Raw genomic sequence first — 115,343 nt, 5'->3', positions numbered from 1 at the left:
TTGCGCTTTTTGTGATTCTAATTCACGCGCCTTTTGCACAGTTTGCGTAATTAATTCTTTCGTCGCTAAACTTATATCAAATGAAAGAACCATCTCTTGTTCAAAAGTTGCTCCAATTTGCTGCTGTAATTCTGCGATTTCTTCTTTTATATTCGTAATACTTCCCGTCATATCACGCATTTCTTGGCGTGCATTTTCATAAGACATGTGCTGCATACGAAGCTCTTCTACGTAACTTTCTTTTTGTAAAAATGCTTCATCTATTTCTGTGGAATCAATTTCTGATTGCACTGTTTCTATCTTTTTTTGAAGTGAATCTACTTGTACTTGGAGCGGTTCTATCTTTGCCTTTACCGCCTCATAGCGCACCATTCCGTTTACAGGAAACTGCCCGTTCTCGTTTTCTAACACTTTCTCGTGCGCACTCTTTTCAATAACGAGAGGCTCAAGCGCCGCTAATATTTCATAGTCTTGCTTTCGTCTTTCGGCTGACTCTTTTTCCGCACGAACAGAAGCAAGTTTCTCTTCACTTTCTTTTAACTGCTCGACCTGTTTTTCATACGTGCCAATCTTCCCTTGCCACTCTTTCATCTTTCCCTCAATTTTCTTCATCTCTTGCAGTGACACGTTAATTTCAGGATTACGACCACTCGGCTTAAAACGCTGATTCATTTCTTTTTCTAATTTTTTATCTAACTGCAATAACGCATCGCTTCCGACTGCGCTTGCCGAAAATAAATAATTACCGATATCCGCTTCGCCGAGCTGATGAATATTTTGCAAACCATGCATATCAAATGAAAAAACAGAGTCAAATAAGCTTTCATTCACACCGCTTAATATATCGTGTAAAATATCTTCGCCGCCAGTTTTCCCGTCTTCAAAATAAACGGTCACCTCACCAGCTGCCGTCTTTGGCAATCGTTCAATTTTTAAACGGCCGTACTTTTCTGTTTGAACAGTAACCGCTCCGCCATACTTTCCGCCTTCTTTCGGTTCATAACGGCGCTGTCCTCTCGTTGGAAAACCAAATAAAATACTTTTCATAAACGAGCGAATTGTCGATTTCCCCGCTTCATTTTCACCGTACAGTACCGTCAGCATTGATAGATCCATTTCCACATTTTCTAGTTTTCCATAGCCATAAATATGGAGTTTTTCAATTCTCATTTTTTATCCCTCTCTTGCTGGAATAATTGCTCTAAAATAATATTTTCCGCTTCCTTTTGAATCTCTCTCTTCTCTTCCTCTGTAAAAGATTCAATACTATTACGCGCTACAGGAGATGTCCAAATGGTGCGCAACACTCCGTCCATATTTGTAAAAGCTTCTAACTCTTTTAGCACACTACCAACGAAATGATTTTCCTCTTTCAAACGTTCAATTTCCGCAAAAGAAACCGTCTCATTTTTCCACTTCATCGCATACACGAAATCTTTTCGCTCTTCTCCCGTTGCTAAAATATGAAAAATCTCTTCCACACGCTTGTCTTCACGCAAATAAGGAGAAAGTGGCCCCTGCCCTGTAAATACGACAGTTAAAAGCGTGCCTTCCTCTTCTCTTCGGCATTCATTCATCGCACTTGACGCGCTCGTCATAAGATCATCAACAGTTTCAAGCCCATCGATACTCACTTCTATCTCATCCCATACAACATCTGCCGTATGGAAAAATGAACATTGCGACCCTTGTTTCGTAAGTTCAATCAGGTATGCACCCTTCTCGCCCGTTTCCTTACGATGACGTCCTTGTATATTCCCTGGATAAATAATGTACGGCTCTTCTGATAAAATCTCACGTTTATGTATATGGCCAAGAGCCCAATAATCAAACTGCTTTTCCTTCAGCTCACGAATTTGAAACGGTGCATAGCGATTATGCTCTGCATCTCCTTCCACACTTCCGTGAAGCATCCCAATATGAAAAGGCGCATCACTCATTTTCGTATACTGCGCTGTCATATTATCCGTTACCGCTTGCTGCAAATAACTAAACCCGTAAATAGAAGCTAACAGCTCACCATTTTTATAAAATGATTTCTCTTCCACATAAGGCTCCGTAAACACATGAACATTTTCTGGAAACTCAATTGCTGCCCAGCTTCCCCCTAAATGATCGTGGTTACCATGAATAATAAAAACGGGAATATCGTACTGCGACAGTCTCTTCATTTGCTCGCGCACAAACACTTGCGCCCTCAAACTTCTCGTCTCCGCATCATACAAATCCCCGGCTAGTAATACGAAATCAACGCGCTCTTGAATCGCTTTATCAACAATACGCTCGAACGATTCAAACGTACTTTGCTTCATTCTCTCCCAAACAGACTGCGATACATTCATTTCCATCCCTTTAAACGGACTATCCAAATGCAAATCAGCCGCATGTATAAACTTCACTTGTTTCACAAATAACGATCCTTTCTATAGTTCAAAAGTTTCATTTTATCCGCATGAACACAAACAATAAATGCTCAATTGGTGAAAACTAGTAATAAGCGGGAGATAAAAAATCCCCCCACCTATTAAAGTTTCACTTTACCCCGTATTAACGGGCAGTAAGCCTAAGAAGTCAGTCTGAAAGCAAACTGCCCTTAAATACCCGATTGGTTCCACTAATAATAAGCAGGGGATGAAAAGACTCCCCTACTTATTAAAGTGTCACTTTATTGTAACACGCAATGTCATATATTTCTTTGCATATTCTAGCGATTTATGACAAAATAGTTATAAGATTCTGATTTTAATTATTGGAGGGAATTTTCATGGGAGTATACGTTCTAACAGTCTTTGAAAAAGATGGTTCAAAAGCATTAGACGAATCATTCGAGGCAGCAACTGAAAAAGAAGCGAAAGCAAAAGGTGAATCTATTTTACAAGAAAAAGGATTGTACGAAAAAACACATCGCTGCACATCTTCTGCAGGTAAGCTCGTTTTATTCCAGCGCTAAAAAAAGAAGCGTCATCCGCTTCTTTTTCACTCTACTATATCTTCGTCACACCACGTAAACGCCACATCTAGAATGCGATTGCCGATACGTACGCGTTTATTCCATTTACCTGTTTGGATCTGATGTTGCAATTCTGCTTTCATCTTTTCCGTCCAATCGTGAATCGTTTCACTACCGTCGTACGGATATACGCTCGGAAACTCTTTCTGCAAAAGATGCAAACTCTCTGCATCAAAATGAAAATGGAAGAAGTAGTTTGCTGTAAGCGATGGTTCTTGTAATCGTAAAAAATGATCATCAACTTGCTTTCTATTTCTATAGAAAGTAAAGATATTCACTTTACCGCTCGTAATTTGGTCAATTTGAATTTCGTGCTTCTCTATAATCACGTCTTGCCCACCTCGTTATATACTATCCTTAGTATATATGTCTTTTGCAACAAAGTTAACCATTTTCGCGCGAAATTCATTTCCTTCATTATATTACCTGTACCTCCAAGTACAATCAGAACAAATAAAAACAAAGTTGAAGGGGAGCGATCACATGTATTTCGGAAGCAAAGGTTGGTATGTAAAAGAACTTAAAAAATTAGGTATTCGTACTTATGAAGGTAAAAAACTAGAATCTTATCGTACGCATATTTTATCTAGTTTACTTGAGAGAATGAAGAAAGCTTCGGCTTAATAGATGTAGGAAGCGACTACGGTTGCTTCCTTTTTATTTAGTAAATAAAAAGAAAATCATCATACCTTAACTTTTTAACTTTACCGTTATACTTCCTTGATAGAAACCGCCCATTATCAACTGAATCTCTAGTACCAAATACTCTTCCAGATAATCATTTGTATATATTTTAAATTCTCCATACTCATTAACCCGTCCGCTTCCAACATACATATCACTACTTGTTATGACAATTGTTGAATGAGGTTCTGCACGGCCCAATACACAATTATCACCATATTCCACAGAATCTATCGTTATTTTTTGATGCATATTATTAACTGAACCTATACCGTTCTTATTACACAAATTAACATCTCTTTCTTCAGCCCTCGAAAGTGCTCGATTCCTGCTAATCTTTTCTGAAGAGAAAGCAACATTCCCCAGCCAACTAAACCTATCAAATATAGTAATAGGTAGAAACATCTACGTTAACTCCCCCATTCTTCCAATACTTCCTTCACATTTTTTATCAACTACAGTCTTTTAATGAACTTACAGCAATACGTTTTATGTTGGGATAAAAGAAAACAACTTTGATTTTCCATTCAATTTCGCACTGTTAATTTGTACAGAACACATAGAATACTGGTTTTCACCCCAGATGTAATGACAACACTACACAAAAGAAACCATGGTCCATTAAATGTAAATCCACCTTCAAATATATTAATAATAATTATGTTGCCAATTATTAAGAGAATCCATGAAATGGAATACTGTTTTCCATTTGTAATATATAAAATTTCATCCTCATAACAGACTGTAATTCCCCCACCTTGCCAAATACCAATAGCGAAAGAAAAAAGCGTAACTGCCAGTAGCTCTGCTTGTAAATCCCTAGTCATTGGCTGCGGCGCCGTATAAGTAATGATCCCTATCATCATGAGAAAAGTTATAATATCTATCCAGTTTATTTTTCTTTGTTTGCTTTGCAGCCAAATAAAGAAAATTACTACAGGAATTAAAAGCAAAGTTTCCATTTAATTATTCTTCTTCCTTTCCTACATTAGAAACGTCTGTAATTGTAATGCAATTAGATTGTTCTTAAATCTCTCATACTTTCTGAAGCATAACATGAGAAAGAAATAAAAAAATCGTACAAAAGGGCAGGCCTATAATGTACGATTGGGCATATATAATGTTTTAAAAATGAATTAACTTCCTTTCAATAGATACAGCTACTGCTTCTGATCGGGAATTAACACCTAATTTATTGTATATATTTGTTAAATATGCTTTTACCGTTCGCTCAGCTATCCCCATATCGAATGCAATTTCTTTATTCTTATATCCGCGTGCAATAGCTTTCAGCACAAACAATTCCTTTTCTGTTAAGTTATTCCCTTCAACCTTATCAGCATGTACTTCTTTCCTTTTATACTTCACTATCTTTTCCATAATATTTGGTTGTAGTAAAATCTCACCTCGAATAGCCGCTTCCAATGTTCGAAACAAATTCTCACGATCCGTATCTTTTAGCAAATATCCTTTTGCCCCTAACTCAATTCCCTTTAACATTAATTCATCTTCGTTATAAGTAGTTAATATGATGATCGGCGTATGGTTTTGTTTTTTATTCAAAGCCTCAATTGTTTCTAAACCACTCATTTTAGGCATATTTAAATCCATTAAAATGACATCAGGCTCCTTTTTCTCTATGAAAGAAAGGGCTTCTTCTCCATTTGCAGCCTCACCTATAATTTGAAATGAATCACTCGTTTCTATTATTAGTTTCAGACCTTCTCTTACAACGAAATGATCATCCACAATTAATACGTTATACTTCATGGCTATCTCCTTCTTTATTTATAGGCACTTGAATATACACTTTCGTACCCTTCATCTTTTCACTCAATATATGTATTTCTCCCTTAATCAATCGAACACGCTCATTTAAGCCAATCAAACCATAATGTCCAGGATTCTTACCGATATATCCAGTGTCAAACCCAATTCCATTATCTTCAACTTCAATAGTAAGTTTTTCAAGATCATCGATATATTCAACTTTTAAATTTACATCTGTTGCCTGTGAATGTTTTGCGATATTCGTTAAACATTCACTAATTACATATAAACAGTGCTCCTTTACTAAGCTTGAAATATGCGGGGGGCTTTGAATAGTAAATCTCACCTGTATAGACGTAGCTTCAGAAAAACGTTGAACCTCTTCCTCTACTGCTTCATTAAATGAATTAGTAGTATGACGCAAATCATCAATAACCAACCTTGCATCATGTAGAGTTTGTCTCGCTCTTATCATAGTTTGTTTCATAATCTCTTGAGATCGTCCTGTATTCCCTTTTTGCATATGGGCATCTATTGCTTCCAATTGCATAATTAAGCTTGCTAAACCTTGTGCTAACGTATCATGTAAATCTCTTGCCATTCGCTGCCTTTCATTAGCTAATGTCAATTCTTCCACTCTCATATATGCAGATTCTAACTCTTGGATGTAGCTCTGTATACGATTACGTGCATCAAATTGCTGCTTATTAATATAAGAAAAAGGAACAATAATTGCTAACACTAAAAGAAACATAGAGAGAAGAATAGCTACTTTATTCACACCATAATTAATACTAATTGCAGCACAAAATATTGCATACATAAGAGTAAAAACTGCCATTACTTTAAATATATTGTTATAAACATATAAACTTTGGGCGATTAAAATAGGAGTTAATCCAACAAAAATCGCTATCGAAGCATTTGTTGCAATAAATGCAGCCAAAAACACAATGAAAAGTTGTACAAAAAAGAAGTACAACAATTGCCTATTCTTTAATGAACTCGCATACCAATGAAAAATAGTATGAATAACAATGACTATTGTAAAGAAAAAACTATCTATAGAGAAAATATTATTACGAAATTCTAAAAGCATTGAAGCTATATATACGAGTGTAATCCATAAAATAATAAACCTTCTTGGAATAAATACCACTTCCAATACATTTGTATCCAAATCTATATTTAAACTTATTTTTTTCATATCTGACCTCCACCATTACATTATACAAGATGCAACTTACATTTTGATAAAATGAAGGCTTTTACATACAGCCCGACTCCCACAAATAGCGGGGTAAGTTACCGATTCCTCTACATCCTCATTACCAAATACAAATATGAAATGTTGCATATCGAAATGCATTGATGTTTATGTAAGCGCTTACTATAATGATGATATAAATATTTATTACAAACTTACTATTTAAAAAAGGAGGCAATCATATGGAAATCGCAATGGCAGTTTTAAAATTTGTAGGTGGAGTAATTCCATTGGTTCAAGAACTTTTAAAAGCATTTATGTAAGATTATGATTCAGCAATTATCTATAAGAATTGTCATACAAATGATCTGTATATCAAAAACAAATTGATACACAGATCATTTGTGTGAGAAAACGTCAAACGAGAATTATATACCCTAGCAGAACAATAATGATACATCTATCTCAAGTTGGAAAAAGACGCTCACAAGGGCGTCTTTTTATTATATTAATATGTACCTAATAACTTATTTAGGAAATCAATTTAACACTCCATACAATGCTACATAATTAATATATCTTTTTAATATTTGCACAATAAAGGTCCCCTCAAAACATAAAGCGAGCCTATTTTTCATTAAATTTTTTATATACAGCAATACCATTTTCTACGATTTTATTAAATGAATAAACGACGACTGTCTGCTCTTCTTTATTTAGTGCTACTGAAATAATCAATTAAACTAAAAATGCTATAATAAACCCAATCACACTAAGGGGGATCAATTATTTTGCACGGAAAATACATTCAATTTCATGAGTTCGGTAACCCAAAAAATGTATTACAAGTTGAATATAAAAATATAGAACCATTAAAAGATAATGAAGTTTTAGTTCGTATGCTAGTTAGACCGATTAATCCATCTGACTTAATTCCAGTAACCGGAGCGTACGCACATAGAATTTCTTTACCTAATATACCTGGTTATGAAGGTGTTGGCATTGTAGAAGATGTTGGCTCTTTCGTTTCTAAAGGCCTTATCGGTAAACGTGTTTTACCTTTACGAGGGGAAGGTACTTGGCAAGAATTTGTTACAACATCAGCTGACTTTGTAGTCCCTATACCTGATTCCATTGATGATTTCACAGCGGCACAAATGTATATTAATCCCCTTACAGCGTGGGTTACATGTACAGAAACGTTAAACTTACAACGTAATGATGTTTTATTAGTGAATGCTTGTGGATCCGCTATTGGTCATCTTTTTGCTCAGTTATCGCAAATTTTAAATTTCCGACTCATTGCAGTGACAAGAAATAGTAAACATACAGAGGAATTGCTTCAACTTGGTGCCCATCATGTGATAGATACTTCCACTACCCCGCTACATGAAACCGTTATGGAATTAACAAACGGAATCGGTGCAGATGCTGCGATTGATTCTATTGGAGGACCAGATGGAAATGAATTAGCATTTTGTGTACGTCCAAATGGACACTTTTTAACTATCGGTCTTCTATCTGGAATACAAGTAAACTGGGCAGAGATTGTTACGAAAGCAAAAGTCCACGCTAACATATTTCATTTACGACATTGGAATAAAGACGTGTCACCATACAAATGGCAGGAGACATTTCGTCACTTAATCCGCCTAGTAGAAAATAAACAATTACGCTTTATGACGGTGCATTCTACGTATGACTTAGCGGATGTGAAAAATGCTGTTGATGTTGTGCAGTCTGCTGAAAAAACAAAGGGAAAAGTGTTTTTGACGAGTTATTAAATACAATTGAAGAAGTCCTTTTGATTGACCTTTTAAATAGACTAGACCGTACGTTTAGCGGCATACAATTGTAATTATCTGGTATAATTCTATTAAAAGGTGAAAGGAGATTCTAGCATGTGGTTAATTACAGCACTTGCACCTGTTGTAATAGTTGGAGGAATTGTAGTATATGTGATTGGAAGGCTTAAACATAAATATAACAACGGTAACTTAGGTAAGAAAAAATCAAAAAACGCTCAAGTTTTATTAGATAGTTTAATACCAATGGGAATGCTTTTGGGGTGTTTAATCGGTATAATTGTCGATATATTTTTCCCGGATCATTCACTGTTTACAGTTGGTTTAGGAGCTGGAATAGGCTATTTATTTGGATTTTTTGCTTATGAAATTTATAGCAAGACAGGAAACGATTTTTCATAATCCAAAGGAATAAGCGGGACAGTACATAGTAATCATATAAAATATGTAACTGTCCTTTATTTTTGCATCAATGTTATCACCTTACCTTCCGCATCCTATACACCTTTTTTATTGATTTTTCTCTCCTCCCTCTTTTGCATATCCGCTTTTTTGTTTTCATTGGATCTATACCCAAAGTAAAGTAGAGCACATGTAATAACGGAACCTAAAACGTATCCTAAAAAGCACCCTAACCAAAACATAATGTAACTACCCCCAATGCATTATAAATTTTATGTACTATAACTCTTTAAGTGCTCAATCGTTTATTTCTATAAACTCTCTTAAAGGTTTTCGGTACCTCCGTTTTTTATTACAAATTGGAAATTCCCCTTAACCGCCTCTAAAGTTATTCATACCATTAATTCTCTCATTACCTCAAATAACAATTTTATTATAAAATTAACACTTTCATTAAACATATATAAAGATTGCTATATTTCTTACTTTTCTCTTTGAAAAGAATATATACTACATTTGAAATAAGCGAGTTAGTACATCAGCCCTTCTCTATTTTAACTTTAGTCATGAACGAAAGAAAAATAAAAAAATCCCCTCAAAGCATAAACTTCAAGGGGTGAGCCTGTTTTTCATTTACTTATATACGTACAGCTGTACCACTTACAGCAACCATTAACATTCCATCACGAACAACTTCGTAATCTACGTCAATACCAACGATAGCATTCGCACCTTTTTGTCTTGCAAGTTCTTTCATTTCATCCATCGCGATATCACGAGCTTCTTTTAGCTTGCTTTCATAAGAACCAGCACGACCACCGACAACATCACGAACTGAAGCAAATAAATCACGAACAATATTTGCACCCATAATAGCTTCACCATTTACAATATCAATATACTCAATAATTTCTTTACCTTGGATTCCAGACGTTGTTGTTACAATCATGACTGACACTCTCCTAATAACTTATAGTTTTTTGATTGGCTTTCTTATGTCTTTATTATGACATGGAAAAAGTATCTAATCTATTGAATTACCTTACATGAATGTGACAATTTTGTAAGAATAACATATTATTTTACCTTCCCCTTACAATAACTACCTAAATTAATAGAATATTGTTATAATTGAATTGGAGGAGGAGATAAAATGAAAAAAATCACTTACATATGTGCTCTAAGTGTTCTATCTTTAACTTTAATAGGTTGTACAAGCACTTCTACTACAAATAATACTCCAAAAACTAAGCAAGAAAATACGAAAAATGCCATTCCATTAAACTCTGCAGACATTACAAACATTGAGATGCTTAAAACAACAAGTAATACTAGTTCCAAATCTCAAACAGATAACGAGGAAATGATACAATCAATCGCTTCAGCAGTCCAAAACGGAACACCGAAAACAATCACACTAGATCAAAAAAAGAAAGCATCTGTACATTCTACAATAACCGTTACACATAAAGATGACTCAAAAGAAGAGTTTCTTGTGTGGGTTGATAATAAGGAACAAATTACGATCGCTAAAGATGAGGAGAAAGATAAAGTAGAAGGTGTGACGGTGAATATTAAAGACGTTAAAATGATGAAGGATTTTTTTAAAAGCTAAAAAAAGATCCCTTTCAGCTTGATAGATATGTGGCGAGACCCCCTATTATCAAACTTGAGATGGTTCAAAGAGGAGTTACTACACCCGGACCAGGGAAGCCATCTATCGCTTGGAAGATAGGTGATTTTATACGTCGAAATACATCAATTACTATATTTACTGGTTCTCCAGGGGGCGAGCTTCAAAAAACAACAAAGACATTTTCTTAAATTGAAAATGTCTTTATAAATTAATAAAACAATTTTGGGTCTGTATCTGTATTTTGAACCGTTTCTTCACTAATTTCAGTACTTGTAATACAACTTGTCGAAAATAAAATTGGTATACCACAAATAGTATCATTCATTACATCACGAAAAACTTTTGCAGCGACTTCTGTGAATGTTTGACATAGATTGGAAATATCATCATTAAAAAACTGAATTACCTTTGCTGCAAAAACTGGAAAAACAACATTAGATCCACCTGGGAACTGTGGCTGTACAACAACTTGCTCAAAATACAAGTTGTTTTCTAAAGCTACTTGAAAAAGGTGTGCAATTTCAAAAGCGTCTAAAGGACAAGGAATTGGATTTACAATTCCATCCCCAATAACACTAACAACAATAGTTACAGTTACATTGCCAAATTGCACTGTAGGTTTAAGAAGTGTAGCTAATGCAAATGCTTTTTCAATATCCGTAGTTTGTACTAAAATAATAAAATTCCCACCAGTCGGTATTAGCGGACCTACTGTTACAGTCGGATCAGCTCCGATTGAATTTCTGAGTTCGTTAAAATATGTGATCCATGGTGGCGAAAGTTGAGGTTGTACATGCTCGTCCATTCTTTTTTCACCTCCTTATAAAATTCTCAATAATATAATATAAGGAAAATCTAATAATACATTAGATATATTTATTATTTTTCATAATTACTTTTATAAAGGGCAGCTCCAGTATTTTAGAAAATCCCCTCCAAAGGATTTGAAGGGGATTTTCGTTTATATTCCATTACTACACAGACTCCAATAACCGATAGAAAAACGAGCTAAATCCCCCTAAATAGCTATATAGAGATAAAGTTGTTATTACAACATATTTTCCACTTTCAACTTAGTTGTCATTAGAATATTTTTCTACAAAATCAAGAATCCTAGCATTAACTTCGTTAGAGAACTCACCATTGATTGCGTGAGATGCATTTTTCCAGTTAACTATATCGATATCTTTAACGTATTTTTTCCCAGTTTCAACTGCTTTTACTGAATTGTGCATTATACTTTTTTCAGCCATTAATGCAAGTATTGGAATATTGATATTTTTTAAGTCTTCTTTACTAAATAGATCAGGTGCTGGCGTTTTAAGTTTATAGTTACGCATACCCGACTCGATTAACTTAGCGATAGGCTCATCATCATTTGTTTCTGCTCCTCCAGAAACATAACTCAACATCTTTTCTCTTATAAACTTAGGTACAATAGGGACGGAAGCTGGAATAGATGCTAGAATCATCTTTATGGACATTTGCGTAAATACAAAGACTGGGTCCAATAAACTAGCCGTAGCAATATGCTCTGGATTATATCTGGCCAAATTCATTGTTGTCCAACCACCAATTGAGACACCCACGATATGCACTTTTTCTAAACCTAATCCTTCAATTACTTCATTTAACCATTCTGCTTGTTGTTTTTGGTTTTCAATCACCTTCGTTTGCACACTCATTCCAGGTTCACCGAGTAAATCTATCGTGTAAACAGGCCTTTTCTCCCTTAGCCCTTCTAAATTGGGTACCCACATTGGAGTAGATGCACCACGCCCAGGGAGTAAGAGTATTGGCTCCTTATGTTTGTTTTCCTCTTTAGTAAAGTAATAAGCACGAATTGTGCCGTATTTAGTTTTTATATCTTTCGTATCGTTAGGTTTTGGAAGAAGTGCCATTGATTCATCGTAGGCAATTTGAAAGTCTTCCTTTCCTTTTTCAGATGTAAAGTGACCAATCTTATTATCATCTCTCTTCATTGGAATTCCTCCTTTCTATAAATATATTGATGAACTTTATCAATATATTCATGGCAATAATCCATTGAAAATTTATCTTCTTTAAGCCAAAACTCTCATTTAGAAAAAAGAAAAGACACCCTAAGGTGCCTTTCTCCGACTTGAACCATCTTAATTTTAATAATATATATTGGACTCCCATCCAAATATTATTTTACCATGTTAAGTTGTTTTGTTCATTGAGAAATACAATAGTTTATTTATGCCGGTCGTCTGTAGTAGGTCTTTTTGTAGTCCATGCGGCGATTAACAAGAGGACAATAGCGGTGATGACACCTAAAAGTATATTAATGTTAATCACCCTCCTAAGGAATATTATTATCAAAATGATATCACATTCAAACACCAACAAAAGGAATTAATATTAATTACAACCAAGTATAGCATTTACAAATTCAAAAAATCCCCCTCAAAGCATCAGCTTTAAGGGGGTCCTCCTAGTATTTTCTCTCTTCATACAATCGATTTGCTTTATATGAGAAAAAGAAAAACATACCAATCGCAGCTGGGATAAACAACCATGAAATGCCCCTCATTAATGCAAATGGTGTTTCAAATAAGAATGATCCTAAAAATGCTGCACCGTGCATATCCCATAATCCTGGTGTATAGTATAGGCCTTTCGGATTTAAAATCGCTCCTAGATCAATTGTATTATTAAAGGTAAATAGGATTAACAGCGGCAAATAACATATCGCCAATTCTAGAAATGTCTTAGATAGACGCTTGTACTTCCCTGCTCGTGACATTTGATCTGAAAAAATGTCATCTTCACTTTCCTCATCTACCTTTTTAAAATATTGCGTGCCTGACCACCAATTACCGGCTATATGCTTCCAGCCACTATCTTCAAATAATGTACAGTAATTAATAAAGTCTTTTCTTCTATTAAATATTCTATGATCTATTTTAATTGTCGCATCTTCCGGTTCTGCGATTCTAAATTTATAACCGAATGTATTACTTTTTAATTGATAGCCTTTCCAAGCCCTCTCTTCTAACCATTTTTCCTCTTTCTCAAAGTCTAAAAAGAATTTCAATCTCCACATCATCGCTTCCCCCTAACTATACATTTAATAAGCTTTTTGTAACCCCAATAATATGCTGCATTCTCATAAAGTCTAAATGCAATACTTCTTTCCCGCGTTCAGTAATGACATACACTTTTCTTCGTTTATCTTCACTTTTTACCGACTCTATTAATTGTTGCTTTAATAAATTTTCAACCGCACCATATAATGTACCCGCCGCGATTTTCACTTGATGATTACTAAGTTCCTCCACCTTTTGCATAATTAAATATCCATGAGCTGGCTCTAATAAAGCTAAAAGAACGTAATACGTTGTTTCCGTTAATGGTAAATTTTTATCTCTATTCATAAAGACCTCCAATGTAACGATAAATATATAGCTAAACTATATAGTTTAACTGTATAGTTTCATTTTATACAGTCAGACTGTATATGTCAAATTAAGGTATAAAAAAAAACCTAGACCCCATAGGATCTAGGTTTTTTTAATACATAAACGTAATCGTCACCAAAGAATACCCTTCTTTTGCATTATACGGCTCTGCTTTATACGAAACACGGTTTGATCCTTGTGGATAACCGATTTCTCCAATCGCCTTTTTCACATCTTGCAGTGAACCGTCCATTGATTGCTTATAAAGAACCTCAATCTTCTCTGGCTTTGCACTATAGCGCTGCTGCATTTTACTTTTTAATTCATTATAGCTATTTGCGATGTATTCATTCCCTAAATAACTTAACTTTGTATCTTTCAACATTTGTTGGTACACAGCTGATTTAGAGTTTCCCCCTACAATTTTACTCGTCAGTGTATCATAATAATTTGTAGTAGCTTGCGGATAATCCCCTCGGTTCCACACGTGATTCTTCGCAATTTGCTCATCTGATAAGTTGAAATATGAATACGTTACGCGGCCTTGTACATCTGGCACTGGATCATCAAATGTTGTATCAAGATGGTACCACTTACTATCGATTTTCACTAAATTCCAAGCATGAGGCTGACCGTCTCCAGTTCCTACTACAAAATGATTCTCAATTCCAGCTTCTTTTAATAATTGATAGGTTAATAGTGTGTAACCTTGGCAAACGGCAGAACGATTCGCGAGTGCCTCATATGCTGTGTAAGCCTTATAAGACGTATCGTAAGAAACATGCTTTACTACATAATCATGAATCGCCTTCACTTTTTCGTGATCATCCATTCCAACTTGAGTAATAGAAGAAACGATTGCCTTCGCTTGCTTCATTACATATTCCGTTTGTTCTTTCGTTTCACGATATGTAATCTTTAACGTAAATGTGTAATTTCCAGGTGATCCAGAAATTCCATATGAAACATTCGATCTATTATAATTTGTATACTCATTTTTACTTGCAACTTCTTTATAGGCGTTAAAAAGTGTCTTCATTACTTCTTCCTGATTACTATTTTTCGTTTTATATGGAAGTGTAATATTCGTTTCGTACGCATTAATACGCTTTTGCACTTCATCTTTAAATGCTGTTAATAATGCCGTATCTTCTGTATCTTGCACCGCAACTTCAGGCTTTTTATATTTCAATGCATTATATAAAAACTGTGCATACTGTTCACGCGTTACCGTTTTAGCCGGCTCAAATTTCCCGTCTCCTGTACCAGATGCAATCCCGTTTGACTGCACCGCACTAATCGCGTTTTCTGCCCAAAATCCATTTGGAACATCATTAAATGTATGTTTTTGTTTAGCTGAAACTTGGAACGCATTTTTAATAATTTGCGCCATTTCTGCGCGGCTAACAGAATCTTTCGGTCTAAAACCGCCATTTCCATCACCTTTAAAAATCCCCAATTTCGTTAACGTTAAAACCTCTTCTGGAAACATTGTAGAACCTGAGCTAATATCACGATACGGATTATTTAAAGTAGACCCATCTTTTAATACATAACGGGCACCATCATTACTAAACGTACCACCTTGCTTATTCGGTACTAACACACGATAAATTAAAGCTGCAACTTGTTCCCTCGTCGCAACATCACCAAAACCAAATTTTCCATTTCCATAACCTGAAATAATATTTTTACCCGCTAAATCTTTAATCGCAGGATAGGACCAGTGCGATGCTGGTACATCAGAAAAAACGCCCGCTTCAGCAGCTTTCACATCACTGCCATTTGTATATAATAAAGCACCACCAATAAGCGATAATGATGTAATTGATTTTAATAGTTTTATGTACATAATGCATTCTCCCAATACGTCTTCTATTTTTGTTATTTTTTGTCGAAAAATCTAAAAGAATATGACAAAACACATTATACAATTAAAACTTTTCGGAGGATATATTAAATTTTAAAATATGCAAAAACTCATATTACTATATTCTTTCGTATTAATATTATGCTAGTTTACTTGCGAGTATATAAAGTGAAACTTTAATCAGTGGGGGTTTTGTTCATCCCCCACTGATTATCAGCCCGCAAATAGCGGGATAAATAAAAAGAAAAATACTAATGTAACATTGTTAATATACATATCGCTTTTTGAGCTTTTATTCCGCTAAAATGTAGCCTATAAAAACAATGCTATCCCCATTAAAATCGCAATAGAATCCTGAGAACATACCTTTTAACATAATTCATTGTATGATTGCCAATTTCATGTCCTTTATTTAAAACAGTTTTTACTAATTGTAATTATTTGCATCCACTTCATACCTCCATGCAATATTCTTTGGAACTTTTGGATACATTAAATGTGCATAGCATTGTAGTTTGCATATATTTCACTTTTGTATTTTTGAACCAAGTATTAGGAGGGTATTTATGATGAAAAGCTGTACAGCATTCCTTATTATTGATGTACAGGTAGGTTCATTCGAAGAGAGAAAAGTCCTATATAATGGAATGGAATTATTAAGAGTTATTCAATTATTGATTTCTAAAGCCCGTTCTGCTTCAGCCCCTATTTTTTATATGAAGTTTAACGGGAAGTCTGGTTCTTCGCTTAGACAAGGGACACCTGGATGGGAAATTCATAAATCAATTGCTCCAGCAACAGGAGATGTCGTTCTTGAAAAGAATCATCCGGATTCTTTTCATAAAACGAGTCTTCAACAAGAGCTAGAAATGAGAAATATAAAACGAGTTGTTATAGCAGGAATTCAATCTGAAATTTGCATAGATGCAACATGCCGGCGTGCATACAGCTTAGGATATGACGTTACTCTTGTAAAGAATGGACATAGTACATATAACTCTACATTATTATCGGCGTCTCAAATTATTGAGCATCATAACGAGATAATAGGTCAATGGTTTGCTTGTGTGAAAAATTCCGAAAGTATAGAATTTTGATTCCATCTCTATATAAACGAAACCGCAGTCAGGGACTAGACTGCGGTTTTTCGACGTACAATGAATTACAGCAATTACTAAGAGTTGCATAATCTTTCATTGTAATTAACTTAACTTTTTATTTACTAAGAAGCATTGCAACAGAGCCTAGTAAAGTCTCAAAAAACAACTTATTATCAATCAATATTTAGTAAAAACATATTAATACTTTAGAATTTCTTTAATTTTCATTATTTTTTTTTTAAGATTGTCCTTTATATTTATAATGTGTTATTTGAATTTATCGTATTGAAGCGGATTTTCACATCACTATAAGCAATTTGAAAATGGAAAAAAGAAAGTCCCCATTAGATTAATTATCCTGTTCTTTTGCGTCTTTTATCTATCTATGTTAATTATTATGCAGCTAAAAAAGTACAACTTATTGATGGAGAGAGGAAATAAAATGAATTTAGTGAACTTACGTCCTAAACAGCGGTCTAAGTATCGCATTCTACTAGGGACATGGTATTACTCTACAAAGAGGTACATTCAGTGGTTAGTAGACGGAAAAACATATGCAAAAACTTTTCAACAAGAAAAGTTACCCTATACAGCGATTCAGCACCGAACGATACTACTTCGTAAGCTCAAAGATGTAGATATGTGGTATCAACAAAATAAAGTTGTTAATTTGAAGATTGCTATTAAACAACTAAATGGTATCGTCATTAGACCGGGAGAAACATTCTCTTACTGGCGTTTAATAGGTAAGCCTACGAGGAGAAAAGGGTATGTAGAAGGTATGATACTGCACTATGGATCTTTTCAAGCAGGTATTGGAGGAGGACTTTGTCAGCTTTCAAATTTAATATATTGGATGACCTTACATACACCATTGACAGTAACAGAGCGATATCGTCATAGTTTTGATGTCTTTCCTGATTCCAAGCGTACTCAACCATTTGGAAGCGGAGCAACTTGTTCTTATAACTATTTAGATTTACAAATCAAAAATGAAACGGACCAATCGTATCAACTTCACCTTTATATTACAGATAAACATTTAGTCGGTGAATGGAGAGTTGCCTATCCGCAGCTTTATCAATATGAAGTTTATGAAAAAGAACACTCAATCCAATCTGCATACTGGGGTGGTTATATACGACATAATGTTATTCAACGTAGAGTATATAATCAACAGAAACAGTTTATAGAAGACCAATATGTAACGGAGAATCACGCTATAATGATGTACGAACCACTATTAGCTTATAATAATGAGGAAAGCGAGTGACGGTAACATTCGTGTATCAAGTATTTTTGTCTAATAACACAATACATGCCTTTCTTCATATAATTAATAGGCCCATTCCTTTTTGCAACATAACTTTTTCGTTTTTATTGAAAATGAATTTTATATCTTTCTTTCCAACAAACTGGTTCCTAAACTAAACTGCCCCGTTTCCACAATAAAAAGAGAGCTGTCCATAATTCGGTTTCACCGACTTATAAGACAGCTCCTCTTAGTTTCACCTTATTCTATCGATGAATCCAAACTGCACCTGCAGACTTGTCTTCAGCTTGACCTACTACTTCAAACTTCAATCCTAGTTTCGGCAACTTACGTCCTGCATCTGGAATTGCACTGTTGATGTACTGCTTAGAGTCATCAAATTTTGCAACGCCTGGTAATCCTTTATAGTCAAAGATACCGCGAGTTGGCGAATCTACTCTCCATGCTGGCGTTTGATCAAATGAGAATGCCGCATCAGCAATTTGATAACGCGTACTGCTCTTCACAGTCGGTTGTCCATTTAATGTACCTACGATTGCCTCTGGATGAGAATCTACTACTCCTAAGAATCCTTCACCTGGATGAACACCTACCCAGTTATCTGTAAAGCTTTGATCCGCATACCATACAACCATTCCTGTATTAAACACTGGGCCACGCGCATGTTGTAATGCCGTGTCAGAACCAGCGTAATTTCTCCACTCTACATAGTAGTTATTTTTTTTCTGTTCAAATCCGTTAGATACAGTAAATCCTTTTAATGTCATTGCTGGCTGGCCTTCTGCATCATCTGAGAAAACAACTTTTCCATCTACAGTTAATGCAGCATTATCTAACGCAAATCCTTTATAAGCTACTGCAATATCTGTTAAATACTCAAATTGCAGTTTTACTTTTTTCCCTTTGAATTTGCTTAAATCGTATGATTTATCAACCCACTTACCATCAGTTGTATCCATACCGCCTTTTACATCTTTTTCGCCAATTCTATCAATACGTGTCTTCGTTCCATCTTCTGCAATCGCATATACGTCAAGGAAATCATACTTCGCTTCAAGTTCGTAGAATGTCTTATAATCGAACTTAGCATTCGTTGCATTTGTTAAGTCAAATACTGGTGTCTCAAGTGTTGTATGAATGTCATTTCCTTTTGTACTGTAATAAAACTTCTTACCAAATGCCGATTCGATATTTTTTATATCTTTGTCTGGCAAGTTAACACGAACGATTCCTGGTCGTTTTGATTTTGTAACACTTTGATCTAAATATGTTGCAGCACCAATTCCCGTGCGAAGTTTATCATAATCTAACTCAACGATATTCGCCCAGTTACCATTCATATTTTTTTGGAAAAACTCTTTATTTTGTGGTGAGAAACTTGTTGGCTCTGTTCCTGCAATTTTTCCAGCCCAGCTACCGCCGCTCATAATAGACCATGACTCAACAGGTTCACCTTGTCCTGAGTACTTCGTATCGTATTCATCTGGTAATCCTAAATCATGACCATACTCATGTGCAAATACACCAACCGCTCCATCTTCAGGCTCGATTGTATAGTCGTATGCGGCCATTTTTCCGCCCCAATTTGAAACAGAAGATTTTGTGCCATCAATCGCATATGGTTTTGATCCAAGTTTTGAACGATGAGACCAAATCGCATCATCTTTCAACTTACCGCCGCCAGCTTCTTGACCAACGCCCGCATGTACAACCATTAAATGATCAATAATACCATCTGGCTCGTTTTTATTTCCATCACCATTTTGATCGTATTGATCAAATTGATCATAGTCTGCTAAATTGATTCCTTTTGCTACCGCTGCTTTTAATGCTTCTTTCACAAGATCACGTGGCCCTAAAGGACCTTTGTTATCATGTCCAGTTCCCGCATCCGCACCATAATCTGAAGCTTTTCCTGGAACAGTAAGCCATTCCGTTACAGTACCATCAACTGTGTAGCTACCACCAGATTGTTCTTCATAATATTGTTTAAATGTATTAATCTTCGATCCATCAAATAGAGTAAATGGTTCATCACCAAATAACATTTTTTGATAATGTTCACGATTAAAGTCCTTAGAATACATGTATCCTGGCTCTTGATCAATATTGTTATGCTTAAAATCGCTAAATTCTACGAGTAAAACAAGTACTTTATCTTTTCGAACAGCACCATTGTACTCTTCTTGCTTCGCTGGTGCAGTAGGGACTTTTCCATTTAATTTACTAGAATTCAATGCTGCACCTTGTCCAGCTACTGGCCCTACTGCTGACTGCTGCGCCTGTTCATTTTCCTTCATTTTTGAATCTTTTACTTTTTTCATAAAATCAGAAGCTTCTTGCGTAAGACTATCTCCTGTCAAGACTTCTTTCCCAGGGTTTTCCCCTTTCTTTTTCTCAACATATTTTTCGACAGCCTTTGACGTCTCAGCTTGTGATGCAGATTGATCAATTACGCCTCGTTGTTTTAGCGCTTCTGCCAAACGCTCCTCCGGTATTAAATGCTCATCTATTGGTAGAGATGATGTTGTTGGTGTCTCAGCATAAGCTGCATGACTTCCAAAAGCAAAACTACTACTTAGTACTGCCGCTGTTGCTAAAACTGATAATGGTTTTAACTTCTTATTCTTTTTCAATGCATTTCCTCCCCAGTGTCTGCGAATTATCGTTTTTTTTGCCGATAGAAACATAATATTCTCTTTATAGAGAATATTCAATCTTTTTCAACAAATAAAATGTTGAGAAATATTTTTTCGTGCAGGGTGGGATACGTAGGATAAAAAAATACAAAACTTCTACTAGTTTATGTTTTGCACATAACCATACAATGGAATCACTCGTTCTTTTATCTTGATTCGATGGAGTAGTGCTAGGAAAGAAAATACAACATACAAACAGCCCAAGTTTCTTATTCGAACTTGGGCTGTTTTTTTAATATAAACTGATACTTTTCTTGCTGGTGCAAAAACTCTAAAAACCTTGTAAGTACTCTCTTAAACTTGGACATACTGATACTATTAATTTAGCAAAGGTTTGTACCAGAACCTTATTTTTTAATCAACATTATTTAACTGACTCTACTTGTTTTTCTAATTCTATTCCAAGGAATTTAGCAAGCTCAAACATACCAAATTGATTAGCTACAGACTCTGCATCAGAATTATAGTTTGTGTTTGTATTAATATCATACGTATAAATTGTTCCATCCGAACTGCGAATAAATTCAATACCAGCAACGGTAATTTCATTTTCTTTCAAAAATTCTTTGTAGTGTTCAATGATTGGCTCTTGGAAGTCCGATATAATTTCAAATTTTGTTGACGACTCTTTCTTACTCTCTTCTCCTACTGGGCAAAAAGCATCATGAATAGAGCACGCATCTGCTGGGCAAAGCTCAAATCCTTCTGATGTATCTACTTTAACTGCATATACAAACTGACCGCCTACAAATTCACAACGTGTAATATATGGTTCTGGCGCTTCAATATACTGCTGTATTAAAGTAATTCCATCAATAGGTTCTTCAAACGTCGGACCATCCAAATATTGTTCTAAAGCATCAATAGAATGAAAAAGTTGAACACCAAGGCCTTTACCTGCACGGTTATGCTTTGTAATGAACGGTACTTCCCCTAACTCCTTTGCTGCTTTTACTATATTATCACGGCCAACAGCACCAATCGTTTTCGGCACTTGTATCCCAAAATTTCTTAATGCTGCATATTGATTCAATTTACTTACTTCAAGACGTAATGCACGAGACCCATTAAATACTGTTCGCCCGTATCCCTCTAACCAAGCAAGGACTCCTTCAGTCAACTCAGGTGCATATCGATGCCCTCTCGTATGTGAAGAAGCACTCATACGGCTATAAAAAACACCTTGGGGAGGTTCTTTTTCTAACGAAAGTGTTCCTTCATCTAAAAACCATTCCTCATACGGTAACTCCAGTTCTTCCAACCTTTTCACCAAATGATCCGTCCATTCCTTATTCTCATGTAATATGTAAATTTTACTCATTTGTAATCAATTCCTTTCTTTTCAACTCAACTAATGGCATCACTTTTTCAGAAAATCGTTTCATCTCTTCAAGCTGTGGAGAAAATTGTAAAAGTAATAACGTAACACCTACTTTTTCAAAAGCAAGTATCCTTTCTGCAATTTGTTCTGGTGTTCCGATTAGATTAGGACGTAACCCACGATTGGATACAGAATAATCATTTAGCTTTACTTGCTGTTCCAAATGCGATTTACTAATAAAATCTTGGTAACCCGCATAACCTAAAGCATCATCTTTCACATCCGTTATGCGTCTCCATTCCTCTAATGCCTCTTCTTCTGTATCACGACAAATGACGTAAGCCGCGAGTCCGAATGACTGCAATGGCTCCTCTGTTACTTTCTTTCTACGATTCTTCATATCTTCTATTTTCACAGACACCTCTTCCACTGTTCCTCCATGCATCACATATGCATCCGCGTGGTTTACAATTACCTCTTTTCCTCGCTCACTCTCACCACCTGCATAAATCTTAATTCCTTGTTTCTGCACAGGTTTTGGACTTAAATGTGTATTATGAAGCTCATAAAAGTTCCCTTTATAAGAAAACGCTTCTTCTTTCCAAAGCTCTTTCAAAACTGTTACAAATTCCTCTGTGCGATCATACCTTTCATCATGTGCAGTAAATACCCCACCATACTGTCTCGCTTCTTCTTCCCACCATGCTGAAACTACATTCAATGTAAAACGACCATTACTTAATTGATCGATATTCGCTGCCATTTTCGCTGTAACCGCTGGATTATGGAAGCCAGGTCTTACAGCTGTCATAATCTCTAATCTATCCGTTACTGCAGCAAGTGCTGCCGCAGTTGTCCATGCTTCTAAACTTGGTGCTGAAACACCTTTTATATCATTTAAGTTTAATTCTGCAATAAGAGTTGTTGAAAAACCTAATTGTTCTGCCGCTTGCGCTGTTTGTTTTGCATACTCAAACGTAGGCGGCATAGATTCATCATCTACATTTCGAAGCCATCCCCCAAAAATCGGCAACCAAAAACCATACTCCACTACATATTCCCCCTTTACCTTTTAGCCATAAAAAAAGCTACTCTTATCGAAATAAGAGTAGCCTTCTTGACTAAGTAAACCGCTCTTATCTTTCAGATGTTTCTTCACCTGCAGGATTTGGCACCTTTCGTCTAAAACGAGGTTGCCGAAGTTTCATAGGGCCCGTCCCTCCACTTCTCAACATAAGAATTGTTTGATTTTTATTTATTATAATCAGCAGAATAATAAAAATCAATCATTTAATACTTATTTTTCCGATACACATTAAATGATATATAAAAAACCATATTGTTATAGAGAATTATAGGAGTATTATGTTGTTTTACTTGCGGATATATAAAGGGGTATGTTGTATCATGTCGAAAACATCATTTATAACCAATTTGCCTTGCTTCTATTGTAAAAACACATCAAAATAAATACGAACCAAAAGAGGGATAAATAACATGAAAAATAAAAGATGCGAGAATTGTGGTTCTACTAACTTTAAAGAGGGACGAGTTGGAAGTGCTTATCATGCGTATGTTTATGAGGATACACCGAGTAAGTTCTTTTCAGGTGGGAGAAACTCCAAACTATTAACCACATTCTGTTTAGAGTGCGGTGAGGTGAAATCATTTAGAGTTGAAAAACCTGATAAATTCAAAGAATAAAATATATTTAAGAATAGATAATAGTACAAAAAAACCATTCCTCATAACCTATAAATGGGATACCGCCAGCATTTTGGAAAATAACCACGCTAAGAGTATGCAAGATTTCATACAGTTTTTCGACTCATTCAGTAACAAACAAGAACCTTAAAACCACGCCAGGATAGGAATTTATAAAAAGATGAATAGAGTTATAGAAAAAGAAAAAGGCGAATTCCTTTTGAAAGTAGGGATTCGCCTTTTTCTTGCTACCGATAATGAGACGTTATGTTAACCGAGCATGAATAGAACATTCATCATTTTTTCTCTTGTATTCACTTGTACTAGAATTAAACTAGTCTTCAAACCAAAATAACACTTCAATAGGTGCTTTTAAAACTTTTGCAATATCGTAAGCCAATTTTAATGAAGGGTTATATTTTCCGTTTTCGAGATTACCAATTGTTTCTCTTCTAACTCCAACCTTATTAGCTAAATCTCCTTGGGACATATTTAACTTTACCCTATATTCTTTCATCCGAGTAATCAACGTCATCCTGCATCCCTTTCTTTTCTCTACGTTCAAATATTTCTAAATTAATTAGAAAAGTTCCTAACGGTATTAAAATTGAAAGTGCAAAAAATAAACGAATTACATGTACATTTTCAAAAATAGAAACACTTAAGAGTAATATACTACCAAATACTAGTGTTACAAAAAATGCCCTTGTAGCGGCGATACGAACATGCAATATAAAAAGCTCATCTGGTATAACTTTTGCGTATAAAAAAAAGAAAAAGAAAAGGAAATAGTAGTGAGGCGAAAACGAATTTTCACTTAAAAATGAGAAAGGTGCCAAAAAACCTAAAAAGCCAATAAACCCTAAGTAAGCTAATTTATTCTTCATATAAGATCTCCTTTGTGATATATTTCGCTCTTTATGCGATAAATATATCACATAAAGAGCGAAATAAAAAGGAATTGAAACGGTATATCTTTGTTTCAAACCAATACTTTTAACTTCCGCTTTCGAATTTTATGTAAATAAGCTGTTAAAAGTTTATTTTATTAATTGACTAAGTAATATTTTGAAAGAAGCTTCTGTGTATTGTGCTAATGCGCTGAATAGGTACATTATTGTATGTTAAAAATTCAGCTTAAGTTGGGATTATATATGACTGAAGATAAAAGACTGAAAAAGCCGGTGGTAAGTTTTATATTACGAACCAACATTATTTTTTGGCCACTTTTTCTTCTCGTTGGAATTACAAAGTTATTAGATTTTCCAACTTGGATTTTTGATGTAATGCTTTGTATATCAGCTTGGTTTTCCACCTTTGCTTTTGTGTTTCTATAATTTTTTTATAATTATTGATTTCTCATTTTTCATTGCATGATAAATTTTTCTATACTCATTAACAACTAACATTAAAACTATTAATCCAATAGATTCTTGAAAAAAAGTGTTTCGACTTCTCTTAACGGTTACCGTTACATTACTAGTATGGCAGCGTGAATCATTGTTTAACATAATGTTGAGAGCAGTTGGAATAATCCCATTTTCAGAAACTGGAACTCGAAACACTCCAGTAGATTTATGAGCCATATAATCACATCCTTTCAAAATAAAATATACTTACAATATATTAAATGCAAAAAACGTTCATTTTGATAGGGACAGATTATGTGATTAATATATCCATAATTACCCTCGGTATTACTAAGCCAATGATTCAAAAGATTAACAAGTACCGTAAAAAATATGGAAGGGAACCAATCGAATGTATATTAAAAGTAAAAAGAATAAGGTGTCTAAAAGAACCCCTATTTTGAGCCAATAATGAGATATTATGTTAATCTTAATAGAATCGCTTTATAATATGTATAGCTGCACAAAATTGAGAAACTTAAGGAGGCATATACATTTTATGAGGAAATTATCCATATTACTTACTTTAATTCTAGTATTAGTCAGTATTACAGCTGCTTGCACACAAGATAAAAAAGATAGTGTCGTTGAAAATGGTCCAATAGAAGAACCAACCGCAAAAAATGAAAATGAAGAATTAATAAATTTTGAAGAAAAAGAAGATATGAGCCGCTTGGAACAAGGTATTTTATTAGTTGGTGAGAGTGTTAAAGGAGGCTATTACTTGACCACCGTTCAAAGTGCACATTTAAATGCTAGCAACGATTCCGTCGTTGTTAATGTCTCTGTAAAAAATGTACGAGGTCAAATGATTGGACTATCAGAATTAAAATATAACTTAAAAGATGAGAAAGACGGAAAGGTCTATGAAGGAAAGGTCCTTGACCAAAACCCTTCTGATATACAAGTTAAACCAAATGAAACGGTAGAATTGAAAATAGCTTTTAAAATACCAGGTATCGCAGATGAATATATGTTTTATATTGAAAGCTCTTTAGAATCTCTAGAAACAAACTGGAAAATTGATAAGCTGCAATCACAAAAAAACTAAGTCTAAAATACAATATAAAAGTCCCTCTACCTTAAGGCAGAGGGACTTTCTAATTCCTATTTCAAACTACCCGCAATCTCCGTAAAGATAACTCCAAGCGCATGTGCACCTGCATCTGGATAGCCTAAGCTTCTTTCGCCAACTGTACCAGCGCGGCCCATGCGAGCTACGATTTCTTTCGTATACTCAGCTCCTTTAACCGCTGCTTCTGCTCCTTTTTCAAAGGCAGTTTTCACGTCTACTCCGTTTGAAGCACTGTCTAACCAAGAGTCTACACATGGAGCAAGTGCGTCAACAAGCGTTTTGTCACCAACTACCGCTCCTCTACCGAACGATCTTTCACCGATAGATTGTATGCCGTTAAGTGCTGCTTGTAACATTTCAGCGAACTCTTTGGCTGTTAGCTCACGTTTTTCGCCTGCTGCTTTACTAGCTGCGCGGAATGCACCGCCCCAAATTGGACCAGATGCGCCGCCGCAATGTTCCATAATAATCATTGAACAACCGTCAAGGAATGATCCGATCGTTACATTTTCTTGTTCTACAATAGAATGCCACTCACGTTTTAATTGCTTAAATCCTTTTGCAACACTCATTCCGAAGTCGCCGTCACCAGCATGCGTATCTAACTCACAGAATGGTACTTCATTTTTAATAATAATGTCGCTCATTTTATCAACGAGATAAATCATGTTGTTTAATGTAATGACATTGTCTTTAATCACAGCGTGCTCTTCCGCTGTTTCTATTTCGAAGGAAACTTCCTTCTCTTCTACATCTTCAAGTACATTCACGTACTCTACACTCTCAACTGGTCCATCTACTTTAAATGCAGGTGTATTACATTCTTTCGATAGTAATGTTTTTAGCTCATCATCTAACTTCATTACTGTTAAAGACATACCAGCCATATCAATACTCGTCATATAGTTACCGACGAATACTCTATTAATTTTAATGTTTCTAGCAGCTAATTCTCTCGTAACTGCATTGTTAAATAAGTAAAGTTCTTGCAGTGGTGTACCGCCAAAACCATTTACTAGAAGCGCGATTTCCTCGCCATCTTTTACTCCTAAATCTTTTATTAAATCATTTGTCATACGGTTAGCTAATTCATCAGCTGACATCGTTTTTTCACGCTTAATTCCTGGTTCGCCGTGAATACCTACGCCGTATTCCATTTCGTCTTCCGCAAGTGTAAAAGTAGGTGATCCACTTGCTGGAACTGTACAAGAAGTTAACGCTAAACCGATTGTGCGCACGTTAGCTGCTGCTTTTTCTGCTACAGCTTTCACCGCTCCTAAATCCATACCTTCTTCCGCTGCTGCACCGGCAATTTTATGAACTAAAATGACCCCTGCAACGCCGCGGCGTCCTACTGTATAAAGACTATCTTCTACCGCAATATCATCGTCTACTTTTACGTAGTCGACTTCAATTCCATCTTCAGTCGCTAAATGCGCACCGTTTTTGAAATTCATAATATCGCCGCTGTAATTTTTAATAATTAATAACGTACCTTTTTTACTAGCTGTTTCTTTAATTGCTTGATATACCTGAATTTGCGAAGGAGAAGCAAACACATCTCCGCATACTGCCGCATCTAACATTCCTTTTCCGACTAGACCTGCATGTGCTGGCTCATGACCACTACCGCCGCCACTAATTAACGTTACTTTGTTTTCGTTCATTTCTTTCTTTTTAATTACTTTATATTTTTTCAAAAGCTCAAGCTCTGGATGAGCCATCACCATTCCGTTGCACATTTCCATTACTAATGTTTCTGGTTTGTTTATAATCTTTTTCATTGTGATTCTCCCTCAATTCCTTTAATATATTGTGATATATTTGAAATCTTCTTCTTACTACTCATGTTAAAATGAAAGCGTTTTATAGTAAACGGACAAAATGGACAATCTGTCTAAAGACACCGCTCTCATTTTTGAATAGGATTTTTATATTACTAACATTCTAGGGATGATTCAGATGACCTCTTCTATAATTTCTAAAAAGATAATCGCGAACTCATTGAAGTATTTAATGGAAACAGAGTCCTTTCATAAAATATCAGTGAGCGATATTATGTTACACTGTCAAATGCGTAGGCAAACTTTTTACTATCATTTTAAAGATAAATTTGAACTATTAAGCTGGATTTATAGAGAAGAAACGAAAGAAAACATTATCGACTTTCTCGACTATGAAACATGGGAAAACATTTTTGATTTATTATTTGATTATTTTTATGAAAATCAAAAATTTTATCGAAATGCTTTTAAAGTCATTGAACAAAACTCGTTTAATCACTATTTATTTGAGCATACGAAAAACTTATATATGAAAATTATTGATGAACTATCCGTGAGCTGTAAATTCACTCTTTCTATTGAAACGAAAAATACGATTGCTTCCTTTTATAGTCACGGCTTCGTTGGAACGATAAAAGATTGGATTGAAAGTAAATGCGAAGTAGATCCTTCCATTATGTCTTCTCTCATGAAAAATATGATAAACAATCAATTACTACTATTACTGGAGCAATCAGCAAAGTAATTAAAGGGTGGCAAAAGCAATGAAAAAGATTATGAATGATGTACAAAATATCGTTCAAGATATGCTGCAGGGCTTTTATTTTGAACATAACGACAAAGTAAATTACGACGAAACGAATAACATCATTTATGTAAAAGATATCGAAAAACTGAAACAAAACGTTGTCATTATAAGCGGCGGTGGAAGCGGACATGAACCTGCCGATATTGGTTATGTAGGAAAAGGAATGCTTACAGCGGCAGTAAACGGAAGTATCTTCACCCCACCTACAGTGGAACAAATTTTAGCGGCAACTCGCCTCATGCCAAAGGATAAAAGTATTTTATTCATCATCAAAAACTTTAAAGATGACGTAGCAAACTTTTTAGCGGCAAAACAAATCGCTAAAGAAGAAGGAAGAAAAATTGACCACATCATCGTAAATGACGACGTTTCAATTGAAGATGATGCTTCCTTTAATAAAAGAAGACGCGGCGTCGCTGGCACCGTTTTCGTTCAAAAAATACTTGGTGCGGCCGCTCCCCACGGGCATTCTTTAGAAGAACTGACTGCACTCGGCCATTCTATCACCGAAAACTTACACACATTAGGAGTCGCCCTTTCATCTGCAAATGACCCGGTGAAAGGAAAAGCTTCATTTTCACTAAACGACGATGAAGTATTTTACGGCGTTGGTATCCACGGCGAAAAAGGTTATCGTAAAGAAGCACTATCCTCTTCTGAAATATTAGCGATCGAACTAATGAATAAACTAAAAAGCATTTACCGCTGGAGAAAAGGCGACAACTTCGCCATCCTCATTAATGGACTCGGTGCGACACCGTTAATGGAACAATACATTTTCGCAAACGACATCCGCCGTTTATGTGAGCTGGAAGGCTTACATGTAAAGTTCGTAAAAGTCGGTACACTGCTAACCTCTTTAGATATGAAGGGTGTTTCGCTCAGTTTGCTTAAGATAGAGGATTCTGATTGGGTGAAGTGGTTGAAGACGGATGTTGGAGCGAGTAGTTGGTAACAATAAACGAAAAATTATGATGATTGAACGTTTAGTAATCAAAAATACTGACTTATATGAAGGATGTATAAATCTTAGGTATCTGTAAATAAATCGAAGCATAAATACTATTTGCAATTTATCCACTAGTTTCGAAATACGGTTATCAAGTTGTAGGAAGACACCTTAAGGTGTCTTTTCTTTATTTTCAAAAGGACCTGCTCAATTATTGCGTAAAAAACATAAAGTAATTTGAATCCGTTAAAATACATGAGTGACCCCTTGTTTTCCCCTCTTATTAAAGGAGGAACTATTATGGGATTTGGTGGTAGTTGCAGTAGTTGTGGCGGCGGCTTTGCTTTACTAGTTGTATTGTTTATTTTATTGATCATTGTTGGAGCTTCTTGCTTCTGCTAAAAAACTATTGGAAAAGACACTCTTATATGGGTGTCTTTTCTTTATAATAAAAAATCTCTCCATAAAGGAAAGTTTTTAGGTTTACACATTCAAGTCATCCAAATTAGTTATTTACACAACACGTTATCACTTTCAGTCTTTAGTGTGAAATACAAATAATCCTTCCGCTACACAAAGTTGCTCAACTAACTTTAATTCCTTAGGTTCAAAACTTATATAATTCAAACACCCATCATCATTAAATTCATTTTCTTACATCAATAGTTAGCTCATCTGTAATCTGCTCAAGATGGAAAAATCTTTTTATATAATGGATATCTGACCACTTTTCTTCCCCACCAATAATAAATAATTCTTGCGCATCATACATAAATGAAAAGCTTGGATAGAAACTGTCAGCCTTTAATCCCATCTCACCAGTATTATTGCTGATAATCTTACAGTCCGCTGCATAACTTAATAACGTATAGAGAGAATCTTGTGCTGATTGGAAGAAACACTTCATAAGTGTAGTTATATCATCACTATTAGTAATTAACACGTTAAAAAAATTCGTATCCCTTTTCTTATTAGTAAAAACCAGCTCAAACGGGAATTTATTCTCTTCTAAAAACCCTTCAATAAAGTCACCGCGCAAATAAGTTTCAAATAGCATATACATAGGAAATTTATTATTTGTGCCTATAAACCCTTTAATGATTTCTTCAAATCCTGTATGCTGATTCCAATTCGTCCCCACTCCTATCATAATAGGGTGATTTAAATAGATAGGATACGGTGAGAACCCTTCATCTTTTAACGTATACACTCGTTTTCCATCTGTATGAAGAGCAGATTGAGACTCTTTTAGTAAGTATTGAGATAATTGAACACTTAACACATTTACACCTACCTATCATGTAATACATAAACTGTATCTGTTAAGTTAGAAAAAGGGATAAGCCATTCTCATTTTACCTTGTTTGAGCCTAGAGAACTGAATCCTTTTATAAACTAGTATATCTCACAAGAGCATAATCACCTCACTGAATGATGACAGGTCTTCCAAATAAAGCTGGATAATAAATTAACATCGCACCTACAAATGAACACACTAAACAAAAAATAGCCTCGTATTTTATAACTAGAGAAGAATTGGTATCAAGCTTTTTTTCCTCTCTTTTAAATATCGTTTTAAATAAAGCTCTATATAATAAATACCCAACAATCGCCCCGAGGGTATTCGTAAATAAATCATCAATATCTGTAATTCTATTATTTAATAATTGATTTAACTCAATTGCCAATGAAAAAAAGAATCCCGCACATACGGTGTTTTTCATTTTTCTAAAATGCGGCCAAATAGTCGGTAATAAAAAACCCAACGGCATAAACAGTAAAATGTTCAAAAGATACGTAGTACTACCTGCCGTATCAAATAGAGTCAAATTAATTTGATTTACACGAATCCACGTTTCATATCTACTTATATCCCATACAGTCGCGATTTGCGTCACCCTATACACTAACGAAAGGTAGAATAGAAAAACATACACCCATAGAAAATGCCGAATAGATATATTGTTTTTCGCTTTAAAATAAACTCCAATTTGAAACATAATACAAAAAATAATAGTAAAAAAATAAGTGTACAAATAACTAATCAAAACTCCTGTATGCATGTAGAATCCCCTAACTTTACATTTTAATCTATAATTTTTTCATTTTAGCACATAGTTCAAGAACCGATATTTTGTTCATATATTTAATCTTTTACTTTATCTTAGAATATCGGGAATATATTAAAAATACAAAATCCCCACTTCTTCATTTTTAGTCTCCTCCTTGATGTAACTTGTTTATAGGATAGGAAAAACTTTTAAAATAAAAAGTGGGGCAAATATTAAATTTCTCTTAAATTTTTACTTGGATTTTATTATTACTCTTCTTAGGAATCCGTCATTGGTAGCTAGACAACAACATGCTTAAACCTAACAATATTATCATTTGCACATGAAAACCTCGTAGTATTTTAACCGATGAAACATATATAAAATCATGTGAATCGTTTGTTCAGTTAAAACATGAAATTAAGAACTATATGACTTACTATAATCATTCTAGATATCAATGGGATTTAAAAAAGATGCCTAACTTTTTAGAATGTCCTTTACAAAGGTTACAGATTAAGAGCACCTCATTCTTATTTAAGGAGATCACATATACCTTCTCCCCTTAAAATCACCAAAACCCATTTACAAATCTATAAAAGTAGATATAATATCCTTATGGAACCTTTATTAATTTATAAAGCATTGTCAAATGAAACAAGATGTCAAATTTTATCATGGTTGAAAAATCCAGAAAACCATTTCGATGAAAAACCTTATCTAGAGCAAGGCCTTAGCTTTCAAGTTGGAGTGTGCGTAGGAGATATCCAGCTTAAAACTGGCTTAGCCCAATCGGTTATTTCTAGTTATTTATTAACTATGAAAAAAGCAGGCTTACTACAATCTGACCGAATTGGAAAATGGACCTACTATCGCCGAAATGAAAAAACAATACGAGAGTTTTCTGAATACGTTCAAAACGAATTATAAAATGAAAGCTAATAATCAATTGATTATTAGCTTTCACACATTCTGCTTTTTTATAAAATTGCACTACCTATAAAAGCAAGAAACATAGAAAGGAGAAAATTTTTTTAACACATCATATCTAGTTATTTAGATATCTGTTATTGTATTTCGAATTACATAATCCTAATAATATTGGCATCCAATCATGCTTGCAATAATGCTTCTTTGTTAATGAATTCACTTTCAAAATACTGATACGAATGGAGAGTTTTATAAATGAAAAAAGTAAATCCTTTACTTATTCTGACACTCGCAATAGGTGTGTTTGGAATTATTACTACCGAGATGGGGATTGTTGGCGTATTACCACAAATCACTCAAAAATTCGGAATTTCAACTACACAAGCTGGATTTTTAGTAAGTATATTTGCACTAGTTGTTGCTATTTCTGGTCCGTTTCTAATTCTGCTCGTCTCTAGTATTAATCGCAAAATAATTTTATTAACAGCAATTTTTATATTTGTTATTTCAAATATAATCTACGCTTATACAACACAATTTGAAATCATGCTTATTTTTCGTATTTTACCGGCAGCACTTCACCCACTCTTCTTTTCAATCGCTCTTGTAACAGCTGCTAAACTTGTCCCTCCAGAAAAGAGCGGTCAAGCGGTTACAAAAGTTTTTATGGGAATTACTGTTGGCTTTGCTTTAGGTGTACCATTAACCTCTTACCTTGCAGACCAATTTTCACTCGAAATTGCTTTCTTATTCGGAACGCTTGTTAACACTCTTGCATTCATTGGAATACTAATCCTACTTCCTTCTATGCCTGTTAAAGAAAAGATGTCTTTCGGCAAACAAATTCGTATACTCGGCAAACCAGGATTATGGTTAAATATTTTAACCGTCACATTCCTTTTTGCAGCCATGTTTTCCGTATACAGCTACTTCGCTGAATACCTTGCAAAAGTAACTTCTATGAATGGGTCGCTCATCAGTATCATGCTATTCATATTTGGTATAGTTATGATTTTAGGCAATCATTTATTTGGTAGTCTTCTGCAAAGAAGCATAGTAAATACAGTAATATCATTCCCTATTTTATATTCTATTGTTTACATATTGGTTTATTATTTAGGTTCCTATCTTGTTCCAATGATTTTTATCGTATTCATTTGGGGAATCGTGCATGCTGGTGGATTAATTGTTGGTCAAACATGGTTAATAAGCGAAGCAAGAGAAGCACCTGAATTTGGTAATAGCCTATTCGTTTCATTCTCAAATCTCGGAATTACCCTAGGAACAACTATTGGAGGCTGGTTCATTTCAAACCTAGGTATTCACCAGCTTATTTGGAGTGGATTTATATTCACACTACTTTCACTTCTATTAATTATAATAAAACTAAAATTTTTCAATTCTAATAACCTAGCTTCATTATCAAGTTAGTACATTTTCAGTTCCAAATTTGATAAAAAACATTATAATTTCTTCTCTATATAAAATACTGGTTATTCTTCTTATAAGATTTTATAAACTATAAAGCATGACGCTCAGAGCCTTTAGCCATAATTACGACTAAAGGCTTTTTTATATAAAAGCAAATTTAAAAGGAGCTAATTTTATGGAACATAATCAAAATAGAATACTCATAAATGTTTTATTGTATAAAAAAAGGCTCCATTGCTGGAGCGCTCAAAAAATAATATAAGTAAATGAATTTTTAAAAATAACAGACAATTAAAATATACAAATAAAATATAAATAAATCTATATATATTCTATATTATATATAAAAACCTATTTATTGTTGCTATAATAAACCTACTCGATGATTGTTATATTATTCATAGGTTAAAAGCAATAAGTTACCTTCTTAACACCAATTTCACAAAGAAAAAAAGACATCTTAATTGATGTCTTTTTTTCTTATATGATAGCGACGCAATACAATTAAGATGGTTCAAGTCGGAGGAATGCACCTTATGGTGTCTTTTCTTTACTCCTCCGTATCCCTCATACTGTAATACCCCAAATTAATAATAATCAAGAAATACCCACCCATAATTCCAGCGGCAAATGTCCACATGAACTCATGGTGTTCAATTTCATACATAATAATCGCGCCAAGTATTGCGGCTGCAAACCGGTTCATCATTCCGATCATCGGTGCTTTTTCTTTTTTTACAATGCTATTTCCGAACTTTTCAATACGCCTTCCTAAAATCCAGGCGCAGTACATACTTACCAAAAGGCCAATGCTTATCCCTACAAACTGGGCTGAAAAAGGTGTCACAAGCCATCCTAATAACATTACGCCTAGCAAACAATATATTTGTATGTTAAATGATCTTAATGCCATACGAATCATGTTCTGCGCCTTACCTTTCTCTTTAATTCCATCTTTCGGACTTCAAGCTTTCCGATATATCTTTTTTAAAATGAGGGAATTTGATTTTGCTTACCATTAAATAGGAGAGTACGCATGTGCCAAACGCCACGGACACTGAATTATTCAGGAGGCATAAAATAAGAAGACACATTGCCGCGAATGGAATGGGCATGCCGATAAATGTCGGTAGTTTGCTTTGCTGCGTGTTAAATCTTGCAAGCCGAAGCATTCCGCACACACTGTAAGCAAGCGCACATAACAATCCGATAGACTGCAAATCTTTTAAAGCGACACTATATGCAAGAATAGATGGTGCCACGCCAAAGGTAACTAAATCCGCAAATGAGTCTAACTCTCCGCCAATTTCCGAAACAGCATCCAGTTTCCGAGCAACCATGCCATCAAACAGATCAAATACCATACCTGTAATAATGAACATGACTGCACCATACATATCTTGAACAAAAACAGAATAAATGGCCAATATCCCACAAATAAAATTCGCTATCGTCATCATATTTGGTATGTAACTCATCACATGCTTCTCCTCCTTTCTACTCATTGCTTCATCTAAATTCTTACTCATTACAATCAAGATCCTTCTGTTTTTCTTCCAATATCACTTTATTTATTTTCGTTAACGTATCCGTCATTTGTTCTAAAGCACCGATATCGATTTTTGAAAAATATTTCTCAATTAATACATCATCTAACTCAGACAACCGCTCTATATACTTACTACCGTTTGGACCAAGTGTAAGGAAATACTCCCTTTTATTATTAGGATTAACTTGTTTTGAAATCATCTTCTGCTTTTCTAATTTCGATAAAACTTGGCTGACAGCACTTTTTGATATATTAAAAGTAGTCGCAATGTGATTCGCTGTCGTGTTTTCATTTAAATTAATATGAAATAGCATACTCTCTTGCTGTCCTGTAAGACCGTACTCATCTTTTAACTCCTGAAATAGTAAAATGTAAAATTCATTATAAGCTCGGTTCATTTCATTAATTACTTCTTTATACGTTCTAGTCATAGCATTCTTCCTCCATGCTGTTATTTTGTTTCGCTTAATAGTTAAGTTCACTTAACTTAACTATATTATACCGTTATGTTTGTGTAAAGGGAAATCTAGCTCTATCTTCTCTTAATAATACGGGATAAAGTATGCTCTTTGCCTTTTCCACTGCTTTTCATTGATCAAATTCCGATCTCCCCGGCCCGATACATCTATCATTCTGAATAAATAAACCTAATCATCACAAAAATCCCATATAGACCCATTACTGGTTAAAATGTTATAATAAAATCACCCTACATAGTTACTCATATTCCGATTGAGGAACTAGCGTCTTATTAAGCAATGCGCATAACTCAAATAAAAAAGACACTTTCAAGTGTCTTTTTTATTTATTTTCATAGGAATTATCTCTTTTATAAACAAAATCTATTCAACAACAAAGGAGACTATCAAATGGAGAATACTGTATCAAGAGAACTACGTAACATACGTATATGCCTTATCATCTTAATCATTGTCATTGCATTTTGGGATCGTGAGAAACCTGTGGAGATCACTGATCACGGTAGCGATCCTATCTTAAACACCAGTAATATGACCCAAGTTGGCGATAATACATTTGCCTATAAAGACGAATCTAATCAAATTAAAATATTTAAATTTAACCCAGATACAAATGAAATAAAGCTAATAAAAGAGTTTTATGCTAACGAATATTAATTACATACAGGGGACAGAAGGCACCTACCTCAAGGTGTCTTTTTTTATTTTCAAAAGGACCTGCTCACATTCATGCGTCAAACATAAAGTAAATGGAATCCGTTAAAAAACACGAGTGACCCTTTGTTTTCCCCTCTTATTAAAGGAGGAACAATTATGGGATTTGGTGGTAGTTGCGGCGGAAGCTGCGGTTTTTCTGGAGGATTTGCATTATTAGTTGTATTGTTTATTTTATTAATCATCGTTGGAGCTTCTTGCTTCTGCTAAACAAACTATCGGAAAAGACACTCTTATATGGGTGTCTTTTCTTTATAAACTAAAAAAGTATGAGAAATGCAGTCTTTAGCCATAATTACGACTAAAGGCTTTTTTGTATATAACTAAAAAGGAGCTGAATGTATGGAACATAATAAGAATGGAATGCTTGCTTTAATTGTTTTGTTTGTGGGACTAGCTTTTTTTGTTTTCGGCATGGTTTATCATTTATGGGGCTCCGTTTAAAACGAAGATGAATGGCGTCGTTAGAAATGTTCTCAAACAACCCTCAATCATATTATTGAGGGTTGTTTGAATAAACCTACCATATTTAACTTTTTAACACATAATTTTCAAGAGCTAAAACATAAATTCACTAGTTCTTATATACTTCACACTACACTACTCCCTTATTTTTCATCTATTACTATTCAAAAATAACTATCATAACAATATATATTCCGAAAATTCATTATGTTATTATTTTTCTATTAAGGGAGGATTAAACATGTTACTAAATGAAACACGAAAATCTCAAAAAAGATATTGATATTCTATATAACTGTTGGTATGGTTTATCATCGCAAAACTTTTTTATATCTTTCAACCTTTCAAAAGATTATAATGTTTTTTTCGATCATATACAAATTGAAGAAATTTTATTTACTGGATATGAAAATGAAGAAGAACTTTCCTTACGAAAAGAACTCATATGAATTTTTAAAGAGGATGCAAAGATGTATCCTCTTTAATTTATCTTCCGTCCGAAAAATGTAAAAACAAAAACATCTTTTTTCCATTTTCCTTTCCCATACATATATAATACAAACCCACTAATACAAGTTAGTATAATAAGTACAGCAAAATATATCCAATTTTTGTTATCACCATTCTTTAAGCTATCTATAATTTGCTCCTTCGTATTTCCAATATAAACAAATTCTCCGTATCTACTAGGTAATTCTTTTATTACTTTTCCATCTACTGATCCAAGTACAACTACATTTTCTTTATTTTCTACTGCTCTAAATGAATAAAAGCGTTTTTTTCCATCTGCTAATTTTGTAGTATTCGCCTGAATATCATTTATTCTTGTTGAAATTACATTCTGATCACTTAATTCCATAAAGGGAGTTTCCAGAGACACCTTTTCATTATTTATTAATTTTAATTCTTTATTTCCGATATGTATTGGTTCATTATAAAAAGCTGTTACTTGGCCGTTACTCCATAAAGAACGATTTGGTGCAGAAGTCTGTGTATAGTATGTCGTTTTTTTCTTTTGAATTCGATTCACTACCGCATACCCATCAGCAAGTAGCGTTTCATCTCCTGTTACACGTTCAGCATATATCTCTCCCCTTACAAAATATATACCATTTGCAACCTCTTTTTCACTTGAAATCATCTGTATATCACCGAGTTCATTCCAGACTAAAAAACTATTTAAACTCCTATATCCATAAAAAACACATGCCATTAATAAAATGGTAAACATTGCCCCTATTTTAAATGTTGCCTTTTTATTCATTGCTTGTTATTCCCCCATATATTACGAAGGCTTTCATCTTAATTATAATTAGCATTATTATTGATGTACATATATTAATCTTTTTTCCCTAAGCTAACTTTGTTACCTCCAATTTAAGTAAACGTCAAATAATGCTGAACCCACACGCACACTTGGATTTTGCTCTTCCATTTCAGATGATAATTTTTTTAGCCAGTAATATAGCCGATGAACTGTTAAGTTTTGTTTTCAGCACCAGAAATCATTTGATAACCCACTGTTTTTATAGTCCTGAATATACGTTTCCCACTCTTTATTTAATAGGTTTCTTTTCATAAGAAAACCTTTACATGTAGCATGTAAAGAGAAATAATAGACAACTAAAATATACACAAAAATCTTATAATTAATATATACGAATTATCCCATAAAAAATCTTTATTATTACATGCTATACTAAAACAGGAGTCGACAATCGTTATTTTCTTCTTATTTTTAAAGCAATATGGATATATCTTCTTAACTTCATTTGGATTGTACAAGCAAAAGAAGACATCTTAATTGATGTCTTCTTTTCTTATACTTTTATGAATTCTTTTGAGAAGATGCTCTCCAATCACGAAACGATGTTGGGCGTCCAGAATAAGCTCTTTGCTTTGGAGCAGCTGGTTTTTCCTCAAGAATAGTTGATTTCTCCTCAGGAGTATTTGTTTTTTCTTCAAGAATGGTTAAAGCTATTTGCACTTTCTCCAGCTGTTCTCTTAAAGCTTGCTGTTCAATCTTTAAATCCGTAAGTAAACGTAATATCATCTCAGAATTAGCCATAAAGATCCTCCTTCCCCCAATACACAGAATAAAATACCATATGTAATAAGCGGAATACTCGTGACAAAAATAAGCTCGTCAACTCGCTTAAAATACCGAGTACCTTTATTTTTCAAAGGGACCTGCTCAAGTTTATCCGGAAAAACATAAAGTGAATTAAATCCATTATTAAATGGTCTTTATGGAAGGAGGAGTTAATATGGGATATGGCGGTAGTTGTGGTGGAGGCTGTGGTTTCGGCGGTGGATTCGCTTTACTTGTTGTACTCTTTATTTTATTAATCATCGTTGGGGCTAGCTGTTGGGGCGGCGGATTCGGCTGCTAAGGAGAGGCACTCTTGAGAGTGTCTTTTTTTATTTCTCAATATGCGACTAACCTATTTGTGTTACTATCAAAGTGCGAGATTCTCTAAGCGTAATATAGTAGTTACCAACTATGAAAGCCACTGTCACAAGAAAACAGTAGGCTTTTATTTTGTTATTTAAAACGATGAAAACAGGGATCACCCTTTGCACTAATCAACATTTTAAAATTGACATAGCACTTCATGCACCATATACTGTTAACAACAGTATACTGTCATTAACAGTATATATTCCAATTCATTCTAGGAGGTATATCCATGAAACATACAGGAAGACATACAGGTGCATTTCTTTTGTTATTTTTAGCAGAAGGTGATAACTATGGCGGGCAATTATTACAAAAGTGCGAGGAAGAACTTCCAGTCAATCCAATCGATAGCGCCATTTTATATCGTACGCTAAAGAAATTAGAAAACGAAGGTGCGATTGAATCTTATGTAAGTACAGATCATCAAGACAAACCGAGAAAGATGTACAAAATTACACCTGCTGGAAAGGAACAATTGGCAGATTTCCAAATGGATATTGAAGAAAAAATGAAGAACTTATCCTTTTTCATAGACAAATATAAGGACTTAAAGGATTCCGACCATGATTAATGGCGTGATCCTTTACACTTTAGCCATTATTCTTACGGGGATTTCTTTTATGAAGGACCGTAATAAAACGAAAGAAGCTCTAATGAAGTCATGGAAAATGTTTCGCAACCTTCTACCTGCGATGCTTTCCATCATGCTCTTCGTTGGCTTATCGCTTTCTATATTAACGCCGTCTTTCATCTCTTCTATTATTGGAGAACAGTCCGGATTGTTAGGTATTATTTATTCAGCAATACTCGGATCCATTGCACTTATTCCAAGCTTCGTCGTATTTCCACTTGGTAATACGTTAGTCCAACACGGCGCAGGCCTTCCTCAAGTTGCGGCACTTATGTCTACACTCATGTCAGTAGGAATTACAACATTACCGATGGAACAAAAGATATTCGGGCGAAGCTTTGCTTACGCACGTAATGCATCTGCATTACTCATGTCTCTCCTATTCTCCTATATTATTTGGGTGGTGATGGTATGAAAGAACTAAAAAAATATCGCTTCTTTTTCATCTTACTACTAGGGCTTCTCTTATTAACTTTTATAAACCAATCTTTAGGATGGAGCGCATTACAACTAACAGGGAATAGCATTTTAGATATGCTATTTCTACTCCCCCCTGTCCTAATATTTGTAGGGTTACTCGATCAGTGGGTGAAGAAAGAGACGCTAATGAAATACATGGGAGAAAAGTCCGGCATATATGGGATCTTATTCTCTCTATTATTAGGCGGAATTGCTGCTGGTCCTCTCTATGTTGCTTTTCCAATCGCAGCACTACTCTTAAAAAAAGGTGCAAGTATTAGGTACATCGTATTTTTCTTAGGCGTTTGGACAACTGCGAAATTGCCGATCATCGTATATGAGTTTTCTTCATTTGGAGCTACTTTTACACTTATTCATATTGGCTTCGGTCTCGTATTCTTCTATGTAATGGGGATTATTTTTGAGAGGTTTTATGATCAGGGGCAGTTGCTGCAGTACGATATAACGAAAGAAATGTAAAAAGACATCTTTACCTCGTAAAGATGTCTTTTTATATAAACTTTAATTTTCGTTCTGTAAAACCCCTGCTACTTCTACTCCCTTTTTCTCTTCTTTTAAGAATAGCGATACGATAAAAGCAACAACAATAAAGACTAATCCAAGTGCAAATGCACCTTGGAATCCTGATGTTAAACCGTTTAACTTCTCTACTGGATCCATTGGATTTGCGGAGCGTTCCATATAGCTAGTTGTTCCTGAAGACATTTTCGAAATAAAGATAGCTGTACCAATTGCGCCAGCTACTTGCTGCAGTGTATTAAACAGCGCTGTTCCGTGCGGATATAGATCTGGTGTTAATTGATTTAACCCATATGTTTGTGCTGTCATTACAAACATGAGTCCAACCATTAATACGCTATGCATGACAATAATTTGTACCATTGATGTGTCAGGAGTAATGCCTTTAAATAAGAACATTGCAATCCCTACTAACACAATGCCAGGAACGATAACAACTTTCGGACTAAATTTATCAAATAGTTTTCCTGCAATTGGTCCCATTATGGCACTAATAATACTTCCAGGAAGCATTATTAGTCCTGATTTAAAGGCTGTAACGAGTAATACTGTTTGCAGGAACATCGGTAATAAAGTCATCGTTGAAAATAGCGACATCATAACAATGACGATTAATCCAACTGATAATGTAAACATCGGAACTTTAAATGCACGTAATTCTAAAATTGGATTCTCAATTTTTAATTGTCGCACGACAAAAATACATAGTGATATAAGCCCAACAATTAAAGCGCCGTACACTTTCGGATCGGGCCACCCTAAATCACCTGATGCACTAAAGCTATACACAATCCCGCCGAAGCCTAATGTTGATAAAAGAATAGATGGATAATCTACTTTCGGCCTTGTTAACTCTGAAACATTTTGAATGTACTTCATTCCAATTACAATGGAAATGATTACGATTGGAACGACAAAGTAAAATAACCAGCGCCAATTCAATGAATCAACGATTACTCCAGATAATGTAGGACCAATTGCTGGAGCTGACATCATAACGAGTGCGATTAATCCCATTGTGGCACCACGTTTTTCAGGTGGACAAATAATTAAAATCGTATTCATTAATAACGGTGAAATTAACCCCGTCGCTACTGCTTGGACGATACGGCCGACTAATAAAACGGAAAATGTCGGTGCAAATCCCGCAATTAATGTACCGACTAAAAACGTTACCATAGCGATCAAGAACATTTGTCTCGTTGTGAGCCATTGCTGAAGTAACGCTGTAATCGGGACTAAAACACCAACTACTAACATGTAAGCTGTAGAAAGCCATTGAATAGTTGAAGCTGTTACGTCAAATTCTTTCATTAATACCGTTAACGCATTACCAAGTAACGTTTCGTTTAATAATGCAACCATTGCCCCTAAAAGTAACGCAATTAAAATGGGGGTATGCTTCATATTAGAAGTATCAACTTTGCCATTTGTGGGGCTCTTAGTTGTTATATTCATGTATTCATTCTCCTCCTGTTTTTTACTTAAAAAGCTTTATATACACCGGAACACATGTAATATAATATACATATGTAGATTAAAAAGGGAGAATCAATTTTCAGCCACTGTATATTTAATCTACAAAAAAGGAGAATTGTAGATGAACGATAATGAAAAACAACTTGATTTACGTATTAGACGTACACATAAATTACTATGGAATTCCTTATTTGAATTAATGACGCAACCAAAACAAAAATATAGTGCCATCACCATTAACCAAATATGCGATCGCGCGATGGTACACCGAACAACCTTTTATAAACATTTTGAAGATAAAGATGCTTTATTAGCATTTGGATTTAAACGCTATGGCGAAATGATTGCTGAAATACCACTTTTAGATCGATTAAGTAAACCATTTCAAGTGATGGAACAATTCCTGCATCATGAAGAAATCTGTAAAATATTTGAGGCGCAAATGTCCGATGAACAATTCAATAGCCGCATGTATTATTTAAGCCACGAAACAAGAAAACAAGAAACAGAAGCGCTAAATCGCCTTTGTAAAAATCATACGATGCCAAATGATTTAATAACGGTATTTTATTCAGGAGTAATCACTTCATTAAGTGCGTGGTGGTTTCAAAACGAAAGAAAAGTTCCTGCAGCAGAAATGGATAGGCACTTCCACCAACTTATTAATCGGGATATTTTTCAGTTTGAAAAGGAATAACTTCAACATCAAAAAAACGCCCATATGAAATGGGCGTTTTGCATACTATTTATTCTCTTTTAACTTCTCTAACTCCAGTTGTACTTCTTCTTGCAAATTTTGATCTAACACTTCTTGTTGATTAGGAGACTTCAAATTATAAAAATAGTTACTAGCAGCTGTTTCTGCTTCTAGTTTTTGCACATACGATTCAATGCGTGCAAAGCCTTTCGCTGCACTTTCTGTATGGAAAGAATCAATTGCCGTGTTGCTCTCTTTTATCGCTCGCGCCGCATTTAACCGCGAAACAAGAACTAGTTCTTTATATTGCAACTCTCCATATTTCTTTTGCAATTTGTCAATTTGTTCATAAAGCGTCGCTGTCTGCTCTTTTGTTATTTCGTACTGCTTGCGATATAGCTCCGCTTTTTTCTCATTCACGATTTTTTCTTGCAGGGCTAACTGTGCCATTTGATCTTCTTCGCGTGATACTGCAAGCTCAGCTTGGCGAGTTCTCTTCGCAATAAGGGCATCCGTTTCTGAAATTAATGCTTCATATTTCTTCTCTAAATAATATTGATGAGCGAGTGCTTTTTGAGCTTTCGTAATTTGCTGTTCTGTTTCGCGAAGATATTGCTTTAACATGCTAACAGGATTTTCTACCTTATCTAACGTTTGATGCACATCCGCTACCACAATATTTTTAATACGTTTTAAAATACCCATTATTACTTCTCCTCCTTACGAATATTGCGTTCCCATTGATCTAAAATATCTACTTGTTGTTGTACTTGAAAATCGCTGTATAAATCTATATCAGTTGCCATTCTTTTTTCTTTAAACTTTTTATATGCCCAAACAATCGCTGCAACAAATGCAAGCATCGGAAGGACCGGTAATAAACCAATAACTAGAAGCAATATACCTGTCCACTTTTTAACCATATTCCCTTCAGACTTACGAAGCATGAACCATCCGAAAAGAACAAATCCAAACGCTAACAGGAATGGTACAAAGAATAAACCTTCAAACTCTTTTTCATGATGTTTTTCATGATGCTGATCGCGTTCAAAGTTATTACACTTTTCTTTTTGCGCGATGAAAGCTTCCCTTTCTTTATCGTGAGAAACAGTATACGCCGCTTGCTTATGCTTCTCATGGTCCCACCTTTCGAACTTCATACTATGTAATCCAAACAATAGTAATGCCAGAAGTAACGGAAGGATCAAAATCCATTTTAACCAACGCAATTTTTTACGTTTATTCTTTTTCATCTGCTCACCACCATCTATCATTCGTTTTGAAATAAGTAAAAAATGTATTACCTCCCTTTACCTTTGATACATATGAGTGTAAAACTTGGACGTGAGAAGAGGATGAAAGAAACATGATGAATATATGAGAAATATATAAGAAATTTCTCATAATCATTTCAAAACGAAAGAACCCAATCTCTCCATATAAAATAGAGAAATTGGGTTCTTTTTCATTATTTCTATTCACTTTAGAAACTTACATACCGATTTTCTTCAGATCCGAACTTTCAATAATTGGATGGAGAAAAAAGCGTCGATAAATTTTTGTTCCAAATATTCAGAATTGATATTAAAATAAACGATAGGGATAGGGGTATGGAATCATAAATTATACATAACGAGGGAATAGAAATGAAAATTCAATTAAAAGCTGATTTAATGCTACTACTAGTTACATTTTTTTGGGGTGCATCCATCCTACTTACAAAGCTTGGACTTGATGGCATAGAAGAATATAATTTAATCGCATTACGATTTATTATTGCCTTTCTTTTATCAGGTTTAATATTTTACAAACATTTATTCAAAGTCGATTTAAAAACTGTAAAATATGCCTTTATACTAGCTTCTGTTTTATTTATCGTTTACATTTTTGCGACGTTTGGCACAAAGTATACTAGTATCTCTAATGCTGGTTTCTTACTATGTCTCACAGTCATTTTCATTCCAATATTATCAGCTATATTTTTAAAACACATTCCTGAAAAGAAAGTTATAGTAGGAATCATTTTAACGATAATAGGAATCGGCTTATTAACATTAACTAGCGAATTCAAGATCGGTAATGGCGATATATTCTGCATATTATCTGCTTTATTTTATGCCATTCATGTCATCATTACTGGAAGTGTAACGAAACATGTGAACTCGATTGCGCTCGGGGTCATACAACTCGGTTTCGTCGGCCTATTTAGCCTTATTTTTTCATTCATTATAGAAACGCCAAAGCTTCCTGGCACGATCGACTCATGGCTAATCATCTTAGCCTTAAGCATATTTTGCACCGCAGTCGCATTCATCGTGCAAGTAATCGCCCAGCAATACACTACGCCTACCCATACAGGACTTATTTTTTCATTAGAACCTGTCTTTTCCGCAGGCTTTGCCTTCGTTTTCACAGGCGAAACGCTTACTGGGAAAGGATATTTAGGGGCGACGCTTATATTGTTAAGTGTGTTGATTGCTGAGTTGGATTTTAAGAGTTTGTTGAGGCCTAATTATAAGAAGAATATAGAGTAAACATTTCACTATGATCAATAAACATACCCCAGAAAAATATAAGTTTATATTATTTTCATTCTCTTAACTTAAATTTTCTTTTAAATGAGCCTTTTTTTAGATGCTATCTTCGAATAAGGTAGCATCTAAAAAATGTTAAAAGAAATTTCCCCCTAGTATCTTCTTATATTTTATGTAGCCTTCATATTTGACCTTTTCTACGTTCTTTGAAGTGAAGATGTTCAAAATTACTTACTGAATATAGTCATACAGATTTTTCGCTAACAATAAACAAGTTACTGTAATGAAAAGAGCACGAACATACCCGCTTCCTTTTTTTATAGCAAATTTGGAGCCAACAATCCCTCCAGCAATTTGAGCAATCCCCATTATAAAACCATACACATAGTTTACTTGCCCTACATACATAAACATCAACAATGCACCAACATTACTTCCTAAATTAAGAAGCTTCGCATTACCTGCTGCTTTTAAAAAATCATACCCAATAAATAAAAGAGAAAACATTAAAAACGAACCTGTGCCAGGACCTAGAAATCCATCATAAAAACCAATAGCAAAAACAAAAAAAGTAAAGATAATGACGTGTCGACCAGACAATTTTTTATGAGTGGAAATACTACCCCAATTCTTTTTGAATATCGTATAAATAGCAACCGCACCAAGCATGATCAGCATCAATGGCTTCAGTACTTCTGGGTTCATTAAATGAACGGTCCATGCACCTATTACGGAACCTATGAAAGTGAGTGGAAATAATTTAAACGCTGATTTCAAATCAAGGTTACCAGAACGATAAAACACAATATTACTAGTTGCACACCCCATTGTCGATGCTAGTTTATTCGTGGCTACTGCACTTGCTGGATTCAGTCCTGTAAATAATAAAGCTGGTAAAGCAATCAGTCCTCCACCACCTACAACTGAATCAATAAATGCAGCTAAAAATCCAAAAGCAATCAAAATAATTAATACTGATGGGTCTAAATAAAAATCCATACTATTAACCTCCCCTTTAGTCACTATTCGAATAGTAACTAATAATTTGCTAAATGTAAACAGTTATTGTAACGTTGAAATATAAAAGCAAACATCGGAGGACGAAAAAAGTGGACTACATAGTGCAACAGCTTAAAAAAATTGGTTTTAATGAATATGAAGCTAAATCTTATGTATCTCTTGTTAAACAGGGGCCTGTCACAGCCTACCAAGTGAGTAAGGATTCAGGTGTCCCAAGAGCACGAATTTATGAGATTTTGGGTAACCTTGTAGAAAAAGGAATTGTCATGAAGGAAGAAATAAATGATACCACTCGCTATTCACCTCTACCGGTTGAAGTCTTTTTACAGAAGGCTCAATCAGAATGGCAGTCTACTTATGAAGGAATCAGTGATTCATTAAAAAAACTAGAAACTTCCGAGGAAACAACGGATAATCGAGTGATTACTTTAAAAGACAATAAAACAATAATTAGCTACTGTCAGGCATTAATCAAAAAAGCAGAAAAACGTATTGTCATTTCGATGTGGGATGAGATGTACGAAGTATTAAAAGAAGAACTATCTGAGGTAGCCGATAAAGTCATGATACAAGGTATTACCCTACATGTTGAAAATCCCATTAAAAATCTAGAAGCCCATCGTATAACACCTTATACAGAAACCCTGTCTACAGAACATTGGTTTATTTTATCGATAGATTCTAAAGAGATGATTTATGGACCATCACTTGAGGAGCGTAATATTGCTTTTTATACAGATGACCCCGTTCATATATACCTATTAGAGGATTATGTATGGCATGATGTTTTAGTGAATCGACTTGTACGACGTAGCCAAGATGACTTGCAGCAATGGATTACTGCAGAGAGAAGATCTTTCTTTATGGAAAAATAAGAAGCATATTGAAAGAATCATAAAATAAAGCATAAGTGAATGAAATAGAACACTTATGCTTTATTTTATTTGCAAAGTGATACTCCAGTCTTTTCACTATTTCCCCTCCACAAACCGCCCAAACTCCTTCAAAAATCTTAGGTTAAAACTCCCCACAGGTCCATTCCGGTGCTTCGCCACATGAATCTCCGTCATCTCTTTCTGCTTCGTTTCCTTATCGTAATAATCTTCACGATACATAAGCATAATGACATCCGCATCTTGCTCAATTTGTCCTGTCTCTCTTAAATCGGATAAAAGCGGTCGCTTATCTTGACGTGACTCTACGGAACGAGACAATTGCGACAACGCTACTACACAAACATTTAAATCACGTGCTAACAACTTAAGCTTCCGTGAAATTTCACTAATCTCCTGAAATCGATTGCCCTTATGCTTCGGATCGCCCGTAATAAGCTGCAAATAATCTACAATGACTAAAAGCTTTTTATCACCGTGCTTCCTCTTTAACTTACGAGTTTGCATCCAAATATCTTGCACTGTAACGCCTGCATTATCGTAAATCTCAAGTGGTAGTTCCCCGATCTCCGCAAACGCCTTACTTACCTTTTCCCAGTCTTCCATCGCAAAACGGTGCTTCGGATTTTTCAGCCTACCTCCTGATACCTCGCCTACGCAAGACGCCATCCTTTTTAACAATTGCTTACTACTCATCTCTAATGAAAACAATCCAACCGCCGCTCCAGACTTCGCCGCATACAGTCCAACATTTAGCGCAAACGCAGTCTTCCCCATAGAAGGACGCGCTCCAAGAACAACAAAATCACCTTCCTGCAATCCGCACGTCATTTTATTTAGCGATATATAACCAGTCTCAATACCTGTAATCTCTTTCACATCTTGATGAAGCTCCTCATACAAACCAACTAACGCATCCTTCAAATCAAACTCACATACGCAGTCCTTTTCCTCTAACTCACAAAGTGCCGTAATCGTCTCACCAATAATTTTCTCATTCTTCTCCGCAATAAGACGCTCTCCCATCTTGTGTCCAAGAACACCCGCCTGATACATCTTCCAGGCACCTCGAACAAGCCCCTCATAATAAGAGAAGTTGCTAGTAGCAGGCACACTATCCATTAACCCTATAAAATACTCCATTCCCCCGATCCCCTTCAAAAAATTCGGATCCACCCTAGAAATGAATGTCACAAGATCAATCGGTTGCCCTTCCTCTTCCATTTTTCGCATTAACTGAAATATAGACTTGTGCACCGGCATAGAAAAATACTGCTCCGTCAAACGGCACTCCTTAATAAGCTCTCCATCCAGTAATAGAGAACCTAATACCGTCTTTTCCGCCTCCACATTTTGAATACTCACGGCCGCCACCCGCGCTCCGCTAAAAAGCGCTGCAACTCTTCCTCAGAAGGTGCATTCTTCTCCCACTCCTCACACTTCGCCAAAAAATTCTCCGTCTCCACCGTACTAACAGACGAATCCTTCTTCCGAAACCTTGCCGTATCCGCCTCAACCTCAGACACTTTCGTAAATCCTTTTCCGTGCCATCCCCGCAAAATCCCCTTCACATAAGCCATCTTCCGGTTTTTATTCTCATACGAAATTTGAAGAGCCTTCAGCACAAGCTCCTCTGACAAATCATTCATCCACGCATTCAATTCCTCTACCGTAAAAGGAGACAAACTACCAAAATGTTGTTCATAAAACGTGAACACCTTACTTCCCGTCTCTTCCTCTATAACCTCTTCTTTCTCTGCCTCCTCACAAACCGGCTCTACATCATCCACAGCCAAATCACCAGGCATACCGAAATGCGTTAAAAGCATCGGAACATTCAGCTCCTCCTCTACGCACTTACGAAGAAACATACGTACAAACTCCTTATTCTTCACACCCTTAAGCTCACGAAGCACACACTTCTCCACATTCGTATTCGTCACAGGATTATAACGAAGCCAATTTAAAATAAATAACTCCCTCGTCTCCGCATCATAAAGAATCTTTCCATAATCAATGAAGCGCTGCAAGAGCTTATCAACAGTCTCCCTGTTATAACCCGTCTCCATCTCAGCTAACCGCTTCGGAAAAGGAAAAATCCCACACTGCGTCGTCTTCGAACAAGTTAACAAATAAACATAAAAATACCGCTCCTCCGGCGTCAAATCCAAAACAAAATCATCCTGCCAAAAATTCACCTGCACATTACGATACACCGCCATTAAAGTTCCTCCCGCCCTCATTCAAAAATGAAAAATTCCTCTTTGTACTATATATAGGAAGGAGGTCCGGGTTTTTGGCGTGTTATTTCTAATTTTTTTTGACTACTACTACGGTGTTTGTTGGTGTTTTTGTTTTGTTGTGTTTTTTCTTAGTGATTTATTACTTGGGAGGGGCTAGTAAGGGGCTTATGAGGGTTAGTTATCGGTTACTTTGATTAGGAAGACTCGATCTGAGAAGCCGCCTCTTTCTTCTGCTTTCTTTTTACGAATGTTGTTGATTTCTTCTAGTGTTGTGCCTTCGTATTCGGCTAGGGCGTTTATTAGTTCTAGAAGATCGGATAGTTCTTCGAGTTTATGTTCTTTTGTGTCTGCTTCTAGGTATTCGGTTAGTTCCTCTTGTGTTTTTTTGCAGAGTTCTTTTATGTATTCGTCTTCAGATAGAATTCTTGTTGTTGGTGTTTTTCCGTTAGCTTTTATTATTTGTGGGATTTTATTTCGGATTAGTTTGTTGTAGGTTGGCATGTGGGTTTCCTCCGTTTGGTTTTTCTTCTATTATAATGGAAAAGCAGTTTAACTAGGGGTTAAACTGCTGCATTGCTTCTTTTATATAGTTTTCTTCTTCGGTTGTGAAGAAAGTTGGGAATTCGGATAATGACAATCATACATATGATGAAAAAGAAATAGATTACTTCAAAGAACTTATGTCCCAAAATGCCAAAAATCTAGCCATTACACACTTGATATCATAGTATAAAATATAATTAACCCCAAATTCACCATAATTAAATTAGTAATTCCGCATCAGCATAATATTTAATTCGTCCTCTTGTTTTATCTTTACTGATTTTATATGTTTCAATAAAAAATGTTTCAGGCTTCTTCAAGCCTACAATCACCAAAGGTACCGTCAATTGAGTATTTAAAGGCATTAAGTGCTCAATGTACTTTTCATACGTTCCAATTGCAGAGTCAAATCCTCCCGAATCTCTTAATTCATTGGTTGCAGAAATGATAATCCCTATTTTAGTTTGTACAGCTTTTTCAACATGATTTAATTCGCTTGCAATAACTGGTTTCATTAAATTCCATGCAATCGTCCCACTATGATTGAAAGCAACTTCTACAGAAATAATATCTTTAGCAAAGTCTAAACGCCATGCTTTATTTTTATATCTCTTATCCTTAAAAATATAACTTTCACTTTTCCATCCAAAGGTAGCCAATTGTTCCTTAATTAATTGATTAATTGCCTTTGATAAACTTTTGTTTGAACCAATATATTTTTGTCTATGAACTTGTAAGAGCATTTCATCTGTAATATTAGAAAGAGCTTTTTGAATTTCTAGCCAGGTGTTTGTAAATTCTGGGTTCGTTTCAAGTATATTTTGACCATGTCGATGTGAGTATACTATAAAATTCATTTGAAACCTCCTATGAAAATATAATTATATAGTACCATTTTCATAAAGAGGAATGAATCTACATAAGCCTTATTTATACTATTTCATGTAATTCTGCTCCTTTTCCAAGTTTCCACAAAATACAATTAGGATTATTGGTAACTAGCGAGATATTTATTCATAGTTTAGAAACCCATTGTGATTCTTACACAAAATGTATCGGTTCATAAAATACCTAAAAATTAATTTATACTCTTAACAATAAATAGAGAAGGAACAGAGTAAATTTATACACTCTGTCCCTTCTCTATTTTTTAAAACCAACTCAACTGCACAAAGTCTTTCATTTTTTCTTCTTCCTGGTTAATTTCTAAAATTCGCTCACCCATTCGTTCCACCAAGTCAACCACTAAAGCATTACCCATACAAAAGTATCTATTTCTTTGTGGCATTCCTGTATTCGTCCAGTCCATTGGGAAGCCATTTAACAACTCACATTCAGCTGGTGTCAAATATCTTAGCCTTTTTGTATAAGGATCTTCAATAACATGGGAACTTCTATTACATGTTCCTTCACTTGTTAACATTGTACGTCCAGGCTTATCTAAATCATCAGGGAATGCCATTCCTCCCTCAGAGTAGAAATATTTATGACCCGTCGCCTTTGATACTCTTTCTTCTTTTTTAGGACCTTTAAGATACTTAAGTTCCTCAAATTCCGTTCTTCCCTTTTTGTTAATCTTATCCATTTTCAAATAATATGATTCATCTGCTGGACCAAATTCAGCATATACTTTCTGAACAACCTCACCTAAAGTCTCTGGATTTTCAGTTACTGGAACTAATTCTTCCGTATATACTTGTCCATCTATCATCACACCTGAATTATAGTATTCAGCTTTAAATGTATCAGAAACCTCAATAATATCGACCGGCAACTCAAATTGCCCTCTTTTTTTGTTTTCTTTAGGTGCTTCATGCACATTGAAAATCGGAGCAAAGAATCCATTTTCACATAGTATTTCTAACGACTTCATTCCATTTTGAACAGATGCGAAATGAGATTCTTTTAAGTACGCAAAAATAAATACTCTTCGTCTTCTTTGTGAGTTTCCATAATCTGCGGCGTTAATAACTCTCCATTCCACTGCATAACCTGCATCTCTAAAGCTAGCCAGCATAATAGAAAAATCACGACCTCTTTGTTTTGCTGGTGACTTCAATAATCTATCTACATTCTCTAACAAAACAAATCTTGGCTTGCGAGAATTAACTATGTTCATTATCTCCCAAAAGAGAACACCTTTTTTCCCTTGTATTCCTTTTTCATTTGATAAAGTACGTGCTACAGAATAATCTTGGCAAGGAAAGCCTCCTACTAATAAGTCATGCTCAGGTATTTCCGGCCAAGCTTCCGCTATATCTCTATTTACATGTATTCCTTTATTTTCAAAGCGAGTTGCATAACAATTAAATGCATGTTGTGCTTTAGTTGAGGGCTCCCACTGGTTGCCCCAAAGAACTTCAAAGTTTTCGTTTGCTTCTAGTCCTAATCTAAAACCTCCTACTCCCGCGAAAAGTTCTACTACTTTCACCATAAATACACGAACATCCTTTCGGTATTTTATTTATCTATGCTTCATTATAATAAAAAGTGAGGAAAAGATCAACTATAACATTTCAAGAACCGTACTTTTTTACAATTCCTTTTTCTGGCTTGTGGCAATTAAGAAAACAGTTCGCCGCAATATCAATATTATAAAAGGAAACAGCTTCTCTTGAACAGATCCAATATAACAGTTATTTAATAGAACAAACTGCCTTTTCCTCCTTATAAATTTTACTTATATAAAATTGAAACAGCTTTTAATTATAGCATAACTTTATATGCAATGTTTTATAAAGGTATAACGCAGCAATAGATACAGAAAGGAGATTATTATGGACTACACTACAATAGAAGAACTAATGCAAAAAGCACATGAAGCTGAAGGAAAAACATTTGGTGAAATCGATACAACTGACAGACTCGCAAATGCAAAGTCAAAAGGTGGGCTAGGACAAGTAATTGAGGAAAGCTTTTTTGGATATGAAGTAAATTCAAACGCAGAAGCTGACTTTAAACACCTTGGTATTGAACTCAAAGTAACTGCATTTAAACAAAATAAAAACGGCTCATTATCAGCCAAAGAACGGCTAGTCTTAAATATTATCAACTATATGGAAGAAGTTCATACACACTTTGAGACATCAAGCTTTTGGAAAAAAAACGAAAAGCTACTACTAATGTTCTATGAATGGGTACCTGGCGTAGACCGTAAAGATTTTCATATTACAAAAAGTCTTCTGTTCACCTATCCTGAAGCTGATTTAGAAATAATTAAACAAGACTGGGAAACCATCGTAAATAAAATTCGTGCCGGCAAAGCACATGAATTATCCGAAGGTGATACAAACTATTTAGGAGCTTGTACAAAAGGTTCCAATAAAAATTCACTTCGCTCACAACCGTATTCTGAAATTCCAGCAATGCAAAGAGCTTTTTCGTTAAAGCCTTCTTATATGACAGCACTAGTTCGCAGGTATCACCTAAACGAAGAACTAGTAAGTTTTACAACAACAAATGAACTAAAAGGAAAATCTTTAGAAGAAATCCTTTACTCAAAATTTGAGAATTACATAGGCCTAACTGATCAAGAAATTGCTCAAAAATTATCTATCGATTACAAACCTACAACCAAGAGCTTTGTTCCGTTATTAGTAAGCTCTTTACTTGGTATTAAAGGAACTCGACTCGATAAAATTGAAGAATTTGCGAAAGCTAATATAGAATTTAAGACAATTCGTTTAGAGCCAAACGGAAAACCAGAACAAAGTATGTCATTTGAAACAATTGATTTTCATCAATGGACAAACGAATCATGGGAAGAAAGCGAAATTCGAGAACGCTTCTATCAAACCAAGTTTTTATTCGTAATTTTTGAATTTAACCAAACAAAAAAAGAAAACCCAAACCGTAAACTCTACTTTAAAGGTATTAAGCTTTGGAACATGCCTGTCCCTACAATAGAAAAAGAAATACGTGAACTATGGGAAGAAGTTAATAAAGTGATAAATGAAGGTATTCAAATTGAATACAAAACACGTGGTGATAAAGTCGTCGAAGCAAATAATCTACCAAAAATAAATTTCAACGGCGTCGCGCATATTAGACCAAAAGCTCGCGATGGTGCTGATAAAGTAACTTTACCTGATGGTCAGTACATTACAAAGCAGTGTTATTGGTTGAATAATTCTTATATTGCTTCTATTATTGCCAATAACGTTAACGAGTAATTTAGTTTAATCTACAATCCTTATACCGCAAAAAAACACCTCCTCACTTCACATGATTAGTACACACGGTGAGAAGGTATTTTTTCTATAAGAGAAGAGATTTACATAGCTTATTGTGGAAGTACTACCTCTCATCATTTCAAACCAATTCCTCCTACCAACTCACCATATCCTAAACTACTCTCCTCCAAAAACCCCCTCGTCTCCCCACTATCCTTATAAAAACTCTCCCAACCCCTCTCCCTCAAAATCCCCTTCCAACTCTCACTCTCCACCATTCTTTTAATAACACCATCCCAATAAGCAACCTCTTCCTCCGTCATATCTTTCGGACCCATAATCCCTTTCCAGTGCTGGAAGATGACGTCGATTCCTTGTTCTTTCCATGTTGGAATTTCAGGTAATCGGTCTAGCCGTTTTGGTGCGGATACGGCCAGTATTTTTATTTTGCCGGCTTTGTATTGTTTTTCGGCTTCGGATAGGGTCATGGTTGCGGTGCCTATTTGTTTGTTCGTTAGGGCATTTATGATTTTTTCTTTGTTTTCGTAGACGAAGAATTCTAGTTCGGCGGGGTTTATGCCGAATGCTTTGCTTACTTGTACGAATGATAGGTGATCGTCGTTTCCTAGGCCTGGGGCAACGCCGATTTTGAAGTTTTTCTTGTCTTGTTTTAATTGTTCCATTAGTTCGTTTGCGTTATCTACGCTAGAGTCTTTTGATACGACAACGACTTCCCAGTCTGATGCAAGTAGCGCGAGCGGTGTAAAGTCTTTATATGTTAGTTTACTGTGGCCTAGTAGGTTGTTCGTTATGAGTAAGCTTGAGTTAATCGCCAGTACGTGACCACCTTTTTGTTTCGTATATTTCCATCCGACATCACCACTGCCACCTATTTTATTTGTGACAGTGATTGGTTTTGTGAAGATTTTTTCTTCTGTCAGCGTTTTTTGCATCGCTCGTGCTGTTAAGTCCCATCCTGCTCCTTGAACGTTTGGCGCAACGATTTCTACTTTGTCGATGTTCACTTTATTCGTATGGGATTTTTCCGAGGAACAACCAGCTATTACTCCTGTCATGATCCATATACATAGTAATAATCGTTTTTTCATAGTCCTCGTCCTATTCGATATTTTCGTTCTGGTCGCCCGATAATGCCGTATGTATACTCTACTGTGCATTCGTTTGTCGCTACTAAGTATTCTAAATATCTTCTCGCGGTTGTTCTAGAAGCTCCCATTTGTTCTCCCATTTCTTCTATTGTAATGCCCTCTTCGAATCCTTTTATAATTCCTTTCACTTTTTGAAGTGTTAACGGATCAACACCTGTCGGTAAGTTTTTCATATCTTGCATTTGCGAAGTACCGAAAAAGTTATCGATGAGTGCTTGATTTACTTCATTGTTACTATGTAATAATTGCTTCTTTCTTTTATAGTCTTCAATTGTACGGACAAATTTTTCTAACGTGACCGGTTTTATAAGGTAGTTGCTTACGCCGTTTCGAATTGCTTTTTCTAGCATATGGTTTTCATTCGCTGCTGTAATCATAATGACGTCAACGTTTGGAAAATCAGCATGGATTTGTGGTAATAAGTCTGTTCCGATTCCATCTGGTAAATAGTTATCTAATAGAAGTAAATCGATTTCTTCCTTTTGTAGTAGTTCCATCGTTTCTTTTGCGTTCAATGCTTTTCCGATCACTTTTACATCTTTTATTTTTGATAAAAACTCTTCCTGAATTTGCGCTACGCGGAAATCATCTTCTGCAATTGCGACCTTCAACATATGTCCATCCCCCTGTTTGTTATGTACTTTCTCTCAATGTTTTCGGAAGGTAAATTGTAAAAATAGCTCCCCCATTTTTCTCGTTTTGAATTTCAATTGTTCCTTCTAGTAGATCTACCATTTCTTTCACGTTTGCTAGTCCGTAACCACGGTCATTTCCTTTCGTTGAAAATCCTTTTTGAAAAATAGTTGCGATTTTTTCTGCTGGTACTCCTATCCCGCTATCTATCACTTCAAAAACGATATCGTGCCCAATATCCGTAACAAAGAACGAAACACTCTTTTCCTCTCGTTCACTCACCGCATCAAACGCATTGTCGATTATGTTTCCAACAATCGTAATGAGGTGTGAAACTTTTATATGGTCTGGTAATGGCTGAAGAGCACTATCTCCCTCAATATGAAAATCAATTTTCTTTTCAGACGCTGTTCCGAGTTTCCCTAATAAAATAGCTTGTACTTTCGCATCGTGAATTTGATGAAATAAAATATGGTTTTGGCTTTGATGAATAGTAGATTCTTGTTGGATAAATTCAATCGCTTCTCTGTAGTGCCCTAACTGCAATAAACCTGATAAAACGAAAAGTTTATTTGTAAATTCATGCGTTTGAGCGCGTAAGTCCTCTGAATACTTTCTTACCTCAGATATTGTGTTCACAAGGTTTTGCAATTCGGTTTTATCTCTAAAACTACATACAATACCTACTGTACTGTTATTTTCGAGTATCGGTGTCATGTTTAAAATAAACACTTTATCTTGAAACGCGATTTCTTGATCGTTTTCTAACACTCTTTCCATATTAAAATTCGGTAAAACTCTTGAAATGTGCTGATGCATATAATCATCACTTACATGCAGCATTTCTTCTGCCGAAGTGTTCATCATCGTAATAAAACCGTTTTGATCAATGGCGATAATTCCTTCTTTTATAGATAGTAGTATTGCGCTTCGTTCCCGATATAGCGCTGCGATTTCATTCGGTTCTAGACCGAGTGTATCTTTCCTGATACTACGTGCTAAAAGAATGCCACCAACAATTCCGGCTAATAACACCGCTAAGGAGAAGAGGATAATTTCTTTCGTTCTGCTCAATATGTTAGATTCAATACCTTTTATTAAAAACTCTACTGTCACAACGCCTACGACTTGATCATAGTCTCCGTTATGAATAATAATAGGTGCTTTCGCCATTAAAGCCGGGCCACTTGCACCATTTCCTTCGAGCGTATAATAGCCACCAAAAGTGAGTGCTTCATAGTTATATGGATTGTTACTCTTTGTACCAATCAACTCCGAATTAGAATGCGAATACATAACCCCATAGCGATCTTCCACAATTACATAATCTGCACCAGCTTGCTCACGAACTTGTTCCGCAATGGATTGAATGGTACTTTTATGCTCGTTATATTGAAAAGCATCTTTTATAGCTGGCATAAAAGAAAGTGACTTCGCCGTTTGCAGAGCTAATTGTTCCACTTGGCGCTTCGTATCAACGGACTGAATGTAAACAAATATTCCGGCTAATAGGAGAACGACAAATAAAATTAACGTAATAATTAAGCTTACTATTTTCGTTTGTAATGACACTTTGCGTGATTTCTTCATACTCCATATCCTTTGAAAAAATATTCAAAACTATCAATCTCCTTTTTCTATTATTATGACAAAACTAATAATGAAGCAACTATTAAAACTCTTCATGTACATAAAGTACAAAAAGAATAAAATTGTCATAATATTGAGATTTTAGTCCATGAACAGTACAATTCAACTATATTGAACGCGCTTTCATAATTGTCATTTTATTTATAAGCAAGAGGAGGAATTATTATGGCTCAAGCAAAATCTAACCGAGTCGCCGGCAATATCTTTAAAGGTTCCGTCGGCAATTTAATTGAATGGTACGACTGGTACGTTTACTCTGCTTTTGCTGTTTATTTTTCAGCAGAATTCTTTCCTAAAGGAGATCCAACGAGTCAGTTACTGAACACAGCAGCTATTTTCGCAGTTGGATTTTTAATGCGCCCTATCGGAAGTTTGCTAATGGGACGTTATGCAGATCGGCACGGACGCCGGGCAGCATTAACGCTTTCCATTACAGTTATGGCCGGTGGTTCTTTAATTATCGCCTGTACACCTAGTTACGAAAGCATCGGTATTATGGCGCCAATTATTTTAGTTCTCGCTCGTTTACTGCAAGGGTTGTCACTCGGCGGAGAGTATGGAACTTCCGCAACGTATTTATCTGAAATGGCTAGTAGTGGACGCCGTGGCTTTTATTCAAGTTTCCAATATGTAACGCTCGTTGCTGGACAGATGGTTGCGTTAGGCGTTCAAATTGTTCTTCAGCAATTACTAAGCGAACCAGATATGAAAGCTTGGGGATGGCGTATTCCATTCATTATTGGAGCAATGGGCGCAGTAGCTGTATTATGGCTTCGCCGTACGATGGATGAATCGGAGCAGTTCTCAAAAATGGAATCTAAAAACCGCGAAAACGCAGGAACAATTCGCGCTCTTATGAAGCATCCGAAAGCAGTATTAACTGTAGTCGGCCTAACACTTGGAGGCACTGTTGCATTCTATACGTACACAACATATTTACAAAAATTCATGGTAAACACAGTCGGTCTTCCGAAAGAAATTGTAAGCTGGATTAACTTTGTCGCACTACTTATATTCGTTGTACTTCAGCCAATTGCAGGGCTATTATCTGATAAAATCGGACGCCGCCCACTATTAATGGCTTTCGGTATTCTCGGAACTTTACTCACAGCACCAATCTTCTTCTTTATGGAAAAAACGACAGAACCAATTGTAGCATTCTTACTCATGATGGTCGGCCTCATTATCGTTACTGGTTACACTTCCATTAACGCAATTGTAAAAGCCGAACTCTTCCCAACTGAAATTCGCGCACTAGGCGTAGGTTTACCGTATGCACTAACTGTTGCGATATTTGGCGGAACAGCCGAGTTCATCGCATTATGGCTAAAGAGTATCGGAATGGAATCACTATTCTACTTCTATGTAGCTGGATGTATCGCGATAAGCTTTATTACGTATTGGCGTATGGATGAGTCATCGAAGACTTCGCAGATTGAGGCGGAGCTTAATGGTGGAGATACACTAGCTAATAATAAATCTAGTTAAAATTACGTATGCTATGTTCTTCGTTTACCTGAACTCGATTTTCTTTATCTAAAAAAGCATAATTCATTAATATACAATTTAAAAACCTCTACTTATATGTAGAGGTTTTTGTATGACGAAAAAACACGTAGTTCCATTGTTATTTTACAAACCCCAAATTCTTCCTCATCTTAAAGTGGAACAAATTTATTACTTAGAGTGTCTAATAAGTGTATTTCTAATATGAGTTGTCCAGATTGGATAGAACATATCCCGTTTGACATCTATTTTTATGTATTACAAAAAAAAGAAAGGACTTATTATCCCAAAAAGTGAAAAATACGCATCGTAATACTACGGTTAAGTATTACAAGTTTAATACTTTCACAGGTGAACCATTACAAGTGGAAACAAAAAAGAAACAGCCCAAACCGTGACTTATCAATCATATAAAGTGAAACTTTAATCAGTGGGGGTCTTACTGCCCGTTAATGCGGGATAAACGTTTTGAATGTAATTTAACCTGTGAAATTTTAGCTGCAGTAGTATTGTTACCCAATGCCATCTTTAATTGCATCGGTATTTAGAATACCTAGACAAAATCCATATATTCTTGAAAGAGGTTGAAAATTTATGTTCGTTTTAAACAAGTTCTTTAACATCTCACATTACAAAAAGATTGTGCCTGTAGTATTACTTTCATGTGTATCACTTATAGGCTGTTCCAATAGTAACACTCAATCTGAACCACCTAAACAAGCGAATCAAGCTAATCAAATTAAACAAGAAAATACAGGTAATCAATCTTTCGCTAAACTTGAAAAAGAATATGATGCTAAGCTTGGTATTTATGCACTGGACACAGGTACAAATCAAACTGTTGCTTATCATTCAGATGATCGTTTTGCATTTGCATCTACATCTAAATCATTAGCTGTGGGCGCTCTTTTACGCAAGAACTCATTAGAAGCTCTTGATCAAAGGATTACGTATACTCATGAAGATCTTTCTAATTATAATCCAATTACTGAAAAGCATGTTGGTACAGGAATGACGTTAAAAGAACTTGCAGATGCTTCTGTTCGATATAGTGACAGCACAGCACATAATTTGATTCTTAAACAGTTAGGGGGGCCCTCTGAATTTGAAAAAATCTTGAGAGAAATGGGAGATACTGTTACTACTTCAGAACGATTTGAACCTGAATTAAATGAAGTGCATCCAGGAGAAACACATGATACCAGTACACCAGAAGCGATAGCTAAGACACTTCAATCATTTACATTAGGAACTGCACTTCCAATAGAAAAACGTGAACTATTAGTAGATTGGATGAAGAGAAATACAACTGGAGATAAATTGATTCGTGCGGGCGTACCAAAAGGATGGGAAGTAGCTGATAAAACAGGCGCGGGATCTTACGGAACAAGAAATGATATCGCAATTATTTGGCCACCAAATAAAAAGCCGATTGTTCTTGCTATACTTTCTAATCATGATAAAGAAGATGCTAAATACGATGATAAACTTATTGCAGACGCAACCAAAGTCGTGTTAAATACCTTAAAAGCCACGGAATAAATGATAATAGGTTAAAAGTTTTCTATTTTAGGTGAGTGTTTTCATCAACTAAAAATTTAATAGTGTCCCAAAAACGAAATTTGGTGCTAACTTGTAATAAAAAGCTCATTTTTATTGTTTGGGGATAAATCGTTTTTTAAGCTTGATGGCGATTTGGTGCTACCTCTAAAACATCTGGACTTTAATAGCCAACTAAAAAATGCAAACAAAAAGACCTTTAATCAGTCGTTTTGTTTGCATTTCCTTTTTCTAAAACCACAGAAAAGATAAGTACTATAGTTAACACCATAATAAACCTTACTTCACTTCCATCACTTACAAAAAATGAATACAAAGTATAAATTAAAATTAATATTCCATAAATAACTTTGTGCAATGAACTCCCCCCTTTTTGCCGTATATATTTTAGTTTAAAAATTTAATTCAAGCCCTATATCAAAATGAAAATAAAAAGCACCTGTGATATACACAAAGTGCTTTTCTCTTGTCAATTTATCTATTTTCACTATATTTATCTACTTTCTTTTTATAACTCAAATTTCTTCGAATCGTACTTTTCTAGAGTTTGCTGCAATTCATTTTGTTCATATGGAATATGTTTATCTGTCTGTACATCTTCAACATTTTCTCCACCTGTTAATAATCTCCTGTACTTAAAAGAGCGCCCTGTTAATACTGTTGTAATCATTTTGTATTGCCCTCCTTTTGTTTGATTACTTGTATCATAAAACACGTATCTGAAGTTGATATGTAGTTTATCTAGAGTGTATGTAAATTTAAAAAATCTCTAATAAAATGTTTATGTTGTAACGTTACCACCAAAACTAGTGCTTCAAACACCATGATTTGAAGAGACAGTAACCCATATTCTAGCTTGAATTCCCGCCACAGTTCTATATTGAGTAAAACCGGTTGATTCCTATAATATAAAAAGAGCACCACTTTTTGGATGCTCTTCGTTATAACTATATATTATTTAATTTCCTTCTTTTGTTGGTACCATTTTTCCTTCTTGAGAGTCTGTGCCCTCTGTTCTTTCAACAGTTTTTGCATGCTCTGGTTTTTCAGGGGCTCCCATTTCAAATCCAGATTGAGAATCTGTACCTTCTTTTGTTGGTACCATTTTTCCTTCTTGAGAATCTGTACCTTCTGTTCTTTCAACAGTTTTTGCATGTTCTGGTTTTTCAGGGGCTCCCATTTCAAATCCAGGTTGAGAACCTGTACCTTCTGTTCTTTCAACAGTTTTTGCGTCTCCTTTAGGAGTTGCTGGCACTGCATCTTTAGGTAAATCAAAGTTTTGTGAGAAAGACGTTGTTCCATCTGCACTTTGTGTAATTACTTGATTTGAACTATCTTCATTTGACTTTAAATTGTCCATTTTCGCATCATCTGCACCTACTGCACCTCCCGCTACCAATCCTGTACTTAAAAGTGCTCCTGCTAATAATGTTTTAATCATTTTTCATTACCTCCTGTTTATTTGTAATATTCATCAAAAAAGTATCTAGAGTTAATGTTTTAGTCATTATCTTTATCTACTTGCTTTTTGATTACATTTAGCATAAGACAAGAATCTATAGTTGATATGGACTGTATCTGGAGATTATGTAAAGAAAAATAGATGATCAATTGTATATCCTAATGGATGCTTAGACAAGATTGAAACTTTATATGAGTTTGAACAATTGAGTTCCCCTTTGTTTTTTGGTGTGAGGTTTTTAGCTGGAGTGGAGTGAGGGACTAACCTTTTCTAATTTGAAAGCAAACTTTTTATTATTAGTTTACATTCAAAACACTGTAAATAAAGATGTTAAAAACCCGTGAACAAAAAACCACATCTCATTGATGTCCATCCCATCAGAAGTATGGACGGAAATTAAATATAATCCTCCCCTGTCTTTATGCATTAAGATAGAAAAAATTATAAAGTGAAACTTTAATCAGTGGGGGTTTTGTTCATCCCCCACTGATTATTAGCCCGCACCAATCGGGCGTTTACGGGCAGTCGATCTCCCACCTAACTTCTTTGCTCCACCTGAATTTTGAGGTGGGAGTTTTACTGCCCGGCAAATAGCGGGATAAATATAGACTTAAATATTTTTTGAAAGGATATTGTTTAACAAACATAAAAAGAGCTAAGGCTGTATGAGAACCTTAGCTCTTTTTTATGTTTATTGTTTATTATATAAATTATTTAACGCTACAAGCCATACCAACTATCATATTACCAACTGAAATACCACCAGGTCCTCCCGATGCTCCCCCTCTAAAACAAATGACAAGCCACTTCATGCCCCTTCGCAATCTCAACCATCTTCGGTACTTCCTGCGCGCATTTTTCAGTGGCGAATTTGCACCTTGTTCTGAATTTGCAGCCGGATGGTGAGTTTAGTGGGCTTGGTACTTCTCCCTCTAGGATGATCCGTTCTTTGCCTGTGTTTGTTGGATCTGGTTCTGGCATGGATGAGAGTAGTGCTTGTGTGTATGGATGTGCCGGTTTTGTGTATAGGTCTTCGCTGTCGGCAATTTCTACTATGTTTCCTAAGTACATAACTCCGATTCTATCTGATATATGTCTTACCATGGATAGGTCATGTGCGATGAATAAGTATGTGACGCCTGTTTCTTCTTGAATATCCTGCAGCATGTTTACGACTTGTGCTTGGACTGAGACATCTAGTGCTGAGATTGGTTCGTCACATAGGATGAAGTCTGGTTTTACAGATAGTGCGCGCGCGATGCTGATGCGCTGTCTTTGGCCTCCGCTAAATTCGTGCGGGTAGCGATATAGGTGTTCTTCTTTTAGGCCTACTTTTTTGAGTAGGTCTAGAATGATTTCTTTTCTTTCTTCCTCTTTGTAAGAGCCGTGAATGTTCATCGGTTCGCTAATAATTTGGAATACGTTCATTGTCGGATTTAACGATGCGTATGGATCTTGGAAAATGATTTGCATTCGTTTTCGATATTCTTTTAGTTCACTTTCTTTTAGATCTGCGATATCTTTTCCGTCGAATAGGATGTTACCTGAAGTGACGTCGTGTAAACGAATGATGCTTCTTCCTGTCGTTGATTTTCCGCAGCCGGATTCTCCTACTAGCCCGAATGTTTCACCCTTTTTAATTGTGAAGCTTAGGTCATCGACTGCTTTTAATTGCTCTGTTTTTCTGCCGAATAGTCCCTTTTTAATAGGAAAATACTTTTTTAAGTTCCGAACTTCAATTAAGTTTTCTTCATGCATGGGAATCACCTACCGCCCTATCATTTAGCCAGCACATAGAGCGTCTTCCGTTTCCGATTTCAAAATATGGTGGACGTTCTGTTTCACAAATGTCCATTTTATGCGGGCAACGCTCTGCGAATGGGCATCCTTTCGGCGGATGTAATAAGTTTGGCGTTACACCTTGAATTGGCGCTAGTCTTTCTTTTACGCCGTTCGATATTTTTGGCAGAGAGTTTAATAGCCCTTTCGTATATGGATGATTCGGCGATTGGAAAATATCAAGTACATGTCCTTCTTCCATAATAAGCCCGCCGTACATAACGATAACGCGTGTACAGTTTTGCGCAACAATTCCAAGATCATGCGTAATAAGAAGTAATGACATATTCGTTTCGTTTTTTAAGTTTTTCATTAAATCTAGTATTTGTGCTTGTATCGTTACATCAAGCGCTGTCGTCGGTTCGTCCGCAATGAGAAGGTCTGGATTACAAGACATCGCCATTGCGATCATAACCCGTTGCTTCATACCACCGCTTAGTTCATGCGGATATTGTTTCACCCTTTCTTCCGGTGAAGAAAGACCGACTTGTTTTAACAAGTTGACTGCGATGTGCTCTGCTTCTTTCTTTTTCACTTTTTGATGCCGAATAATTACTTCCGTCATTTGCTTCCCAATTTTCACAACTGGATTTAGTGCAGACATTGGATCTTGGGAGATAAGTGAAATTTGATTCCCTCTCATAGAACGCAATTCTTTCTCCGATTTAGAAAGCACGTTTTCATTGTGAAATAGAATTTCTCCTTCTTTCACTTTCCCTGGCGACGTAACGAGGGCCATAACGGATTTCGCCATAACACTCTTTCCGCTTCCCGATTCGCCAACAATCCCCACGACTTCACCCTTTTTCAAACTAAATGAAACGCCGCGAACGGCTTCTACTTCGCCGTCTTCTATAAAAAAAGAAGTCTTTAAGTTTTTTACTTCTAATAGTTTTTCAGACACGCTTCTCACTCCTTTCACTTAACACTTTAGTTCTCATTCCCAGCTCCTTTTGGTGCAAAAGCTTTCTTCAGCGCTTCACCAATTACGTTAAAACTTAGTACTGTTAATAAAATAAGGAACCCTGGGAAGAGCGTTAAATACCAAGCTTCACCTATGTACCCTTGCGCATTGTTCAGCATGCTGCCCCAAGAAGAATCTGGTTCTCTAATACCTAATCCTAAGAAGCTAAGTGATGATTCCATTAAAATCGATGTCGCAATTGTTAATGTCGCTGCGATTATAATGGTCGATAAAATGTTAGGAATGATGTGTCTTACAATAATCATCAATGACTTTTGTCCCGATACTTTTGCATACAAAACGTACTCACGCTCTTTTACAGATAACGTTTCTGCCCTTACGATACGCGCGGTGTCCATCCACGTTAATAATCCGATAATAAGAACAAGCGTTGTAATTCCTGGTTTTAAATACGCATTTAATAACAACATTAAAAAGAATGACGGAATCGACATAAGAACTTCAACAACTCGCATTAAGAAGTTGTCTAACTTTCCGCCAAAATATCCGCTAATTGTTCCAACTGCCGTACCGATTGTAATGGAAACAACCATCGCTAGAAAACCAACCGCAAGTGAAACTCGTCCGCCATATAACGCTCTCGTTAAGTAATCCCTTCCGTAATCATCCGTGCCGAACGGATGACTTAAACTCGGTTCTTGTAAGCGATCTGGAATCGACATTTTACTAGGATCGTACGGTGATATGAATGCAAAAATCGATGCAATCGTTAAAACCGCAAGTATGATAACCCCCATTGCAACAAACTTGTTTTTCGTAAAACTATTTTTTATCGTTTGAAATCTCCTATTATTCATTCCAAATCACCCCCTCATTCGAATGCGCGGATCTACTACGCCATATAAAATATCAGCAATTAAGTTACCGAGAATTAACATGAATGATGACAGTAATGTAATTGCCATAATAATTGGATAATCGAATCTAAAAATAGCATTCACCCCGAGTGAACCGAGTCCTGGCCATGAGAATACTGTTTCCGTAATGAACGCTCCGCCTACTAAACTTGGAATGGATAATCCGAAAATTGTAATGATCGGTATTAATACGTTTCGAAGTACGTGATTAAATAAAACTGTTTTCTTTGAAGCGCCGTACGCATATTGAATTTGTACGTAATCTTCTTCTAATTGCTGGATGGTACTTGAACGAATATATCTCATATAAACAGAGACGTTTTGGAACGCTAGCACCATGCAAGGTAAAATGCCGTGCTGGACAATATCCCAGAAGGAATCTTGACCGACTGTACGCATACCCATACTCGGAAGAAGGTTCAACTTTAAAGAGAATAAGTAGATTAATAGTAAAGCGAACCAAAAGACTGGCATTGAGATTCCCACATAGGAGATAAAGTTCACAATGCGATCAAAGATAGAATTCTTTTTCACACCTGTAAATAGTCCAAGTGGTATTGCGATTACAAATGAGACGAGTAAAGATGATCCCATTAATCCGATTGTTGCGGGTAATCTTTCTGTAATAAGTTCTAAAACAGGACGATGATTTTGAAGCGAGTATCCAAAGTTTCCTGTTAAAATATTTTTTAACCATAAAATATATTGCATGTAAATCGGTTGATCTAGTCCTAAACTTTTGCGAATACGCTCGACATCAATTGGACTCATATTCGGCGTTACAAAGTTTCGAACTGGATCGCCCGGTGCCAGTTTTATTAATAGAAAAGAAATAATAGAAATAACAAATAAAAGCGGAATTGCATTTAAAAGCCTCTTTGCAATTACTTTATACACAAACTTCCCCCCTCAAGATAAAGTGAAACTTTAATCAGTGGGGTTTTGTCCATCACCCACTGATTATCAGCCCGTTAAAGCGGGATAAAGAAGCTGATTTCCACCAGCTTCTTCATAGTTTCTTATTTCACTTCATAAATCTTCGATAGATCTTCAAACATTGTGACTGGAATTGCTTTTGCTTCTTTTAATCCATCAAACTTTTTATCTACTGCAATAACTGCTTTCGGATATGCGATTGGAAGATACGGTAAGTCTTCTCTCGCTGTATCTTGAATTTTATGGTATAGCTCTGCGCGTTTCGTTTTATCTGTTTCAACTGCAGCTTCTTCCCATAACTTATCGAAGTCAGCATTTTTATAACGTGCATAATTGTATTCTGCATTGCTTAAGAATAAGCTCTTATATGAATCTGGCTCTGGTCCCATTATGTAACCACCAAATGTAATGTCATATTCTTTATTCTCTTTATCCAAGCCTTTTTCACTTGCCGCACTAGCATCTAATGCATTCAGTTCAACTTGTAAACCAACTTCTTGTAATTTTTGTTGTGTATATAGCGCTAAGCTTTCCATAATTTTATTATTCGTTACATACATAACGCGTATTTTTTCTTTATCTTTTACACCAGCTTTTGCTAATAAATTTTTCGCTTCTTTTTGATCATACTTATATTCTTTAATATCTTTCGCATAATACATAGCGTCTGGCGTTAAGATTGAATTTGCCGGTTCTGCAAATTGACTAGAAACGAATGCTGAGTTAATCATTTCTTTCTTATCTAATGCATGCGCAATTGCTTGGCGCACTTCTTTTTTCTTCATAAGGTCTGTATTAAAGTTATAAGCTAAGTAGAATAATCTACCTTCAGGGAATGTGACCATTGAGAAGTTCCCAGTGCTATCTAATTTCTTAAAGTCTTGCGGCTCAATCATCTTCATATTGATTTGACCATTTTGAAGTGAAACGTTTGCTGTATTACGGTCTTTTACAACACGGTACACGATAGAATCTAATTTCGCTTTACCAGCAAAATAATCATCGAATCGCTCTAAAGCAACATATTCATCTGATTTAAACTCTTTTAATTTAAATGGACCTGATCCTACAGGTTGTAGGTTTTTCTTACTCTTCACTAAATCTGCTTCACCTTCAAATACATGTTTCGGAATTGGGAAGAAATCGTTCATAACCCCTTCGAAAGATGCACTTACTTGTGGTAATACAAATTGAGTCGTTAGCTCATCCACTTTTTTCACCTCAAGCGGCTTTCCTTTAAAAATAAAGTTTTCACGGCTTGAACTATTTTGCTTCTCATCTAAAATAGATTGGAATGTAAATACAATATCGTCTGATGTAATTTTCTTACCATCATGCCATTTCAAATTATCTTTTAGTTTTAAAGTCCATGTTAATTGATCCTCTGAAGGCGTAAAGCTCTCAGCAAGAACAAACTTTTTCTTACCGTCTTCCATATGATACAGCGGTGCATATAAAGCTTGCTGCACAGTTAACGACACACGATCATTCGCATAAAGCGGATTCATCGTATCGGGATTGTCGCTAACACCAACTGTTAACGTCCCTCCATCTTTCGGAGTCCCTGATTTACTAGTGTTCGCTTGCTTCGAAGAATCTTTCTCTCCTGAGCAAGCCGCTAATGCAATAAGTAATAGTAGGACAAATGGTAATGCAAACAACTTCTTCTTCATATTTCGACCCCTCTCGACTATTTACACCTATAAGAAAACTCGGAATTAATACCGAGTTTTCTTATAGGTTTTAAATTACCACTACCCGTATGTATTGTCAAACTTTTTCGCAAAGGTAGAAAGTTTGAAATCTATCAATGAATCCTTGCGATAAACTATATTTATGCGGAGGGTAAAATAAAAAGACCACGAATAGATGGCCTCGTAAAATGAGTTAAAAAACTAGCAGCCTACAAGAGATTTCTCTGAAATGGTTGTTATATATGATCGAAAATGTAGAATGAGATTAAAGATAAAAAACATTTTTAGGAGGTTATCATGACATTTGATGAATTGAAAAAAAACAAACCAACAACCCCATGGATTGAGAATGATGAAGATGGGGAGTTTTTCACTGAAGAAAATATAAGTGCAACAAATAAAGTTCTCGACACTTACATTAACAATTTAGAGCAATTGGGTGAGAATCCAACCGAAGTCGAAATAATGCAAGTCGTTAAAGAAGTCGTTGTTAACATAAATGAATTAAATGACGAACATGACTATTTTATCGAAACAATGGAAAGAGAAGATCTCTATGAATTTATCGATACAGCAGCACGAATAGCTGGCTTAGAATCCGAAGAAGACATAACAGAAGAATGGCGAGAATGGTAAACACGCTGTATACTTGATGTCTAAATTTACTCCTTCATAAAACTTTGTCCCTTATTCTCCAATTTGAAAATAAGGGACAAACAAAGACAACTCCAATAGAATCCAATACTGATATATATTAAAATTTTCATTCAAATTAATAATATGATTAGATGTTTTTCTAAGTTCTTCTTCTCTAAATAAAATTAATCTATTTTCCAAACTCATTTCTCTAATCAATTACCAAGGCATTTTGAACATAAATATCTTATATTCTTTAAGATGTGTATCTTTAGAGTATTAAATAAACAGAAAAATAGCCGACTCTTTGTATAAAACTCAGCTGCTTTCTTATCTTTCAAGCTCTCCCTTGCGAAGGAGTTCAACAACTACTTGTGAATGTCCTTTAACACTAGCTTTTGCATTACATTTGAGATGCAAAAGCGCATTATAAACAAAAAGAACACCACAATATAATCTCCATACACTTTCATATACAAAAATATATGAAGCACCAAATAGAGTAACTTATAACCCAAATTAAAAAGACCACCAAAAGGCAGCCTCAAAACTGAATCGTAGTCCCCACTCCACGCTCCACCGCTTTCTCATACAAATACTTCGCAACGATAATATCCACTACTGCCAAACCAACCGATTTGAAAATAGTAATCTCTTCATCGTTTTCGCGGCCGGCCTTTTCCCCGCTTATAATTTGGCCAAGTTCAGCGTGGATGTCGCTCGCTTCAAATAATCCTTCTTTTATAGGAACTTGAAGATCACCTGTTTCTTCTAATGCTGCTTCTTTTGATTCGACTACTACTTTGTTTGCGCTTGTGATGGCGTGAGATGGTAGTTCTTGCATGCTCGGTCTGAATGAACCGACGGCGTTTATGTGGACCCCTTTTTGTAGTTTTTCTGAGAAGACTGGTGTGGATGCGTTCGTTGTTGTGACGATGATATCTGCTTCACTTATCGCTTCATCTGGACTTGCGTAAACATAAGCTGGTTTGTTGAATTTCTCTTGTATATATTGCGCGAATGCATAGGCTTTTTCTTCCGTTCGGTTGTATAAAATTACTTTTTCAATATCTCTAACCGTGAATACAGCTTCTGCAATTCCTTTTGCCTGTTCACCGGTGCCGATGATACATAAAGTTTTTGCGTTATGACGAGCTAAATGTTTTGTCGCTACTCCTGATAAGGCGCCTGTTCGGATCATCGTTAAATAGGAACCTTCTAAAAGTGCGAGTGGTTCTCCTGTTTGAAAGTCTGATAGCATTACAATCCCGTTTATCGTTTTCTTTCCTATCTTTTTGTTTTGCGGGACTACTGTTACTACTTTTAAACCAAGAGCTTCCAGTCCTTCCGCTACCGAAGGCATAATTAATGCGGTATTTTGCTCGTTCGCAAATGGTAATGAGCCGCGAATTGGTGTGATCGTTCTTTCTGCTGAAAATTCTTTTAAAGCAAGCGCCGCATATTCAATGACTTCATTCATATTTACTAAGTTTCTTTGTTCATTTGCGCTTATGACTAGCATATTTGTTCACCCTTTCCTATATTCTTCTCCTCACTTTGTGCTATATTTTCATTCACAACCTGCGCTCCTACTAAATCACCTGTAATATTCACAACAGTATGCCCCATATCAACGAGCGGGGAAACAGCCGCGATGATCGGGATAATTGTTAGCGGGAGCCCTAGTGTAGAAAGTAAAATGGTCGCAGTAATAACGTCTGCACCTTTTACTCCGGCGCAGCCCGCTGCAAGGACGATTCCTAAAAATACAGTTTGCACAATAAGCCCAAATGTAATTGGAATTCCATATACATTTAATGCAAAAACCGCTAAAACACCAAGCGCCGCTGATAGTCCATTCATATTAATAGTAGCTCCAAGCGGAATGGTGAAGCCAGCTACTGATTCTGATATACGAAGTCTTTTTTGCGCCACTTCCATCGTTACTGGAAGCGTTGCGCTGCTCGATGTCGTACTTGCAGCTACGAGCATAGCTGGACTTGCTTGCTTATAAAAATGTACTGGACCTATCTTCCCGAAAACTTTTAATACAATTGGATACATAACGAGAATAATAAGTAACAATGACAAATAATCAGCTACTACATAGCTAACAACCGCTGTAAGCATATCTGATCCAAATGTGCCAACTACATGAGCAATTAACGCCATAATTCCGTACGGTGCAAATCCAATAACCATTTCCGCAATTTTAATCATTATTTTTGCACCTTCATGAACTAGTTTACGAGTCCCTTTCGCTTGATCGCCAAGAAGAATAAGAGCCATGCCGACAAAAATAGCAAAGATAATAATTTGAAGCATACTTGTTTCTGCTGCTGCTTGAATGACATTGGAAGGAAACCATTGCACAATATTATCTACAAAACTAAACTTCTCCTCTTTAAAGTTCTGCCCGCTCGCAAGAAGACCTTCTACCCCTTTACCAGGATTGATAATATAAGCAATTACTACGCCAATACTAGTCGCTAATACCGCTGTCATTGCATAGTAAATGAAAATTCTTCCGCCAATTGCCCGTAACATTTTCGGATTTTCAAGCCCCGCAATGCCTGAGACGATGCTTAAAAAAGTTAAAGGAACGATAATCATTTGTAATAAACGAATAAATATATCCCCAATCGGTTTTAAAACCGCTACTTTCGGTCCAAATGCTACCCCTAAAGCAATACCGATTAATGCCCCTATCAAAATTTTCACAGGTAATTTTTGTTTTCGCCACCACTTCATCCAAAGGCCCTCCCTTAAGAAAACATTAAGCTAACAAAAACCCCCGCTTCAAATCATCTCTCGGATCTACTACAAACTGATGAAATCCTGTAATAAACGCATTCCCCGTTACTTTCGGAACGACAGCTTCATATTTGTCTACCTCTGTTACGGATAACACTTCTCCTTCAAATTGTCCGTCAGTAATGCATTCGTGGATGAATGTTTCTCCCTTTTGCAGAGCGTCTTTTTCAAAAAGGGTTGCGATTCTTGCGGAAGTTCCTGTGCCGCAAGGAGAACGATCTACTTGCCCGTCAGCAAAGATCGTTACATTTCGTAAAGTGGCATCTTTTCCTTTCGGTTCATCTGAGAAAATAACGCCGTATATTCCTTTTAAATCTTCTTCAAGTGGATGTTTTACTTCCATTTGGCTTTCAATGTAGTGTTTAATTTTACCGCCCCACGTTTGAATTGCAGCTAAATCTTTGAAATCGACTTTCAAACCAAATTCTTTACTATCTACAACAGCGTAGAATGCTCCACCAAATGCGATATCTACTTGGAATTCATAGTCATCTATTTTGATAGGAACGTCTTTTTTGTATACGAAAGAAGGAACGTTTTCAAATGATACAGACTCTACTTCGCTCCCGTTAAATTTTGCGTACGCAATAACTTCCCCAGCAGGGCTATCAATAATGAATTTTTGTTTTTCGCCTGTCACTTCAAACATCCCCGTTTCAATCCCGACTGTAATAACAGCGATAATGCCGTGACCACACATCGTACTCCAGCCTTCATTGTGCATAAATAAAACACCAAAATCAGCGTGAGCACTTGCAGGCGGAGTAATGATACAACCGTACATGCCGTGATGTCCTCTCGGTTCATACATAAGAACTTCACGAAGATGATCCAAATGTTCCATACAGTATGCGCGTCTTTCTAATTGCGTTTCTCCTTTTATCTCCGGCACTCCCCCCGTAATAATTCGGAGTGGTTCTCCAGCTACGTGAGCATCAATTGTTGTGTATATTTTACTAACCTTCATTTCTATCTCTCCTTCATACTTTTATACTCTTTTCATTGCAAGTATCATGCCAACATACCAATCGTTAATTTGTTTACATTTTTCTGAAAAAGGTGTATCCTTTTGGCAACAAATCTGTATACTACTGTCTACTTTTTGATAAAATTTCCGGAGGCTACACTATGAAACAATTCGATAGCTTTGCAGTTCCAACGTTACATACACTCCTCTCTTACGTAGAAGAAGCGATTTCTATCGTAAATACGAAGGGCGTTATGTTGTACTGGAATGAGGCAGCAGAAAAAATGTATGACATTAAGAAAGAAGATATTATCGGTAGAAATGTGCAAGAGTTTTTTTCAAAGGAAGATATTATGAATTTGAAAGTTCTTGAGAGCGGGCAACCGGTTCGAGATATTTATCATCTTCCTCGGCCAGATAAGCACGTCTTAATTAGTACGACTCCTATTTATGATGAAAACAATGAATTAATTGGTTCTATGTCTGTAGAAAGAGATATTACCGCGACGATTAAGTTAAATGAAAAATTATCCTCTACTTCTGAAGAATTACAGCAATTAAAGCAAATGATTCAACATCAACAAGATGACCCCTTCAGCACGATTAAAGGTAATAACGCAACACTTCAGCACATTATCCACAACATGAAAAAGGTAGCAAAAACTGATGCGACGATTTTAATTACAGGAGAAAGCGGCGTTGGGAAAGAGCTATTTGCCCAGGCCATTCACGAAGCAAGCCTTAGAAACAAGCAACCCTTTATCCCGATTAATTGCGGCGCTATTCCTGCCGCTCTCTTTGAAAGTGAGTTATTCGGTTATGAATCTGGGGCATATACTGGAGCCGCTAAAGGCGGAAAAGCAGGAAAGTTAGAATTAGCAAATGGCGGTACTTTATTTTTAGATGAAGTGGGAGAACTCCCCCTTGATATGCAAGTGAAACTACTTCGCGCTTTACAAGAAAAAGAGATTTACCGAATTGGCGGACAAACGCCGAAAAAAATAAACGTAAGAATTATTGCCGCGACGAATCGTATTTTAGAAGATATGGTGCTCAGCGGAACTTTTCGATCTGATTTGTTTTATAGATTAAATGTTTTCACAGCGCACATCCCGCCGCTAAGAGAGCGCACAGACGATATTTCCTTTTTAACTCATCATTTCTTAAAAGAATTTTCGTTTAAATATAACAAGCCCGCTCCATTCGTTCATCAAGAAGCAATGAATCGATTGCATACATATTTTTGGCCGGGTAATATTCGTGAACTACGCAATATAATAGAAAGATTAATTGTCCTTCATGATGGGAAAGAAATACGCGAAGCAAATATTTTGCAACTATTGCCTTCGCAAAAGTCTGTCCATCATACAGAGTGTTCACTCACTGATGAGAAAAAGAACTTAGAGAAAACTAGAATTATACAAGCTCTCGAAGACACGTACGGAAATAAAAGCATCGCTGCGAAAAAGTTAGGCATGTCCCGGGCTAATTTATATAAGAAATTAAAGAAGTATGGGATTACTTATGAAGTAGAGCGTTAAGCAGTGTGGGGACTTACAACCAGCCAACCACTAAACAAAAAAATCCCCCGAAACCCGGGGGACCCATTACCCATTAAACCCTAACCGCCACAACATCCGGTACTTGCTTAGCAATCTCCTCACCAATCTTTATACTAGCCGTTGCAGCTGGAGATGGCGCATTACAAATGTGCAGAGAATTGATGCCAGGGATAATGCAGAAGTCATCAACCATATTTCCGTTTGATAAAATAGCTTGTGCCCTTACACCTGCATGAGTTGGCACGATATCTTTTTCTGTCAGTTCTGGTATTAAGCGCTGTAAGCTTTTCAGGAATGATTGTTTACTAAATGAACGCACCATTTCTTTTATGCCTTCTTTCATATTTGGCATTGCCATTTTCCAGAAGCCTGTGTATGTCATTGTTTCCATGAAATCTTTAATATCAAAGTCTGTTTTCGTATAACCTTCTCGCTTAAAGCTTAATACTGCGTTCGGTCCTGCATGTACGTCTCCGTTTATCATTCTTGTGAAATGAACACCTAAAAACGGGAATTCTGGATTTGGGACTGGATAGATTAAATGTTTTACGAGATGACGTTTTTCTGGGACAAGTTCATAATATTCACCACGAAACGGAACGATTTTCATATCCGTTAATATGCCTGTCTTTTTCGCGATACGATCGCTATGTAATCCAGCGCAGTTAATGAGGAATTTCGTTTTGAATACGCCTTTGTTTGTCTCAATTGTTACGGCGTCTTTCTTCTCAGTAATACGCTCTGCGGCTGTTCCTAAATGTACTTCTCCTCCGCTTTCTTGAATCAAACGGGCAAATGCATAACTTACTCCTTTATAATCAGCAATCCCGCAAGAAGGAACACGGATTGCCCCAAGTCCTTTTACATGAGGTTCAATTTCAGCTAATTCTTCCTTATCTATTTTTTCAATACGTAAATCGTTTTGTAAGCCTCTTTCATATAAGTTATGTAAAAGAGGAAGTTCTTCTTTTTCTGTAGCGACAATTACTTTTCCGCACATGTCATAAGCGATGTCATTTTCTTTACAAAATTGAACCATAGCTGCGTTTCCTTCTTTGGCAAACTTCGCTTTATAACTCCCTGGTTTATAATAAATTCCAGAATGAATTACTCCGCTATTATGTCCAGTTTGATGATGTGCAAGTTCCTTTTCTTTTTCAATGATCGCGATTTTCGCACGAGGGAATTTTTTCGTTAAAGCCATTCCAGTTGAAAGGCCAACAATTCCTCCGCCAATAATTATAAAGTCATACATCCTACTTCCCCCTTAATATGATGAAAGGCAGGCCTTTTTTAAGACCCGCCGTACAAACTTATTTAGAAAAACAACCACGTTGACGCATTAGTTCTCTATATAAATCTTTATTTTTCTCAAATGCAGCTCTTCCGTGCATCCAAAATAAGTTGTTTAAAAGAACTAAGTCCCCAATTGGTAATTTCAATGCATGTGTTGCTGGTGAATTTTCAACAGAATATGATAAGTCTTTCAAATAGTTTGCTTGTTCAATATTATCTGGATAAGCGAACTGATCAATAAAGCAAATACACGGTGCGTTATTTACGTCAAAAAATGTTTCACGATAGACGATTTCTTGCGAATTTTTACTTGGTGGTGCTTTATACGTAATTTTAACAGATGCGAGTGAATGCTCTCTAAATTTCTGAAGATCTTCCCAATCGTCTAAATGTAGTAAACGAGATTCTCCGCCTACTGCATTTTGCTCTTCAATTTTCATCATAAGAAGCCAATCTGTCGGCTCATCAACGAATGTACCGTCTGTATGCAGTGTAAACAATCGGTACGCTTGACGAAGGTAAGAATCACTACTATCCGTATCTTTCACATTAAATCTAGCATAATACGTTCCTGTCATTGCATCAAAGTTTGGCTCCCCGATTAAATGTGTTAATGCTGTTGCAAATTTCACATAGTCTGCTGGATCTGATGTTTCACCTTGCACCCCAATTGTAAATCCGCCCGTTTCACGGTCATGAATAATGCCGCGAATGTTATCCATAAATGATTGCCCAAAAATCTTTCTCATTCCATCCGCAAGATTAAATCGAGAATAAGGAATGTATTGCAGTGACTGCTCTGAATGCTCTTTTACCTCTTCAAAAAACTGCTTAAGCAATTGCTGGTTTAGCGTAATATGATATAAACGTTTATGCTCTGGATGAGGAGCAATTTCATACCCCTCATATTTCTTTGCAAATTTCATCTTCGTATTTTGTTCTGTAATAATCGACATTTCAATTCCTCCCTAATTTAAATATGAAGAACGTATTGACGCTTTTTACAGACAGTTATCCTTATCTTCTTATGCTGAGATTCGGTCTTACTGTCCTAACAACGAAAAAGCCAGTTATACGCATACCACGACATAAAATCGTAGAAACGTACAACTGGCTCATAATTACGAATGTTCTTTAATCTCTTAAAGTACAATAATAATAGACAGTTTGTATGAAAATATTTGTAAAACAGGAAAGCAAGATCGGATATAGAGAAGGCTAATTTCTCGTATGGACCTTATTAATTAAATGATAATTCAAAATATTCTAACTGTCAATTCGTTTTTTATTATTTTCTCGACAAACTTTACACATTTTACAAATCCCCTTACTTTCTGCGCACCCTCTTTTTTTCGTCTCTTGTTTTACCACTTGAACTTCATTTAACTTTTTCATCTTTCTTACCTCCCAAATAAAATAAGCCAGTCGTATCCCGTTAACGGAAATACAACTGGCTCTCGTTTATGGCGATATAAACTAGACAGTTTTTATGGTGTTGTTTCCTCGTACTCTCCTTCTAGCTGTTCATCATTTAAATAACTTACATATTGGCGATGCAAATCTTTTACCGCACTGACAATAGCATTTTGCGCTTTTCCTTGATAATGGTCCATAATATCTTGAACTATTTCTTCAATACCATCTTGCAAACTATGTCCTCTCAACATTTGAGCGACGAAGTCCCTACCATGCTCTGTCGCAAGCGTACATGACGCTTCAATAATGACGTGATATTTATGATCTGCCTCAATTGTAATCGTTAATGTTTCGTACATACTGCGAACAGCCATCCCTTTCGGAAGTCTCGAATGTCCTGCCATAAAAAATGTCCCTTTACGCATATTTCATCCTCCGTTACTATGTTTTTTACTGTTTATACTTGATCTACGTATACTGTCTTTATTCTCGTATAAAATTCTTTCGCTGCTTTTCCTTGTTCACGCGGTCCAGCACTAGAGTTTTTCATTCCACCAAACGGAACTTGTGGTTCTGCTCCTGCAGTTTCTGAATTCACATGAACCATTCCAACTTCCATATCATCAATAAACCTTTGCGACAAACTTAAATTATTTGTACAAATCGATGCACTTAATCCGTATTCTGTATCATTTGCTACAGAAACTGCTTCTTCATAACTATTCACTTTAAATAAACATATAACTGGGCCGAAAATCTCTTCTTTTGCAATGCGTGCATCTTTGTCTACATTTTCAAAAATAGTCGGTAAAACATAACACCCTCGCTGCAGCTCAGCTTCGTCTGGCACGCTACCTCCATACAGTAAGGAAGCCTCTCCTTTTCCTACTTCAATCATCGATAGAACAGATTGCTGCTGCCCCTTTGAAACACATGGACCCATAAATGTATTACTATATAGCGGATTCCCAACTGTAAGAGCTTCAGTGCGCTGCAACAGTCGATCACGGAATGCTTCATAAATGCCCTCTTCAACTATTACTCTACTTGTTGCGGTACATTTTTGCCCCGTTGACATAAACGCACCTTTTATCGCAATATTTACCGCCTTTTCAATATCGGCATCTTTTAATACAACTAACGGATTTTTTCCGCCCATCTCTAATTGTACTTTTTTCCTAGTTTCAACGGCTGCTTTCTGAATGATATTTCCAACGGGATTAGAGCCAGTAAAAGATACCGCTTTTATATCAGGGTTTCCCGTTAATTCTGCTCCAACTTCAGAACCTTTGCCGAATACACAATTTATAACGCCCGCTGGAATACCAGCCTCATGAAAAGCATTCACAAGATGGTACACCGATTTTGGCGTAACTTCAGCCGGCTTAATGACAATCGTATTTCCGTAAATAAGTGCCGGCGCCATTTTCCACGCTGGAATCGCAATTGGGAAGTTCCACGGCGTAATTAATCCGACTGGTCCTACTGCTACACGTTTACTGTAAAGCATCGTACTTTCATTAGCAGACGGGATGATCTCTCCAATCGGCTGATTTGCTTCCCCGGCATAATATTCAAGAATGCTAATTGCTCGCTTCGTCTCTCCTATTCCTTCTGCAATCGTCTTTCCTTCTTCATTCGTTACATCCCGGCCAACTTCATTTACCTTTTCTTTTAAAATAGCTGCCGCTTTCCATAAATAACTTGCTCTCTCTTGAAACGATAACTTTTGCCATTTATGAAAAGCCTCTTTCGCTGATGCAATTGCAACTCGTGTATCTTCTACTGAACTAAACGGGAATTCACCTAACACTTCCCCGTTATGCGGATTATAATTTTTCACATGTGCATTCGTGGAAGGCTCTCTCCACTCACCGTTTATATAATTGAAAAACTTCATTCCCCTGCCCCCACCTTTTTTATTTTGATAGTTTCGCAATAGCAGCTTCTAAAATAGTAAGCCCTTCTTCAAGCTGTTCATCCGTTATAACAAGAGGCGGCAAGAAGCGAAGTACGTTACTATAAATACCGGCGCTTATCGTAATGACCCCTTTACTATGCGTTTCCTTCATAATCGCTTTAACTTCTTCCACTGCTGGCTCTTTCGTCTCTTTATTTTTTACAAGCTCAATTGCCGTCATAGCACCAAGGCCCCTAACATCGCCAACTAGTTCATATTTCTCTTTCCAGCTATTAAACACTTCCATCATACGCTCGCCAATTTCTACAGCGCGCTTCACTAAATTCTCTTCTTCGATTACATCTAAAACAGCTAATGCAGCCGCGCAAGCAGCCGGACTTCCTGAGAAAGTACCACCTAATTGACCTGGTCCAGGTGCATCCATCAAATCCGCTCTTCCTGTTATCGCGCTTAGCGGCATGCCAGCAGCGATTGATTTTGAGAAAGTCATTAAATCAGGAGCTACGCCGAAATGATCCATTGCAAATAAACTACCTGTACGAGCAAAACCAGTTTGAATTTCATCCGCAATCATAATGATTCCGTACTTATCACAAATATTCCGGACACCTTGCATGAATGTAGTCGTCGGAACGATAAATCCGCCTTCTCCTTGAAGCGGCTCCAAAATAATCGCAGCAATATTATCACTTGCTACTTCCTCTAACATAAAGCGTTCGAAATACGCTAAAATTTGTGCATCTACTTCTTCTTGTGTTAGCCCTTCGTCAGCGCGGTAATAATACGGATATGGTAATTTATATACCTCTGATGCAAACGGTCCAAATCCATGTTTGTACGGTTTCACCTTACTTGTCAGTGACATCGTCAAAAGTGTACGCCCGTGATATGCACGCTCAAACGAGACAATCGCGCTTCTTCCAGTTGCTTTTCTAGCAATCTTCACCGCATTTTCTACTGCTTCAGCTCCGCTGTTCGCAAACATCGTTTTTTTCTTGAAATCACCTGGCGTTAACTCATTTAGTCTTTCCGCCAATGTAATATAACTTTCATACGGCGCTACATGAAAACAACTATGAATAGAAGATTCCACTTGATCTTGAATCGCCTTTACTACTTTCGGATGACAATGCCCAACATTTTGCATACCAATTCCGCCCGCAAAGTCTATTAATTCGTTACCATCAACATCAGTAATAATCGCGCCTTTTGCTGATTGCACATACAACTCTGTAATATTGTAAGGCCCTTCTGGCACCGCATTTTTTCTTCTTTCGTGTAATATGCTAGATTTTGTAGTTGTAATATCCTTCTTCTCTTTCAACATGGTACATACCCCTTTTCTTATTTTTCTTCTAAACTAACTTCCGAATCTTTTATCATCGTAAAATCATTCAACTTTTGCTTATCTAACTTTCTAACTCTTAGGAAATAACTTATTATTACTAGGATCGTAGCTAGTAACGTCATGTAAAACTGCATACGCATATCTGCTATAAATGCTTGTGAAACAAAGATTGTAACAATCATTAAAAGCGTTGCATATGTGAGATAAGGGAATAACCACATTTTCACTTTCAGCTTGCCAGCCCCTTCTCTTTCCCTCTCTCGTCTTAATATGACATGTGAAACGGCAACGAACATATACATAAGCATCGTTACCCCGCCTGAACTATTCGCTAAAAACGCAAACAGTTTATCAGGAGATATAAATTTCAACATCGCGCAAATAAATGCAAATACGATACTTGCATAGATCGCTACAACCGGCGTCCCTCTACTATTTAATCGTGAAAAACTAGCCGGAGCATCTCCTTTTTTAGCAAGTGAAAATAACATACGCGAACTCGTATATATACCTGAGTTCATAACGGAAAGTAGTGATAGAAAGACAACACCATTCATAATTTCTGCGGCTGCAGGTACTCCTGCCATATTAAATAAACTTGCATACGGAAGTTTTAATAACTCCTTATCCGTCCACGGAATAAACATAACTAAAATCGTTACCGAACCTACGAAGAAAAGCATAAGGCGCCATACAACACTATTAATAGCTCGTATAACATTCTTCTCTGGATTTTCCGATTCCCCGGCTGCAATCGCTGCTACTTCACTTCCTGATAACGAGAAAGAAATAAACACAACGCTCAGTAAAACAGGGAGAATTCCATTCGGGAAGAAACCACCGTGTTCCGTAATAACAGAAAGACTCGGTCTATCCACCCCTGGAACAAGACCAAAAAACATCGAAACGCCTAAAATTAAAAACGCAACAATCGCAATAACTTTAATAAACGCTAACCAATATTCAAACTCACCGTACAGTTTTACTGAATATACATTCGTCATCGTCATTAAAAGAACCATACATAAACTCGCAATCCATGCTGGCACTGAAGGGAACCAATTGTTAATCATCACGCCTAAAAGCACCGCTTCAATTGCGATAATAATGACCCAGTTAAACCAATATAACCACCCAATCGTATACCCTGCCCACGGCCCAATTGCTTTATTCGCATACGTTGCGAAAGAACCGCTATCAGGATTTTCCGCTGCCATTTCTCCTAACATCCGCATCACGAGCACAACCATTAAAGCGCCAATAATATAGGACAAAATCGCTGCTGGACCCGTCGATTGAATAATCGTTCCACTTCCTACAAACAAACCGCCCCCGATAACCCCGCCAATCGAAATCATTGTTATATGCCGAGTTTTCAAATCCTTCTGTAACTCTTTTTTCTCTTTAGCCAAACAATTCACCAGCCCCTCCATTAGCGTGAACGTACACCATACTCCATTGACAACGCTTTCTAAAAATCCCCTCCTACTTTAAGTAAAAAATAAAAAGAGCCAGAAAAACAACGCATACAACTGCATTGAATTTTACTGCCCCTATCCTTATGGCTCGTCCTCCTGCTAAGGAAGTTCAAGTGGAAAGAAGTTGTTCCTCTATTCATTTTCAAAAAGGCATTCGGGCTTACAGGGAGGCTAATCACTGTCATCCGATAATAAGTTAATCATAATACAAATAAACTGAATATTCAATATTAATTTGAGACGAAATTTCCAAACCACCCCAACATATACTGTTCAAAAGCAAAAGGAAGTGGTCTCATGTATTACGGAACAAAAGGCTGGTACGTAGCCGAACTAAAGAAATTAGGTGTTCGTTATTTGGAAGGACGGAAACTAGAAAGCTACCGCGGACACGTATTGCGCAATTTACTAATTGTAGAACAGGAAAAGTTGAAGGAAGAGTAATATACTAACAAAACGATTCCCGGAATCTATCGACTTATCAACTACTTCCAGCAAACGCCCGCTCTAAACGACCAACCAATTACACATCACGCTGCAAGAATGCAAACCAAAAAAGGTCACCCAAATGGGTGACCTTTCTTTCTTATTCACAAACAAGAATTTGTCTAGAAAATGATCCTTTTCTTGTGATACAGCGGTCTGTAATTTCAAATCCCGCTTCATGAATCATGTCGTCCATTGTTTCCATCGTGACAACGACTACTTTTTTTGCAATGCGGCGCGCACTTGAAAGAATCGAGAGTTGATCTTCTGGTGTTGCGTGCGTAAATAGGTCGTACGGCATATCGATAATTGCGACGTCGTAGTTCTCAGTAATTTCTTCAATTGGGCCTTTTGTTACTGTTCCTTCAAATCCGAAATGTGCGATGTTTTTTCTCGTTCCAAGAACTACAAGTGGATTAATATCTCTACCAACGATGTTAATTCCCATAGAAAGTGCTTCTACTACTACTGTTCCAATTCCGCAGCACGGGTCAATTGCTCGTACTCCATCTGGGTTTGGTACAGCGATATTTGCGACAGCTCTAGCAACACGTGTGCTCAGTGATGTCGAATAGCTATGCGGTTTTTTTATGTGATGATACCAAACCGGATCACTTTCTACATAGTGCCCGAAGTACCAGCGTCCTCCAAGAGGAACAATCCCGAATACACGCTCTGGATTACGAACATCAGCTTCTCCTTCAATATGCATGCCGAGGTCTCGTTCAATAAGGCGTCTTTCCCCATATTCAATTTTATTTTCTTTACCAAGATCATTGATTTTAACGAAGATAACTTTGAATGTCGCTCCCGCCAAATCAATTTGTTCCACTTGTTCTAAAATGCTTTCTAAGTCGTCCCCTTCATACATAACCTCAACGCGCTCTTTAATAAACGGACTTCTACTCGGAGCAATCTTGACTTCACTTTTCAAAATATTAACGTGAGACTCCATCCCAAAGAACGAGCGCATTTCCAAGTAACATAAAGCACGTTCCTCTTCTCGAAACGCATACGTATATATACATGCAGGTGTTTTACTATAATTACTCAATCTATTATCATCCTTTATCGTTTTAAATTGTTATGATTACAATTACTCGAATACTATTTATATAAAATTAAATGATATCACATGCCCGAAATAAAGAGAAACCTTTATAATTTGTTTTATAAATAAAAAGAGACTGCCTATTGGCAATCTCTTTTATTTATTAACGGAAAGAAGACACGTTGTTACCCATTTCTTCATAGTAATCTAAAATACCTTGATAAATAGCTTCCGCTGCATTTTGTCTTTGCGCTGGTGTAGCTATTTTATCTGCATCACTTTTATTATCTACAAATGCTAATTCTGCTAATACAGCTGGCATTGTATTTTCTCTAATTACGTATAAATCGCCTTTTTTCACACCACGATCTTTTGTTCCCAGTGCATCTACAAGACGCTCTTGAATTTTTTCTGCTAGTAAACGACTTTCTGATACGTTAGGATTTGTTCCTCTTGCTGTCGCTGATTCATAGTAGAACGTTTCTGTACCTTGTCCATTTTTACTTTCCGTACCATTACCATGGATACTTACAAAGATATCCCCATTATTTTTTTGAGCAAATTCTACACGTTTCTTTAAAGAATCAGAAGCACTTGTTCCTGGACGTGTATCATCTGTACGAGTGAATAACACAGTAAATGGTGTCTTTTTCTCAAATATTTTCTGTAATCGTAATGATACATCTAATACGGTTTGACTTTCTTTCTCATAATAACCTGGATTACCTGAATCCGCTCCACCATGACCTGGATCAATGATAATCGCTTTTCCTTCTAAGAAGTTACCTTGCTTCACTGGATTTAATTGGTTTTTATTAACCCATTGGAAACCAGCGCCCATGCGGATGCGAATCCAGCTATCTTTTTCTTCAATAACAGTTACTTGTTGTGCTTTATGTGTCCCTGCCACTGTAGACGTATGTGAAGCTTCTTGATATGTAGTGAATTCTTGATTAATAGACTCTGTTTTTTCTTGTGATGGTGTCCACTTCTCACCTTTACTTGTTACAACCTTCAACCAACCATCCGCTCTTTGCTCTGTCACTTCAATCATTTGTGGTTTATGTTGAGTGTCAGTAATACCAGATGATAATGATGCTTGATGATATGTAATAAAGTTTCTATTCATATACATTCTTTTCGATGTATTTGTTTTATTTTTATCTGCCATCGCGATGAACTGAGCTGCTTCAGCACGAGTCACAGTACCGTCAGGATTCCAGCCATTTCCTGTACCCATTGAAATCCCTAAAGCTACTAAAATATTAGCTTGTTTCTTACCCCAATGAGGTTCCAAATCTTTAAACTGTGTTGGAAGTTCTCCAATAATTTTCTTATCTAATGAATATGCTTGTACAAGCATAGATGCCATAGATGCACGGTTAATTTGGCTTGATGGATTGAATTTCCCAGTACCATCTCCACTAATTACACCCGCTTTTTCTACCGCAGCAATATATGGTGCTGCCCAATGATCTTGCGAATCTTTAAAAGATGGTTTCGCTTTTGGATCAATTGGTAAACCAAGAACTACCGCTAATATTTTTGCAGCTGATCCTTTATCTACTGCTTCAGATGGAGAAAACGTTCCATCTGGTTTTCCATCAAGTGCTTTTTTCTCTACTAAATAGTCAACCGACTCCTGCGCCCATGTAGGAACATCCGAAAACTTTTTCCCTGCTGCGAAACTACTAACTGGAGACGATAATAAACTTGCGGCTAAAATACCAGCCGCGACTGCACGATACTTCATAAATAATAATACTCCTCTCGAAAATTAACATTTTTAAAACGCATAACCTTAATATACAAATCTTACCAAAAATAAATTAAAAAAAATTAGTGCGCCTCTAGTATTTTATAATACTAGAATTCTATAGTAAACCTACTTTTTTAATATTGTACAATACAATTTATGTAGTTTTTATGCAAAAAAAAGTGGCTGATTCATAGAATCAACCACCCTCTCACTATTCTACTATCATTTCTGATAACACATATGCATAAACAAGTGCTTCTGTATGTACAATCGAGCTTTCATGCGTACGCTCAAATGCGTGAGAAGAATCAATACCAGCTCCAATTAATGCATGTTTCACATCAAATCCAGCGTGAATCGCAGCTGATGCATCTGATCCGTAGTATGGATAAATATCCACTTTATATTCAATAGCGTTCGCTTTCGCCAGTTCAACTAAATGCTTACGTAAAGCATAATGGTATGGACCGCTAGAGTCTTTCGCACAAATGGATACTGTATATTCATCAGATGCTTGTCCGTCACCTAACGCTCCCATATCAACCGCTAAATATTCTACAGTTTCTTCTGGAATGTTTGAGTTACCACCGTACCCAATCTCTTCATTATTAGAAATTAAGAAGTGTGTTGTATACGGTAATGTTACCTTTTCATCTTGCAATCTTTTAATTAATTTTAATAGGATTGCTACACTTACTTTATCGTCTAAATGACGTGATTTTATGTATCCACTCTCTGTAATTTGAACGCGCGGATCAAATGAAACGAAGTCTCCTACTTCAATTCCTAATTCGCGTACTTCATTTGCCGAAGAAACACGCTCATCAATACGTACTTCAATATTTTGCTCATCACGTTTCGCTTCACCTGCATCTTTATATACATGAACAGAAGTTTGATGCATTAAAATTGTACCTGTATACGTCTTACCGCTTGACGTTTCAATTTCGCAATATTCCCCTTCTACAGAGTTCCAGCGAAATCCACCAATCATAGATAGACGAAGACGACCGTCAGGCTTAATTTCTTTCACCATCGCACCTAACGTATCAACGTGTGCAGTTAATAAACGATGCTGATCATCATTCTTTCCTTTAACCGTTAAAATAAGAGCACCTTTATTATTACGCTTCGTCTCTACATTCCACTCACTTACATAGTTTTCAATAAAATTAATAATTTTCGCCGTGTTTCCAGATGGACTTGGAATAGAGACAAGCTCTTTAATTAATTCCATCGTTTCTTTTGCATGATGTGCCATTGTCGTTTCCTCCTCATTTTCTCTACTATTTAGTATAGCGAAATTACGATAAAACCTCTACTCATATAGTTTAATTTTCTAAATTATAGTAAAATTTAGTTTAGTAAGTGAAAAGGAGATACCAAAAATGAATGTAACGAAAAAACATGTACATATTGCACTTATTTGGTTTTTATCATCATTACTATGTTTACAAGTTTCTTATGTCATTCACACTACTACTTCTATTGCAATCGGCTGGACATTAACTGTTATCTTCTTAATCGTTAGCCTAATTGCAGGAAAAAAGCACAGCGCTACCGAGTAAGCTGTGCTTTTTCTATAAAACTACTCTTCCGAAACGTCCATCAAATAAATCCCTCTTGTAAATCCGCCGCGCTCTTCTTCTTTTTGCTTACGAATACGCTCTATATCTTCAATTGTTGCACCTTCTGCGCGCGCTAATGAAACAATAACTTCAAGTGCATCTGCAAGTGAATCTAGCGCATGTTCACGCTCTTTCATTGAAGCAAATTCACGAATTTCTTCTGTACCAATTTTCGCTAACGCTTGTATGTAAGCTTGTCCTGTTAATTTTTGTGCTGTATATGTTTTTCCAGACATTAAAATTTTCTCTGGGACACGATCTCTTACTAATCTGTTATAAGTTGACATCACTTTTCCTCCCACTTTTAATAACACCCGAGCTCTGCTTTATAGAAAAACCACTCTTTTTTTACACAAGCACTTAACATATCAATTCCCGATCCGTGCGCCCTTACTACCGGAAAAAAATAATGCTCTGGTTCTTCTTTCTTATCGCCGTATAAGGTTCGGTACTCATCAGGAATCGCCTCTTTTTTCACATCCCGTTCTTTCTTCACTTCACTTGAGAAAGCGACAGTTGGATGTCCCTCAAAGAATAATGCAGTCCGTACCGCAAGAGATGGTGTACTATGCAAAGCATAATGTAAGTAAAATCATAACGATAACACCGATAATTTTCTTCATTTATTACTCCTAAAAAAAGTGCTAACACAATTATACTAAAATGTGTTAGCACTTTCTTCCCTTTATCTAGAATTAACGGGCAGTAAAACTAATAATCCGCGGGGGATAAACAAATCCCCGCGGATCACAGCTTCACTTTATTCCCCTTTAAATGCTGGTAAACGTTTTTCTAGAAAAGCAGCAATACCTTCTTTATGATCTGCTGTTTGTCTCATCGCATATTGACCACGTTTTTCGAGCTGAAGCGTTTGTTCTAAATTAGAACGATTTACTTCACATAAAATTTGTTTCGTTTGAATCATCGCCTTGATTGGTTTGTGTAACCATTCATTAATTTTTTGCTTCACAGCCGTTTGGAAATCCTCACCGATTACTTCATCAATTAAACCGATATCTAGCGCTTCTGTCGCTGATAATTTCTTCCCTTCCCAAATAATCTGCTTCGTCATATTTTCACCGACGCGCTTTTGAAGGAAGAAATGGCCACCACCATCTGGAATTAAAGCGATTCCAATAAAGTTCATCGCAATAACTGATGATATATCTGCCATAACATAATCAGCTGTTAATGCAATACTTAATCCAAGTCCAGCAGTTGGTCCATGAATCGCACTAATAACAAGCTTTGGCATCGTATATAACGTCACAACGATTTCAGAAATTGTATTCATGATGCCTTCAAACTTACTTTCATCATTACTTGAAAGCATTGATTTAATATCTCCACCCGCAGAAAAACCACGGCCACTGCCGCATAACACAACAACATGAACAGAACTTTCCGCCACTTCTTTCAACTTTTGTAATAACTCTTTTAACGTTGGTTCATCTAATGCATTTAAAACCTCTGGGCGATTGACCATAACCGTTGCTACGCGCCCTTCATATTTCACAACAACAGATTCTGTTTTACTTGTTACTTCCATTATATATACCCCTCTTTTCCACATAAAGATTATACTTCTATAATTATAGAAAGCATGTTAAAAATCCTTCTTTTTTCTTAATTTTCTGTCTAATTTTCTCGTAATTTGTATATATATCCGTATAAAACATACAATTTCGTTAAAAAATATAGAAATTAAAGTCGTTTTATCATTGCTTTTCATCTATTTACCATTGCAATGAAATGGTGTATTCTTAAGTTTGATGCAAAAAACAAACATTGAAATTCATTCACCTTACTATGCCAAAAAAAGGCTTTTATACCCATCTCTCGGGTGTTGAAATAAAGGAATGAAGAAATGGAGGAACATATGGTTACTAAGTTGAAACAAACGGATAACTACTTCCCGCATTTCCTATTGCTATTCATTGTGTTTCAACCAATTTTAGATTTATTAACATCTTTTTCAATCTATGTATTACACATGAGCGCAACAGTTGGAATCGTAGTCCGTTTCGCCTTTATGCTTCTTGCATTAGGTTATCTACTTCTTCATAGAAAACAACATGGGGCGAAAAAGTACATTCTCTATTTATGCCTACTTGGTATCGTGCTAGCAATTGGTCTTGTAAATAATATGATGGTCAAATCTCCAGTTTCATTTGGCGAAGAAGTGAAATTTATTTTAAAAAGCATATATCCAATTGTGCTACTGTTTGGATATATTATCGTCTTTAAAGAGTTAAAAAATAAAGAATATACGTTTCATAAAATCATTACATATTTCTTATATGCAACTTTAATTTTCAGCATCACACTGATTGTTGCAATGCAAACTGGTACAGATTTCCCAAGCTATCCTCACTCAAAGATTGGTTCAAGAGGTTGGTTCTTTGCTGGAAATGATTTAAGTTCTATTTTTGCAATTATGTTCCCAATCGTAGTGTTATATTCGATTCATAAAACAACTTCTTTCTCGAAAATCTATTACTGGATTCCAACAATACTTGCGATGTATGCAAGTATTATGGTCGGAACGAAAGTAGGATATGGTGCAATTGTTCTAACGCTTGGCGTGGCACTTTTATTCTCATTCATTGAATATATGGTTCATCGCAAAAAAGAAGATAAAGGATTCACATATCTCGTAAATACAGTTGTTGTCGCTATTGTTTTGGGAGGTTTAATTGCACTTACACCACATACTCCTATCGCAAAAAATATGGGCATCCACATGCAAATATACGAATACAAAAAATCAGTACAAGAAGAAAAAGATAGAAAAGAAGGAAAAATAATTAAAGAAGATACAGACGCAGAGAAAAAACATGCAAAAGGTGAGCTAACAGACTCCGAGGTCAAAAGTTTAATTTACAGTGATCGCGATAAGTTTTTAAAAGTATACAAACAATACTATAAAGACGCACCACTATCACAAAAATTATTCGGAATGGGCTATGCTGGTAACTATACGGTTAAAATTAAATTAATCGAAATGGACTTCCACGATCTATTCTTTGCATTCGGAATCGTCGGCTTCCTTATTTACTTAATACCGCTTCTATACTTCGGTATTAAATTATTCATTCGCGTCATAACAAACTTTAAGAAAATAATAACCGTGAAATATATGCTACTAGCTAGCACCGTTGTACTATCACTTGGAATCGGCTTTATGTCCGGCCACGTATTAACAGCGCCGTCCGTTAGTATTTTCTTCGTTGTTATACTCGCTTACTTAATTGTTGATTTAGAAGCGGAATAAATGAAGCAGCCATCAGATCTCGGTGGCTGCTTCATCTTTTTTATACAGTTTACTCAGCAAAGACTAGACCACATTTATGACCTATTTTTTATTGAAAAGACGCTCGAATCTGCTCTAACACCTCATCAATATTATCCTTCGTAATAACAATACCGAAATCTTTCGGGACGTTGCTATCTTCTTCATTCACAACTTTATGCGCGATTAACTTTCCTATTTCCGGTCTGAAATGATGCCCATCCATATAGTTGTCTAAATTCGTTGTAACGGAATTAAGATACATGAAATGATGAACTTCTCCAAATACATCTACAGCGTCATGAAGCCATCTTTTATAATCTTCCCATCGCCCTGATTGAACCATCGTACGGAATAGTGGCTCTGAAACAGGCGTTGTAAAAATATAAAACTTCGTGTTCGGATTATGAGCCTTTACTCTTCCTAATATTTCTTTCATATTTTGATACTCATAATTCCCGCCATAAATCTCTTTACTAAACTTATCTACTTGCGCTGTAATTTGCGCATCACGCTCTTCTTTCGTATAATCACGCATCGACTTTACATTCTCTCGATTGTACCGATCAATAGCCGTATTATGATGGATAGAGTTTTCAATTGTATTCTTTGAATAAGTAATCCCGTCCATACTTACATACGATTTAATCGGATACAATAAACTTTGCGCCTGATTAATATACACTTCTGGTTTATCAAAACCAATTTCCCTATTTTTGTTCGTTCCAAGGAAATCTAAACCAAGTACAATAGACGCGAGTTCACTACCTTTTTGTTCTTTTGCATATTCAATATATGCATCATACTCACGCGGGTCTGTACTACTTACTGCATAATTAAATGCGTTTAACCCGGTGAAGTCATTCTCATTAATAAAAGTTGTTCTACTACTTCCAAGTATAACTCCATCATATGTAAACGGACGGTATGTTATATAATTCGTTTTCTGCTGTCTCTCGTTAAACCCAAACTGAACATCATTCCACTTATTTTTATGCGGGAATAACCAAAGTGAATCTATATAGCTATTAAATATCCCGACACCTATAAGAGGAACAAAAACACATACAAAGACGAAAATAAGCCACTGTTTGTTTTTCATATTCTCCACCTAGAAATTAAAGTATAAAAACTCACTAATACTCGTTAAATGTAACACGCTATATACGAGCAATATTGCAGTAAATAAAGCGGTCCATACATTTGGACGGAATGAATCTTTTAACTGAATTGAATTTTTTAAGAAGAAACTAATACATAACGCCCCGAAAATATACGCTACCATTTTCGGATCTAATAAAGAGACATGGTACCCTTCTGTAAATGAAACACCGTACTCTTTTAAAAATTGTAACCTCTCTATTATAAATGATGGGAATACACTATTTGCTAATTCGATTCCATTTAGTCCGAACATTCCTTTTAACACTTTCACCGCATCATGCATAGATGTTGCCCTAAAGAACACCCACGTTATATTAATGAAGAAAAACGTAACGAGCCAACCAGCAAAGGCTGGCATACGTCCTCCTGCTTTACTCCATAAGCGGTGAATAACAGATGCCAAACCGTGCAAGAATCCCCAAAAAATAAATGTCCAACCAGCTCCATGCCAAAGTCCACTTATTAAAAATACAATCATAATATTTACGTATGTACGCGTAATCCCTTTTCGATTTCCTCCTAGAGAAATGTATACGTACTTCGTTAAAAACTGGCTAAGCGTCATATGCCAACGATGCCAAAAATCTTGTATATTCACTGCTTTATACGGTGAATTAAAGTTTTGAGGTAATTTAATATTAAACATTAAAGCGATTCCAATTGCCATATCACTATATCCACTAAAATCAAAATACAATTGGAACGTAAACGCTAACGACGTAAGCCATGCTTCAACAAATGTTAATGATTGCTGCACATCAAACCCTTCATGTACAAGGGGTGATAATACATCTGCAATACCTACCTTCTTGAAAATACCAACTGCAAATACGAATATACCAAGAACGATATACTTCGATTGCCAGTTCTTTTTACTATCATCAGCAAACTGCGGCATAATTTGCGCATGATGCACAATCGGTCCTGCAATCAGCTGCGGGAAAAATGTTACAAACAATGCGTAATCAAGAAAATGACATGCCTTCGTTTCCCCGCGATACGTATCTACTAAAAATGCGATCTTTTGAAACGTATAGAAACTAATCGCAAGTGGTAACGTTAAAGATAATAATGTAAAATGAGTTCCAAATAATGAATTCACATTTTGTAAGAAGAAATCATAATACTTAAAATAACTAAGCATTCCTATATTAAATATTAATCCTACCGTTAAAAGAAGTTTACTCTTTTGTTTCACGAGCCTCATTCCGATAAAATAATTCACAATGAGCGACACTAACATAAGCGGTAAATATTTCACATTCCAATAACTATAGAAAAATAAAGAGGCCGCAACGAGCCAAGCTTTCGCTAATGTAGCATGTCCAAATTTATTTAATAGAAAATATAAAAGAAATGCTATCGGTAAAAATAAAAAAATAAACTCAAATGAGTTAAATAACACACCATCTCTTCCCTTCTAAACAAATCACACCTTATTCATCTTATCTTATCCAAATAGTGAGTGTCAAAAGGATTCCGCACCGCTTTTCTTCTATTATATATAATAATCATTTTAATCGAATTATTAACATGATAAAATATTAAAGGCACTTTTATACAAAAAAATATATAATAGAAATGTCGGTTTTTTGCACGAAATGTATCTTTGAAAAAAGTGAGGAGAATCCTTTGGTATTTAGTAGTTCTGTTTTCTTATTTATCTTTTTACCTCTCGTATTATTTTTCTATTTTATAGTGCGTGCCGAGCTACGTAATTTCGTATTACTTGCATTTAGTTTAATTTTCTATGCATGGGGAGAACCACGTTTCGTTCTTTTAATGCTCTTTTCTATTGTATTAAACTATTGCTTCGGCCTACTCGTGCATCATTATGATAAACGAAAAAATATGAAAGTCACATTTTTAATTATGGCTGTGGTCGGGAATATTTTATTACTTTCTTATTTTAAATATATTTCATTTTTCACAGACATTTTAAACAACGCTTTACATTTATCTATCCAGGTGGAACCTATTCCACTACCAATTGGGATTTCATTTTATACATTCCAAGCGATGTCCTATGTCATCGATATATATCGTAAAGACGGGGATGTTCAAAAGAATCCACTTAACTTAGCACTATATATTTCTATTTTCCCGCAGCTTATTGCCGGACCAATCGTTCGTTACAATATCGTTGCTGAACAAATTAAAACGCGTATCCATTCTTTTGAAAAATTTACAGAAGGTCTACAAATTTTCATTCTAGGATTAGCGAAAAAAATATTAATCGCCAACCAGGTCGGATTTGTCGCAGATAAAATCTTCGCCTTACCGCCGTCTGAAATAAGCGCTGGAACAGCTTGGATCGGGATTATCGCCTATACACTTCAAATCTATTTCGATTTCTCAGGATACTCCGATATGGCAATTGGACTTGGAAAAATGTTCGGATTTGATTTCCCGAAAAACTTCAATTATCCGTACATCTCGAAATCTATTTCAGAATTTTGGAGAAGATGGCATATTACACTAGGCTCTTGGTTCCGCGACTATATATACATTCCGCTCGGCGGAAATCGTGTTTCAAAACTAGCAAATTACCGTAACCTCTTCATCGTATGGGGATTAACCGGTTTATGGCATGGAGCAAGCTGGACATTTATTGCCTGGGGCTTATATTACGGCTTTATTATTTCCATCGAAAAAGCTGGATTCGAGAAAATATTAAATAAGCTATGGAAGCCATTGCAACATGCATATGTACTAATTATCGTTATGATCGGTTGGGTCTTCTTCCGGGCTGATAACTTCGCTTACTCGTTCCAATATTTAAAGGCGATGTTTGGCGTAGGGGGGCAATCTTTCATCGATGACAACACAATGCTATATATACATGAATACATTGTCATATTTATCATTGCCTTTATCGCAGCGACACCAATTTTGAAACGTGCTAAAAACATATTAGAGCTCGCGCCAAAAACATATACGTTCTGGATGCAAGTTGTACGTCCAATATTATTACTAACATTATTTATGCTTTCGATTATGTATTTAATTAATTCGACATATAATCCATTTATTTATTTCAGGTTTTAACTTATCCCGCTATTCGCCGGGCCACCCGATTGGTTAAGGCTGATAATGAGTGGGGAATGAACAAAACCCCCACTCATTAAAGTTTCACTTTATATAGGAAGGAAAAGTTATTATGAAAAAATTGGGGAACATCGTCCTATTTATCGGTTTTCTCACCATTATCTTTTCATTTGGCATATTATCGCTTCTCAAAACTGACCGAGCAGTTTCGCCCGTTGAAAATCGTCCGCTCGCTCAAAAACCAGCTCTTACAAAAGAAGCTCTAGCAAATGGTAGTTTCTTCAAAGACTTTGAGACATATACAAACGATCAATTAATCGGAAGAGATGATCTCATAAAAAACTATACACTTACCCAAATTAAAATGGGCAAGTCTCTCATTAACGATATTATTCTAACTGATGATAAATGGCTTCTAAAAAACCCTGCTTGGACTACAAAATATAATGAGATTGACCAAGCTATGCCAGCTGTAACAGACTTATCTCAGTTTTTAAAAGAACAAAACGTTGAGTTTTACTTTGCTTTACCACCGTCAAAAACGAATGCATTATCATTTAAATTACCTTCCCATATTCACACATATGCACAGGAAAATTTAAATTATTTTCTAACGAAACTTCCAGCGGACGTAAAACCAATTAAACTCATGGATTATTTTAAACAAAACTATACAAATGAAGAAATACAAAGTATGTACTTCAAAACAGACCATCACTGGAATATGGATGGTGCATTCTTAGGCTATCAATATATAATGAACACAATCACGCAACAATCTTCTATATATAAAGGAAAAGAAATAAAAAAAGAAGATTATACTCGTACGTGCGCTCCAAATAAACATCTAGTCGGAAGCTTTAACAACCAGCTATACCAACTAATCGATGCAACTGGAGAAAAACTATGCTACTACACACCAAAAGACGGCTTCAACTTTACGAGCGTAGCCGCAAAAGATGTAAACGGCACCATATATCGCACATTAGATGAACTATATGGCATAGAAAAACAAAAAGACACAACATCATACGCCGGCTATTACGCAAACGACTATCCAGAAATCGTCATCGAAAATAACAATGCACCAAATGATGTACGAGCTTTAGTCCTAAAAGACTCATTCGCAAACGCAATCGTGCCTCATTTAGCACAAAACTTCAATCACACATCCATTCTCGACCTTCGTCACTATCACGAAAAGGATGTATATCAATACATTAAAGACAACAACATTAACATGGTATTGTTTGTGTATAGTGATTCGAATTTGAGTGGTGAGATGTTTAAGTTTAAGAATTAAAAGAAGCCTCTTGTACATGTACAAGAGGCTTCTTTGTATTAAACAGATGATAAAAAAATCAGTGGAGATGAATCCCCACTGATTTTTCATTCTATCTATAATCGAATTATAGATTTGGGTTGTTAAGCACGCTCACGTGTACAGCTTGTGAACCGATTTCGCTTGTTACAACGTCTTTATCACCTAATACTTTGAATACTAATGTACCTTTGTCAGTGTACTTAGTAGTTAAAGTGTTGTAGATGTCTGCACTGAAGTTTGGAAGTGCAGAATCACTTGTTTGAGATACTGTTACATGACCAAGCTCTTGATCGAATATATCGAAGTGAGCATTGCCATTTGTATCAAGGTAAAGTTTACCTTGGTCGTTACCAGATTTTACAACACGTACTTTATGTTGTGTTTCTTTCGTTAAGTTAATACCTTTAACGATATCATCATAGTTACTTCCTTCAAGTTCTAACACAGTACCGATGTTAATTTTCTTCTCAACGAAGTTTACTGTTTGAACTGGTTTGAAGTTTACAGATTTAATAGCGATTTTCTCTTGAACGATTTCGATTGTCGCTTTACCAGCAGTTGCACCATTTTTCGTTAAGTGGATATCAACTTTACCTGGAGTTTTACCCGTAACAACAACTTTATTTCCAACAATTTTAGCTTCAGCTACTGCTGGATTTTTAGACTCAACTACATAACCTTCTAAGTTTTCAGGATCAGAGTATACGCGATCTGAAGTGTACTTAGATAATTGATATTCAACTTTGTTAGAAACATTTAGGTCAAGTTTTGTGTCAGGTGATGCACCGTAGTTACCTACTTTAGATACAAGTTCAAAGTTTTTGAATGCAACGTTACCTTCTGTTACGTTCACATATAATGAACCTAAAGTGTCACCGTTAGCATTTTGGAAGTGAACTGTGCCTTCGCCAACTTCGTTACCTGTAACACCAATAGTTTTTGTACCGATTGAACCAGAGTCAGTTGTTACTACATCTAATCCACCTTCTGCAACTACACCTGTTTTCGGAAGAGCTTCTTTAATTGCAGCTGTGTTAGCACCAAATGGATCGCCATATTGGTCAGTTGTTACGAATGTAACAGGTAATGTTTTATTTTGAACAACTTGTAATTTGTCTGGATTAGCTTTTACTGATACTAATTTACGAGAATCAGTCGTTACTTTAAATTTAACATCTTTCGTAACGTCGCCTACTTTAATAGTAAGTGTAGCTTCACCAGCAGCCTCAGCTGTAATGTAGTTGTTTACTACAGAGATAATACCGTGATTTGAAGACTTAATGCTAATTGAGTTTGGATCAACTACTTTATCTTCTCCAGCAATTGTAGCAACTACATTATGGATTTGTGCTTTTTCACCAACTACTAACGTTTGGCTGTTTAGCTTGAAGTCTTTTCCAGTAAGTGTATTACCGTATACGACACCGTTTTTATCCGCATCTACCGCAAATGCAGTATTTTTAATTGCAGAAGCTGGTGTATCAAGGTTTTTCACTGTAATAATACCAGTGTTAGACACTGTTAAACCACCGCGTTTTGTAACTTGTACTTCTACTTTATAGTCACCGTGTGAAAGACCAACACCAAGTTTACCTGTAGAAGAAGTTGCCTTTCCATCCTCAAAAATGTATGCTGGTGAACCATCTAAGTTATTTGCTACAAATTTGACGTCATGATTTGCTAAGTTTAAGTATTCAACATCAGCGTTACCTTTTTCGTCATTTAATTTAAAGGCAACTGCTTGACCAGAACGATCATCATCAAATGTTAATTTTTCTACAGCTAATTTTTTAACTTCGTATACGAATTTCGCTACGAATGATTGATTTTTCACTTTTACAGTAAGATCTTTATTTGGAGCTACTTTACCACCAAGTGTTACAGTTGCAGAAGTACCGTCAGCACTTGCTTCAATCGCAACAGCTTTGTCTCCTTCAAGAGTTACATCATCAGCAGAAAGTTTATCTAAGCCAGTTCCTGTTAATGTTAATTTCGTTGGTTCAGAAATTTTCACATCAGTTACATATGCTTGTGAATTATCTTTTTTTCCATATTTTTTATCTGTTAATGCAATAAATTGAGCTGCTTCTGCACGAGATACAGCTTTATCTGGCTCCCATTTGCTGCCAGTACCTACAGAGATTCCAAGATTAATTAGGATGTTAGCTTTTTCTTCACCCCAATGATCTCTTATGTCATCAAATGTTGTAACTAACTCGCCGTTAACTTTATCTTTTAAGTTATAAGCATTTACTAGCATAGAAGCGAAAGAAGCACGATCGATTTTGCCGTTTGGATAGAAGTTTTCTTTTCCATCACCTTTAACAATACCTGCTTTTTCAACTGCTGCGATATATTTTGAAGACCAAATATTTTTAGCATCTTTGAAAGATGGTTGAGCATTTTCATCAACTGGTAATCCTAAAATTTTAGTGAAAATTACTGCTGCAGAAGAACGATCGATTGATTCAGCTGGACCAAATGTACCATCTGGTTTACCAACAATTGCGCCTTTTTCTACTAAATAATTAATAGAAGCTTCTGCCCAATCACCTGCTGGAACATCCGGGAATGATTTACCTGCTGCTGCTACTGGAGATACAACTCCTGCTACCATTGCTGCTGTCATTGTACCTGCGATTAGCTTTTTGTAAGAGTTAGTCTTTGCCATTTTATAATTTTCCTCCTTCAGGAATATGCTACTAGTTTCATATCATATGTAATTTGAAAACTAGCTAGTTAGAAAAGCCATAAAACAATAAAACGCATTAACAAAAATATAAAATACCATAAGAAAAGTAGTTCATAAAATGATACAAACCGATAAATGTAAATATAAGGTTTAAATACCATTTTTTGAAACAAGTTCATCATACTATACAAAACCATTCGTTATCAAGAACTTTCTCAAAAGAAGATTCGACATATTCTGATAATTCAGTCTTTTAATCGTATTATTTAGATATCAATAATACCAAAATATAGAAATGAACAAACTGTTTTTCTATAAATCACTCTCACTGCGCTTCGTATATTTTTCATATCGAATACACAATTGGAATTATAGCATATATTTCCACTTCGTCGCCTAAATGTTTTTTACAATAAATGCAATTTTCAGACTACAATCGACTTAAATTATTATAATTCGACATTCCTTTCTTTCTTTCGAATGTTTTTTCAGCGAAAAATGATGAAGATTTACAAAATATTTACATATTAATGGGGTGTTTTTCCATTTTTGAAAACGCTGTCAATTTGTTTCTCAATAAAACTAACTATAAATCTTCAAAATATGATTAATTTTTTAAAGATCGTTCTTTATAAAAATTAGACCATAAAAAAAAGAGCCCACATAATGTGGACTCTTTCCATTGAAATTTATTTCAATTAACGAGCTGCTGTTACTGATTTGAAAGCAACAAGTTTGTTAGCTGCTGTATCAACTGTATTTAAAGTTTCATTATTTTTAAGTTCTTTAGCTTTAAGTGTTAATGTACCAGTTGCAAAGTTAACGTTCTGTGCAGTTTCTAGCTTAAGTACTACTTCTTTAGAAGGAGTTGCTTGATCAGCTGCTGCTGTAAATGGTACACCATTTAAGTCAAATACAAGATCAGTTACATCAACTGTTACAGCTTCAGAGAATGTAAGAGTTACTTCTTGCTTCTCTACATTTGTAACTTTAGCTGATTTAAATTCAGGAGCTTTTGTATCTACAACATCTAATAATAAGTTTGTTGTACCCATTTTTACTCCATCTTTGTTTGCAACGTTAGCTACTGTGAATTTCACTGTTTCTGATTTTTCGAAAGTGAATGTTTTTGGTAATTCGATTGTTGCAGTATCACCAGATAAAGTGATTAGTGTACCTTCTGGTAATTTAGTACCTGCTAATGTGTAGTTGCTTACATTAGCAGCTGACTCTGCACCTTGACCACCTTTTACTACCTTGTCAAATTTCACTACAAGAGTATTTTCAGCCTTATTAAATGCTGCACTTGTTACCTTTGGAGCTACTTTATCTACGTTTACTACTTCTTCATCTTTCTTTTTATCAACTTTTACATCTGCAGTAAATGCTGCTGAATTATTGCCAGCTGTATCTTGAATAAATCCTTTTGAAGCAGCAACTTTGTAGTTTCCTGCAGCTGGGAATGTTAAAGTGATCGCTTTTTTATTATCTTTAACTGCTGCTGCAGTTACTTTTTCTGTTACATCTTCACTTGTATCTTGATTAATGATACGAACAACTTTTTTATCAAATTTAGTTGTTTCAACATTTACTTCTTTATCAAATGTAAATGTCGCTGCTACGCTTTGTTCTTTTTCTGATACAGCTTTTACGAAGTTAGGAGCTACAACATCTTTTGTGACTTTTACTTCTTTAGATACTTTTTGACCTACGTTGTTAGCTGCATCTTTGTAACCAACAAGTTCAACTGTAAGATTTGTAGCTGTTTCATCTGCTTTAAGAGCGTCTTTTACTTCAACAACCGCTTTTGTTTTATCTTGAGCATCAGCAGAAATTGTAGCTACTAAAGTCTCTTTACCTTTTTTAACTGTTACAGTACCTAGGTTCGCGTTAGTCATCTCTTCAGAGAATGTAACTTCTAATGTAGCGTTTCCTTTAGCAAGTTCTTTCACTTTAACATCTTTAACTTCTGGAGCTATAACATCTTTTTCTACTTTATAAGTAGCTTTACCTTCGTACATTTCCATAGTGTTATTAACTAAATCTGTAGCACCAGTTACGATGATTGAGAATTCTTTACCGTTCTCAAGATTTAAAGCGTTATTAGAAGTGAACGTATTATTTTCCACTTTACCTTCAACTTTTTGTCCGTTAACTACTACAGTTGCACCTTTTGTTACATTTAATTTTTCACTGAATACAACTTTAAGTTTTCCTTCTGGAGTAGATACTGTAGATACAGTTGGAGCTACTTCATCATTAAAGAAGATAACTTCTAATGCTTTTGGAATTTCTTTGCCTTCAGCAGTTTTTAATTTTTCAACAGTGACAACATAAGCATTGTTATTTTTAAGCATATCAGCAACTTCTAGAGTTAAGATTACAGATTTTTTATCTTCACCGATTTTTGCAGGAACTGCTACTGGAGTACCACCTTGAGAAATTGTGAATTTCGCGTTCTTCACATCTTCTTCTTTCACTGTAGCGCCAAGTTTAACTTCGATCTCTTTAGCGTTGATTGCTTTAATAGACTCAACTTTAGCTTCTGATTTTTGTCCGAACTGCTTGTCAGTCTTAGCAATAAATTGAGCTGCTTCTGCTTTAGTTACAGATTTATTTGGCTCCCATTTGCCGCCAGTACCTACAGAGATTCCTAATTCAACTAGAATGTTAGCTTTGTCTTTACCCCAGCTATCTTTTAAGTCATCGAATTTAGTTTCTGGAGTAGCAGTTACTTTAGTGTCTAATTTGAAAGCTGGTACAAGCATTGCTGCCATTGAAACGCGGTCGATTTTTCCGTCTGGATCGAATTTACCTTCACCTTTACCTTTAACCACGCCAGCTTTTTCAACTGCTGCGATGATTGAAGTAGCCCAGTGGTCTTGAGAATCAGTGTAAGATGGTTTAGCATCTTGATCGATTGGTAAGTTTAAGATTTTAGCCAGCATTGTAGCTGCTTCTGCACGAGTGATTTCTTTTTCAGGCTCGAACATTCCTGTGCCATTACCTGCAATTGCGCCTTTTTCTGCTAAGTAGTTAATAGAATCAATTCCCCAGTGATTAACTGGAACATCCGGGAATGATTTACCTGCTGCTGCTACTGGAGATACAACACCTGCTACCATTGCTGCTGTCATTGTACCAGCGATTAATTTTTTGTAAGAGTTAGTCTTTGCCATTTTATATATTTCCTCCTTCAGGAATGTAATACTAGTTCCATAATGTTTTAAATAGATATTCTATTTAATGTTGAAACTAGTAAATATAAATGCAGTTAAGATCCTATATATAGAAATTATTTTGTAATATAGAATAATAACTACATCAAACCATTTTTACCCGAATTCAAATCCTTAAATTCGACAAAAAGTGATTTTTCATAATTCTAACGTTCATTTTTTCGACTTTTATTTTAAATAACCCGATTGTAAAATCCGAATGTTTTAAATGTATGAAACCATGTGTCAGAACTACATTTGTAAAATATTTATATAACCATTTACAACTATAGCAGAAAAACACTTATAATTTCAATATCTAAATATAAAGATAATAAAATTATTTAACACTATATTTCTCTGGTGCTCGACACAATTCTTAAGGTCGTTTTTTTGAAGAAAACCGAAATTATTCTCCAATTGTTTTCATATAAAACGCATCATACTGATATCCTATATATATTAACATTAAGATTTTGGAATAAAAACACACTTATTCAGCAACAAATAAAACTTCAATCGGTTTTATTGTATTAAAAGAGGAATGGCCTCTATTCCATTCCTCTTTTTATAGACTCTTTTGCATGTAAGTCATTAATAATATATTTGGATGCTATGGAAATTTGCTCACGCAATTCCTCTACCCTTTGTCCTAACGTTTCTTGTACATATTCTGTTTGCTCTAATTGTTTAATCGCCATACTATGTAATGTTTCTGTCGTCCAGTCTCCATCAACATTCCCAATAATCGGCTGATTTACTTGTTGTAAAAACGAATCGATCTTTGGATCATATGAAATTCCAATCATAGGCGTGTTTGCAACTGCCGATAATATAAGAGCATGCAGTCTCATCCCTATTAAAAGGGAGCATTCTGATAAAATAGAGATTTTCTCATGAATATCCATTTTATAAGGGAGCATGTGCGCTTCTTCTCCCATCAAATTAATGATATCCCTTGATGCATTTTGATCAAATGGTCCATGCATCGGTACAAATAAAATATGGTATCCCTCTTGCTTAAGTTTTTTCAGCGTATCTGCTAACTTCTTCATATAATCTTCTTTTGCATCCCAGTACCTTACACTAACTGCAACGACTTTTCCTTGCAGAGAATGTTTTTGAAGCCAATTGGATTTCTTTTCTCCTGACTGACAAGCTAATACCGGATCTGGAACAAGTTCGATATCTTTCTTAATACCAATTTCTTTTAAATACAAAAACGAGTCTTCATCACGCACTGATATATATTCAGCCTTTGATACATGCCATTTCACTAATAAACGATTTTGCTTCTTCGTAATAGGTCCGATTCCTTGAGCGTAGATATAATACGGCTTTTTCAAAAAACGGGCAAGCCGCATAATACCCGTATAGTATAAAATGCTTTTAATACTCGTCTTATCTTGCAAGAGACTTCCGCCTCCGCTAATTAAACCATTACTTCTCTTTATTTCTCGGTAAATCGCTCTTATATCCCAGCGATTTACTGCTTCTACACCGTACATTTTCCTTGTATAGTCGGGGTCATTTGAAAGTACAACAAGCTCAAGAGTAGGATCCTCTTCATGTAGCGCTTTAATAATTGATTGCAAAATTGCTTCGTCCCCAACATTATAAAAACCATAATATCCTGATAAAACTAACCGCACTCTTAATCTCCTCCAACATTTCGCAATCAACTCTTTTTGTAATTAAACAAATTGTTATCCATTCCTTGCCGAGGAAGGTTTGATAACTTCAAATTGATTTCTTTCACAAACATCTAACAAGTCATACCCATTTATAATATTGTTCATTTTCTATAACAAACGATTTTATTTACGTAAAAATGGAATTTGTTCTTTCGATATCCAGTTTAGCTTAAGTGCACATATGCCATATAATACTGAAGCTACACTTAGCGCTACAGCACTATATATCATTGCTAAAATCCTAGAATCTGTCACATTGATTAATGTAGACACAAAGTATAATGCTATACCTAAAATACTAGATACTCCAATGACAGCCAAAAACTTCCCTATATCCATTGGATAAGAAAGATCTTTTCTAATATAAATATGATTTGCGATACAAATCATTATATAAATAATTAGGGTACTATACGCTGCTCCATTTATACCGAATTGATTTACTAGCGCTATATTTAATATAATTTTTACAAGACTTGCACCGATGACAATCCATGCTGCTTGCATCGAACGATTAATCCCTTGCAAGATTCCTATTGATAATACCATAAGTGATGTGAAATACGAGCTACCAATTAAAATAGCTAACATACCACTTCCTTTTGTATCTGTAAATAATGCAACATTAAGCGGTACTGTAAGCGCCATAAGCCATATCGTTATCGGCATTGTTAAAACATGCGCAAACTCATTTGTACGTTTTACTGTCAGTTTAGCTAAAGCTATATCTTTTTTTGTTAAAGCCGCTGTTAATAATGGAATTAATGGGAATACTATCGCACTTGCAAATACAACAATTAATTGCGTAAATGCAAAACCACGGCTATATATACCAAACTGTTCCTGAATCGTTGTAGAAGATTCATGTAACACATGTGGAATTGTTACAGAATCAACTAAATTTAAAACAGGCATAGATAACGCCCCAATTGCAATCGGAATTGAAACACGGAGTATGTTTTTCGCGTTTTTCTTAAAGTCTTGCAATGAATATGTTTTACTTTTATAGCGATACGGGCTTTTCACATATTTTACTCTCAAATATATGAGTGACGTAATAACGCCAAAACAAGAACCAATCATCGCCCCGCCCGTTATGATATCACTACTTTTATTCCAATATACAAATATATAAGCGATTGTTAACATTAAAAATACGCGAATCAACTGTTCAATTACTTGTGATACACCAGTAGGTATCATATCTCCGAACCCTTGGAAATATCCACGGTACACTGCCATATATGGTGCGATTAATAAAGCAAACGAAGTAACAATTAATGCTAGCCTCGTCTCTTGCCCACCAAGCATATTTGCAATGCCACTTGACCCTATGATAATAATGAAAAATCCGAGCATCCCAAATATAACACCGATAATAGACGCGGACGTAAACAATTTAGCTATTCCGTCCCGATCATTCTTTTCATGAAGCTCAGCTATTAACTGAGATATTGCTAGCGGGACTCCCGCTACTGATAAAGTTAAGGCTATCATATATACAGGAAAAACAAGTCGAAAAATCCCAAGTACTTCATCCCCTGCTATATTTTGCAATGGAATTTGAAAAAAACTCCCCACTACTTTCGATATAAACGTTGTAACGGTTAAAATCGCAGCGCCTTTTACAAACTTTTTATTCATCTTCTATCTCTTTTCTTTCAATATATAATCTACATAAAATATTAAATCAGTATTGTTCATTCATCTTGAGAATCATCACTTTATCTCATTTAGTTATCATACCAAATTTCTTATATATTGAATACTCTCTTTCTTTTTATGTTTTAAATATAATATGTGCCATATATATGTTTTTTTATCCAGTTTTTTCTTCAATTTACTACTTCTACTTGTTCAAGATAAACATGTGCTATAATGTAGCTATTGTCAGTAAGAGGAGTGTTTGTAACATGCTGAATTCAGTAAAGAAATTGTTAGGGGATTCTCAAAAGAGAAAGCTAAAAAAGTACGAACAACTTGTTCAAGAAATTAATAATTTTGAAAAACAAATGTCTAGTTTATCTGATGAAGAATTACGCCAAAAAACTGTCACATTCAAAAGTATGCTTACGGACGGTAAAACAGTCGATGATATAAAAGTAGAAGCATTCGCTGTTGTACGCGAAGCCGCAAAACGCGTGCTTGGATTACGCCATTACGATGTACAGTTAATTGGTGGACTAGTATTACTAGAAGGTAATATTGCAGAGATGCCAACTGGTGAAGGAAAAACATTAGTTTCTTCTCTTCCAACATATGTACGTGCACTTGAAGGAAAAGGCGTTCATGTTATTACGGTAAATGACTATTTAGCAAAGCGTGATAAAGAGTTAATTGGTCAAGTTCATGAATTTCTCGGCTTACAAGTTGGATTAAATATTCCTCAAATCGATCCTTCTGAAAAGAAACTTGCATACGAAGCTGATATTACATACGGTATTGGAACAGAGTTTGGTTTTGATTATCTTCGCGATAATATGGCTGCTTCACAAAATGATCAAGTGCAGCGCCCATATCATTTTGCTATTATCGATGAGGTTGATAGCGTTTTAATTGATGAGGCGAAAACGCCACTTATCATTGCCGGGAAGAAATCAAGTAGCTCTGATTTGCATTATTTATGTGCAAAAGTTATTAAATCGTTCCAAGATACCCTTCACTATACATACGATGCAGAATCGAAATCAGCTAGTTTTACAGAAGACGGTATTACAAAAATAGAAGATTTATTTGATATCGATAACTTATATGATTTAGAGCATCAAACTCTATACCATTATATGATTCAATCATTACGTGCCAACGTCGCTTTCCAGCTTGACGTTGACTATATTGTGCATGATGAAAAAATACTACTTGTAGATATTTTCACAGGACGTGTTATGGATGGTCGATCTTTAAGTGACGGCTTGCATCAAGCACTAGAAGCAAAAGAAGGTTTAGAAATTACAGAAGAAAACCAAACACAAGCTTCTATTACAATTCAAAACTTCTTCCGTATGTATCCAGCATTATCCGGTATGACAGGTACAGCAAAAACAGAAGAAAAAGAATTCAACCGTGTATACAATATGGAAGTTCTTCCAATTCCAACGAACCGTCCTGTTCTTCGTGAAGATAAAAATGATGTAGTATATGTAACGGCTGATGATAAATATAAAGCTGTGCGTGAAGAAGTTCTAAAATACCATAAGCAAGGACGCCCTATTTTAATTGGGACGATGTCTATCTTACAATCTGAAACAGTTGCTCGTTACTTAGATGAAGCAAACATCAAATATCAATTATTAAACGCTAAGAGTGCAGAGCAAGAAGCAGATTTGATCGCAACTGCCGGACAAGAAGGTCAAATTACAATCGCTACAAATATGGCAGGCCGAGGTACTGATATTTTACTAGGTGACGGTGTCCACACCCTTGGTGGATTACATGTAATTGGAACAGAACGTCATGAATCCCGCCGTGTTGATAACCAACTTAAAGGACGAGCTGGCCGCCAAGGTGATCCGGGAAGCTCTCAATTCCTCCTATCTTTAGAGGATGAGATGCTAAAGCGCTTCGCTCACGAGGAAGTAGAAAAGTTGGAAAAATCACTAAAAACTGACAAAACGGGACTTATTAATTCATCTAAAGTTCATGATTTCATTAACCGTACACAATTAATTTGTGAAGGTAGTCATTATTCAATGCGTGAATATAATTTAAAACTAGATGATGTAATTAATGATCAACGTAATGTTATCTATACACTGCGCAACAATTTATTAAAAGAAGAAACAAATATGATAGAACTTGTTATTCCAATGATTGAACACTCTGTAGATGCAATTGCTAAACAGCACCTTTTCGAAGGAATGCTTCCGGAAGAATGGGATTTCACTAGTTTAACAGCATCTATTAAAGAAGTTTTACCAGCTGAAACTTTGCCGCCATTATCTGCGAACGACATACATTCGCCTGAGGATTTACAAATCGTTTTAAAAGATACAATTTCTAGCTATTTAGGACGTGTACAAGAATTAAATAACCATGCGGATTTACAACAATCACTGCGCTACGTTGGTTTACACTTCCTAGATCAAAACTGGGTAAGTCACTTAGATGCAATGACTCACTTAAAAGAAGGTATTGGCTTAAGACAATATCAACAAGAAGATCCAACTCGCCTTTACCAAAAAGAAGGTTTGGATATTTTCTTATACACTTACGGTAATTTTGAAAAAGAAATGTGCCGCTATATCGCGAGACATTTAGCAGTTCCAGAAAACGTACAATCATGAGGTGAAAATTTATGTTATCATTCCTGAAAAAGGCAAAGAAAAAAGGAAAAGATACTACTGTTTCTAGTAATCAATTATTTGGACAAGAAGAAACTACTTCTCAGAATAAAACAGTAAAGCCAGTTCTTTACTTCCATCCTAGCTGGGGTGAAGTAGCACAAGAACAAAAATACATTTATCAATTCCTGCATAAAGAATTACCACTTTTACAAGAATATCAAATTTCTTTATCGGGAATTGAAATTGAAAAACGTGATGGCACATACGGTGTAGCTGCTTTCATTCGCAACAGTGTCCCAAAACCGATTTCTTTCGAAGAAGTTACATTACTTCTATTAAACAAAGATAAAAAGCTGTGCGCACGTAAAACATTTAACCTGTCTGCTCTTGGAGATATTCCTGAAAATGTGAATATGCCTTTCGTATTTACATTTGAGCAAGAAACAATAACTGAAGCTGAACTATCTCAATCAGATTGGGAATTAGCTTTCGAACTTGAAAGTAAGCATCAACTAGATTTAGATCCATCTTGGGAAGCTCAGTTACCTGAAGCAAGCAAAGAAGCGTTATGTAATTTTGTAGACAATTTAACGCCTCCAAGTGAAGGTGAAATTAACTTCCTAGGTTTACAAGCCGCACTGAAAGAGAACGGCGATTTACATACAACGCTACTAATTCGTAACGGCTATAAAGATAACATTCAACTAGAACAACTTCCCCTTCATATTGAAGATGCTTCTGGAGAAGTCGTTGTTAAAGGTGCTTTCACGTTACCGAATCTTGAAATTAAAGCGAATACTACAAAACCATGGTCATTTGTTTTCCCTGCTTCATCCATCTTGAAACAAAATATGGATTTATCTAGCTGGAACGTATTTGTACCACAAGACTAATATACAAAAAAGCCTATCCTAAAAGATGGTCATCACACCTTTATGATAGGCTCTATTTTTTATGTAAAATCTACTTCGTTACTAATAAACGTTCAATATGATACTCCGCTTCTAATTTACACATTTCATCTACATGCACTACGTTTCTCTGTTTTAACAACTCTAATTGTTCTTCGCTCGGCTGCTCACTAATAAGCTCATTAATTTTTTCATTTACTTTCATCGCTAATGCTTGATGGAAATCTGGATGTCCTTTCAACTCGTCATCTACTTTATTAATCCAAGTTGATTTTGTGTATAAATATTGTTTCCACTGTTCAACAAATTGCTGCATATCAAATTTTTCTTCATTCCATTCAATTTCTTTCATATATTTCTCAAAAGAAACAACAATTGATCGTGTAATCCCGATCTTCACTCCATGTGGTAACTGTTTGTACATCAAATATTCCCTCCAGCTTAAAGCTCTTCCTTCTGAATATAAAGGAATCTCAAAATTCATATACTTTTTTATAATAGCACATTGCTAATCTAAGATGTTACTATAATGTGTAGAAAATCAATCATCAACAAACGTGCAATACCTAAATATACGAATTCCAAATATAACAAACATAGTAAAAATAATAAAAACTTTCACACTCTACAAAGCATTCCGTGTGAAAACCCTTATTATTACATAGCTTTAGTTTCTAGAAATTGTAATTTCTCTTTTTGCTCATTATTTGCCATCATCACTATCGTCTTTTCAACATGCGGATGTATATGTTCAAGTGTCACACTCGCTCCTGCTTTATCCGATTGCTCAATAAAGTTTAATAATGCCATAGCCCCTGATACATCCATATAGCGTACATCTTTCATCCGTAAAATAACTGGTGACTTCACATCTTGTAAAGAAGCGAAAATACGATCTACTGTTAGAAATGAAAGTGGTCCCTGAATTGTATACGTCGCTTCTTTTTCTTTTACAATAGAAGCTTTACGTTCTTTACACTTCACCATGTATATAATGAAAGAAAGAATAATGCCAAACGCAACAGCAACCATTAAATCAAATTTCACTGTCACAAACATCGTTACGAGCATTACAACTACATCGCCTCTTGGTGCTACATGCATCTTCTTCATACTTTCCCAATCAAACATTCCAATACCAGTTAAAATTAAAATACCTGATAATACAGCGAGCGGAATATATTGTACCACTGAACCGAGTCCCATAATGAAAATGAATAAGATGACGCTATGCATGCAAGCTGAAAGTGCCGTCTTCCCCCCGCTTCTTATATTGACGATGGACCTAACAGTTGCACCAGCTCCTGCTAATCCGCCGAACAAGCCACTCGCAATATTACCAATACCTTGTCCGATTAACTCTTTATTACTTTTATGACGTGTCCCCGTCACATTATCCATTACGACAGACGTTAATAATGAGTCAATTGATCCTAGTAAAGCAATACTAAGTGCTGGTAATACAAGTGCTAACATGCCATTTGCGTCTAAAGCCGGTACGTGAAGAGATGGCATCGCCTCTGGAATTGCACCTATCTTTTCAATCATCTTATTCAAAGAAAGAGTTCCTACAAATGGTAAGTTTACCGTAATTCCTTGTAGCATAGAAGAAAACAACGGCAACGTTACTGTAACACCTACTAATGCTACTAAACTTGATGGAATGGCTTTAATCCATTTTCCAGAAACAATCATTACAATGATTGTTAACAACACAAGCAGAAAGCTATTTTGTACGTGCTTCATTTCACCTAAAATAATAATGAGTGCGATCCCATTCATAAATCCTGAAACAACAGGATACGGAATATAACGAACGTAAGAGCCTAGCTTACATACACCAAATAAAATTTGAAATAACCCTGCCATCATAAATGCTATAAAACTTGCTTCTAATCCGTGAGTTGCAATAACACCTGTTGCAATAACTGTAATCGGCCCAGTAGGACCGGTTACTTGCCCTGGGGTACCACCAAATAACGCCGCAAACAAACCTGCAAAAATCGCACCATACAATCCGACTAGCGCTCCCTCAGACGTTCCCGTTGCGGCAATACCAAATGCAATTGCTAGCGGCAAAGCAACAATCGCAACAGTAAATCCTGCTAAACATTCCTTTGCTATTTTTTGAAACATAAGAATAACCACCTTTGTATAAAGTCCATTTTCCATTGTACACCTAAAAGGATACATTCGTTAGTGTACTTTTTACAGTATCGTGACGTAAACGGATTCAATGAAAAGTTTCCCCCTTACCTTTGGAAACAATTGCAACTATGCTATAATGAACAAATTAAATCTTTTACTATATACTTGGAGGCACTATGCTAACTTTTGAAGAAAAATTATCAATTATTGAATCTTTCCCAGAATTAGAAAGAAAGAACGTATCATTAAAACGCGTAAACTTTCACTTTGAAGAAAGTCGTTTAGATAAAAAGAACGTTGTATATCATTTACATCCAAACGGAAACGGGTTTGTATACGCAAACTTCATTAAAGGTTATAAAACAGATGATAAAGGCATGATTAACATCCGTGAGTTTTCAGAAGAAGAACTGCGTTCATTAATTGAAAAAGTAATTGAACGTCTATCACAGGAGCAAGAAGAAATTGTTACACCGATTGAACCTGCTGCAGAAGAAGAATGGAAGAACGAAGACGGTCATATCCTAACTCTTATTCAAGAGGATGATATGTGGAACGTTTACGCTGGCGTAAACTTAGACGGTACATTCAACTCTTATCCAGAAGCTGCGGAATACCTTGATGAAGAAGGTTTCTCACGTAAATAATACGTTTCTTACTACTAATGAGGCCGGCCCAATTTTTTGGGGACGGCCTCTCTTATTAATAGGCAGGTTATTATTGTCGTATTTTGCAGTTAAGTCGATATATGTAGAGTTGTGTTCGATATAATTTCATGTACTATTACAATTTTCCCCAATAAGAACATAACGCCATTTCAAAGTTAGGTTTTCGGGACAGTCCATTCCATAAAATTACGAAATCAAAACTTCTTATTCTTACTATCCCCTATAAAAATTTGAATTTGACAACTATACGTCTCCGTATTAAAAAAATCATTAATTAACTCCACTTCAATAAAACTCTCCACTTCTATATCATTTTCTTTTGTGTATTTAATCATGGTATTTCTACGTTCTTCTTCATTTTCTTTACTATACGCTAATGTTATATATTTCCCGCCCGGTAATACTTTTATATTTTGCATCTCTTCCATATGTACATCATCTCGTACTTTATTAAAGACATACTTTGGTTCTACATCCCACTTTTCATTGACATTGTAGAGAATCCCCATTTCCATTGACATTTTCTCTTCATAATCTTGAACGATTTTCTCTAGATTGGAATAATACAGTAACTCCTGTAAACTCCCTACTTCTTTACAAGGCGCTACAATTACATAACGCTGTTCAAAGAACTTAATAGATATTTCATCATTCTTTAATATTTCCTGTGAACTCCCTACTTTCGCATGTAACCCATCAATCGTTTCAATTACCTCTTTCATTTTCTTTATATGTTCTTCCGCTTCCGCTCTCTTTAATTGTAAAAATTGCAGCAACTTGTCCGTATTACATTCCTTAAAAATCTCTTGAAGTTCTACTATACTGGTGTTCAACTCTCTACAGCTTTTTATAATATCAATGTGAATGAATTGATCTATAGAATAATATCTATATCCTGTTGATTCATCAATATGTTTTGGAATAAGGATCCCCATCTTATGATAGTACCTTAACGCCTTTATCGTTATATCCTTTATTTTTGCAACTTCTCCAATAGAAAATAATGTTTTCACCTGAATCTCTTCCTTTTTATTTTTTCGTATTCAACTATTGACTCTCCCCTTAAAGGAGACCTTACTATTTATAATAAGTTATTTATATTAATAAAGGGAGTATACAATTATGAACACAGTAAAATATAGAAGTCTTGTTAAGGAAGACTATGAGCCTATAAAACATTTAATTGGCGAGGCATTTAGATTTAATCAATTCATTACAGATAAAAAATTTTTAAACTCCCTATTAAACGTCTACCTACACAGTTGCATTTTAGAAAGTTCCTTTAGTCAGGTAGCTGAAAAAGATAATACAGTTATCGGTGTCATTTTAGGCGATTCTGAAAAAGATAAAAACCGTTTAAAAAGATTCCATAATACATTTAGTTTTGCCTTTAACACGCCGAAACTATTCATGACGAATAAAGAGAATAGAGAGTTTTTAAAAGCATTTATAAAAGTTCAAAAGACATATAAAGAACTCATTCAAGGAAAAGAAGAGCAGTTTCAAGGTTGTATACAATTATTCATCGTATCCGAAGAATCTAGAGGTCTTGGGGTTGGAAAACATTTATTAAATCATTTATTCCAATACATGACAAAAGAAGAGGTAACATCTTTATACTTATATACAGATAACGAATGCAACTATAGATTTTATGACAAACAAAACTTCAAACGTATACAAGAAAAAGCAGTTAAATTTGGACCAAAAGAAGAAGATTTCAACGTATTTTTATACCGCTATGACTTTAACTAATAGTAACATTTACACTTCGATGCTCTTTGCTAATTAGCAAAGAGCTATATTAAGTATGCTATCTAGCCTAAATCCTCCAACCAAACTCTTCTACTACTATTATTTCAGTTCGACCAGTGCGAAAAAGAGGAAGATATGTAACAACTTCAATTTAAAAAGGAGCGCACAACATGGAATGGATTCACGAATTATTTCAGCAATATGGGTATTATGTAGTACTCGTTGGATTACTTTTAGAATATATCGCTCTTCCATTTCCAGGAGAGCCAACATTAGCCTATGCAGGATTCTTATCACATCAAGGTGATTTGAGTTTACCAATTTTAATTATTTTATCTTTTATTGGGACAAGCCTAGGTATGACATTCCAATACTTTTTAGGAAATAAGCTCGGTATGCCTTTCATTCAGAAATACGGGAAATATGTATTTTTAACAGAACGGAAAATTAATTTAACGAAAATGTGGTTTGAGACATACGGATATTTTCTAATCTTTATCGCTTTTTTCATTCCAGGCGTTCGCCACTTCACAGGCTACTTTGCAGGAATTATCAACTTACCGTTTCGCCGCTTTGCGATGACAATTTATTCAGGCGCCCTATTTTGGGTATCATTCTTCTTAATCGGTGGTTACTGGTTAGGGGAAAACTTAGACAATATTTTCCTAGTACTTGAACAACACATTTGGAAAATTCTCTTCGGTATTATTATCATTACGCTAATCACCCGATTTCGCAAAAAAATAAAACACGCGTTTGTAAAAAATATGAATTAAAACGAAAAGCATGTTATTAAAATCTTTCAGCAATACGTTTTATCCAGATTGCTGTGTACAAAAATAATAAAAAGCGGAGACCCATAGTCTCCGCTTCTTCACATACATTTTGTTTCCGAACTAACTCTCGTCATTAATTTTTTTTGCGTCTAAACAATCTCGATCCCAAAATTAATGCGCACATACCTGCAATAATAGAAGTAGACTCAGTTGCTGCTCCACCTGTTTGAGGAAGTAACTTTGATTGCTTATTACTTTCTTTACTAGATGGTACTTCAGATTTGCTTTGTGCTTCTTGTTTGTTTTGTACTTCTACTTTACCTTGAGCTTCTGGTTTGTTCGGTAATTCCGGTTTCTCTTCTACTTCTGGTTTGTTCGGTAATTCCGATTTCTCTTCTACTTCTGGTTTGTTCGGTAATTCCAGTTTCTCTTCTACTTCTGGTTTGTTCGGTAATTCCGGTTTCTCTTCTACTTCTGGTTTGTTCGGTAATTCCG

The 115,343-nt window shown here is 35.7% G+C and carries 109 protein-coding genes, 9 pseudogenes and 1 riboswitch (1 of these 119 running past the window's edge); of the genes and pseudogenes, 43 read left to right on the top strand and 75 right to left on the bottom strand.

Going from position 1 to position 115,343, the window contains the following annotated elements; genetic code table 11:
* Together BAU27_RS25060 and BAU27_RS25055 are read right to left on the bottom strand one after the other, a co-directional pair.
* On the bottom strand, nt 1–1,170 hold the 5' end (the start) of the coding sequence (locus BAU27_RS25060) for an ATP-binding protein (RefSeq protein ID WP_071772317.1). Its footprint begins 1,755 nt before the window's first position; the window shows 1,170 of its 2,925 coding nt (coding positions 1–1,170); its start codon is at nt 1,168–1,170; its stop codon lies off the left edge, out of view.
* On the bottom strand, nt 1,167–2,408 hold the full coding sequence (locus tag BAU27_RS25055; RefSeq protein WP_071772316.1) for a metallophosphoesterase family protein: 1,242 nt from the start codon (nt 2,406–2,408) through the stop codon (nt 1,167–1,169). Before BAU27_RS25055 ends, BAU27_RS25060 begins: the two co-directional genes overlap by 4 nt.
* Nucleotides 2,409–2,764: 356 nt before the next feature.
* On the opposite strand from BAU27_RS25055, the gene BAU27_RS25050 reads away from it, so the two are divergent.
* A complete protein-coding gene (locus BAU27_RS25050) occupies nt 2,765–2,950 on the top strand; it encodes a YhzD family protein (protein WP_000539551.1) in 186 nt (61 codons plus the stop codon).
* A gap of 26 nt (nt 2,951–2,976) precedes the next feature.
* On the opposite strand, the gene BAU27_RS25045 is transcribed toward BAU27_RS25050, so the two are convergent.
* The gene (locus tag BAU27_RS25045; RefSeq protein ID WP_000582798.1) at nt 2,977–3,339 is read right to left on the bottom strand and encodes a hypothetical protein; all 363 of its coding nucleotides are present in this window, start codon (nt 3,337–3,339) and stop codon (nt 2,977–2,979) included.
* Nucleotides 3,340–3,493: 154 nt separating this feature from the next.
* Between BAU27_RS25045 and BAU27_RS25040 the strand changes: the two genes are divergently transcribed.
* The gene (locus tag BAU27_RS25040) at nt 3,494–3,634 is read left to right on the top strand and encodes a YflJ family protein (protein ID WP_000273535.1); all 141 of its coding nucleotides are present in this window, start codon (nt 3,494–3,496) and stop codon (nt 3,632–3,634) included.
* 66 nt (nt 3,635–3,700) lie between these two features.
* Here BAU27_RS25040 and BAU27_RS25035 read toward each other — a convergent pair whose 3' ends face one another.
* The 4 genes from BAU27_RS25035 to BAU27_RS25020 all read right to left on the bottom strand — a co-directional run bounded on the left by BAU27_RS25035 (nt 3,701) and on the right by BAU27_RS25020 (nt 6,671).
* Entirely contained in the window at nt 3,701–4,099 is a 399-nt protein-coding gene (locus BAU27_RS25035; RefSeq protein WP_071772315.1) for an Ig-like domain-containing protein, read from the bottom strand.
* A 122-nt stretch (nt 4,100–4,221) separates the two neighbouring features.
* On the bottom strand, nt 4,222–4,656 hold the full coding sequence (locus BAU27_RS25030) for a hypothetical protein (protein WP_071772314.1): 435 nt from the start codon (nt 4,654–4,656) through the stop codon (nt 4,222–4,224).
* A 163-nt stretch (nt 4,657–4,819) separates the two neighbouring features.
* The gene (locus BAU27_RS25025) at nt 4,820–5,464 is read right to left on the bottom strand and encodes a response regulator (protein WP_071772313.1); all 645 of its coding nucleotides are present in this window, start codon (nt 5,462–5,464) and stop codon (nt 4,820–4,822) included.
* Nucleotides 5,454–6,671: a sensor histidine kinase gene (locus BAU27_RS25020; RefSeq protein ID WP_071772312.1), complete on the bottom strand. Its 1,218-nt coding sequence runs from the start codon at nt 6,669–6,671 to the stop codon at nt 5,454–5,456. The genes BAU27_RS25025 and BAU27_RS25020 overlap by 11 nt, the downstream gene beginning before the upstream one ends.
* 136 nt (nt 6,672–6,807) lie before the next feature.
* Here BAU27_RS25020 and BAU27_RS33425 point away from each other — a divergent pair.
* The 3 genes and pseudogenes from BAU27_RS33425 to BAU27_RS25010 all read left to right on the top strand — a co-directional run bounded on the left by BAU27_RS33425 (nt 6,808) and on the right by BAU27_RS25010 (nt 8,878).
* Nucleotides 6,808–6,994, top strand: a pseudogene (locus BAU27_RS33425) (hypothetical protein).
* 468 nt (nt 6,995–7,462) lie between these two features.
* Nucleotides 7,463–8,455, top strand: coding sequence for a zinc-dependent alcohol dehydrogenase family protein (locus tag BAU27_RS25015; protein ID WP_071772311.1), 993 nt, complete (start codon nt 7,463–7,465; stop codon nt 8,453–8,455).
* Between the two features lie 117 nt (nt 8,456–8,572).
* Nucleotides 8,573–8,878, top strand: coding sequence for a hypothetical protein (locus tag BAU27_RS25010; RefSeq protein ID WP_071747894.1), 306 nt, complete (start codon nt 8,573–8,575; stop codon nt 8,876–8,878).
* A 637-nt stretch (nt 8,879–9,515) separates the two neighbouring features.
* On the opposite strand, the gene BAU27_RS25005 is transcribed toward BAU27_RS25010, so the two are convergent.
* The gene (locus tag BAU27_RS25005) at nt 9,516–9,827 is read right to left on the bottom strand and encodes a YbjQ family protein (RefSeq protein WP_071747895.1); all 312 of its coding nucleotides are present in this window, start codon (nt 9,825–9,827) and stop codon (nt 9,516–9,518) included.
* A gap of 204 nt (nt 9,828–10,031) precedes the next feature.
* On the opposite strand from BAU27_RS25005, the gene BAU27_RS25000 reads away from it, so the two are divergent.
* Nucleotides 10,032–10,493: a hypothetical protein gene (locus tag BAU27_RS25000; RefSeq protein ID WP_071772310.1), complete on the top strand. Its 462-nt coding sequence runs from the start codon at nt 10,032–10,034 to the stop codon at nt 10,491–10,493.
* Nucleotides 10,494–10,722: 229 nt separating this feature from the next.
* Here the strand turns inward: BAU27_RS25000 and BAU27_RS24995 are convergent, their stop codons facing one another.
* From BAU27_RS24995 to BAU27_RS24975, 5 genes are all read right to left on the bottom strand, one after another.
* Nucleotides 10,723–11,319 carry a hypothetical protein gene (locus tag BAU27_RS24995; protein WP_071747897.1) on the bottom strand — a complete coding sequence of 199 codons (597 nt, stop codon included), beginning with the start codon at nt 11,317–11,319 and terminating at the stop codon, nt 10,723–10,725.
* A 268-nt stretch (nt 11,320–11,587) separates the two neighbouring features.
* Complete coding sequence (locus BAU27_RS24990) at nt 11,588–12,496, bottom strand: alpha/beta fold hydrolase (protein WP_071772309.1); 909 nt, start codon at nt 12,494–12,496, stop codon at nt 11,588–11,590.
* Nucleotides 12,497–12,972: 476 nt separating this feature from the next.
* On the bottom strand, nt 12,973–13,584 hold the full coding sequence (locus tag BAU27_RS24985; protein WP_071772308.1) for a DUF2812 domain-containing protein: 612 nt from the start codon (nt 13,582–13,584) through the stop codon (nt 12,973–12,975).
* A 16-nt stretch (nt 13,585–13,600) separates the two neighbouring features.
* Entirely contained in the window at nt 13,601–13,915 is a 315-nt protein-coding gene (locus BAU27_RS24980; protein ID WP_001078071.1) for a PadR family transcriptional regulator, read from the bottom strand.
* A 136-nt stretch (nt 13,916–14,051) separates the two neighbouring features.
* Nucleotides 14,052–15,791, bottom strand: a complete 1,740-nt coding sequence (locus BAU27_RS24975) for an S-layer homology domain-containing protein (protein WP_071747901.1) — start codon at nt 15,789–15,791, stop codon at nt 14,052–14,054.
* 584 nt (nt 15,792–16,375) lie between these two features.
* Between BAU27_RS24975 and BAU27_RS24970 the strand changes: the two genes are divergently transcribed.
* From BAU27_RS24970 to BAU27_RS24965, 3 genes and pseudogenes are all read left to right on the top strand, one after another.
* A complete protein-coding gene (locus BAU27_RS24970) occupies nt 16,376–16,906 on the top strand; it encodes a cysteine hydrolase family protein (protein WP_071747902.1) in 531 nt (176 codons plus the stop codon).
* Nucleotides 16,906–16,998: pseudogene (locus BAU27_RS33635) on the top strand (IS6 family transposase); the annotation flags it as partial. The gene BAU27_RS24970 and the pseudogene BAU27_RS33635, both read left to right, overlap by 1 nt.
* A 353-nt stretch (nt 16,999–17,351) precedes the next feature.
* Nucleotides 17,352–18,182, top strand: a complete 831-nt coding sequence (locus tag BAU27_RS24965) for a VanW family protein (protein WP_071747903.1) — start codon at nt 17,352–17,354, stop codon at nt 18,180–18,182.
* 245 nt (nt 18,183–18,427) lie between these two features.
* Here the strand turns inward: BAU27_RS24965 and BAU27_RS24960 are convergent, their stop codons facing one another.
* From BAU27_RS24960 to BAU27_RS24950, 3 genes are all read right to left on the bottom strand, one after another.
* Nucleotides 18,428–20,818: an immune inhibitor A domain-containing protein gene (locus BAU27_RS24960; RefSeq protein WP_083596157.1), complete on the bottom strand. Its 2,391-nt coding sequence runs from the start codon at nt 20,816–20,818 to the stop codon at nt 18,428–18,430.
* A 427-nt stretch (nt 20,819–21,245) separates the two neighbouring features.
* On the bottom strand, nt 21,246–22,202 hold the full coding sequence (locus BAU27_RS24955; RefSeq protein ID WP_071772306.1) for an ATP-grasp domain-containing protein: 957 nt from the start codon (nt 22,200–22,202) through the stop codon (nt 21,246–21,248).
* Nucleotides 22,195–23,253 (bottom strand): LLM class flavin-dependent oxidoreductase, encoded by a 1,059-nt coding sequence (locus tag BAU27_RS24950; RefSeq protein ID WP_071772305.1) that lies wholly within the window; start codon nt 23,251–23,253, stop codon nt 22,195–22,197. The genes BAU27_RS24955 and BAU27_RS24950 overlap by 8 nt, the downstream gene beginning before the upstream one ends.
* 82 nt (nt 23,254–23,335) lie before the next feature.
* Nucleotides 23,336–23,442, bottom strand: a riboswitch (SAM riboswitch).
* A 257-nt stretch (nt 23,443–23,699) separates the two neighbouring features.
* On the opposite strand from BAU27_RS24950, the gene BAU27_RS24945 reads away from it, so the two are divergent.
* The gene (locus BAU27_RS24945; RefSeq protein ID WP_071772304.1) at nt 23,700–23,906 is read left to right on the top strand and encodes a hypothetical protein; all 207 of its coding nucleotides are present in this window, start codon (nt 23,700–23,702) and stop codon (nt 23,904–23,906) included.
* A 334-nt stretch (nt 23,907–24,240) separates the two neighbouring features.
* Here BAU27_RS24945 and BAU27_RS24940 read toward each other — a convergent pair whose 3' ends face one another.
* Nucleotides 24,241–24,441 carry a helix-turn-helix transcriptional regulator gene (locus tag BAU27_RS24940; protein ID WP_000172689.1) on the bottom strand — a complete coding sequence of 67 codons (201 nt, stop codon included), beginning with the start codon at nt 24,439–24,441 and terminating at the stop codon, nt 24,241–24,243.
* Entirely contained in the window at nt 24,410–24,793 is a 384-nt protein-coding gene (locus BAU27_RS24935) for a DUF3796 domain-containing protein (RefSeq protein WP_002144055.1), read from the bottom strand. Before BAU27_RS24935 ends, BAU27_RS24940 begins: the two co-directional genes overlap by 32 nt.
* Before the next feature lie 267 nt (nt 24,794–25,060).
* Here BAU27_RS24935 and BAU27_RS24930 point away from each other — a divergent pair.
* Nucleotides 25,061–25,240, top strand: a pseudogene (locus tag BAU27_RS24930) (CPBP family intramembrane glutamate endopeptidase); the annotation flags it as partial.
* Here BAU27_RS24930 and BAU27_RS32030 read toward each other — a convergent pair.
* A complete protein-coding gene (locus tag BAU27_RS32030; protein ID WP_071772303.1) occupies nt 25,238–25,492 on the bottom strand; it encodes a hypothetical protein in 255 nt (84 codons plus the stop codon). The pseudogene BAU27_RS24930 and the gene BAU27_RS32030 sit on opposite strands and share 3 nt — an antisense overlap.
* 322 nt (nt 25,493–25,814) lie before the next feature.
* Between BAU27_RS32030 and BAU27_RS24920 the strand changes: the two genes are divergently transcribed.
* Entirely contained in the window at nt 25,815–26,366 is a 552-nt protein-coding gene (locus BAU27_RS24920) for a hypothetical protein (RefSeq protein ID WP_071772302.1), read from the top strand.
* A 56-nt stretch (nt 26,367–26,422) separates the two neighbouring features.
* On the opposite strand, the gene dhaK is transcribed toward BAU27_RS24920, so the two are convergent.
* Nucleotides 26,423–28,174: a dihydroxyacetone kinase subunit DhaK gene (gene dhaK, locus BAU27_RS24915; RefSeq protein WP_071772301.1), complete on the bottom strand. Its 1,752-nt coding sequence runs from the start codon at nt 28,172–28,174 to the stop codon at nt 26,423–26,425.
* 178 nt (nt 28,175–28,352) lie between these two features.
* Between dhaK and dhaS the strand changes: the two genes are divergently transcribed.
* The 3 genes from dhaS (at nt 28,353) to BAU27_RS24900 (ending at nt 30,333) form a co-directional block, all read left to right on the top strand.
* The gene (gene dhaS, locus BAU27_RS24910) at nt 28,353–28,919 is read left to right on the top strand and encodes a dihydroxyacetone kinase transcriptional activator DhaS (protein ID WP_071747911.1); all 567 of its coding nucleotides are present in this window, start codon (nt 28,353–28,355) and stop codon (nt 28,917–28,919) included.
* A gap of 19 nt (nt 28,920–28,938) precedes the next feature.
* The gene (gene dhaQ, locus BAU27_RS24905) at nt 28,939–29,937 is read left to right on the top strand and encodes a DhaKLM operon coactivator DhaQ (protein WP_071772300.1); all 999 of its coding nucleotides are present in this window, start codon (nt 28,939–28,941) and stop codon (nt 29,935–29,937) included.
* 294 nt (nt 29,938–30,231) lie between these two features.
* Nucleotides 30,232–30,333, top strand: a complete 102-nt coding sequence (locus BAU27_RS24900; protein WP_000505688.1) for a YjcZ family sporulation protein — start codon at nt 30,232–30,234, stop codon at nt 30,331–30,333.
* 244 nt (nt 30,334–30,577) lie between these two features.
* Here the strand turns inward: BAU27_RS24900 and BAU27_RS24895 are convergent, their stop codons facing one another.
* Nucleotides 30,578–31,213 (bottom strand): hypothetical protein, encoded by a 636-nt coding sequence (locus BAU27_RS24895; protein ID WP_071772299.1) that lies wholly within the window; start codon nt 31,211–31,213, stop codon nt 30,578–30,580.
* 142 nt (nt 31,214–31,355) lie between these two features.
* Nucleotides 31,356–31,994 carry a VanZ family protein gene (locus BAU27_RS24890; protein WP_071772298.1) on the bottom strand — a complete coding sequence of 213 codons (639 nt, stop codon included), beginning with the start codon at nt 31,992–31,994 and terminating at the stop codon, nt 31,356–31,358.
* Between the two features lie 350 nt (nt 31,995–32,344).
* Between BAU27_RS24890 and BAU27_RS33015 the strand changes: the two are divergent.
* The 3 genes and pseudogenes from BAU27_RS33015 to BAU27_RS24875 form a co-directional block, all read left to right on the top strand.
* Nucleotides 32,345–32,551: pseudogene (locus tag BAU27_RS33015) on the top strand (IS3 family transposase); the annotation flags it as partial.
* A 49-nt stretch (nt 32,552–32,600) separates the two neighbouring features.
* Nucleotides 32,601–32,912: an ArsR/SmtB family transcription factor gene (locus BAU27_RS24880; protein ID WP_000433541.1), complete on the top strand. Its 312-nt coding sequence runs from the start codon at nt 32,601–32,603 to the stop codon at nt 32,910–32,912.
* A gap of 255 nt (nt 32,913–33,167) precedes the next feature.
* Nucleotides 33,168–34,343, top strand: a complete 1,176-nt coding sequence (locus BAU27_RS24875) for an MFS transporter (protein WP_071772297.1) — start codon at nt 33,168–33,170, stop codon at nt 34,341–34,343.
* Nucleotides 34,344–34,893: 550 nt separating this feature from the next.
* On the opposite strand, the gene BAU27_RS24870 is transcribed toward BAU27_RS24875, so the two are convergent.
* From BAU27_RS24870 to BAU27_RS24860, 3 genes are read right to left on the bottom strand one after another with little or no spacing between them, the layout of a single operon-like run.
* Nucleotides 34,894–35,265, bottom strand: coding sequence for an ATP synthase subunit I (locus BAU27_RS24870; protein WP_071772296.1), 372 nt, complete (start codon nt 35,263–35,265; stop codon nt 34,894–34,896).
* 22 nt (nt 35,266–35,287) lie between these two features.
* Nucleotides 35,288–35,872, bottom strand: coding sequence for a CDP-diacylglycerol--serine O-phosphatidyltransferase (gene pssA, locus BAU27_RS24865; RefSeq protein ID WP_139254686.1), 585 nt, complete (start codon nt 35,870–35,872; stop codon nt 35,288–35,290).
* Nucleotides 35,865–36,323, bottom strand: coding sequence for a MarR family winged helix-turn-helix transcriptional regulator (locus BAU27_RS24860; protein WP_071747918.1), 459 nt, complete (start codon nt 36,321–36,323; stop codon nt 35,865–35,867). Before BAU27_RS24860 ends, pssA begins: the two co-directional genes overlap by 8 nt.
* 438 nt (nt 36,324–36,761) lie before the next feature.
* On the opposite strand from BAU27_RS24860, the gene BAU27_RS24855 reads away from it, so the two are divergent.
* From BAU27_RS24855 to BAU27_RS33420, 3 genes and pseudogenes are all read left to right on the top strand, one after another.
* Nucleotides 36,762–37,028: a YmzC family protein gene (locus tag BAU27_RS24855; protein ID WP_071747919.1), complete on the top strand. Its 267-nt coding sequence runs from the start codon at nt 36,762–36,764 to the stop codon at nt 37,026–37,028.
* Nucleotides 37,029–37,184: 156 nt separating this feature from the next.
* Entirely contained in the window at nt 37,185–37,295 is a 111-nt protein-coding gene (locus BAU27_RS24850; protein WP_000505686.1) for a YjcZ family sporulation protein, read from the top strand.
* A gap of 593 nt (nt 37,296–37,888) precedes the next feature.
* Nucleotides 37,889–37,999, top strand: a pseudogene (locus tag BAU27_RS33420) (DUF4176 domain-containing protein); the annotation flags it as partial.
* A 32-nt stretch (nt 38,000–38,031) separates the two neighbouring features.
* On the opposite strand, the gene BAU27_RS24840 reads toward BAU27_RS33420, so the two are convergent.
* A complete protein-coding gene (locus BAU27_RS24840) occupies nt 38,032–38,814 on the bottom strand; it encodes a hypothetical protein (protein WP_071772294.1) in 783 nt (260 codons plus the stop codon).
* A gap of 564 nt (nt 38,815–39,378) precedes the next feature.
* Complete coding sequence (locus BAU27_RS24830; RefSeq protein ID WP_071772293.1) at nt 39,379–39,618, bottom strand: preprotein translocase; 240 nt, start codon at nt 39,616–39,618, stop codon at nt 39,379–39,381.
* 199 nt (nt 39,619–39,817) lie between these two features.
* On the opposite strand from BAU27_RS24830, the gene BAU27_RS24825 reads away from it, so the two are divergent.
* From BAU27_RS24825 to BAU27_RS24810, 4 genes are all read left to right on the top strand, one after another.
* Nucleotides 39,818–39,943, top strand: coding sequence for a YjcZ family sporulation protein (locus tag BAU27_RS24825; protein WP_000540377.1), 126 nt, complete (start codon nt 39,818–39,820; stop codon nt 39,941–39,943).
* A gap of 297 nt (nt 39,944–40,240) precedes the next feature.
* Nucleotides 40,241–40,582 carry a PadR family transcriptional regulator gene (locus tag BAU27_RS24820; protein WP_000683186.1) on the top strand — a complete coding sequence of 114 codons (342 nt, stop codon included), beginning with the start codon at nt 40,241–40,243 and terminating at the stop codon, nt 40,580–40,582.
* Entirely contained in the window at nt 40,575–41,057 is a 483-nt protein-coding gene (locus BAU27_RS24815) for a hypothetical protein (protein ID WP_071772292.1), read from the top strand. The genes BAU27_RS24820 and BAU27_RS24815 overlap by 8 nt, the downstream gene beginning before the upstream one ends.
* Nucleotides 41,054–41,581: a permease gene (locus BAU27_RS24810; protein WP_071747924.1), complete on the top strand. Its 528-nt coding sequence runs from the start codon at nt 41,054–41,056 to the stop codon at nt 41,579–41,581. The genes BAU27_RS24815 and BAU27_RS24810 overlap by 4 nt, the downstream gene beginning before the upstream one ends.
* A 42-nt stretch (nt 41,582–41,623) precedes the next feature.
* Here BAU27_RS24810 and BAU27_RS24805 read toward each other — a convergent pair whose 3' ends face one another.
* The gene (locus BAU27_RS24805) at nt 41,624–43,099 is read right to left on the bottom strand and encodes an MDR family MFS transporter (protein ID WP_083596150.1); all 1,476 of its coding nucleotides are present in this window, start codon (nt 43,097–43,099) and stop codon (nt 41,624–41,626) included.
* A 142-nt stretch (nt 43,100–43,241) separates the two neighbouring features.
* Here BAU27_RS24805 and BAU27_RS24800 point away from each other — a divergent pair, with 142 nt between their 5' ends.
* Complete coding sequence (locus BAU27_RS24800) at nt 43,242–43,817, top strand: TetR/AcrR family transcriptional regulator (RefSeq protein WP_071772291.1); 576 nt, start codon at nt 43,242–43,244, stop codon at nt 43,815–43,817.
* A gap of 45 nt (nt 43,818–43,862) precedes the next feature.
* Here BAU27_RS24800 and BAU27_RS24795 read toward each other — a convergent pair whose 3' ends face one another.
* Nucleotides 43,863–44,522 (bottom strand): PspA/IM30 family protein, encoded by a 660-nt coding sequence (locus BAU27_RS24795; protein WP_071772290.1) that lies wholly within the window; start codon nt 44,520–44,522, stop codon nt 43,863–43,865.
* A gap of 2 nt (nt 44,523–44,524) precedes the next feature.
* On the bottom strand, nt 44,525–45,070 hold the full coding sequence (locus tag BAU27_RS24790) for a hypothetical protein (protein ID WP_071772340.1): 546 nt from the start codon (nt 45,068–45,070) through the stop codon (nt 44,525–44,527).
* 393 nt (nt 45,071–45,463) lie between these two features.
* Between BAU27_RS24790 and BAU27_RS24785 the strand changes: the two genes are divergently transcribed.
* Nucleotides 45,464–46,351 (top strand): DMT family transporter, encoded by an 888-nt coding sequence (locus BAU27_RS24785; protein WP_071772289.1) that lies wholly within the window; start codon nt 45,464–45,466, stop codon nt 46,349–46,351.
* A 231-nt stretch (nt 46,352–46,582) separates the two neighbouring features.
* Here BAU27_RS24785 and BAU27_RS24780 read toward each other — a convergent pair whose 3' ends face one another.
* Nucleotides 46,583–47,350 carry a TSUP family transporter gene (locus tag BAU27_RS24780; RefSeq protein ID WP_071772288.1) on the bottom strand — a complete coding sequence of 256 codons (768 nt, stop codon included), beginning with the start codon at nt 47,348–47,350 and terminating at the stop codon, nt 46,583–46,585.
* Nucleotides 47,351–47,460: 110 nt separating this feature from the next.
* On the opposite strand from BAU27_RS24780, the gene BAU27_RS24775 reads away from it, so the two are divergent.
* Nucleotides 47,461–48,246, top strand: coding sequence for a TrmB family transcriptional regulator (locus BAU27_RS24775; RefSeq protein WP_071772287.1), 786 nt, complete (start codon nt 47,461–47,463; stop codon nt 48,244–48,246).
* A gap of 96 nt (nt 48,247–48,342) precedes the next feature.
* Here BAU27_RS24775 and dnaB read toward each other — a convergent pair whose 3' ends face one another.
* From dnaB to dcm, 6 genes and pseudogenes are all read right to left on the bottom strand, one after another.
* Nucleotides 48,343–49,629 (bottom strand): replicative DNA helicase, encoded by a 1,287-nt coding sequence (gene dnaB / locus BAU27_RS24770; protein ID WP_071772286.1) that lies wholly within the window; start codon nt 49,627–49,629, stop codon nt 48,343–48,345.
* A complete protein-coding gene (locus BAU27_RS24765; protein ID WP_071772285.1) occupies nt 49,626–50,486 on the bottom strand; it encodes a DnaD domain-containing protein in 861 nt (286 codons plus the stop codon). The genes dnaB and BAU27_RS24765 overlap by 4 nt, the downstream gene beginning before the upstream one ends.
* 195 nt (nt 50,487–50,681) lie before the next feature.
* Nucleotides 50,682–51,008 (bottom strand): nucleoside triphosphate pyrophosphohydrolase, encoded by a 327-nt coding sequence (locus tag BAU27_RS24760; protein WP_071772284.1) that lies wholly within the window; start codon nt 51,006–51,008, stop codon nt 50,682–50,684.
* Between the two features lie 52 nt (nt 51,009–51,060).
* Nucleotides 51,061–51,144 (bottom strand): annotated as a pseudogene (locus tag BAU27_RS32005) (MerR family transcriptional regulator); the annotation flags it as partial.
* 124 nt (nt 51,145–51,268) lie between these two features.
* Nucleotides 51,269–51,907, bottom strand: a complete 639-nt coding sequence (locus BAU27_RS24755) for a BglII/BstYI family type II restriction endonuclease (protein ID WP_001009462.1) — start codon at nt 51,905–51,907, stop codon at nt 51,269–51,271.
* A 293-nt stretch (nt 51,908–52,200) separates the two neighbouring features.
* Nucleotides 52,201–53,484, bottom strand: coding sequence for a DNA (cytosine-5-)-methyltransferase (dcm, locus tag BAU27_RS24750; RefSeq protein WP_071772283.1), 1,284 nt, complete (start codon nt 53,482–53,484; stop codon nt 52,201–52,203).
* Between the two features lie 343 nt (nt 53,485–53,827).
* Between dcm and BAU27_RS24745 the strand changes: the two genes are divergently transcribed.
* A complete protein-coding gene (locus BAU27_RS24745) occupies nt 53,828–55,222 on the top strand; it encodes a Sau3AI family type II restriction endonuclease (RefSeq protein WP_071772282.1) in 1,395 nt (464 codons plus the stop codon).
* 134 nt (nt 55,223–55,356) lie between these two features.
* On the opposite strand, the gene BAU27_RS24740 is transcribed toward BAU27_RS24745, so the two are convergent.
* Genes BAU27_RS24740 through BAU27_RS24730 form a run of 3 tightly spaced genes read right to left on the bottom strand, consistent with a single transcriptional unit; the run spans nt 55,357 to nt 58,614 of the window.
* Entirely contained in the window at nt 55,357–56,331 is a 975-nt protein-coding gene (locus tag BAU27_RS24740) for a tripartite tricarboxylate transporter substrate binding protein (protein WP_071772281.1), read from the bottom strand.
* A complete protein-coding gene (locus BAU27_RS24735) occupies nt 56,328–57,005 on the bottom strand; it encodes a response regulator (protein ID WP_071772280.1) in 678 nt (225 codons plus the stop codon). The genes BAU27_RS24740 and BAU27_RS24735 overlap by 4 nt, the downstream gene beginning before the upstream one ends.
* Before the next feature lie 19 nt (nt 57,006–57,024).
* Nucleotides 57,025–58,614, bottom strand: coding sequence for an ATP-binding protein (locus tag BAU27_RS24730; protein ID WP_071772279.1), 1,590 nt, complete (start codon nt 58,612–58,614; stop codon nt 57,025–57,027).
* Between the two features lie 225 nt (nt 58,615–58,839).
* Between BAU27_RS24730 and BAU27_RS24725 the strand changes: the two genes are divergently transcribed.
* Both BAU27_RS24725 and blaIII read left to right on the top strand, forming a co-directional pair.
* Complete coding sequence (locus BAU27_RS24725; protein ID WP_071772278.1) at nt 58,840–60,162, top strand: MFS transporter; 1,323 nt, start codon at nt 58,840–58,842, stop codon at nt 60,160–60,162.
* Between the two features lie 612 nt (nt 60,163–60,774).
* Nucleotides 60,775–61,722, top strand: a complete 948-nt coding sequence (blaIII, locus tag BAU27_RS24715) for a class A beta-lactamase BlaIII (RefSeq protein ID WP_083596148.1) — start codon at nt 60,775–60,777, stop codon at nt 61,720–61,722.
* Between the two features lie 217 nt (nt 61,723–61,939).
* Here the strand turns inward: blaIII and BAU27_RS32465 are convergent, their stop codons facing one another.
* From BAU27_RS32465 to BAU27_RS24680, 8 genes are all read right to left on the bottom strand, one after another.
* Complete coding sequence (locus BAU27_RS32465; RefSeq protein WP_002087303.1) at nt 61,940–62,098, bottom strand: hypothetical protein; 159 nt, start codon at nt 62,096–62,098, stop codon at nt 61,940–61,942.
* 150 nt (nt 62,099–62,248) lie between these two features.
* Entirely contained in the window at nt 62,249–62,410 is a 162-nt protein-coding gene (locus BAU27_RS32460) for a hypothetical protein (RefSeq protein ID WP_165616085.1), read from the bottom strand.
* A gap of 288 nt (nt 62,411–62,698) precedes the next feature.
* On the bottom strand, nt 62,699–63,181 hold the full coding sequence (locus tag BAU27_RS24705; protein ID WP_071772277.1) for a hypothetical protein: 483 nt from the start codon (nt 63,179–63,181) through the stop codon (nt 62,699–62,701).
* A gap of 807 nt (nt 63,182–63,988) precedes the next feature.
* The gene (locus BAU27_RS24700) at nt 63,989–64,960 is read right to left on the bottom strand and encodes an ABC transporter ATP-binding protein (RefSeq protein WP_002166287.1); all 972 of its coding nucleotides are present in this window, start codon (nt 64,958–64,960) and stop codon (nt 63,989–63,991) included.
* Nucleotides 64,953–65,945 carry an ABC transporter ATP-binding protein gene (locus BAU27_RS24695; protein ID WP_071772276.1) on the bottom strand — a complete coding sequence of 331 codons (993 nt, stop codon included), beginning with the start codon at nt 65,943–65,945 and terminating at the stop codon, nt 64,953–64,955. The genes BAU27_RS24700 and BAU27_RS24695 overlap by 8 nt, the downstream gene beginning before the upstream one ends.
* A 26-nt stretch (nt 65,946–65,971) precedes the next feature.
* Nucleotides 65,972–66,823: an ABC transporter permease gene (locus tag BAU27_RS24690; protein ID WP_071772275.1), complete on the bottom strand. Its 852-nt coding sequence runs from the start codon at nt 66,821–66,823 to the stop codon at nt 65,972–65,974.
* A 6-nt stretch (nt 66,824–66,829) separates the two neighbouring features.
* Nucleotides 66,830–67,780, bottom strand: coding sequence for an ABC transporter permease (locus tag BAU27_RS24685; RefSeq protein ID WP_071772274.1), 951 nt, complete (start codon nt 67,778–67,780; stop codon nt 66,830–66,832).
* 122 nt (nt 67,781–67,902) lie between these two features.
* Nucleotides 67,903–69,492, bottom strand: coding sequence for an ABC transporter substrate-binding protein (locus BAU27_RS24680; protein ID WP_071772273.1), 1,590 nt, complete (start codon nt 69,490–69,492; stop codon nt 67,903–67,905).
* A gap of 318 nt (nt 69,493–69,810) precedes the next feature.
* Here BAU27_RS24680 and BAU27_RS24675 point away from each other — a divergent pair, with 318 nt between their 5' ends.
* Nucleotides 69,811–70,149, top strand: coding sequence for a hypothetical protein (locus tag BAU27_RS24675; RefSeq protein ID WP_071747949.1), 339 nt, complete (start codon nt 69,811–69,813; stop codon nt 70,147–70,149).
* Nucleotides 70,150–70,479: 330 nt separating this feature from the next.
* Here BAU27_RS24675 and BAU27_RS33630 read toward each other — a convergent pair.
* The 4 genes and pseudogenes from BAU27_RS33630 to BAU27_RS24660 all read right to left on the bottom strand — a co-directional run.
* A pseudogene (locus BAU27_RS33630) lies at nt 70,480–70,565 on the bottom strand (hypothetical protein); the annotation flags it as partial.
* A gap of 128 nt (nt 70,566–70,693) precedes the next feature.
* Nucleotides 70,694–71,671: an ornithine cyclodeaminase family protein gene (locus BAU27_RS24670; protein WP_071772272.1), complete on the bottom strand. Its 978-nt coding sequence runs from the start codon at nt 71,669–71,671 to the stop codon at nt 70,694–70,696.
* Complete coding sequence (locus BAU27_RS24665) at nt 71,665–72,900, bottom strand: dicarboxylate/amino acid:cation symporter (RefSeq protein ID WP_071772271.1); 1,236 nt, start codon at nt 72,898–72,900, stop codon at nt 71,665–71,667. The genes BAU27_RS24670 and BAU27_RS24665 overlap by 7 nt, the downstream gene beginning before the upstream one ends.
* A gap of 25 nt (nt 72,901–72,925) precedes the next feature.
* On the bottom strand, nt 72,926–73,930 hold the full coding sequence (locus BAU27_RS24660) for a proline racemase family protein (protein WP_071747955.1): 1,005 nt from the start codon (nt 73,928–73,930) through the stop codon (nt 72,926–72,928).
* A gap of 161 nt (nt 73,931–74,091) precedes the next feature.
* On the opposite strand from BAU27_RS24660, the gene BAU27_RS24655 reads away from it, so the two are divergent.
* Nucleotides 74,092–75,471 carry a sigma-54 interaction domain-containing protein gene (locus BAU27_RS24655; RefSeq protein WP_071772270.1) on the top strand — a complete coding sequence of 460 codons (1,380 nt, stop codon included), beginning with the start codon at nt 74,092–74,094 and terminating at the stop codon, nt 75,469–75,471.
* A gap of 73 nt (nt 75,472–75,544) precedes the next feature.
* On the opposite strand, the gene lhgO is transcribed toward BAU27_RS24655, so the two are convergent.
* The 7 genes from lhgO to BAU27_RS24625 form a co-directional block, all read right to left on the bottom strand.
* A complete protein-coding gene (gene lhgO / locus BAU27_RS24650) occupies nt 75,545–76,747 on the bottom strand; it encodes an L-2-hydroxyglutarate oxidase (RefSeq protein ID WP_071772269.1) in 1,203 nt (400 codons plus the stop codon).
* Nucleotides 76,748–76,805: 58 nt separating this feature from the next.
* Nucleotides 76,806–77,744 carry a glutarate dioxygenase GlaH gene (gene glaH, locus BAU27_RS24645; RefSeq protein WP_071772268.1) on the bottom strand — a complete coding sequence of 313 codons (939 nt, stop codon included), beginning with the start codon at nt 77,742–77,744 and terminating at the stop codon, nt 76,806–76,808.
* A gap of 310 nt (nt 77,745–78,054) precedes the next feature.
* Nucleotides 78,055–78,183, bottom strand: coding sequence for a hypothetical protein (locus BAU27_RS33270; RefSeq protein ID WP_002159095.1), 129 nt, complete (start codon nt 78,181–78,183; stop codon nt 78,055–78,057).
* Nucleotides 78,184–78,275: 92 nt separating this feature from the next.
* The gene (locus tag BAU27_RS24640) at nt 78,276–78,629 is read right to left on the bottom strand and encodes a DUF3870 domain-containing protein (RefSeq protein WP_001225454.1); all 354 of its coding nucleotides are present in this window, start codon (nt 78,627–78,629) and stop codon (nt 78,276–78,278) included.
* Nucleotides 78,630–78,661: 32 nt separating this feature from the next.
* Nucleotides 78,662–80,104, bottom strand: coding sequence for an aldehyde dehydrogenase family protein (locus BAU27_RS24635; protein ID WP_071772267.1), 1,443 nt, complete (start codon nt 80,102–80,104; stop codon nt 78,662–78,664).
* A gap of 19 nt (nt 80,105–80,123) precedes the next feature.
* Nucleotides 80,124–81,452 (bottom strand): 4-aminobutyrate--2-oxoglutarate transaminase, encoded by a 1,329-nt coding sequence (gabT, locus tag BAU27_RS24630; protein ID WP_071772266.1) that lies wholly within the window; start codon nt 81,450–81,452, stop codon nt 80,124–80,126.
* A gap of 17 nt (nt 81,453–81,469) precedes the next feature.
* Nucleotides 81,470–82,894 (bottom strand): amino acid permease, encoded by a 1,425-nt coding sequence (locus tag BAU27_RS24625; RefSeq protein ID WP_083596147.1) that lies wholly within the window; start codon nt 82,892–82,894, stop codon nt 81,470–81,472.
* A 286-nt stretch (nt 82,895–83,180) separates the two neighbouring features.
* On the opposite strand from BAU27_RS24625, the pseudogene BAU27_RS24620 reads away from it, so the two are divergent.
* Nucleotides 83,181–83,395, top strand: a pseudogene (locus BAU27_RS24620) (YflJ family protein).
* Between the two features lie 142 nt (nt 83,396–83,537).
* Here the strand turns inward: BAU27_RS24620 and BAU27_RS24615 are convergent.
* The 3 genes from BAU27_RS24615 to BAU27_RS24605 form a co-directional block, all read right to left on the bottom strand.
* On the bottom strand, nt 83,538–84,491 hold the full coding sequence (locus tag BAU27_RS24615; protein ID WP_002116583.1) for a TRM11 family SAM-dependent methyltransferase: 954 nt from the start codon (nt 84,489–84,491) through the stop codon (nt 83,538–83,540).
* A 160-nt stretch (nt 84,492–84,651) separates the two neighbouring features.
* Nucleotides 84,652–86,241: an N-acetylmuramoyl-L-alanine amidase gene (locus BAU27_RS24610; RefSeq protein WP_071747962.1), complete on the bottom strand. Its 1,590-nt coding sequence runs from the start codon at nt 86,239–86,241 to the stop codon at nt 84,652–84,654.
* A 217-nt stretch (nt 86,242–86,458) separates the two neighbouring features.
* Nucleotides 86,459–87,508, bottom strand: coding sequence for a M42 family metallopeptidase (locus tag BAU27_RS24605; RefSeq protein ID WP_071747963.1), 1,050 nt, complete (start codon nt 87,506–87,508; stop codon nt 86,459–86,461).
* 127 nt (nt 87,509–87,635) lie between these two features.
* Between BAU27_RS24605 and BAU27_RS24600 the strand changes: the two genes are divergently transcribed.
* Nucleotides 87,636–87,815 (top strand): hypothetical protein, encoded by a 180-nt coding sequence (locus BAU27_RS24600; RefSeq protein WP_071772265.1) that lies wholly within the window; start codon nt 87,636–87,638, stop codon nt 87,813–87,815.
* Between the two features lie 20 nt (nt 87,816–87,835).
* On the opposite strand, the gene BAU27_RS24595 is transcribed toward BAU27_RS24600, so the two are convergent.
* The 3 genes and pseudogenes from BAU27_RS24595 to BAU27_RS24585 form a co-directional block, all read right to left on the bottom strand.
* Complete coding sequence (locus BAU27_RS24595) at nt 87,836–88,162, bottom strand: nucleoside triphosphate pyrophosphohydrolase (RefSeq protein WP_002159106.1); 327 nt, start codon at nt 88,160–88,162, stop codon at nt 87,836–87,838.
* A 17-nt stretch (nt 88,163–88,179) separates the two neighbouring features.
* A pseudogene (locus BAU27_RS24590) lies at nt 88,180–88,498 on the bottom strand (hypothetical protein).
* Between the two features lie 137 nt (nt 88,499–88,635).
* Nucleotides 88,636–89,424 carry an enoyl-CoA hydratase gene (locus BAU27_RS24585; protein WP_071747965.1) on the bottom strand — a complete coding sequence of 263 codons (789 nt, stop codon included), beginning with the start codon at nt 89,422–89,424 and terminating at the stop codon, nt 88,636–88,638.
* 330 nt (nt 89,425–89,754) lie between these two features.
* On the opposite strand from BAU27_RS24585, the gene BAU27_RS24580 reads away from it, so the two are divergent.
* Nucleotides 89,755–91,149, top strand: coding sequence for an O-antigen ligase family protein (locus BAU27_RS24580; RefSeq protein WP_071772264.1), 1,395 nt, complete (start codon nt 89,755–89,757; stop codon nt 91,147–91,149).
* An 88-nt stretch (nt 91,150–91,237) separates the two neighbouring features.
* Here the strand turns inward: BAU27_RS24580 and BAU27_RS24575 are convergent, their stop codons facing one another.
* Both BAU27_RS24575 and BAU27_RS24570 read right to left on the bottom strand, forming a co-directional pair.
* Nucleotides 91,238–92,269 carry a hypothetical protein gene (locus tag BAU27_RS24575; RefSeq protein ID WP_071772263.1) on the bottom strand — a complete coding sequence of 344 codons (1,032 nt, stop codon included), beginning with the start codon at nt 92,267–92,269 and terminating at the stop codon, nt 91,238–91,240.
* A gap of 9 nt (nt 92,270–92,278) precedes the next feature.
* A complete protein-coding gene (locus BAU27_RS24570; protein ID WP_071772262.1) occupies nt 92,279–93,736 on the bottom strand; it encodes an MBOAT family O-acyltransferase in 1,458 nt (485 codons plus the stop codon).
* Nucleotides 93,737–93,963: 227 nt separating this feature from the next.
* Here BAU27_RS24570 and BAU27_RS24565 point away from each other — a divergent pair, with 227 nt between their 5' ends.
* A complete protein-coding gene (locus BAU27_RS24565) occupies nt 93,964–95,379 on the top strand; it encodes an MBOAT family O-acyltransferase (RefSeq protein WP_071772261.1) in 1,416 nt (471 codons plus the stop codon).
* A 112-nt stretch (nt 95,380–95,491) separates the two neighbouring features.
* Nucleotides 95,492–96,682 (top strand): secondary cell wall polysaccharide O-acetyltransferase PatB1, encoded by a 1,191-nt coding sequence (gene patB1, locus BAU27_RS24560; protein WP_071772260.1) that lies wholly within the window; start codon nt 95,492–95,494, stop codon nt 96,680–96,682.
* Between the two features lie 106 nt (nt 96,683–96,788).
* On the opposite strand, the gene BAU27_RS24555 is transcribed toward patB1, so the two are convergent.
* The 4 genes from BAU27_RS24555 to BAU27_RS24540 form a co-directional block, all read right to left on the bottom strand.
* Entirely contained in the window at nt 96,789–99,374 is a 2,586-nt protein-coding gene (locus BAU27_RS24555; RefSeq protein WP_071772259.1) for an S-layer homology domain-containing protein, read from the bottom strand.
* A 719-nt stretch (nt 99,375–100,093) separates the two neighbouring features.
* Nucleotides 100,094–102,574 (bottom strand): S-layer homology domain-containing protein, encoded by a 2,481-nt coding sequence (locus BAU27_RS24550; RefSeq protein ID WP_071772258.1) that lies wholly within the window; start codon nt 102,572–102,574, stop codon nt 100,094–100,096.
* Nucleotides 102,575–103,164: 590 nt separating this feature from the next.
* On the bottom strand, nt 103,165–104,265 hold the full coding sequence (gene csaB, locus BAU27_RS24545; RefSeq protein WP_071772257.1) for a polysaccharide pyruvyl transferase CsaB: 1,101 nt from the start codon (nt 104,263–104,265) through the stop codon (nt 103,165–103,167).
* Between the two features lie 165 nt (nt 104,266–104,430).
* Nucleotides 104,431–105,951 carry a putative polysaccharide biosynthesis protein gene (locus tag BAU27_RS24540; RefSeq protein WP_071772256.1) on the bottom strand — a complete coding sequence of 507 codons (1,521 nt, stop codon included), beginning with the start codon at nt 105,949–105,951 and terminating at the stop codon, nt 104,431–104,433.
* Between the two features lie 269 nt (nt 105,952–106,220).
* Between BAU27_RS24540 and secA2 the strand changes: the two genes are divergently transcribed.
* Entirely contained in the window at nt 106,221–108,590 is a 2,370-nt protein-coding gene (gene secA2, locus BAU27_RS24535; protein ID WP_083596146.1) for an accessory Sec system translocase SecA2, read from the top strand.
* Nucleotides 108,591–108,601: 11 nt separating this feature from the next.
* Nucleotides 108,602–109,483, top strand: a complete 882-nt coding sequence (locus BAU27_RS24530) for an accessory Sec system S-layer assembly protein (RefSeq protein WP_071772254.1) — start codon at nt 108,602–108,604, stop codon at nt 109,481–109,483.
* A 70-nt stretch (nt 109,484–109,553) separates the two neighbouring features.
* On the opposite strand, the gene BAU27_RS24525 is transcribed toward BAU27_RS24530, so the two are convergent.
* Nucleotides 109,554–109,925: a hypothetical protein gene (locus BAU27_RS24525; protein ID WP_071772253.1), complete on the bottom strand. Its 372-nt coding sequence runs from the start codon at nt 109,923–109,925 to the stop codon at nt 109,554–109,556.
* Nucleotides 109,926–110,158: 233 nt separating this feature from the next.
* Nucleotides 110,159–111,637, bottom strand: a complete 1,479-nt coding sequence (locus BAU27_RS24520) for a SulP family inorganic anion transporter (RefSeq protein WP_071772252.1) — start codon at nt 111,635–111,637, stop codon at nt 110,159–110,161.
* 188 nt (nt 111,638–111,825) lie between these two features.
* Between BAU27_RS24520 and BAU27_RS24515 the strand changes: the two genes are divergently transcribed.
* Nucleotides 111,826–112,296 (top strand): hypothetical protein, encoded by a 471-nt coding sequence (locus BAU27_RS24515; RefSeq protein WP_071772251.1) that lies wholly within the window; start codon nt 111,826–111,828, stop codon nt 112,294–112,296.
* A gap of 215 nt (nt 112,297–112,511) precedes the next feature.
* Here the strand turns inward: BAU27_RS24515 and BAU27_RS24510 are convergent, their stop codons facing one another.
* Nucleotides 112,512–113,360 (bottom strand): MerR family transcriptional regulator, encoded by an 849-nt coding sequence (locus BAU27_RS24510; protein ID WP_071772250.1) that lies wholly within the window; start codon nt 113,358–113,360, stop codon nt 112,512–112,514.
* Nucleotides 113,361–113,439: 79 nt separating this feature from the next.
* Between BAU27_RS24510 and BAU27_RS24505 the strand changes: the two genes are divergently transcribed.
* Both BAU27_RS24505 and BAU27_RS24500 read left to right on the top strand, forming a co-directional pair.
* Nucleotides 113,440–114,072, top strand: coding sequence for a GNAT family N-acetyltransferase (locus BAU27_RS24505; RefSeq protein WP_071772249.1), 633 nt, complete (start codon nt 113,440–113,442; stop codon nt 114,070–114,072).
* A 170-nt stretch (nt 114,073–114,242) separates the two neighbouring features.
* The gene (locus tag BAU27_RS24500; RefSeq protein ID WP_071772248.1) at nt 114,243–114,848 is read left to right on the top strand and encodes a DedA family protein; all 606 of its coding nucleotides are present in this window, start codon (nt 114,243–114,245) and stop codon (nt 114,846–114,848) included.
* Between the two features lie 133 nt (nt 114,849–114,981).
* On the opposite strand, the gene BAU27_RS24495 is transcribed toward BAU27_RS24500, so the two are convergent.
* Nucleotides 114,982–115,343, bottom strand: a 362-nt coding sequence (locus BAU27_RS24495; RefSeq protein WP_071772247.1) for an LPXTG cell wall anchor domain-containing protein, incomplete at its 5' end; no start/stop codon positions are given.

Source organism: Bacillus sp. NH11B, from assembly GCF_001884205.1.
In the GTDB taxonomy this organism is placed as follows: domain Bacteria; phylum Bacillota; class Bacilli; order Bacillales; family Bacillaceae_G; genus Bacillus_A; species Bacillus_A proteolyticus.
This window is presented reverse-complemented; position numbering and strand designations above follow the sequence as displayed.

Excerpts from the sequence above, each read along its gene's own strand:
- BAU27_RS25050 (WP_000539551.1), top strand. The coding sequence starts at position 2,765 with ATGGGAGTATACGTTCTAACAGTCTTTGAAAAAGATGGTTCAAAAGCA.
- BAU27_RS25040 (WP_000273535.1), top strand. The coding sequence starts at position 3,494 with ATGTATTTCGGAAGCAAAGGTTGGTATGTAAAAGAACTTAAAAAATTA.
- BAU27_RS25035 (WP_071772315.1), bottom strand. The coding sequence starts at position 4,099 with ATGTTTCTACCTATTACTATATTTGATAGGTTTAGTTGGCTGGGGAAT.
- BAU27_RS25030 (WP_071772314.1), bottom strand. The coding sequence starts at position 4,656 with ATGGAAACTTTGCTTTTAATTCCTGTAGTAATTTTCTTTATTTGGCTG.
- BAU27_RS25025 (WP_071772313.1), bottom strand. The coding sequence starts at position 5,464 with ATGAAGTATAACGTATTAATTGTGGATGATCATTTCGTTGTAAGAGAA.
- BAU27_RS25020 (WP_071772312.1), bottom strand. The coding sequence starts at position 6,671 with ATGAAAAAAATAAGTTTAAATATAGATTTGGATACAAATGTATTGGAA.
- BAU27_RS25010 (WP_071747894.1), top strand. The coding sequence starts at position 8,573 with ATGTGGTTAATTACAGCACTTGCACCTGTTGTAATAGTTGGAGGAATT.
- BAU27_RS25005 (WP_071747895.1), bottom strand. The coding sequence starts at position 9,827 with ATGATTGTAACAACAACGTCTGGAATCCAAGGTAAAGAAATTATTGAG.
- BAU27_RS25000 (WP_071772310.1), top strand. The coding sequence starts at position 10,032 with ATGAAAAAAATCACTTACATATGTGCTCTAAGTGTTCTATCTTTAACT.
- BAU27_RS24995 (WP_071747897.1), bottom strand. The coding sequence starts at position 11,319 with ATGGACGAGCATGTACAACCTCAACTTTCGCCACCATGGATCACATAT.
- BAU27_RS24990 (WP_071772309.1), bottom strand. The coding sequence starts at position 12,496 with ATGAAGAGAGATGATAATAAGATTGGTCACTTTACATCTGAAAAAGGA.
- BAU27_RS24985 (WP_071772308.1), bottom strand. The coding sequence starts at position 13,584 with ATGTGGAGATTGAAATTCTTTTTAGACTTTGAGAAAGAGGAAAAATGG.
- BAU27_RS24980 (WP_001078071.1), bottom strand. The coding sequence starts at position 13,915 with ATGAATAGAGATAAAAATTTACCATTAACGGAAACAACGTATTACGTT.
- BAU27_RS24975 (WP_071747901.1), bottom strand. The coding sequence starts at position 15,791 with ATGTACATAAAACTATTAAAATCAATTACATCATTATCGCTTATTGGT.
- BAU27_RS24970 (WP_071747902.1), top strand. The coding sequence starts at position 16,376 with ATGATGAAAAGCTGTACAGCATTCCTTATTATTGATGTACAGGTAGGT.
- BAU27_RS24965 (WP_071747903.1), top strand. The coding sequence starts at position 17,352 with ATGAATTTAGTGAACTTACGTCCTAAACAGCGGTCTAAGTATCGCATT.
- BAU27_RS24955 (WP_071772306.1), bottom strand. The coding sequence starts at position 22,202 with ATGAGTAAAATTTACATATTACATGAGAATAAGGAATGGACGGATCAT.
- BAU27_RS24945 (WP_071772304.1), top strand. The coding sequence starts at position 23,700 with ATGAAAAATAAAAGATGCGAGAATTGTGGTTCTACTAACTTTAAAGAG.
- BAU27_RS24940 (WP_000172689.1), bottom strand. The coding sequence starts at position 24,441 with ATGACGTTGATTACTCGGATGAAAGAATATAGGGTAAAGTTAAATATG.
- BAU27_RS24935 (WP_002144055.1), bottom strand. The coding sequence starts at position 24,793 with ATGAAGAATAAATTAGCTTACTTAGGGTTTATTGGCTTTTTAGGTTTT.
- BAU27_RS32030 (WP_071772303.1), bottom strand. The coding sequence starts at position 25,492 with ATGGCTCATAAATCTACTGGAGTGTTTCGAGTTCCAGTTTCTGAAAAT.
- BAU27_RS24920 (WP_071772302.1), top strand. The coding sequence starts at position 25,815 with ATGAGGAAATTATCCATATTACTTACTTTAATTCTAGTATTAGTCAGT.
- dhaK (WP_071772301.1), bottom strand. The coding sequence starts at position 28,174 with ATGAAAAAGATTATAAACAAACCAGAAACATTAGTAATGGAAATGTGC.
- dhaS (WP_071747911.1), top strand. The coding sequence starts at position 28,353 with ATGACCTCTTCTATAATTTCTAAAAAGATAATCGCGAACTCATTGAAG.
- dhaQ (WP_071772300.1), top strand. The coding sequence starts at position 28,939 with ATGAAAAAGATTATGAATGATGTACAAAATATCGTTCAAGATATGCTG.
- BAU27_RS24900 (WP_000505688.1), top strand. The coding sequence starts at position 30,232 with ATGGGATTTGGTGGTAGTTGCAGTAGTTGTGGCGGCGGCTTTGCTTTA.
- BAU27_RS24890 (WP_071772298.1), bottom strand. The coding sequence starts at position 31,994 with ATGCATACAGGAGTTTTGATTAGTTATTTGTACACTTATTTTTTTACT.
- BAU27_RS24880 (WP_000433541.1), top strand. The coding sequence starts at position 32,601 with ATGGAACCTTTATTAATTTATAAAGCATTGTCAAATGAAACAAGATGT.
- BAU27_RS24875 (WP_071772297.1), top strand. The coding sequence starts at position 33,168 with ATGAAAAAAGTAAATCCTTTACTTATTCTGACACTCGCAATAGGTGTG.
- BAU27_RS24870 (WP_071772296.1), bottom strand. The coding sequence starts at position 35,265 with ATGATTCGTATGGCATTAAGATCATTTAACATACAAATATATTGTTTG.
- pssA (WP_139254686.1), bottom strand. The coding sequence starts at position 35,872 with ATGAGTAAGAATTTAGATGAAGCAATGAGTAGAAAGGAGGAGAAGCAT.
- BAU27_RS24860 (WP_071747918.1), bottom strand. The coding sequence starts at position 36,323 with ATGACTAGAACGTATAAAGAAGTAATTAATGAAATGAACCGAGCTTAT.
- BAU27_RS24855 (WP_071747919.1), top strand. The coding sequence starts at position 36,762 with ATGGAGAATACTGTATCAAGAGAACTACGTAACATACGTATATGCCTT.
- BAU27_RS24850 (WP_000505686.1), top strand. The coding sequence starts at position 37,185 with ATGGGATTTGGTGGTAGTTGCGGCGGAAGCTGCGGTTTTTCTGGAGGA.
- BAU27_RS24840 (WP_071772294.1), bottom strand. The coding sequence starts at position 38,814 with ATGAATAAAAAGGCAACATTTAAAATAGGGGCAATGTTTACCATTTTA.
- BAU27_RS24830 (WP_071772293.1), bottom strand. The coding sequence starts at position 39,618 with ATGGCTAATTCTGAGATGATATTACGTTTACTTACGGATTTAAAGATT.
- BAU27_RS24825 (WP_000540377.1), top strand. The coding sequence starts at position 39,818 with ATGGGATATGGCGGTAGTTGTGGTGGAGGCTGTGGTTTCGGCGGTGGA.
- BAU27_RS24820 (WP_000683186.1), top strand. The coding sequence starts at position 40,241 with ATGAAACATACAGGAAGACATACAGGTGCATTTCTTTTGTTATTTTTA.
- BAU27_RS24815 (WP_071772292.1), top strand. The coding sequence starts at position 40,575 with ATGATTAATGGCGTGATCCTTTACACTTTAGCCATTATTCTTACGGGG.
- BAU27_RS24810 (WP_071747924.1), top strand. The coding sequence starts at position 41,054 with ATGAAAGAACTAAAAAAATATCGCTTCTTTTTCATCTTACTACTAGGG.
- BAU27_RS24805 (WP_083596150.1), bottom strand. The coding sequence starts at position 43,099 with ATGAATATAACAACTAAGAGCCCCACAAATGGCAAAGTTGATACTTCT.
- BAU27_RS24800 (WP_071772291.1), top strand. The coding sequence starts at position 43,242 with ATGAACGATAATGAAAAACAACTTGATTTACGTATTAGACGTACACAT.
- BAU27_RS24795 (WP_071772290.1), bottom strand. The coding sequence starts at position 44,522 with ATGGGTATTTTAAAACGTATTAAAAATATTGTGGTAGCGGATGTGCAT.
- BAU27_RS24790 (WP_071772340.1), bottom strand. The coding sequence starts at position 45,070 with ATGAAAAAGAATAAACGTAAAAAATTGCGTTGGTTAAAATGGATTTTG.
- BAU27_RS24785 (WP_071772289.1), top strand. The coding sequence starts at position 45,464 with ATGAAAATTCAATTAAAAGCTGATTTAATGCTACTACTAGTTACATTT.
- BAU27_RS24780 (WP_071772288.1), bottom strand. The coding sequence starts at position 47,350 with ATGGATTTTTATTTAGACCCATCAGTATTAATTATTTTGATTGCTTTT.
- BAU27_RS24765 (WP_071772285.1), bottom strand. The coding sequence starts at position 50,486 with ATGGCGGTGTATCGTAATGTGCAGGTGAATTTTTGGCAGGATGATTTT.
- BAU27_RS24760 (WP_071772284.1), bottom strand. The coding sequence starts at position 51,008 with ATGCCAACCTACAACAAACTAATCCGAAATAAAATCCCACAAATAATA.
- BAU27_RS24755 (WP_001009462.1), bottom strand. The coding sequence starts at position 51,907 with ATGAATTTTATAGTATACTCACATCGACATGGTCAAAATATACTTGAA.
- dcm (WP_071772283.1), bottom strand. The coding sequence starts at position 53,484 with ATGGTGAAAGTAGTAGAACTTTTCGCGGGAGTAGGAGGTTTTAGATTA.
- BAU27_RS24745 (WP_071772282.1), top strand. The coding sequence starts at position 53,828 with ATGGACTACACTACAATAGAAGAACTAATGCAAAAAGCACATGAAGCT.
- BAU27_RS24740 (WP_071772281.1), bottom strand. The coding sequence starts at position 56,331 with ATGAAAAAACGATTATTACTATGTATATGGATCATGACAGGAGTAATA.
- BAU27_RS24735 (WP_071772280.1), bottom strand. The coding sequence starts at position 57,005 with ATGTTGAAGGTCGCAATTGCAGAAGATGATTTCCGCGTAGCGCAAATT.
- BAU27_RS24730 (WP_071772279.1), bottom strand. The coding sequence starts at position 58,614 with ATGAAGAAATCACGCAAAGTGTCATTACAAACGAAAATAGTAAGCTTA.
- BAU27_RS24725 (WP_071772278.1), top strand. The coding sequence starts at position 58,840 with ATGGCTCAAGCAAAATCTAACCGAGTCGCCGGCAATATCTTTAAAGGT.
- blaIII (WP_083596148.1), top strand. The coding sequence starts at position 60,775 with ATGTTCGTTTTAAACAAGTTCTTTAACATCTCACATTACAAAAAGATT.
- BAU27_RS32460 (WP_165616085.1), bottom strand. The coding sequence starts at position 62,410 with ATGATTACAACAGTATTAACAGGGCGCTCTTTTAAGTACAGGAGATTA.
- BAU27_RS24705 (WP_071772277.1), bottom strand. The coding sequence starts at position 63,181 with ATGATTAAAACATTATTAGCAGGAGCACTTTTAAGTACAGGATTGGTA.
- BAU27_RS24700 (WP_002166287.1), bottom strand. The coding sequence starts at position 64,960 with ATGCATGAAGAAAACTTAATTGAAGTTCGGAACTTAAAAAAGTATTTT.
- BAU27_RS24690 (WP_071772275.1), bottom strand. The coding sequence starts at position 66,823 with ATGAATAATAGGAGATTTCAAACGATAAAAAATAGTTTTACGAAAAAC.
- BAU27_RS24680 (WP_071772273.1), bottom strand. The coding sequence starts at position 69,492 with ATGAAGAAGAAGTTGTTTGCATTACCATTTGTCCTACTATTACTTATT.
- BAU27_RS24675 (WP_071747949.1), top strand. The coding sequence starts at position 69,811 with ATGACATTTGATGAATTGAAAAAAAACAAACCAACAACCCCATGGATT.
- BAU27_RS24670 (WP_071772272.1), bottom strand. The coding sequence starts at position 71,671 with ATGCTAGTCATAAGCGCAAATGAACAAAGAAACTTAGTAAATATGAAT.
- BAU27_RS24665 (WP_071772271.1), bottom strand. The coding sequence starts at position 72,900 with ATGAAGTGGTGGCGAAAACAAAAATTACCTGTGAAAATTTTGATAGGG.
- BAU27_RS24660 (WP_071747955.1), bottom strand. The coding sequence starts at position 73,930 with ATGAAGGTTAGTAAAATATACACAACAATTGATGCTCACGTAGCTGGA.
- BAU27_RS24655 (WP_071772270.1), top strand. The coding sequence starts at position 74,092 with ATGAAACAATTCGATAGCTTTGCAGTTCCAACGTTACATACACTCCTC.
- lhgO (WP_071772269.1), bottom strand. The coding sequence starts at position 76,747 with ATGTATGACTTTATAATTATTGGCGGAGGAATTGTTGGCCTTTCAACT.
- glaH (WP_071772268.1), bottom strand. The coding sequence starts at position 77,744 with ATGTCGATTATTACAGAACAAAATACGAAGATGAAATTTGCAAAGAAA.
- BAU27_RS33270 (WP_002159095.1), bottom strand. The coding sequence starts at position 78,183 with ATGAAAAAGTTAAATGAAGTTCAAGTGGTAAAACAAGAGACGAAAAAA.
- BAU27_RS24640 (WP_001225454.1), bottom strand. The coding sequence starts at position 78,629 with ATGCGTAAAGGGACATTTTTTATGGCAGGACATTCGAGACTTCCGAAA.
- BAU27_RS24635 (WP_071772267.1), bottom strand. The coding sequence starts at position 80,104 with ATGAAGTTTTTCAATTATATAAACGGTGAGTGGAGAGAGCCTTCCACG.
- gabT (WP_071772266.1), bottom strand. The coding sequence starts at position 81,452 with ATGTTGAAAGAGAAGAAGGATATTACAACTACAAAATCTAGCATATTA.
- BAU27_RS24610 (WP_071747962.1), bottom strand. The coding sequence starts at position 86,241 with ATGAAGTATCGTGCAGTCGCGGCTGGTATTTTAGCCGCAAGTTTATTA.
- BAU27_RS24605 (WP_071747963.1), bottom strand. The coding sequence starts at position 87,508 with ATGGCACATCATGCAAAAGAAACGATGGAATTAATTAAAGAGCTTGTC.
- BAU27_RS24600 (WP_071772265.1), top strand. The coding sequence starts at position 87,636 with ATGAATGTAACGAAAAAACATGTACATATTGCACTTATTTGGTTTTTA.
- BAU27_RS24595 (WP_002159106.1), bottom strand. The coding sequence starts at position 88,162 with ATGTCAACTTATAACAGATTAGTAAGAGATCGTGTCCCAGAGAAAATT.
- BAU27_RS24585 (WP_071747965.1), bottom strand. The coding sequence starts at position 89,424 with ATGGAAGTAACAAGTAAAACAGAATCTGTTGTTGTGAAATATGAAGGG.
- BAU27_RS24580 (WP_071772264.1), top strand. The coding sequence starts at position 89,755 with ATGGTTACTAAGTTGAAACAAACGGATAACTACTTCCCGCATTTCCTA.
- BAU27_RS24575 (WP_071772263.1), bottom strand. The coding sequence starts at position 92,269 with ATGAAAAACAAACAGTGGCTTATTTTCGTCTTTGTATGTGTTTTTGTT.
- patB1 (WP_071772260.1), top strand. The coding sequence starts at position 95,492 with ATGAAAAAATTGGGGAACATCGTCCTATTTATCGGTTTTCTCACCATT.
- BAU27_RS24555 (WP_071772259.1), bottom strand. The coding sequence starts at position 99,374 with ATGGCAAAGACTAACTCTTACAAAAAGCTAATCGCAGGTACAATGACA.
- BAU27_RS24550 (WP_071772258.1), bottom strand. The coding sequence starts at position 102,574 with ATGGCAAAGACTAACTCTTACAAAAAATTAATCGCTGGTACAATGACA.
- BAU27_RS24540 (WP_071772256.1), bottom strand. The coding sequence starts at position 105,951 with ATGAATAAAAAGTTTGTAAAAGGCGCTGCGATTTTAACCGTTACAACG.
- secA2 (WP_083596146.1), top strand. The coding sequence starts at position 106,221 with ATGCTGAATTCAGTAAAGAAATTGTTAGGGGATTCTCAAAAGAGAAAG.
- BAU27_RS24530 (WP_071772254.1), top strand. The coding sequence starts at position 108,602 with ATGTTATCATTCCTGAAAAAGGCAAAGAAAAAAGGAAAAGATACTACT.
- BAU27_RS24525 (WP_071772253.1), bottom strand. The coding sequence starts at position 109,925 with ATGTACAAACAGTTACCACATGGAGTGAAGATCGGGATTACACGATCA.
- BAU27_RS24520 (WP_071772252.1), bottom strand. The coding sequence starts at position 111,637 with ATGTTTCAAAAAATAGCAAAGGAATGTTTAGCAGGATTTACTGTTGCG.
- BAU27_RS24515 (WP_071772251.1), top strand. The coding sequence starts at position 111,826 with ATGCTAACTTTTGAAGAAAAATTATCAATTATTGAATCTTTCCCAGAA.
- BAU27_RS24505 (WP_071772249.1), top strand. The coding sequence starts at position 113,440 with ATGAACACAGTAAAATATAGAAGTCTTGTTAAGGAAGACTATGAGCCT.
- BAU27_RS24500 (WP_071772248.1), top strand. The coding sequence starts at position 114,243 with ATGGAATGGATTCACGAATTATTTCAGCAATATGGGTATTATGTAGTA.